At 53.9% G+C, this 115343-nt stretch carries 97 protein-coding genes and 6 pseudogenes (1 of these 103 running past the window's edge); 46 read left to right on the top strand and 57 right to left on the bottom strand.

What is annotated here, in order from left to right; all coding sequences use genetic code 11:
- From QFZ34_RS00515 to QFZ34_RS00505, 3 genes are all read right to left on the bottom strand, one after another.
- Window positions 1–1264: the 5' portion of an SLC13 family permease gene (locus QFZ34_RS00515; protein ID WP_307275441.1), read on the bottom strand. 89 nt of this gene lie to the left of the window's left edge; the window shows 1264 of its 1353 coding nt (coding positions 1–1264); its start codon is at window positions 1262–1264; its stop codon lies beyond the left edge, outside the window.
- A 146-nt stretch (window positions 1265–1410) separates the two neighbouring features.
- Complete coding sequence (locus QFZ34_RS00510) at window positions 1411–2937, bottom strand: malonate--CoA ligase (protein ID WP_307275437.1); 1527 nt, start codon at window positions 2935–2937, stop codon at window positions 1411–1413.
- Between the two features lie 24 nt (window positions 2938–2961).
- Window positions 2962–4347 (bottom strand): malonyl-CoA decarboxylase, encoded by a 1386-nt coding sequence (locus QFZ34_RS00505; protein WP_307275434.1) that lies wholly within the window; start codon window positions 4345–4347, stop codon window positions 2962–2964.
- Window positions 4348–4536: 189 nt separating this feature from the next.
- Here QFZ34_RS00505 and QFZ34_RS00500 point away from each other — a divergent pair, with 189 nt between their 5' ends.
- Window positions 4537–5202, top strand: coding sequence for a GntR family transcriptional regulator (locus QFZ34_RS00500; protein WP_307275430.1), 666 nt, complete (start codon window positions 4537–4539; stop codon window positions 5200–5202).
- Between the two features lie 9 nt (window positions 5203–5211).
- Here QFZ34_RS00500 and QFZ34_RS00495 read toward each other — a convergent pair whose 3' ends face one another.
- From QFZ34_RS00495 to rfbA, 7 genes and pseudogenes are all read right to left on the bottom strand, one after another.
- A complete protein-coding gene (locus QFZ34_RS00495; protein WP_307275428.1) occupies window positions 5212–5541 on the bottom strand; it encodes a hypothetical protein in 330 nt (109 codons plus the stop codon).
- Between the two features lie 52 nt (window positions 5542–5593).
- Window positions 5594–5773, bottom strand: coding sequence for a DUF4167 domain-containing protein (locus QFZ34_RS00490; RefSeq protein ID WP_307275957.1), 180 nt, complete (start codon window positions 5771–5773; stop codon window positions 5594–5596).
- Between the two features lie 525 nt (window positions 5774–6298).
- Window positions 6299–9904 carry a hydantoinase B/oxoprolinase family protein gene (locus QFZ34_RS00485; RefSeq protein WP_307275426.1) on the bottom strand — a complete coding sequence of 1202 codons (3606 nt, stop codon included), beginning with the start codon at window positions 9902–9904 and terminating at the stop codon, window positions 6299–6301.
- Between the two features lie 237 nt (window positions 9905–10141).
- Complete coding sequence (gene rfbD, locus QFZ34_RS00480; RefSeq protein ID WP_307275423.1) at window positions 10142–11038, bottom strand: dTDP-4-dehydrorhamnose reductase; 897 nt, start codon at window positions 11036–11038, stop codon at window positions 10142–10144.
- Window positions 11035–12109: pseudogene (rfbB, locus tag QFZ34_RS00475) on the bottom strand (dTDP-glucose 4,6-dehydratase). The gene rfbD and the pseudogene rfbB overlap by 4 nt, the downstream one beginning before the upstream one ends.
- Before the next feature lie 15 nt (window positions 12110–12124).
- Entirely contained in the window at window positions 12125–12679 is a 555-nt protein-coding gene (rfbC, locus tag QFZ34_RS00470; RefSeq protein WP_162802525.1) for a dTDP-4-dehydrorhamnose 3,5-epimerase, read from the bottom strand.
- Window positions 12679–13557, bottom strand: a complete 879-nt coding sequence (gene rfbA / locus QFZ34_RS00465) for a glucose-1-phosphate thymidylyltransferase RfbA (protein WP_307275420.1) — start codon at window positions 13555–13557, stop codon at window positions 12679–12681. The genes rfbC and rfbA overlap by 1 nt, the downstream gene beginning before the upstream one ends.
- Window positions 13558–13726: 169 nt before the next feature.
- Here rfbA and QFZ34_RS00460 point away from each other — a divergent pair, with 169 nt between their 5' ends.
- The 4 genes from QFZ34_RS00460 to QFZ34_RS00445 all read left to right on the top strand — a co-directional run bounded on the left by QFZ34_RS00460 (window position 13727) and on the right by QFZ34_RS00445 (window position 17031).
- Window positions 13727–14635, top strand: a complete 909-nt coding sequence (locus QFZ34_RS00460; RefSeq protein WP_307275418.1) for a glycosyltransferase family 2 protein — start codon at window positions 13727–13729, stop codon at window positions 14633–14635.
- Complete coding sequence (locus tag QFZ34_RS00455) at window positions 14635–15459, top strand: glycosyltransferase (RefSeq protein ID WP_307275415.1); 825 nt, start codon at window positions 14635–14637, stop codon at window positions 15457–15459. Before QFZ34_RS00460 ends, QFZ34_RS00455 begins: the two co-directional genes overlap by 1 nt.
- Before the next feature lie 323 nt (window positions 15460–15782).
- Window positions 15783–16304, top strand: coding sequence for a DUF992 domain-containing protein (locus tag QFZ34_RS00450; protein ID WP_115053430.1), 522 nt, complete (start codon window positions 15783–15785; stop codon window positions 16302–16304).
- Window positions 16305–16476: 172 nt separating this feature from the next.
- Window positions 16477–17031: a DUF922 domain-containing Zn-dependent protease gene (locus QFZ34_RS00445; RefSeq protein ID WP_307275954.1), complete on the top strand. Its 555-nt coding sequence runs from the start codon at window positions 16477–16479 to the stop codon at window positions 17029–17031.
- Between the two features lie 54 nt (window positions 17032–17085).
- Here the strand turns inward: QFZ34_RS00445 and QFZ34_RS00440 are convergent, their stop codons facing one another.
- On the bottom strand, window positions 17086–17844 hold the full coding sequence (locus tag QFZ34_RS00440; RefSeq protein WP_115053432.1) for an ABC transporter substrate-binding protein: 759 nt from the start codon (window positions 17842–17844) through the stop codon (window positions 17086–17088).
- Window positions 17845–17995: 151 nt separating this feature from the next.
- Here QFZ34_RS00440 and QFZ34_RS00435 point away from each other — a divergent pair, with 151 nt between their 5' ends.
- Window positions 17996–19000: a DUF930 domain-containing protein gene (locus QFZ34_RS00435; protein ID WP_307275408.1), complete on the top strand. Its 1005-nt coding sequence runs from the start codon at window positions 17996–17998 to the stop codon at window positions 18998–19000.
- 28 nt (window positions 19001–19028) lie between these two features.
- Complete coding sequence (locus QFZ34_RS00430; protein ID WP_307275405.1) at window positions 19029–19619, top strand: YdeI/OmpD-associated family protein; 591 nt, start codon at window positions 19029–19031, stop codon at window positions 19617–19619.
- Between the two features lie 42 nt (window positions 19620–19661).
- On the opposite strand, the gene QFZ34_RS00425 is transcribed toward QFZ34_RS00430, so the two are convergent.
- The gene (locus tag QFZ34_RS00425; RefSeq protein WP_307275403.1) at window positions 19662–20120 is read right to left on the bottom strand and encodes a GNAT family N-acetyltransferase; all 459 of its coding nucleotides are present in this window, start codon (window positions 20118–20120) and stop codon (window positions 19662–19664) included.
- Between the two features lie 157 nt (window positions 20121–20277).
- Between QFZ34_RS00425 and QFZ34_RS00420 the strand changes: the two genes are divergently transcribed.
- From QFZ34_RS00420 to QFZ34_RS00405, 4 genes are all read left to right on the top strand, one after another.
- Window positions 20278–20607 carry an SANT/Myb-like DNA-binding domain-containing protein gene (locus QFZ34_RS00420; protein ID WP_162802527.1) on the top strand — a complete coding sequence of 110 codons (330 nt, stop codon included), beginning with the start codon at window positions 20278–20280 and terminating at the stop codon, window positions 20605–20607.
- Window positions 20608–20734: 127 nt separating this feature from the next.
- Complete coding sequence (locus tag QFZ34_RS00415) at window positions 20735–22381, top strand: acetolactate synthase large subunit (RefSeq protein ID WP_307275398.1); 1647 nt, start codon at window positions 20735–20737, stop codon at window positions 22379–22381.
- A 13-nt stretch (window positions 22382–22394) separates the two neighbouring features.
- A complete protein-coding gene (locus tag QFZ34_RS00410; protein WP_370878663.1) occupies window positions 22395–23774 on the top strand; it encodes an aldehyde dehydrogenase family protein in 1380 nt (459 codons plus the stop codon).
- Between the two features lie 76 nt (window positions 23775–23850).
- Entirely contained in the window at window positions 23851–24684 is an 834-nt protein-coding gene (locus tag QFZ34_RS00405) for a bifunctional allantoicase/(S)-ureidoglycine aminohydrolase (protein WP_115053439.1), read from the top strand.
- Between the two features lie 36 nt (window positions 24685–24720).
- Here QFZ34_RS00405 and QFZ34_RS00400 read toward each other — a convergent pair whose 3' ends face one another.
- The gene (locus tag QFZ34_RS00400; protein ID WP_307275391.1) at window positions 24721–25206 is read right to left on the bottom strand and encodes a hypothetical protein; all 486 of its coding nucleotides are present in this window, start codon (window positions 25204–25206) and stop codon (window positions 24721–24723) included.
- Between the two features lie 157 nt (window positions 25207–25363).
- On the opposite strand from QFZ34_RS00400, the gene QFZ34_RS00395 reads away from it, so the two are divergent.
- Window positions 25364–26206: an aldo/keto reductase gene (locus QFZ34_RS00395; RefSeq protein WP_307275388.1), complete on the top strand. Its 843-nt coding sequence runs from the start codon at window positions 25364–25366 to the stop codon at window positions 26204–26206.
- An 84-nt stretch (window positions 26207–26290) separates the two neighbouring features.
- Here QFZ34_RS00395 and QFZ34_RS00390 read toward each other — a convergent pair whose 3' ends face one another.
- Window positions 26291–27655, bottom strand: coding sequence for an MFS transporter (locus QFZ34_RS00390; protein WP_307275385.1), 1365 nt, complete (start codon window positions 27653–27655; stop codon window positions 26291–26293).
- A 99-nt stretch (window positions 27656–27754) separates the two neighbouring features.
- Here QFZ34_RS00390 and QFZ34_RS00385 point away from each other — a divergent pair, with 99 nt between their 5' ends.
- The 4 genes from QFZ34_RS00385 to repC all read left to right on the top strand — a co-directional run bounded on the left by QFZ34_RS00385 (window position 27755) and on the right by repC (window position 32821).
- Window positions 27755–28621, top strand: coding sequence for a LysR family transcriptional regulator (locus tag QFZ34_RS00385; RefSeq protein WP_307275382.1), 867 nt, complete (start codon window positions 27755–27757; stop codon window positions 28619–28621).
- Window positions 28622–28901: 280 nt separating this feature from the next.
- Window positions 28902–30182, top strand: coding sequence for a plasmid partitioning protein RepA (repA, locus tag QFZ34_RS00380; RefSeq protein ID WP_370878657.1), 1281 nt, complete (start codon window positions 28902–28904; stop codon window positions 30180–30182).
- 10 nt (window positions 30183–30192) lie between these two features.
- The gene (repB, locus tag QFZ34_RS00375) at window positions 30193–31260 is read left to right on the top strand and encodes a plasmid partitioning protein RepB (protein WP_370878662.1); all 1068 of its coding nucleotides are present in this window, start codon (window positions 30193–30195) and stop codon (window positions 31258–31260) included.
- Window positions 31261–31513: 253 nt separating this feature from the next.
- Entirely contained in the window at window positions 31514–32821 is a 1308-nt protein-coding gene (repC, locus tag QFZ34_RS00370) for a plasmid replication protein RepC (protein WP_307275377.1), read from the top strand.
- A gap of 81 nt (window positions 32822–32902) precedes the next feature.
- Here the strand turns inward: repC and QFZ34_RS00365 are convergent.
- The 8 genes and pseudogenes from QFZ34_RS00365 to QFZ34_RS00330 all read right to left on the bottom strand — a co-directional run.
- Window positions 32903–34027, bottom strand: a pseudogene (locus QFZ34_RS00365) (thiamine pyrophosphate-binding protein); the annotation flags it as partial.
- Window positions 34028–34322: 295 nt separating this feature from the next.
- Window positions 34323–35114 (bottom strand): transporter substrate-binding domain-containing protein, encoded by a 792-nt coding sequence (locus QFZ34_RS00360; protein WP_115053648.1) that lies wholly within the window; start codon window positions 35112–35114, stop codon window positions 34323–34325.
- Between the two features lie 38 nt (window positions 35115–35152).
- Complete coding sequence (locus QFZ34_RS00355) at window positions 35153–35881, bottom strand: amino acid ABC transporter ATP-binding protein (RefSeq protein WP_115053649.1); 729 nt, start codon at window positions 35879–35881, stop codon at window positions 35153–35155.
- Window positions 35865–36518 carry an amino acid ABC transporter permease gene (locus QFZ34_RS00350; protein ID WP_115053650.1) on the bottom strand — a complete coding sequence of 218 codons (654 nt, stop codon included), beginning with the start codon at window positions 36516–36518 and terminating at the stop codon, window positions 35865–35867. The genes QFZ34_RS00355 and QFZ34_RS00350 overlap by 17 nt, the downstream gene beginning before the upstream one ends.
- A gap of 10 nt (window positions 36519–36528) precedes the next feature.
- A complete protein-coding gene (locus QFZ34_RS00345; protein WP_115053651.1) occupies window positions 36529–37212 on the bottom strand; it encodes an amino acid ABC transporter permease in 684 nt (227 codons plus the stop codon).
- A gap of 43 nt (window positions 37213–37255) precedes the next feature.
- Entirely contained in the window at window positions 37256–38011 is a 756-nt protein-coding gene (gene kduD / locus QFZ34_RS00340; RefSeq protein WP_115053652.1) for a 2-dehydro-3-deoxy-D-gluconate 5-dehydrogenase KduD, read from the bottom strand.
- Window positions 38008–38844 (bottom strand): 5-dehydro-4-deoxy-D-glucuronate isomerase, encoded by an 837-nt coding sequence (gene kduI, locus QFZ34_RS00335; protein ID WP_115053653.1) that lies wholly within the window; start codon window positions 38842–38844, stop codon window positions 38008–38010. The genes kduD and kduI overlap by 4 nt, the downstream gene beginning before the upstream one ends.
- Window positions 38845–38891: 47 nt before the next feature.
- Window positions 38892–39650, bottom strand: coding sequence for a GntR family transcriptional regulator (locus tag QFZ34_RS00330; protein WP_115053654.1), 759 nt, complete (start codon window positions 39648–39650; stop codon window positions 38892–38894).
- A gap of 455 nt (window positions 39651–40105) precedes the next feature.
- On the opposite strand from QFZ34_RS00330, the gene QFZ34_RS00325 reads away from it, so the two are divergent.
- Complete coding sequence (locus QFZ34_RS00325) at window positions 40106–42586, top strand: EAL domain-containing protein (protein ID WP_307275364.1); 2481 nt, start codon at window positions 40106–40108, stop codon at window positions 42584–42586.
- Between the two features lie 201 nt (window positions 42587–42787).
- Here QFZ34_RS00325 and QFZ34_RS00320 read toward each other — a convergent pair whose 3' ends face one another.
- From QFZ34_RS00320 to QFZ34_RS00305, 4 genes are all read right to left on the bottom strand, one after another.
- Window positions 42788–43846 (bottom strand): D-TA family PLP-dependent enzyme, encoded by a 1059-nt coding sequence (locus QFZ34_RS00320; RefSeq protein WP_307275361.1) that lies wholly within the window; start codon window positions 43844–43846, stop codon window positions 42788–42790.
- A gap of 2 nt (window positions 43847–43848) precedes the next feature.
- The gene (locus tag QFZ34_RS00315; RefSeq protein WP_115053657.1) at window positions 43849–44727 is read right to left on the bottom strand and encodes a MurR/RpiR family transcriptional regulator; all 879 of its coding nucleotides are present in this window, start codon (window positions 44725–44727) and stop codon (window positions 43849–43851) included.
- Between the two features lie 174 nt (window positions 44728–44901).
- Window positions 44902–45969 carry an ABC transporter ATP-binding protein gene (locus QFZ34_RS00310; protein WP_115053658.1) on the bottom strand — a complete coding sequence of 356 codons (1068 nt, stop codon included), beginning with the start codon at window positions 45967–45969 and terminating at the stop codon, window positions 44902–44904.
- Between the two features lies 1 nt (window position 45970).
- Window positions 45971–46762: an SDR family oxidoreductase gene (locus QFZ34_RS00305; RefSeq protein ID WP_307275356.1), complete on the bottom strand. Its 792-nt coding sequence runs from the start codon at window positions 46760–46762 to the stop codon at window positions 45971–45973.
- Between the two features lie 182 nt (window positions 46763–46944).
- On the opposite strand from QFZ34_RS00305, the gene QFZ34_RS00300 reads away from it, so the two are divergent.
- From QFZ34_RS00300 to QFZ34_RS00270, 7 genes are all read left to right on the top strand, one after another.
- Window positions 46945–48168 carry an ABC transporter substrate-binding protein gene (locus tag QFZ34_RS00300; RefSeq protein WP_307275353.1) on the top strand — a complete coding sequence of 408 codons (1224 nt, stop codon included), beginning with the start codon at window positions 46945–46947 and terminating at the stop codon, window positions 48166–48168.
- A 274-nt stretch (window positions 48169–48442) separates the two neighbouring features.
- Entirely contained in the window at window positions 48443–49312 is an 870-nt protein-coding gene (locus QFZ34_RS00295) for a carbohydrate ABC transporter permease (RefSeq protein WP_307275351.1), read from the top strand.
- On the top strand, window positions 49309–50133 hold the full coding sequence (locus tag QFZ34_RS00290) for a carbohydrate ABC transporter permease (RefSeq protein WP_115053662.1): 825 nt from the start codon (window positions 49309–49311) through the stop codon (window positions 50131–50133). Before QFZ34_RS00295 ends, QFZ34_RS00290 begins: the two co-directional genes overlap by 4 nt.
- 18 nt (window positions 50134–50151) lie before the next feature.
- On the top strand, window positions 50152–50520 hold the full coding sequence (locus QFZ34_RS00285) for a RidA family protein (RefSeq protein WP_307275947.1): 369 nt from the start codon (window positions 50152–50154) through the stop codon (window positions 50518–50520).
- A 189-nt stretch (window positions 50521–50709) separates the two neighbouring features.
- Window positions 50710–52182, top strand: coding sequence for a M81 family metallopeptidase (locus QFZ34_RS00280; protein ID WP_307275348.1), 1473 nt, complete (start codon window positions 50710–50712; stop codon window positions 52180–52182).
- Between the two features lie 255 nt (window positions 52183–52437).
- Entirely contained in the window at window positions 52438–53031 is a 594-nt protein-coding gene (locus tag QFZ34_RS00275) for a TetR/AcrR family transcriptional regulator (protein ID WP_307275346.1), read from the top strand.
- Window positions 53032–53040: 9 nt separating this feature from the next.
- Window positions 53041–53301, top strand: coding sequence for a YjiS-like domain-containing protein (locus tag QFZ34_RS00270; protein ID WP_307275343.1), 261 nt, complete (start codon window positions 53041–53043; stop codon window positions 53299–53301).
- Window positions 53302–53425: 124 nt separating this feature from the next.
- Here QFZ34_RS00270 and QFZ34_RS00265 read toward each other — a convergent pair whose 3' ends face one another.
- From QFZ34_RS00265 to QFZ34_RS00255, 3 genes and pseudogenes are all read right to left on the bottom strand, one after another.
- Window positions 53426–54361, bottom strand: coding sequence for a carbohydrate kinase family protein (locus tag QFZ34_RS00265; RefSeq protein WP_115053667.1), 936 nt, complete (start codon window positions 54359–54361; stop codon window positions 53426–53428).
- 17 nt (window positions 54362–54378) lie between these two features.
- Window positions 54379–54816, bottom strand: a complete 438-nt coding sequence (locus tag QFZ34_RS00260; protein ID WP_115053668.1) for an RbsD/FucU family protein — start codon at window positions 54814–54816, stop codon at window positions 54379–54381.
- Between the two features lie 65 nt (window positions 54817–54881).
- Window positions 54882–56031, bottom strand: a pseudogene (locus QFZ34_RS00255) (ROK family protein).
- A gap of 322 nt (window positions 56032–56353) precedes the next feature.
- Here QFZ34_RS00255 and QFZ34_RS00250 point away from each other — a divergent pair.
- From QFZ34_RS00250 to QFZ34_RS00225, 6 genes and pseudogenes are all read left to right on the top strand, one after another.
- Window positions 56354–57370 (top strand): sugar ABC transporter substrate-binding protein, encoded by a 1017-nt coding sequence (locus QFZ34_RS00250; protein ID WP_115053843.1) that lies wholly within the window; start codon window positions 56354–56356, stop codon window positions 57368–57370.
- Window positions 57371–57557: 187 nt separating this feature from the next.
- A pseudogene (locus QFZ34_RS00245) lies at window positions 57558–58644 on the top strand (ABC transporter permease).
- Window positions 58644–59436, top strand: a pseudogene (locus QFZ34_RS00240) (ATP-binding cassette domain-containing protein). Before QFZ34_RS00245 ends, QFZ34_RS00240 begins: the two co-directional pseudogenes overlap by 1 nt.
- An 84-nt stretch (window positions 59437–59520) precedes the next feature.
- Window positions 59521–60210: a D-lyxose/D-mannose family sugar isomerase gene (locus QFZ34_RS00235; protein ID WP_115053671.1), complete on the top strand. Its 690-nt coding sequence runs from the start codon at window positions 59521–59523 to the stop codon at window positions 60208–60210.
- Complete coding sequence (locus QFZ34_RS00230) at window positions 60198–60857, top strand: nucleoside/nucleotide kinase family protein (protein ID WP_307275335.1); 660 nt, start codon at window positions 60198–60200, stop codon at window positions 60855–60857. Before QFZ34_RS00235 ends, QFZ34_RS00230 begins: the two co-directional genes overlap by 13 nt.
- A 57-nt stretch (window positions 60858–60914) precedes the next feature.
- Window positions 60915–62012: a tetratricopeptide repeat protein gene (locus tag QFZ34_RS00225; protein WP_307275332.1), complete on the top strand. Its 1098-nt coding sequence runs from the start codon at window positions 60915–60917 to the stop codon at window positions 62010–62012.
- A gap of 112 nt (window positions 62013–62124) precedes the next feature.
- Here QFZ34_RS00225 and QFZ34_RS00220 read toward each other — a convergent pair whose 3' ends face one another.
- Window positions 62125–65748 carry an autotransporter serine protease gene (locus QFZ34_RS00220; RefSeq protein ID WP_307275330.1) on the bottom strand — a complete coding sequence of 1208 codons (3624 nt, stop codon included), beginning with the start codon at window positions 65746–65748 and terminating at the stop codon, window positions 62125–62127.
- 191 nt (window positions 65749–65939) lie between these two features.
- Complete coding sequence (locus tag QFZ34_RS00215; protein WP_307275328.1) at window positions 65940–66761, bottom strand: IclR family transcriptional regulator; 822 nt, start codon at window positions 66759–66761, stop codon at window positions 65940–65942.
- 247 nt (window positions 66762–67008) lie between these two features.
- Between QFZ34_RS00215 and QFZ34_RS00210 the strand changes: the two genes are divergently transcribed.
- From QFZ34_RS00210 to QFZ34_RS00180, 7 genes are all read left to right on the top strand, one after another.
- On the top strand, window positions 67009–67776 hold the full coding sequence (locus QFZ34_RS00210) for an SDR family NAD(P)-dependent oxidoreductase (RefSeq protein ID WP_307275325.1): 768 nt from the start codon (window positions 67009–67011) through the stop codon (window positions 67774–67776).
- Window positions 67773–68702, top strand: a complete 930-nt coding sequence (locus QFZ34_RS00205) for a 2-dehydro-3-deoxygalactonokinase (protein ID WP_307275321.1) — start codon at window positions 67773–67775, stop codon at window positions 68700–68702. Before QFZ34_RS00210 ends, QFZ34_RS00205 begins: the two co-directional genes overlap by 4 nt.
- On the top strand, window positions 68699–69340 hold the full coding sequence (locus tag QFZ34_RS00200) for a 2-dehydro-3-deoxy-6-phosphogalactonate aldolase (protein ID WP_115053678.1): 642 nt from the start codon (window positions 68699–68701) through the stop codon (window positions 69338–69340). Before QFZ34_RS00205 ends, QFZ34_RS00200 begins: the two co-directional genes overlap by 4 nt.
- A gap of 2 nt (window positions 69341–69342) precedes the next feature.
- Window positions 69343–70218 carry an SMP-30/gluconolactonase/LRE family protein gene (locus QFZ34_RS00195; RefSeq protein WP_307275312.1) on the top strand — a complete coding sequence of 292 codons (876 nt, stop codon included), beginning with the start codon at window positions 69343–69345 and terminating at the stop codon, window positions 70216–70218.
- A gap of 122 nt (window positions 70219–70340) precedes the next feature.
- Window positions 70341–70844, top strand: a complete 504-nt coding sequence (locus QFZ34_RS00190; protein WP_307275309.1) for a YciE/YciF ferroxidase family protein — start codon at window positions 70341–70343, stop codon at window positions 70842–70844.
- A 98-nt stretch (window positions 70845–70942) separates the two neighbouring features.
- On the top strand, window positions 70943–71089 hold the full coding sequence (locus tag QFZ34_RS00185; protein WP_307275307.1) for a hypothetical protein: 147 nt from the start codon (window positions 70943–70945) through the stop codon (window positions 71087–71089).
- Between the two features lie 153 nt (window positions 71090–71242).
- Complete coding sequence (locus QFZ34_RS00180) at window positions 71243–72379, top strand: anhydro-N-acetylmuramic acid kinase (protein WP_307275942.1); 1137 nt, start codon at window positions 71243–71245, stop codon at window positions 72377–72379.
- A gap of 200 nt (window positions 72380–72579) precedes the next feature.
- Here the strand turns inward: QFZ34_RS00180 and QFZ34_RS00175 are convergent, their stop codons facing one another.
- Window positions 72580–73881 carry an MFS transporter gene (locus tag QFZ34_RS00175; RefSeq protein WP_115053681.1) on the bottom strand — a complete coding sequence of 434 codons (1302 nt, stop codon included), beginning with the start codon at window positions 73879–73881 and terminating at the stop codon, window positions 72580–72582.
- A 256-nt stretch (window positions 73882–74137) separates the two neighbouring features.
- Between QFZ34_RS00175 and QFZ34_RS00170 the strand changes: the two genes are divergently transcribed.
- On the top strand, window positions 74138–74722 hold the full coding sequence (locus tag QFZ34_RS00170) for a glutathione S-transferase C-terminal domain-containing protein (protein ID WP_307275304.1): 585 nt from the start codon (window positions 74138–74140) through the stop codon (window positions 74720–74722).
- A 157-nt stretch (window positions 74723–74879) separates the two neighbouring features.
- The gene (locus QFZ34_RS00165; protein WP_115053683.1) at window positions 74880–75965 is read left to right on the top strand and encodes a GGDEF domain-containing protein; all 1086 of its coding nucleotides are present in this window, start codon (window positions 74880–74882) and stop codon (window positions 75963–75965) included.
- A gap of 9 nt (window positions 75966–75974) precedes the next feature.
- On the opposite strand, the gene QFZ34_RS00160 is transcribed toward QFZ34_RS00165, so the two are convergent.
- The 15 genes from QFZ34_RS00160 to QFZ34_RS00090 all read right to left on the bottom strand — a co-directional run bounded on the left by QFZ34_RS00160 (window position 75975) and on the right by QFZ34_RS00090 (window position 94502).
- The gene (locus QFZ34_RS00160; protein ID WP_115053846.1) at window positions 75975–76745 is read right to left on the bottom strand and encodes an amino acid ABC transporter ATP-binding protein; all 771 of its coding nucleotides are present in this window, start codon (window positions 76743–76745) and stop codon (window positions 75975–75977) included.
- Entirely contained in the window at window positions 76745–77425 is a 681-nt protein-coding gene (locus QFZ34_RS00155; RefSeq protein ID WP_115053684.1) for an amino acid ABC transporter permease, read from the bottom strand. Before QFZ34_RS00155 ends, QFZ34_RS00160 begins: the two co-directional genes overlap by 1 nt.
- An 87-nt stretch (window positions 77426–77512) precedes the next feature.
- Window positions 77513–78283, bottom strand: a complete 771-nt coding sequence (locus QFZ34_RS00150) for an amino acid ABC transporter substrate-binding protein (protein ID WP_115053685.1) — start codon at window positions 78281–78283, stop codon at window positions 77513–77515.
- A gap of 391 nt (window positions 78284–78674) precedes the next feature.
- Window positions 78675–79745 (bottom strand): ABC transporter ATP-binding protein, encoded by a 1071-nt coding sequence (locus QFZ34_RS00145; RefSeq protein ID WP_115053686.1) that lies wholly within the window; start codon window positions 79743–79745, stop codon window positions 78675–78677.
- A 16-nt stretch (window positions 79746–79761) separates the two neighbouring features.
- Window positions 79762–80610, bottom strand: coding sequence for a carbohydrate ABC transporter permease (locus QFZ34_RS00140; protein WP_307275296.1), 849 nt, complete (start codon window positions 80608–80610; stop codon window positions 79762–79764).
- Window positions 80610–81539 carry a carbohydrate ABC transporter permease gene (locus tag QFZ34_RS00135; protein WP_115053688.1) on the bottom strand — a complete coding sequence of 310 codons (930 nt, stop codon included), beginning with the start codon at window positions 81537–81539 and terminating at the stop codon, window positions 80610–80612. The genes QFZ34_RS00140 and QFZ34_RS00135 overlap by 1 nt, the downstream gene beginning before the upstream one ends.
- Window positions 81540–81786: 247 nt before the next feature.
- Window positions 81787–83058: an ABC transporter substrate-binding protein gene (locus QFZ34_RS00130; RefSeq protein ID WP_307275939.1), complete on the bottom strand. Its 1272-nt coding sequence runs from the start codon at window positions 83056–83058 to the stop codon at window positions 81787–81789.
- 38 nt (window positions 83059–83096) lie between these two features.
- A complete protein-coding gene (locus QFZ34_RS00125; RefSeq protein WP_307275293.1) occupies window positions 83097–84284 on the bottom strand; it encodes a PLP-dependent transferase in 1188 nt (395 codons plus the stop codon).
- A 1-nt stretch (window position 84285) separates the two neighbouring features.
- Window positions 84286–85035 (bottom strand): FadR/GntR family transcriptional regulator, encoded by a 750-nt coding sequence (locus QFZ34_RS00120; protein WP_370878656.1) that lies wholly within the window; start codon window positions 85033–85035, stop codon window positions 84286–84288.
- Between the two features lie 479 nt (window positions 85036–85514).
- Window positions 85515–87119, bottom strand: a complete 1605-nt coding sequence (locus QFZ34_RS00115; RefSeq protein WP_115053691.1) for an ABC transporter ATP-binding protein — start codon at window positions 87117–87119, stop codon at window positions 85515–85517.
- Window position 87120: 1 nt separating this feature from the next.
- Window positions 87121–88251 carry an ABC transporter permease gene (locus tag QFZ34_RS00110; RefSeq protein ID WP_115053692.1) on the bottom strand — a complete coding sequence of 377 codons (1131 nt, stop codon included), beginning with the start codon at window positions 88249–88251 and terminating at the stop codon, window positions 87121–87123.
- Complete coding sequence (oppB, locus tag QFZ34_RS00105) at window positions 88244–89167, bottom strand: oligopeptide ABC transporter permease OppB (RefSeq protein WP_115053693.1); 924 nt, start codon at window positions 89165–89167, stop codon at window positions 88244–88246. Before oppB ends, QFZ34_RS00110 begins: the two co-directional genes overlap by 8 nt.
- 54 nt (window positions 89168–89221) lie before the next feature.
- Window positions 89222–90817, bottom strand: coding sequence for a peptide ABC transporter substrate-binding protein (locus tag QFZ34_RS00100; RefSeq protein ID WP_307275282.1), 1596 nt, complete (start codon window positions 90815–90817; stop codon window positions 89222–89224).
- A 386-nt stretch (window positions 90818–91203) separates the two neighbouring features.
- Window positions 91204–92802: a peptide ABC transporter substrate-binding protein gene (locus QFZ34_RS00095; protein WP_115053695.1), complete on the bottom strand. Its 1599-nt coding sequence runs from the start codon at window positions 92800–92802 to the stop codon at window positions 91204–91206.
- A 233-nt stretch (window positions 92803–93035) separates the two neighbouring features.
- Window positions 93036–94502 (bottom strand): cryptochrome/photolyase family protein, encoded by a 1467-nt coding sequence (locus QFZ34_RS00090; protein WP_307275278.1) that lies wholly within the window; start codon window positions 94500–94502, stop codon window positions 93036–93038.
- A 143-nt stretch (window positions 94503–94645) separates the two neighbouring features.
- Between QFZ34_RS00090 and QFZ34_RS00085 the strand changes: the two genes are divergently transcribed.
- Window positions 94646–95833: a TIGR02281 family clan AA aspartic protease gene (locus QFZ34_RS00085; protein ID WP_307275276.1), complete on the top strand. Its 1188-nt coding sequence runs from the start codon at window positions 94646–94648 to the stop codon at window positions 95831–95833.
- Window positions 95834–96121: 288 nt separating this feature from the next.
- Here QFZ34_RS00085 and QFZ34_RS00080 read toward each other — a convergent pair whose 3' ends face one another.
- Both QFZ34_RS00080 and QFZ34_RS00075 read right to left on the bottom strand, forming a co-directional pair.
- Complete coding sequence (locus tag QFZ34_RS00080; RefSeq protein WP_307275274.1) at window positions 96122–97747, bottom strand: cisplatin damage response ATP-dependent DNA ligase; 1626 nt, start codon at window positions 97745–97747, stop codon at window positions 96122–96124.
- Entirely contained in the window at window positions 97747–98763 is a 1017-nt protein-coding gene (locus QFZ34_RS00075; protein WP_307275273.1) for a ligase-associated DNA damage response exonuclease, read from the bottom strand. The genes QFZ34_RS00080 and QFZ34_RS00075 overlap by 1 nt, the downstream gene beginning before the upstream one ends.
- Before the next feature lie 181 nt (window positions 98764–98944).
- Here QFZ34_RS00075 and QFZ34_RS00070 point away from each other — a divergent pair, with 181 nt between their 5' ends.
- The 4 genes from QFZ34_RS00070 to QFZ34_RS00055 all read left to right on the top strand — a co-directional run bounded on the left by QFZ34_RS00070 (window position 98945) and on the right by QFZ34_RS00055 (window position 102922).
- A complete protein-coding gene (locus tag QFZ34_RS00070; protein ID WP_307275271.1) occupies window positions 98945–101464 on the top strand; it encodes a ligase-associated DNA damage response DEXH box helicase in 2520 nt (839 codons plus the stop codon).
- Window positions 101461–102177, top strand: a complete 717-nt coding sequence (pdeM, locus tag QFZ34_RS00065) for a ligase-associated DNA damage response endonuclease PdeM (RefSeq protein WP_370878655.1) — start codon at window positions 101461–101463, stop codon at window positions 102175–102177. Before QFZ34_RS00070 ends, pdeM begins: the two co-directional genes overlap by 4 nt.
- Window positions 102178–102260: 83 nt before the next feature.
- Entirely contained in the window at window positions 102261–102488 is a 228-nt protein-coding gene (locus tag QFZ34_RS00060) for a CopG family transcriptional regulator (RefSeq protein WP_115053850.1), read from the top strand.
- Complete coding sequence (locus QFZ34_RS00055; RefSeq protein ID WP_115053700.1) at window positions 102488–102922, top strand: TA system VapC family ribonuclease toxin; 435 nt, start codon at window positions 102488–102490, stop codon at window positions 102920–102922. The genes QFZ34_RS00060 and QFZ34_RS00055 overlap by 1 nt, the downstream gene beginning before the upstream one ends.
- Window positions 102923–103019: 97 nt before the next feature.
- Here the strand turns inward: QFZ34_RS00055 and QFZ34_RS00050 are convergent, their stop codons facing one another.
- From QFZ34_RS00050 to QFZ34_RS00040, 3 genes are all read right to left on the bottom strand, one after another.
- Window positions 103020–103781: an ABC transporter permease gene (locus QFZ34_RS00050; RefSeq protein ID WP_115053701.1), complete on the bottom strand. Its 762-nt coding sequence runs from the start codon at window positions 103779–103781 to the stop codon at window positions 103020–103022.
- Complete coding sequence (locus QFZ34_RS00045) at window positions 103778–104704, bottom strand: ABC transporter ATP-binding protein (protein WP_307275253.1); 927 nt, start codon at window positions 104702–104704, stop codon at window positions 103778–103780. The genes QFZ34_RS00050 and QFZ34_RS00045 overlap by 4 nt, the downstream gene beginning before the upstream one ends.
- Before the next feature lie 212 nt (window positions 104705–104916).
- Window positions 104917–106137, bottom strand: coding sequence for an MFS transporter (locus QFZ34_RS00040; protein WP_307275250.1), 1221 nt, complete (start codon window positions 106135–106137; stop codon window positions 104917–104919).
- Window positions 106138–106432: 295 nt separating this feature from the next.
- Here QFZ34_RS00040 and QFZ34_RS00035 point away from each other — a divergent pair, with 295 nt between their 5' ends.
- Together QFZ34_RS00035 and QFZ34_RS00030 are read left to right on the top strand one after the other, a co-directional pair.
- Window positions 106433–107329 (top strand): bile acid:sodium symporter family protein, encoded by an 897-nt coding sequence (locus QFZ34_RS00035; RefSeq protein WP_307275247.1) that lies wholly within the window; start codon window positions 106433–106435, stop codon window positions 107327–107329.
- A gap of 115 nt (window positions 107330–107444) precedes the next feature.
- Window positions 107445–108272: an AraC family transcriptional regulator gene (locus QFZ34_RS00030; RefSeq protein ID WP_307275244.1), complete on the top strand. Its 828-nt coding sequence runs from the start codon at window positions 107445–107447 to the stop codon at window positions 108270–108272.
- Window positions 108273–108275: 3 nt separating this feature from the next.
- Here the strand turns inward: QFZ34_RS00030 and QFZ34_RS00025 are convergent, their stop codons facing one another.
- From QFZ34_RS00025 to QFZ34_RS00005, 5 genes and pseudogenes are all read right to left on the bottom strand, one after another.
- Window positions 108276–109223: an NADP-dependent oxidoreductase gene (locus tag QFZ34_RS00025; protein ID WP_307275240.1), complete on the bottom strand. Its 948-nt coding sequence runs from the start codon at window positions 109221–109223 to the stop codon at window positions 108276–108278.
- Between the two features lie 13 nt (window positions 109224–109236).
- Window positions 109237–113013 carry a methionine synthase gene (gene metH, locus QFZ34_RS00020; protein WP_307275237.1) on the bottom strand — a complete coding sequence of 1259 codons (3777 nt, stop codon included), beginning with the start codon at window positions 113011–113013 and terminating at the stop codon, window positions 109237–109239.
- 209 nt (window positions 113014–113222) lie between these two features.
- Window positions 113223–114014 (bottom strand): heme ABC transporter ATP-binding protein, encoded by a 792-nt coding sequence (locus QFZ34_RS00015; RefSeq protein ID WP_307275234.1) that lies wholly within the window; start codon window positions 114012–114014, stop codon window positions 113223–113225.
- Between the two features lie 2 nt (window positions 114015–114016).
- Window positions 114017–115120 carry a FecCD family ABC transporter permease gene (locus QFZ34_RS00010; RefSeq protein ID WP_115053851.1) on the bottom strand — a complete coding sequence of 368 codons (1104 nt, stop codon included), beginning with the start codon at window positions 115118–115120 and terminating at the stop codon, window positions 114017–114019.
- Between the two features lie 14 nt (window positions 115121–115134).
- Window positions 115135–115343, bottom strand: a pseudogene (locus QFZ34_RS00005) (hemin ABC transporter substrate-binding protein); the annotation flags it as partial.

The following is a 115343-nucleotide window of genomic DNA, read 5'->3' as shown; positions in this document are numbered from 1 at the left end:
GAACATTTTCACGCTCGGCCTCTGGAGCATTGGCTACGACCAGAGCGCCATTTGTTGAAAATGGGCTCGTATCCACAATCGTCGTCGAGATCGCGATTGCCGCAACCACGCCAATGGCGCTGATGTGACCTTGCATCAAAAATGGCACAGCCAGCGGAATGATGGCGCCAAGCAGGGCTGTTGAGGACGCAAAGGCGGAGACGATTGCGCCCGTAAAGCACAATAATAGCGCTGCAAGAAGCGGCATGCCTAAGCTCGAAATGCCTGACGCAACGTAATCCACCGTTCCCGCCTTTTGAAGCACCCCGACATAGGTGATGATACCTGCGATCAACAGCACCGTTGACCAGCTCACTTTATCAATCGCAGCTTTTTGCGTCTTCGGTGATAACAGAGCCAAGGCAACCGCCACAGTCATTGCGACCAGTCCAACATTGAATTTGAAGACAAGAGCGCCGATGGCGAGAGCTGTCAGACCCACCAGTGTCATAAGGCGCTCGCTTGTGAGGCCTTCGCTTGACGGAATATGTGCACCGGAAGGCGAAACATCACTGCGGTGATAGGCAGGAGAAGCAGGCGTGCCGCCATGGCCAACAATGGCGCGTGATACGCCGGCTGTATGTGTATCAGGATCTGGACCTGTAGCCGTTGCATGTTCACGCAGGCTTTTCCAACCACCAAAGACAAAGAAGACGACAACGGCAATCGCCAGGTTGAAAAACAGGCTGGACAGGAACAACGAGGTTGGACCATAGGGCAAACCAGCCTTTTCAACGATCTGATTGGTTATGCCGCCATAGACGCTGATGGGGGAGAAGCCACCACCCTGCGCGCCATGAATGACCATCAATCCCATCATGACCGGACTGATGCGGTATTGCGTGGCAAAGCGCAAAGCGACTGGCGCAAGAATGGCAACCGCCGCCGGTCCGAGTGCTCCAAACCCGGTGATGATCGCAGCGACCAGGAACATCACCCACGGTATCAGCGCCATATGTCCACGCACCATGCGGACGGCCTGCTCGACCAGCCAATCTATGGTTCCGTTGTTCTGGGCAATGGCAAACAGATAGGTGATGCCCACAAGCGTGAGAAACAAATCGCTCGGAAAGCCGGCAAAGATGTCATTGGGAGTCATCCCCATGATCAGCGAGCCGACGATAAATGCGGCGGCAAAGGCCAGCGCGCCCATATTGATCGGCAATATCGTTGCAATAACGAACATCCCGATCAGGACAAGAATAGATAGAATCTCAATGTTCACAGCAATATCCTCCCTCTATGACGCACCGCTGGTGAGCCATATTTTCATCGTTGTTTTGGCGTGAGCTCCCCCCGACGCCTTTGAGTCAATTCCCGGAAAAGTTTCAGCGGTTTTCCAGGCGGAATTGCATAAAATAACTAGGTCAATCAGGCATTGGTCCGAGCCGCATAGAGATCGCTATATTGCTCGCGCAGAATATTCTTTTGTACTTTGCCCATGGTATTGCGCGGTAGATCCTCGACAAAGATGATCTGCTTTGGCTGCTTGTAACGGGCAAGGCGATCCTTCAGGGCATCAAAGATTGTTTGCTCGTCAATCGTGGCGTTCGCGCGTTTGACGACAATGGCCGTCACACCTTCGCCGAAGTCTGGATGAGCTATGCCGATAACCGCGCTTTCAACGACGCCGGGAAGCATATCAATCTCGCTCTCGACCTCCTTTGGATAGATATTATATCCGCCCGAAATCACGAGATCTTTGCCGCGGCCAACAATATGAACATATCCCTCAGGATCGATCTTGCCCAAATCGCCCGTGATGAAGAAACCATCATCGCGGAATTCTGACTTGGTCTTTTCCGGCATGCGCCAATAACCTTTAAAGACATTGGGGCCTTTGACTTCGATCATGCCCGTCTCATCCTGGCCAAGCGACACTCCAGTTTCCGGATCGGTAACCCTTATGCTCACGCCCGGGAGCGGGAAGCCAACGGTTCCGGCTATCCTCTTCCCATCATAGGGATTTGACGTGTTCATATTTGTCTCAGTCATTCCATAACGCTCAAGGATGGCTTGACCCGTTCGTTCCTGAAAGGCGCGATGCGTGTCAGCCAAAAGCGGGGCAGAACCGGAAATGAAAAGTCGCATGCCGGCTACCGCGTCGCGGGTCAATCCTTCATTTTGCAGCAGCCGAACATAAAAGGTTGGAACGCCCATCATGGTTGTGGCGCGAGGCATCAGGGACAGGACTTGCGCCGGGTCGAATTTTGGCAGCAGGAACATTGATGCGCCGGAAGTGAGGGTAACGTTGGTGGCAACAAAGAGCCCGTGTGTGTGAAAAATGGGCAATGCGTGGATTAGCCGGTCCTGTGGTGTAAAGCGCCAGAACGCGCGCAAGGCCAGAGCATTCGACAGCAAATTATCATGGGTCAGCATCGCACCCTTGGAGCGTCCTGTGGTGCCGGATGTGTAGAGAATAGCGGCGAGATCGTCGGGGCCCCTTGTTGCATCGATGAAGTCTTCCGGTTCATCTTTTGCAAGGTCAATCAGCGAGCCCTTGCCGTTTTCATCAAGAGTTTCGACCAGTGCATCATATTTTGAAGTAATCGCGGCTATCCCGTCGGCGGCTTTGGGTGAAACGACGACAAGGCGAGGTTCCGCATCACCGATGAAATAGTCCAATTCCGCCAATGTATAAGCGGTGTTGAGCGGCAGATAGACCGCGCCGCAGCGAATGCAGGCCAGATAGAGCATCAAGGCTTCGGCGCTCTTCTCCACCTGAACAGCAACCCGGTCACCGGGACGCACACCAAGCGTATCAATGGCACCGGCAATCTTTCCAGACCACAACAGCATATCGCCATACGTCCAGCACCGGCCATTTTCCGTTTCAATGAAAATAGCGTCTTCGCTTGTGATCGTTCCGCGTATGGCATCGAATAGATGATTGCTCATGCACTCAGTTCCTTGCTGGCTTGTTCATTTTGGATTTGTGCCACTTTTGGCTGGAGCGGAGTTCTTTGCCGGTTTGTCGTGGCGCAGCAGTTTGCGTATGGGTGGTGCTGATACGATCTCATTGCGCTGGGCAAATGCCTCGTGATTGGCTTCAATATCATCAAGCTTGTAGAGATAATTGACCATGAGTCCGTATGCTTGCCGCATTGCCCGATCAGAGCGGTCAGCCAGGAAGTTTATTCGTTCCAGCCGTGCGCCATTGCCAAGATGAAAACGCGACACAGGGTCGAGAGGCCGCCCATCTGGCGTCTTGGCGTTTAAGAAATACCGTGCCGCAAGCGGCAGCAAAATCTCTTTGGCAGCTGTTTCAAGCGCTGGGTCATTCGCCCAGCCTGGCTCGTCCAGTATCTCAAGGGCTTTTTTATCTTCGGTCGTCAGTAATTCGGAGTGCTCGGATTGTTTTTCCTTTGACAGCCAGTTTGCAAATCCCGGCACTGGCGAGAGGGTGACAAAGGTGTCAAGGTTCGGGAAGTCGCGGCGTAAATCTTCAACCACCTGCTTGATCAGGAAATTCCCGAAGGAAATTCCCCGCAATCCAACCTGACAATTGGATATGGAATAGAAAACAGCGGTTTTCGCATCCTGCGCCGGGATAGGTGCGCGCGTTTCATCAAGAACGTCAGATATCGCCTCAGGGATGGTCTTTGTCAGAGCTACTTCGACGAAGATCAAAGGATCATCGGAAAGTTGCGGGTGAAAGAACGCAAAACATCTGCGATCGGCAGGAGCCAGGCGTCGACGCAGTTCATCCCAGTCGCCGATCTCGTGCACCGCTTCATAACGGATGATTTTCTCAAGGATGTGGGCAGGCGTTGACCAATCAACGGGCCGCAAAATCAGGAAGCCACGATTAAACCATGACGCGAATAGATGGGAAAAATCGGCGTCGACTGCCTCTAGTTCGGGAGTTTTGACCTTGAGGGCCAGCAGGCATTCGCGCATGTTGACGAGTGTGGAAATACCATTAGGCGCGAGATTGAGACGGCGTATCAGCTCTTGTCTGCGCGGCTCGGCGGCCTGATGCAATTCCAGCACAGCGCGTGGCGTGCGGTCTGTCTGGTAGGCTTGAATTGCCGCGTCGAGCTTCGTTTCATCCGGGCCGAACTTTTCGAAAAGCAGCAGCATGAAATCGCGCTGGCCCTTTTCATCCAGTCGTGACCAATGTTGGAGAATTTGCGCGGCCAGTGCCATGCCCGAGGCTTCACCCCGGCTTGTGAGAAGCAATTCGCAGAGACGATCAATATTGGACGATCCGGAAATTAATGGCGTGCGGGGTCCAAAGGACAATAATTTGCGACCCCGGTCGGTTATGGTTTGCAGCATGTCGCTAAAAAAGGATGTGCCACTCATTGGAATTTCCATTGATCGGATTTGTCCTGTTGCAACTCAGATGATCGCATTTGCGTTGCCATCCTTGGCGATGAAGATCGTTTATTTTCATCTCATTGGCGCGGTGTTATATATAAACCTATCGATCTTGTATGAGATGTCAATGTTTTTGTATACAAGATAGCAATTGTTGCATTTTAAGGGGCGGGTATGGCCGAGAACATTGTGCAGGGGCTAAGAGATGAGATCGAAAATGGAATTGTAACCAACCAGTACTCGCCGGGTGAGAGGCTGGATGAAATGCAACTGGCCAAGCGTTTTGGCGTATCCAGAACTCCCGTGCGGGAGGCGTTGATGCAGTTGAGCGCCATTGGTTTGATTGAGATCAGGGCACGCCGCGGCGCTGTTGTCATTGATCCTGCGCCCCACCGCATTTACGAAATGTTCGAGGTTATGGCGGAACTGGAAGGTATGGCAGGGTCTCTCGCCGCACGTCGTCACACGGATGCGGATCGCGAGGAATTGCTGGCCGCTCATGCCAAATGCGAACGATCAGCCAATGCAGAAGACAGCGATACCTATTACTACGACAATGAGCTTTTTCATCACGCCGTTTACGCGGCCAGTCATAGCGGTTTTCTGATTGAGCAATGCACGGCGCTTCATCGCCGTCTGCGTCCTTATCGCCGTCTGCAGTTGCGGGTCCGTAACCGCATGAAGACTTCCTTTAGTGAGCACGCAGCTATCGTGGACGCGATCTTGTCGGGCGAGCCGGAAGTCGCGCGCAACCTTCTACGTCAGCATATTGCCGTGCAGGGCGATCGTTTCAGCGATCTTGTTGCAACACTTGCTCAACGTGGCGCGGAACGGCAATAGTTTGAGGCGTTAAGCTTCAGAACCCGATTTTGCCGAAAGTTCAGCTGCAACTTTCAGCACCAGTTCTTCAGGAATCGCAACTGTAATATCCTCAACGTCATCGACAGTCTCCGTATCGGCGATCCGAATTGGGTTATGCGTTCGAGACAGCGTTGTGATCAGTAGGCGGGGGATTGCGGGAATCAAGTACCGCTTGACGCATTCAACCAGTACGGCGCGCTTGTCTGGCGCGAACTTGCCCAGCTTTTCCTGCAAGAGATGGCCGAACATATTGCCATCGGCAAATCCCCGCTTGCTGGCGAGGTCGAAAGCGTGAAGTCTGTATTCAATGTGAGTCATTGGATTTTCCTTCAAAACTTTTCTTTAGCTACCATGGCATAAAGCCATGACCTTAATGAGACGGATGCGCGTGATTTTTGAGAATCCGAAAATAATGTTCCGCGTGCTGATAAAAATTCTCTGCGTCCACGAGATTTCCCGAGCGCGCCGCGGCCTGAGCCTGGCTGAGATAGCTTTCATAACTCAGCTTTGGGCTTTGATTATGGGAGCTTTGGTTGCGGGGGAGAGGCACCTGCGAACGGCGCTTGCCCGGTGATTTGGTTGAGTTCTTGTCGATTTTATTGCTGAGCCGTTTGCGGCCCACTCCTGATTGGTATTATCTGGTTTTTTCGCCAACCGAGCGATCAATCGATCTGCTCGGCGACAATCCGGCGGAGCTCTTCCCGGGTAAATCCCGATGATTGATGCTCGTATTGATGGTCCGGCGATTTTGATTTTATAGAGTCTCGATAAATGTCCGGCCGTTTATATACGGATGACTTGTCATGTTTTTCGATAATGATGTGCATTTTAATCCATTGGCCACGCAGAAAAACTCCGCGGCTTTATGTGTTGAAATATGCCGATGTGAATATTCCGGATCGCCATTAAGGATGACAATGGCCATCAGCGATCCTGGAAGTTACCCGCGCTCCGTTGAGCTGCGGTATTGCCCGGTTAATCGGGTCGACGAAACATATATGGGGGCTGCTGAAAATTTATCAAGAGCACGCTCCAGCGGACGCGCCGCTGGAGCACTGGTCAGGCGTGTCCGGCCTTACTTCTTTCCAAACCCGCCGCCGGTCGGCGTCGTGACAATGAAAGCCTCTCCCGCCTCAAGAACCGTATGAGCGCAGCCGCCAAGCATTTCGATCTGCCCATTATTCCGGCGCACGGCATTGGCACCAAGCTGGCCGGGTTCACCGCCATTCAGGCCAAAGGGCGCAATGCGCCGGTGTCCGGAAAGTATCGCAAAATCCAGTTTTCTTTGCGCTCGAATGGTCCGTTTTGTGCCATTGCCCGCAGACCATTTTCCTTTGCCGCCTGAATCTGCACGGATGTGAAAATCCTCAAGCACAACAGGGAAGCGGGTTTCCAGAATTTCCGGATCTGTCAGGCGCGAATTTGTCATGTGGGTGTGAATTGCATCCGCACCATTGTAACCGGGCCCAGCCGGCGCGCCGGAACATATGGTTTCGTAATACTGGTATTCGTCATTGCCAAAAGTAAGGTTGTTCATTGTGCCTTGCGCTGCTGCTTGCGCGCCCACAGCACCAAACAGGCAATTCGTTACGGCTTGGCTGACCTCTACATTGCCTGCAACAACCGCAGCAGGGTATTCAGGCGAGAGCATTGTGCCGTCTGGAACAATGATACGGATCGGGCGCAGGCATCCGGCATTCATGGGAATGTTGCTTTGTACAAGCGTGCGGAAAACATAAAGCACAGCAGCGCGTGTAACAGGGCGGGGGGCGTTGAAATTGTCAGCCCTCTGGTTTGAGGTGCCGGTAAAATCGACAGTTACTTCACGCGCTGATTTGTCGACAGAGATGCTGACGACAATGCTGCATCCTTGATCCATCTCATAGGTGAATTTACCATCCTGAAGCTGGTCCAGGACGCGGCGAACACTTTCCGCCGCATTGTCTTGCACATGGCCCATATAGGCCTCAACCACATCCTCGCCGAAATGGGCGATCATTTTGCGAAGTTCGGCCACACCCTTTTCATTGGCTGCCACCTGGGCTTTCAGGTCATTGACGTTTTGCAGCAGTGTGCGCACGGGATATTTGGCGCCCGTCAAGAGTTCCGCCAGTTCATCTTCGCAGAATCGTCCTTGATCCAGAAGTTTGAAGTTGTCGATATAGACGCCTTCCTCTTCGATCGTCGTCGCCAAGGGGGACATGGAGCCCGGCGCGATACCACCAATGTCGGCATGATGTCCGCGGCTTGCTACCCAGAAACGGATCGTCTTGCCTGTATCGTCAAAAACCGGTGTGCACACCGTCAGATCGGGAAGATGCGTGCCGCCATTATAGGGCGCGTTAATAAGGAAAACATCGCCTGGACGGATTACGGGATTTTCACGGATTGCTGCTGCTACAGAAGCATCCATTGAGCCCAGGTGCACGGGCATATGCGGGGCATTGGCAACCAGATTGCCTTCCGCATCGAAAACAGCGCAGGAGAAATCCAGCCGCTCTTTGATATTAACCGAATAGGCGGTGTTTTGCAGCGTCACGCCCATCTGTTCTGCAATCGACATGAACAGATTGTTGAATATTTCCAACATCACCGGATCTGCCTTTGTCCCGATAGCAGCCTGACTGGGCAATGCTTTGATGCGATTAAGAACAATATGGTTCTTTGCTGTCAGTTGGGCCTGCCAGCCATCTTCGATGATGATCGTCTGGTTTGGTTCGATGATGATCGCAGGGCCTGTCAACTGCTGGCCCGGCTTCATCGCATCACGCAAGATCACGGGCGCATCATAGGCTTTGCCTTGCGAGAATATGCGATTATGTCTGATCGCTTGGGGTTCGCCTGTCGCTTGAAGTTCGACACTCTTTTCAGTTTGTTCGCTACCGCCGCCGACAGTTTCAACCTCAACAGCCTCAATAAAAAGGGCCTTGTTTTCAGCAACGAAACCGAAGCGGCGTTTGTGCAGAATCTCGAATTCCCGGCGCAGCCGTGTTATGTTGTCAGAAGCGGGATAAGTCGCCTCTACACTGAGCACTGTATCCGTACCGGCATAGCGAATATGGGCTCGAACAAAACTGGTGATCGCATCACGCGAAATCCCTTGTGCCTGAAGCTCCGCAACGCATTCGTTTTCCAATTCCCGGCCCATCTCCGCAAGTTGGGCAGGGGCATTTTCATCCAATGATATGCCCAACGCCTTTTGCCGCGTCGCTCTTATATCGGCAAGGCCCATCCCATAAGCCGAGAGCAAGCCCGACATGGGGTGCACGAGAATACTCTTCATGCCGAGCGCATCGGCAACAAGGCAGGCATGCTGGCCGCCTGCACCGCCAAAACAGCTCAAGGCATAGCGTGTCACATCATATCCACGCTGTACTGAAATCTTCTTGATCGCCTCTACCATATTGGCGACAGCAATCCGTATGAAGCCGTCTGCCACGTCTTCCACGCTTCGCCCATCGCCAATCTTCTCAGCAAGTTGCGCAAAGCCACGGCGTACGACTTCAATATCGAGAGATTCATTTTGTCCCGGACCAAAGATCGGCGGGAAAAATTCAGGGATGAGTTTGCCGACCATGACATTTGCATCTGTGACTGCCAGCGGGCCGCCATTGCGATAGCAGGCGGGGCCGGGATTGGCACCTGCCGAATCCGGCCCGACGCTGAAGCGGCCATTATCGAAGTGCAGAATGGAACCACCGCCTGCGGCCACGGTGTGAATGAGCATCATCGGAGCGCGCACTCTCACGCCCGCGACTTCCGTTTCAAAGGCTCTTTCATATATGCCATCATAATGCGCCACATCGGTGGATGTGCCGCCCATGTCAAAGCCGATGACATTGCCAAAGCCTGCCTCCATGCCAGTTCTGGCAAGGCCCACAACGCCGCCTGCGGGTCCAGATAGAATGGCATCCTTGCCCTGAAACATATCGGCAGCAGTCAATCCGCCGGACGACATCATGAACATGACACGCGCACCGGTACGGGCCACATCAAGCTCTCTGGAAACCTGTTCCACGTAGCGCCGCAAAACGGGGGAAAGATAGGCATCGATAACCGTTGTATCGCCGCGTCCAACCAGCTTGATCAAGGGCGAGACTTCGTGACTGACCGACACCTGCGAGAAGCCGAGATCCCGGGCAATTGCCGCAACCGCTGCTTCATGTTCTGGGAATTTGTAGGCATGCATGAAGGCAATGGCGAGCGCGTCATATCCCTCGTCCTTCAATAAGTTCAAAGCTTTATGGACTTGATCCATATTGAGTGGAACTTCGACCGTCCCGTCGGCAAGCACGCGCTCATCAATTTCCAAAACCTGGTCATACAGCGCTTCGGCCTTGATGATTTCGGTTGCAAAGATATTCTTGCGTTCCTGATAGCCGATGCGTAACGCGTCTCTGAAACCTTTGGTCGTTACCAGTGCCAGACGCTCGCCTTTGCGCTCCAGCAGGGCATTCGTTGCGACGGTGGTGCCCATGCGAACTTCGCCAATAAGCCCCGCCGGAATGGCGTCATTTGGTTCCAGTCCCAGATGCTGTCGAATGCCATGCACCGCTGCATCGCTATAAGCTGCCGGATTTTCGGAAAGAACCTTTTTGGCATGCAGCGTTCCTGCCGGGTCACGACCGATCACGTCAGTAAAGGTGCCGCCACGATCTATCCAGAAATCCCAGCTACTCATGTGTATTTCCTCTGTTCGAATGCATGGCTGCCAATACGGACAACTACATTGATAATATATAGATAAAATGACGATATAAAATTGTTAAGTTGGAGGCAAGCACAATGACACTCGCCCATGGCCTGAGTCATGGGCGTGCAAAAAACGGGAATGTCTTGCAGAATTGGTGGTCTGGCTCGTCAGCGCAGTCAGAACCGGCTCTAAAGATCAATATTTGCTGCCACGAAGAATGCGAATTCAGCCTTGGCTGTTGTCTGCCAGAATTCTATCGACAACATGTTCCAGCGATTGCGGCCATTCAGGCGCCCGCCAGCCAAAAGTTTCAAAGAAGCGATCAGTCGACAATTGCGAGTTCAAAGGCCGTTTTGCTTTTGTCGGATAATCGGCAGTCGCGATGCCGGCCACATCCGCATAAGGTCCGTTACGCGCCCGGCTATACTCGAAGATTTTTTGAGCAAAACCGCTCCAGTTGGTACTTCCTGTACCAGCCAGATGATAGACGCCAAAACTGTTAAATGAAGGGTCGGTTTGAAGCCGCTCTGCCATATGCAAAATTGCATCGGCTATATCCAGCGCTGAGGTTGGATTTCCCCATTGATCGGAAACGACCGACAACTGGTCACGTGTTTCAGCCAGGCGCAGCATCGTCTTGACGAAGTTTTTGCCAAAGGGGCTATAGACCCATGCGGTCCGTAAAATAAAATGGCGTTTGTTTGCTTGGATAACACCCAACTCACCATTGAGTTTGGTCTGTCCGTAAACGCCTTTTGGTCCAGTTGGGTCTTCTTCTTTGTAAGGTTCTCTGCCTTCGCCTGAAAACACATAATCCGTAGAAAGATGAATAATCGGCGCGTTGATATGTGCTGCCGCCTCCGCAACAGCGGTAGCGCCGGCTGTATTGATCACTGAAGCGAGTTCAGCTTCGTCTTCCGCCTGATCGACAGCCGTGTAAGCGGCGGCAGAAACAACGAGATCCGGCGCAGCGTCCACAATTGCCTGAAATATCGTTTGTGGTTGCGCCAGATCGAGTTTTGGCCGTCCCAGAGCAACAAGCTCAATGGAGGGATGCAAGGCTGCTCTCTCCATCAGGCTGAGAACAACTTGACCCTCGTGCCCTGTGACGACAATTTTCATACTGCACTCTTTGCTGTTGTAGAACCGAGCCGCTCGCCCGCATAACGTTCGCCGCGAATAGGCTGCCACCACCAATCATTGTCCAGATACCATTGAATGGTGCGTTCCAAGCCTGACTGGAACGTTTCTGACGGGGTCCAGCCGAGCTCCCGCTCGATCTTTGATGCATCGATTGCATAACGACGGTCATGGCCCGGCCGGTCGCTGACAAAACTGATCAGGTCCCTGTATCGCCCGCCATTGGCACGCGGCCGCTTCTTGTCAAGTATATCGCAGATCGTTTCAACAACGCTCAAATTCGTTTGTTCGGCTCGGCCTCCGATGTTGTAGCTCTCGCCCGGTTTGCCCTTTGTGACGACGAGTTCGAGCGCGCGCGCATGGTCCTCGACATAAAGCCAATCGCGGACATTTGCTCCTGTGCCATAAATCGGGAGCGACTTACCGTCCAAGGCGTTGAGGATCACCAGCGGGATCAGCTTTTCCGGAAAATGGAACGGACCGTAATTGTTTGAACAATTGGATAGAACGACCGGCAGGCCATAGGTCTCATGCCAAGCGCGGACCAAATGGTCTGATGCAGCCTTTGATGCCGAGTAGGGCGAAGAAGGTGCGTAGGGCGTTTCTTCCGTAAAGATCCCGCTGTCAAAAGGCAGGTCGCCAAAGACCTCATCGGTGGAAATATGGTGGAACCGAAACGCAGATTTGGCTGGCTCCGACAATTCGCGCCAATAGGTCAGCGCTGCATTGAGCATGCGGAACGTACCGATAATGTTTGTTTCGATAAAGGCTGCTGGCCCGTCAATGGAAACGATCGACATGGCTTTCAGCGGCGAGATGCATGATCGCATCTATTTTCTCGTCACGTAAAATACCTAGAATTGTTGCATCATCGCATATATCCGCCTGGATAAAGCTGTAATTTGGGTAGTTCTCGATCTGTCGTAGCGATGCAAGATTTCCAGCATAGGTTAGCTTGTCAACATTCACGACCCGGTTTTGCGGGTTGGCCGCCAGTTGTCTGCAAACTGCAGAACCAATAAAGCCGGCGCCGCCGGTAACTAGAATATTCATGAACCAAATTGCTCCTTAAGGGAAAATATCGGCGCCATCGAGCACAGGGGCGTTTCGATCTTTATCGGACAGTTGTAGGACGGATTTTTCGAAAGGCCATGCCACCCCAATTGACGGATCGTCAAATCGTAGCGACCTATCATGTTCGGGAGAATAGTAATCCGTAACCTTGTAGACCACCTCGGTATTTTCTTCGAGTGTCACAAAGCCATGTGCAAATCCCTTGGGCACCAATATCTGGTTCCACTTCTTTGCAGAGACTTCCAAGGACAGCCACTTCATGAAGGTTGGCGAGCTTTTCCGGATATCTACTACTACATCCAGAATGGACCCTTTGACGACGCGCACAAGCTTGTCTTGAGCGCGTGGCGGTAGCTGATAATGCAATCCGCGCAAGACGCCCTTAGCTGCAGACAAGGAGTGGTTGTCCTGGACGAATTGCAAGGGAATGCCCGCTTCGGCAAAACTTTGCGCATTATACGTTTCTGAAAAAAATCCGCGATCATCACCGAATTTTTTGGGCAGAATTTCCAGAACACCTTCAAGTGCGAGAGGCTTTACTTCGATCATTATTTACCGACCTCTTCAGCTCTGCGGCGCAGATAGGTTGCATATTCGGTTTTGCCCATTTTTGTTGCTCTCTCGAGGACTCGGTCGGCGTCGACCCATCCCCATTCCAACCCTATTTCCTCGGGGCACGCAATCTTGATGCCCTGCCGATGTTCAATCGTTCTCACAAATGACGATGCCTCGTGCAAGCTGTCATGGGTACCGGTATCGAGCCAGGCATATCCCCGGCCCAATTGCTGTACACGCAAATCGCCACGTTCCAGATAGATATTGTTGATACTCGTGATCTCAAGCTCGCCTCGTTCGGATGGCTTGATAGATCTGGCGATGTCGACCACTTCATTATCGTAAAAGTAGAGTCCAGTAACAGCCCAGTTCGATTTTGGCTTTACCGGCTTTTCTTCAATGGAAAGTGCTTTCCCTGTGGCTTTTTCAAACTGCACCACGCCATATCGTTGAGGGTCCTCAACGTGGTAAGCAAAGACAGTGCCCCCCTTGTCACCGCTGGCGGCTTCCTGACAAAGCCGCGACAGACCATCGCCAAAATAGATATTATCGCCAAGGATCATGGCAACGCTGTCATTGCCGATAAACTCACGTCCGATAATAAATGCTTCTGCCAAACCGTTTGGTTGCGGCTGTTCAGCATAAGAGAAGCTGACGCCAAAATCTGACCCATCGCCCAATAATTTTTGAAAGAGCGGCAGATCATGCGGCGTCGAGATGATGAGAATTTCCCGTATACCCGCAAGCATCAACACGCTTAGCGGGTAATAAATCATGGGCTTGTCATAGATTGGCAACATTTGCTTGGAGACGGCAATCGTCAATGGATAAAGGCGTGTGCCACTTCCGCCTGCCAGAATAATGCCCTTCATTCAACGTTTCCTTATTACCATCGTGACAACCGGAACTCGATTGCATTTGTCGCAGACATTTGGCGGCAAGAGAAACACATGTCAATCTTCATAAGTGTTTTGGTTTTCCTTGCAACGCGCTATCTGCTAGCTAACCCGTCAGTTGAACTTTAAATGGAAGCTTTTAAAAATGCGGGTTGATAACCGGTCTGTCACAGGAATTATCGTTACATATAATCCTGATCTGGATGGCCTGAAGAGCCTGCTTGAGGCAATAATTCCCCAAGTTGGAAAGCTGATCATCGTCGACAATGGCAGTGGAGAAGACGTGGAAAACCGACTGGCTTCGCTGTATCCAATGGTGGATATTGAGAAGCTCGGACAAAATTTTGGAATCGCAAAAGCTCAGAATATCGGTATCGCGAAAGCCCGAGTCCAGGATGCAGCTTACGTGCTTCTGCTTGATCAGGACAGCATCCCCGCAGGAGATATGGTTGCCAGGCTTTTGAACGCCGCTGAGGCGCAATTGGCGAAAAATCTTCGAGTGGCGTGTGTCGGACCTCGATATGAGGACCCACGGCAGAAAAATCCTCCGCCCTTCATCAAAGTGACGGGCCTGCGGCTTGAACGGCAAATCTGTGCGGAGAATGATTCGATAGTGGAGGTGGACTATCTCATTGCTTCCGGCTGCCTCATTCCACTATCGACCCTCGATAGTGTAGGCGGAATGCGGGAAGAACTTTTTATCGACTATGTTGATATTGAATGGGGTTTGCGGGCAAAGCAGATGGGCTATCAATCATATGGCATATGCAGCGCCCATATGAAGCACGATTTGGGCGATAGCCCCGTGCTTTTTCGGGGCAGGCACATACCTGTGCATAGCCCGTTGCGGCATTATTATCATTTCAGAAATGCGATTTGGCTCTATCGCCAAAAATGGCTGCATTTAAATTGGAAAATGGTTGATATGGCCCGTTTGGTACGAAAATTTGTATTCTACAGTCTGATTACAGCCCCTCGCGCAGAACATGCAAAAATGATGACCCTTGGTGTCTGGCATGGTCTAACGGGGAAAATGGGAAAGAAAGTCGGTTAATGGTCGAGAGTGCATATCCCGATGCTGAGACGTATGAACTGACCATTGCCATTGTCATATTCCAGCCCGACCAGGAAACGGTCCTGAAAACCATCCAAAGTCTGCGGCATGCGCTTCAATTCGTTAGTCTAAAGAGGGTCAAGGTTTTCCTTATTGATAATACCCCTGTGATTTCCAGCTATGATTGGTTGTTGGAAACAATGGCGGACTTGTCCTTTGAGATCATAAATGGCCAGGGAAATGTCGGGTTTGGCAGAGCAAACAACATAGTTGCAGATGCCGTTGGCAAATATCATCTAGTGCTTAATCCTGATGTCGAAATGGATCAGGAGGCACTCGCGAATGCAATTGCATTCATGGAGGCTCACGGCGATTGCGGGCTTCTGACTCCACAAGCATTCAACCCTGACGGAACGAGACAATATCTTTGCAAAAGATATCCGACGGTGCTTGATTTACTTCTTCGTGGATTTGCTCCGCGTGGTGTCAAGCAGCTATTCACAGCACGCTTGAATCGCTACGAAATGCGCGATCAAATTGGGGATGCCGTCTTTTGGAACCCGCCCATCATAAGTGGTTGTTTTATGTTCTTCCGCGGCGATGTCTTTCAAAAGACAGGCGGTTTTGATCCTCGTTATCTGCTCTATTTCGAAGATTTCGATATATCGTTGCGAACGGCAAAATTTGCGGAAATCGCTTATGTGCCGACAGTCAGAATTGTCCACGAAGGCGGAAATGCTGCGCGCAAGGGATGGTGGCACATTCGCCAGTTCGCTCGCTCTGCGTTGATATTTTTCTCCACGCATCCGTTGAAACTCATTTAGCGCGGCGCCCGTAATCCCGATTGGAGTGGAGCGTCGTCATGACCCAAATGCCACACCAAGCGAAGATAGATGCACCGCTGCACAGAATGCCTTTAAAATGTCCTAATGGCCGTTGAACTGTGGGCCGTCTGTTATCGCGCCTTCACGTATGGATACGTTTCGTTGCAACCTTTCCGGACTGGAATCGTTGGACCAACGTTCTATCGCCGAGTTTGCGGACGGGACAATCCGGCATGGTGTGCCGGTCAGGATTTAGAGCAACTCCGGAAAAGCGTGCAGCGGTTTTCCGGAATTGCGCGAAATAAATAAGTAAGGAGAGAAGCATGAACAAGACTCTTACAATGGCGCTTGCCGTAGGGTCGCTGGCAATAGCCGGAACAACAATCGCCAAAGCGGCCGATATGCAATTGCCAACATATGAAGAGCAAGATGTGCGCAATGGCGTAAAGATCGGCTATCTCGATTGCTCAATCGGCGGCGGCGTCGGTTATGTGCTTGGTTCAGCCAAGGAAGTTGAGTGTTCGTTCCGGTCCACAATGGGCGGAGAGCGTATCGACAATTACTCGGGCGCCATCAAGAAGCTGGGTGTTGACCTTGGTTTTACCACCCGCAGCCGTCTGATTTGGGCAGTGTTTGCACCAACTGCAGGCTATCATCACGGTTCTTTGAGCGGCCTGTATCGCGGTGCGACAGCTGAAGCCACGGTCGGTGCCGGTATTGGTACGAATGTCCTGTTTGGCGGGACATCGGGTTCCATTCATCTTCAGGCAGTAAGCGTGACCGGCCAGCTCGGTCTCAATGTCGCAGCTACCGGAACATCAATGACGCTGACATCTGTCAACTAATTGCATCTGCCCCGTCCGCAAAGGCGGGCGGGGCACACATTCGGCACTGGTCGAATCGTTACAACTGTGAACATGTTCGAGCTCGTTGCGGGACATCGTTTGCAGCATCAGCGAGGCCGGATTGAAACGACCTATCTCATTTTCTTTCTTGCTGTCATGTCTCCTGGGTTTGATGCCGGGAGCGGCAGCGGCTGAATGGACCGCAACCGAAACTGTCCAGCCCTATGCAATCGCGGGAAAGTCCGGCGCATCGCTCTATGCCTCCATCGGCGAGAGAGGCCCGCAACTGGGCGGCAGAGTCCGCACCATTGCGCATACCAATTTCAAGCTGACATGGACCAGGAAATATGAGCGGCAGGCTGACAATGCTTGCAAACTCGTCTCGGCCCGGCCCAAGCTGATAATCACCTATACGTTACCAAAGCCTTCAGATCGCTTGCCGGATGCGGTGGAAAAAAGCTGGAACGCATTCATCACGGGCGTCAGAAATCATGAACTCGTGCATGGCGAGCAGATCAAGGAAATGGTGCGCGCGATAGAGGCATCGACAATTGGCCTGTCCGTTCCCGACGACCCTGATTGCCAAAAAATCCGGTTGGAAATGCAGCCTCGACTTTCCGCTCTTTCAATAGCCCAGCGCCAGAAAAGCCGCGATTTCGACCGTGATGAAATGAGTGATGGAGGCAATATCCAGCAGCTTATTCTCAAGCTGGTCAACGGACCCTGATCCCGCTGACTGGGGGAAAGAGCCACCCGCTTTCGGGCGGATGGCTCTTGTCTTTTAGTAAATGTCGAAGGGGAAATATTTGGCAACTATTTTCTTATGCGTTCCGTTTGCCACGATGGCATCGATCGCCTTGTTGAATTTCTCCCTCAGCGCGTCGTCACCCTTGCGGATACCGATGCCTGCTTCGGTCTCGGTTCCGGGAACGTCACCCAGCATCTTGCAGCAATCTTTTCCGGCATTATTGAGCCAATCCACGACAACGAATTTGTCTGAGATCAGCGCATCGATACGACCATTTGTCATATCTGCCGCCGCCTCATCCTGCGTGGGATAGAGCTTCACATCCACACCGGCCTTGCCGTAAACATCAGTGGCGTAGATCGCCTGGGTCGTACCAGCCTGTGCGCCAACAGTCTTGTCTTTCAGGTCGGCGATAGCGACGCCCGCCAGGGTGCTGTCGTTTGGAACGGCAACGGCCAGCGGTGTGGTGTAATATTTGTTGGTGAAATCGATCTGTTTTTTACGGTCTTCCGTAATGCTCATTGATGCGATGATGGCATCATATTTTTTAGCCATTAGCCCCGGAATAATGCCGTCCCAATCCTGCGCAACGATTGTGCATTTTGCTTTCATTTCTTCGCACAGCGCATTCGCCATATCGACATCCAGCCCTGCCAGTGTGCCGTCCGCGTTCAAAGTATTGAACGGTGGGTAGGCGCCTTCGGTAGCTATGCGTATGGTGGCTTCTTGAGCGCCTGCAGCCGACGTTAATGCCACGATGACAGCGGCACTGAATAAAAGCAGTTTCTTCATGTTCCATCCTCTGATTTGGCGAAGGTTCAACTCCGCAAGATCAAAGTAATGCAATCACAACGATTAGAAAGCGCTTTCTGCAATTTGCACCTAAAATCGAAAACCGCTTTGATCCCTTGTTATAAATCAAGCGAGAAGGTAAATCCGAAGCTTGGTAGCAAGTGCTTATGCGGTTTGCGAAATCTGTCTTGGCATGTCCAATTCGCCCAAACAGCCCGATGAGTTGAAAGCTGACCGCAAATATGGGTTTGTTCGTGTGATCGCTTATCTTTCAGGCATGTTCGAATATGCTGCAAAACCCTGGAAAAGACTAAGTTTCGGGCTGCCGTTCTCACTCGCCTTGCATCTATTGATAGGTTTGTTGTTATGGACCGGGCTTTCATTTGAAATAATGCCGGCACCAAAGGAAACGATTGATGTTAAGCTCGTTCCGCCGCCTTCTCCAGCCCCTTCACCCGAACCGGCAGAAAAAACGCAGCCCAAGCCCCAGCCGGCCCCTGCGCCGCCACCCGCAGCAGGCAGTCCTGCATTCGCGGCTGCCACTGCAAAAACCGAGCAGAGGACAGAAGAGAAAGAATTGCCACCGGTGACTGCTCCAGAGACATCGCAATCAGACAAGACCGAGGAAAAGCCGGAGCCGGAAAAACCCGCAGAAACCGAAAAGCCGCAGGAGCAGGAAAAAGCACCAGACGGGATGAAACCCGCGTCTGAGGCCAAGCCGCAACTGGAACCGAAAAAGGCGGCTGCCGAGCCTGCAAAACCCAAGGCAAAAGAGACGGCAAATCCCACTCTCGCCAAGGAGCTTTTCTCGCAAGAGTCGCTCTCGAGCTTTCGGGTGAGGCAATCGGCGCGTAAAATGTCGGCCAGAGATCGTATCATGCAGCTCTGCACAATCGAGGCTTTGGAGCAAGTGCGACGTCAAAGACCGGGCTCTTTCCCGGATCTGCTTGTGCCATTCGGTCGCTCAGGCGGGCGAATTTCGGAATACGCATTGGATGCGAGCGGGGGTGCATTTCGCAGCAGGGGAGATTGGTACAACATCAACTTCCAGTGCACGGTTGACAATAGCAGGAGCAAGGTTGTCTCGTTCAGCTTTGCGGTTGGAGGCAGTATTCCCAGAAGCGAGTGGAATGGCCGAGGGCTGCTGATAGACTAGTGAAGTGAAATTGTTTGGGAGGCGCAGCATGACAAAAAGTAAGAACCCAAAGGTCGACGCTGTTTTGAACAGGGAGACAAATTGGCAAGAGGAGTTCGCGGAGCTTAGGTCCATTGCATTGGAATGCGAACTGACCGAAGAGCTGAAATGGGGTGTTCCATGCTATACGTTTCAAAACAGCAATATCGTTCTTATTCATGGGTTTAAGGCCTATTGCGCCATGCTGTTTATCCAAGGCGCCCTGTTGAAAGACGACAAGAATATTCTGATCCGGCAAACTGAAAATGTGCAGTCCGCGCGCCAGGTCCGGTTTACCAGCCTGTCGGAAATAACGGGGATGAGAGACGTCCTCAAAGATTATATTCAGGAAGCCATTGAGGTCCAGAAGGCGGGTTTGAAGGTCGAATTTAAAAAGACGAAAGAGTTCGCTGTTCCTGAAGAATTCCAGATCAAACTCGATAATATGCCTGCGTTGAAAACGGCTTTTGAGGCGCTGACACCGGGGAGACAGAGAGGATATCTTCTCCATTTCTCATCGGCAAAACAATCCAAAACCCGCGAGGCCAGGATTGAAAAGGCAATGCCAAAAATTCTTGAGGGCAAAGGTTTGGACGATTAAAGCAATTTGAGGAAAACGTAGCAACTTATCCGGAATGGATCGTCAAAGCGAAAGCTTGAAACCTTCATGTGTTGGCGCGAATCCAAGCGAGCTATAGAATCTCAGCGCATCCGGCCGCGTTTTATCCGATGTCAATTGAACGAGCCCGCATCCGCGCTCTCTGAAATTTTCAATCGCCCATTCGATCATGCGGTGACCGATGCCTCGACCCCGATGGCTTGGCGCGATTCTCACGCTTTCGATCTGGCCGCGCCACATCCCGCTGCGTGAAAGTCCAGGTATATAGGAAAGCTGCATGCAGCCGATGATTTGGTCATCTTCTAAGACGGCAACCAAAAGTTGGTTCTGGTCTTCTTCGATAGCCTTTAAAGCCCGAATATAGCAATCAGCTATGGGGTCCGATACCGTTTCACGATTTTGTCCGAGTTCGTCATCGGCCAGCAGAAGAATCAAGGTGCGTAAGTCCGTTTGCACCGCTTTGCGAAATATGAGTGCTGGCATGGAAATATCTCCAGTTTATCGGTTAAGTCGGACAGATTTCCGCCAAATCGGTTCTTCCTCACAACTAGTTGCAATTGATTGCTTCAGCGGAAGCCTCATAAGTCATTGACTTCAGCTTCTCATACAGAAGGCGCATTCGCTCCGAAAGCCAATTGTCATGTCGACATACCAAACCGGACCATGGACTGAAAAAGAAATGTCCATTGTCCGCAAGTTCTATCCAAACTATGCCAGACTTGCAGAAATGCTGCCCGCGCGCAGCCCTGCGGCCATTCGCGGGCAATGTCGCAGGCTTAATCTTTCGCCCAGCAAACATAACTGGACAATGCAGGAAATCATCCGTCTGTCCGATCTGTTTCCGCGTTTGTCATGGATGGAACTGCGCCGCGAATTTCCGTTTGCGACCGAGAAAATGTTGCAAAGCATGGCGAACAAACACGGCATTCGCCGCCGTGGCCAAAAACAGCTCATTGGTGGCCGGGCTTAACACCTGAGATCACTATTGGTTGATGAACCGTTTGGGTGGACAGGCAGGGAAAACGGCTTATCTTGCACATAGTCGCAACTTTCGAGGGTCCCCTCGATAGCTCCAGTCAACAGCCGAGCATAAATCCATGACAAAAGGTTCCGATCTACTTGTTGCAGCGCTTGAGAACGAAGGCGTTGACCGTATCTTTGGCATACCGGGTGAAGAGAACCTTGATGTTGTCGAGTCAATCCGAAAATCTTCCATCCAGCTAGTTCTGACCAGGCATGAGCAGGCGGCGGCATTCATGGCGGCGACCTACGGGCGCTTGACGGGCAAGCCGGGCGTCTGCCTGACGACATTGGGCCCGGGCGCGTTGAATCTTTCGACAGGGGCGGCCTATGCGCTGCTCGGCGCAATGCCCATGATCATGATCACCGGCCAAAAGGGAATATTATCTTCCAGGCAGGCGCGGTTTCAGGTGGTTGATGTGGTGGCGTCAATGAAGCCCTTGACCAAGCTGTCGCGGCAAATCGTGTCTCCGCAGATGATTCCAACCACTGTGCGCGAGGCTTTCAGGATTGCGCAGGAGGAGCGGCCGGGGCCAGTGCATCTGGAACTGCCGGAAGATATTGCGGCGGAGGAGTGTCAGCCGGTTCCGCTGATTGCGCCCCATGCGGTCGAACTGCCAACAGCCAGCGATTTGTCTCTTGAACGCGCTGCCTCGATCATCATGGCGGCGAAGCGTCCTTTGTTGATGTTCGGCGCGGCCGCATCGCGTCCCCGGTCCACGTCAGACATTGCGCAATTCGTGCTTCGTACCCAAATTCCGTTTTTCACAACGCAGATGGGAAAGGGCACTGTTCCCGGCGGCACTGAATTATACATGGGAACGGCGGCGCTTTCAGAGCGCGATTATGTGCATGAGGCCATCGAGCAGGCCGATCTGATCGTTACCATTGGGCATGATACGATTGAAAAGCCGCCTTTCATCATGGGGGCGGAGGGCCCGAATGTCGTCCATGTGGGATATCTGCCAGCAACAGTTGAGCAAGTCTATTTCCCGCAATCAGAAGTCATCGGTGATATTGGTCCATCGCTCAAAGCATTGGCGGATCGCATCGAAGGGAAACTCCCCAATGCCCAGGCCCTGCTGCATTTGAGGGAGGGCATTTTAAGCCGGATTGCGGCACGCGCCACCGAGGACCGGTTTACCCCGCAGCGGCTTGTCCATGATGTTCGCGAAGCGATGCCGCATGACGGTATCCTCGCGCTCGATAATGGTATGTACAAGATCTGGTTTGCAAGAAATTACCGAACCAGAATGGCCAATACGCTGCTTCTCGATAATGCCTTGGCGACAATGGGTGCCGGATTGCCCTCGGCCATGACGGCAGCAATGCTTTATCCCGAACGCCGCGTCATGGCTGTTTGCGGGGACGGCGGATTCATGATGAACAGCCAGGAGCTTGAAACTGCAGTTCGCATGAAGCTCAATCTGGTTGTGCTCGTCATTGAGGACGGCGCTTATGGGATGATACGCTGGAAACAGGCTGTGGATGAATTTCCAGATTTCGGAATGACGTTTGGCAATCCGGACTTTGTTAAATATGCGCAGTCATATGGAGCCCAGGGAACGCGGGTCACGGAAATCGGGCAGTTCAAACAGGTGATAGCGACGGCTTTTGCTGAAGGTGGCGTGCATCTGGTCAATGTGCCGATCGATTATTCGGAAAACGAGCGCGTTCTGGTGAAGGAGTTGCGTGAGCGGCTTCCAGCGATATTGGAGTCATGAAGTGACGCTTGCAATGAAAGTATATCAGGCGTTTGACCGCGCAATCATTCAGGAGATTCCAACCGACGACGGCAAGGCCCTGGAGCACAAGTTGCAGATGGCTGCGCAAGCTTTTGCTGACAAGGCCGGTTGGCTGCCAACCCATGAGCGCATGGCTGTTTTGCGCAAAACCTCGGTGCTGCTTGAGACGAATCGTGACCGTTTTGCCCTAATGATCGCCCGTGAGGGCGGCAAGCCATTGCCGGACGCCATCATTGAAGTGACACGGGCAATTGATGGCATTCTCAATGCAGCAGATGAATTGCGCAATTTCGGCGGCAAGGAAATCCCAATGGGGCTTACTGCCGCGAGTGCCAATAGATGGGCGTTCACAACCAAGGAGCCAATCGGCGTGGTTGCGGCTATATCGGCTTTCAACCATCCGCTTAATCTGATCGTTCATCAGATTGCACCGGCGATTGCTGTTGGTTGCCCGGTCATCATCAAGCCCGCTTCCACGACGCCGATCTCCTGTATCGAACTGGTCAAGCTTTTCCGGGAAGCCGGGCTCGACGAACAGTGGTGCCAGACTTTCCTTACAGATGATAATGCGCTGGCAGAGCAATTGGCGACAGACCCACGCATTGCCTTCCTGAGTTTCATTGGCTCGGCCAAGATCGGCTGGTATCTGAAAAGCAAGCTGCCGTCTGGCACGCGTTGTGCACTCGAACATGGCGGTGCCGCGCCCGTTATTATTGACCGCGGTGTGGACGTGGACAGGGTCGCCGCCAGCGTTGTCAAAGGCGGCTATTACCATGCCGGGCAGGTCTGCGTTTCGTCGCAGCGGCTATTTGTGCATGAAGACATATTGGCCAGTTTTACCGAGGCTTTCGCTGCCAAAGTTACCGCTTTGCGTGTGGGTGATCCTGTCCTGAAGGATACGGAAGTCGGCCCATTGATTTTGCCCAGGGAGGCGGATCGCGTCGAAGCCTGGATCAAGGAAGCGACGGAGCAGGGGGCAACACAAATCGGTGGCGGACGTCTGTCTGAAACAACTTTGCGCCCGTCCATTCTTCTTAATCCAGGCGCCGAAACAAAAGTATCCAGGCTCGAAGTATTCGGACCTTTGACGTGCGTCTACGGATATAGCGATCTTGATGCAGCCATCAATATCGCCAATTCACTGCCTTTTGCCTTTCAGGCAAGCGTCTTCGCATCAGATATAGCGGTTGCGTTGAAAGCTGCCAGACATCTTGATGCATCCGCTGTCCTTGTTAACGACCATACGGCATTCCGGACCGATTGGATGCCTTTCACCGGCCGTCGTCAGTCAGGCTATGGTGTTGGCGGCATACCTTGGACGATGGAAGAAATGGCGGACGACAAAATGATTGTGTTCAACCATGTAAGCTAAGGGCCTTCGCGCTTGACATGCGAAGTCCTGTGGCAAAATTGAGCACAAAGTTTCTTACCAGACTCAGGAGTCCACCATGTCCCAAAATCCATATTATGCGCCACAAGGCGGGCATCCTGCGCAAAGCCAGCTTCTCACGGGGCGTGCCGTGTTCACCACGGCCTATGCGGTGCTCCCGAAAGGGGTCATGCAGGATATTGTTACAAGCTATCTGCCATTTTGGGAAAAAACGCGCTGCTGGATCATCGCCAGGCCGTTATCCGGTTTTGCGGAAACTTTTTCACAATACATAATGGAAGTGGCGCCGGGGGGTGGCAGCACGCGTCCCGAAATCGATCCGCAAGCCGAAGGCGTTCTCTTTGTCGTGGAGGGGGAATTGCAGCTTACAATTGCGGGCAAGGAGCACATCCTGCAGCCCGGCGGCTATGCCTTCATTCCACCTTCGACAAATTGGCAGGCGTTGAACATATCCAACGCGCATGTTCGGTTCCATTGGGTGCGCAAAGCCTATGAAGCGGTAGATGGCATTGAAACACCACCGCCGCTTCTCCTGAATGAAAATGACATAGCCCCGACTGTCATGCCCGACACGGGCGGACGATGGGCCACGACGCGCTTCGTCGATCCTTCGGACATGCGTCACGACATGCATGTCACTATCGTCACGTTGCAACCGGGAGCTGTCATTCCCTTTGCCGAGACGCATGTCATGGAACACGGGCTTTACGTCCTCCAAGGCAAGGCGGTTTATCGCCTCAATCAGGATTGGGTGGAGGTCGAGGCTGGCGATTTCATGTGGCTGCGGGCCTTCTGCCCGCAAGCTTGCTACGCGGGTGGTCCGGAGCCGTTTCGCTATCTGCTTTATAAGGACGTCAACAGACATATGAAGCTTGGTGGCTCAAGGCTCTGATTTTCAACAGAGCCTCAAGCATTGTCCTGAAGAGACCTAGTTCCGGTCGGACGTTCCCGGCATACGCGGCAAAATGGGCCTTGTTCCGCCGACACCCTGCCGTTCCTGGATAGATTTTTCGGCATCAGAAGACAGGCTGCGCTCTTTTGTACGCTCCCGGCGATCCGGTCTGCTTGGCTCGGGCCGATCTGGTCGCTCTACGACTGGCGGGCGTGGCCTTGGATTATTATTGTCGTTCCAATCTGGCCGATCAGGTCTGTCGCCTCGGTGGGGGCGATCGCCTCTGTCGTCCCAGTCCCTTCGGGGGCGATCTCTCCAGTCGCGATCGCGCCTGCTTTCACGCCAATATCTGTCACGGCGGTCATAGCGGTCCCTGCCGTAATATCCATTGTCCGGATAGCTGGAGATATAACCTCCTGATCCGCCATAATAGCCATCGCCGCCATCATCGGCGACGCAGCCGGACAGGACAATGCCGGACAACCCAATAAGTGTAACGACCGTGAGAGATTTTATGAACATCGCAGTTCCTCCATGCTCATGAACTGGTAGCGCGCAGGAATGTTCCGCGCGGTGCCCCCGAATTCATCTCTATGGCCTTATTCGTTTCAGCTCAAGAACTCCTCGACCTGTATACAGGGTTTGCGACAAATTCATTAATATGTTGAAATGACGCGTCATGGCTGAAATACCGACCATAAAACTCCCCTCCGGATACAATGTCCCGATACTTGGGCAAGGTACTTGGTATATGGGGGATGACGCCCGAAAACGTAGCGCTGAAGCTGATGCGTTGAAGCTCGGGATTGATCTTGGAATGAGCCTGATCGACACGGCAGAAATGTACGCAGGCGGCGGCGCGGAAGAAGTTGTGGCACAGGCCATAAAGGGCCAGCGCGACAAGGTCTTCGTCGTTAGCAAGGTTCTTCCATCCAATGCGTCAAGAAAAGGTACTATCACCGCTTGCGAGCAAAGCTTGCACCGGTTGCAGACGGCGTTCATCGATCTCTACCTTCTGCATTGGCGAGGGGGATATGCGCTAGAGGAGACTGTTGCCGCTTTTGAAACCTTGATGGAATCCGGCAAAATCCGCAGTTGGGGCGTAAGCAATTTTGACGTGGACGATATGGAGGAGCTGGAGGCGATTGCGGGCGGCACCGCCGTTTCGGTAAATCAGATTCTTTTCAATTTGAAACGGCGTGGCCCCGAGGTTGGATTAATGCCGTGGTGCCAATCGCGAAATATTCCGATCATGGCCTATTCACCGATCGAGCAGGGAAGACTGCTGAGCCATCCTGCCCTGACGGGAATAGCGCGCGAGTTGGAGACGACTGCGGCTGTTGTTGCGCTGGCATGGGTCCTGAACCAGGATGGCGTCATCGCCATTCCAAAGTCCAGCAACCCGGACCATATTCGCAGCAACAGAAGAGCCGCGGATATCACGTTAACGCCCGCGCAGCTGGAAACTTTGGATCAAGCGTTCAAACGACCCAATCGAAAACAACCACTGGACATGCTGTAATTGCAAAATCAGTAGAGGGCGCACCCCACGCCCTGAATGATGACGCCCCAAGACTTCTTTAGCGTGTAAATGTTTGTGTTCGTCTCAAGTCTCCCGGCTGAGACAGAAGAGCGAGAGTGCGGCACCGAGAAACAGCAGCACCACGGCGACCATGAGCGAGAGATGTATACCTTGTATGAACGCGACTGGTGCGGTGTCCCGCACCAGATAACCGCACGTCGCAACGCCGAGCATGCCGCCCATCTGCCGCGCCGTGTTGAGAACGCCAGATGCAATCCCGGGCCGTGACTGATCGACAGACGAGAGAGTGACGTTGGTGATCGTCGGAACAACCAGTGCGATGCCGCTCGCTGCCATCAACATTGGTGCCACCAACTGCCAGTAAGAGCCTTCGACGCTGATGGGAAGCAGCAGAAGATACCCGGCCGCCGCCAGAACAAGACCGAACATTATCAGCCTGCGCGCGCCGAGGCGGGTGATCAACCGGCTTGCTATAATGTTTGTGACCATCAGAATGATGGTCATTGGCAGGAACGCCATGCCGGTTTCCTGAGCTGAAAGATGCTGCTCCAGCTGGAAAAACAGGCTGAAGACGAAGATCAGGCCGTAATAAGCGAAGTTGATGATGACGCCGGTGACCGCCGCGATTGTGAATGCGGAATTAGAGAATAATGACAGCGGCAGCATCGGTGCGCGGCTTCGAACCTCAATCAGAATGAAGCCGATGGCGGAAAGAACGGTTACGAGCATGGCCACAATAATCCGCGGATGTGTCCAGCCCAATTGCCCCGCATCCGTCAGCGTCGTTGCCAGCGCTACAAGCGCAAGGATAGCCGCCGCCTGCCCAGGCAGATCAAGTGAGCGGTGGTCATTTCTGGGGCTTGGCTTCGAGTAGCCGAGGGTCAAGGCCAGACCAATCAGCCCGATCGGAATATTGATCAGGAAAATGCCGCGCCAGCCAACTTGCGTTACCAGAAAGCCACCGACCACGGGTCCGGCCGCCAGTGCGACGCCTCCCGCTGCCCCCCACCAGCCGACAGCCCGGCTGCGCTGTTCCTTGTCCGGGAATGCCTGGCTGAGCAGCGCCAACGAATTTGGAACTAGCAGCGCCGCGCCGATGCCTTGTGCGAGCCGTGCTGCAACCAGTGCCGTTAACGTCTGCGCTACGCCGCAGCCAAGGGAGGCGAGGGTGAAAAGAATGAGACCCGCTATGAAGACAGCGCGCGCACCAAAGCGGTCGCCCAATGCGCCCGCCATGAGCAGCAGCGCCGCGAAGATGAGTGTATAGGCGTTTACCACCCATTGGAGCCCAGCCACATTGGTGGAGAAACTCATGCGCAAAGCATCGAGTGCGACATTCACAACGCTGACGTCCAGAAGCACGATCACGAAGCCGAGAGAAGCGGCGATGAGCGTGATACGCGGATAAACGGGGTGAAAAGCGGACATGGAGACAATCCTGCAATGATAATTTGTCTCCAAATTACGGCAATGACTTCTGTGCGGTAATTCGGTATATGTGCCAGTGAATCTTGAGAAATTGCACAGATGGCCGATTGGGAAAATCTTCGTCATTTCATCGCTGTGGCGCGCAGTGGCACCCTGTCCGGTGCGGCGCGCGCCTTGAAGGTGGACCACGCGACAGTCAGTCGCCGACTTACGGCGCTTGAAGCGGAACTGGACGTAGCGCTGGTTGAGAGACTGCCGCGATTCTGCCGCTTGACTGCTATCGGCCAACAGGTGTTCGATCAATCCGTCGCGATGGAAAATGCGGCGGATGGAATTGCCCGGATTGCTCAGGCAGCGCATAGGCCGCTCGTCGGCAAGGTCACACTTAGCGCTCCGCCCGTGTTGACGATGCATCTTCTGACGCAGCATCTCGCGCACTTCCGATCCCTCTATCCGGATATCCGTCTTTCACTGGCGGCGCAGGCGCAGCAGGTGTCACTTAGTCGGCGGGAGGCGGATGTGGCTCTCCGCCTGGTACGGCCCGATGAGACCGGAAGCATCGCGCGAAAACTTGGGGTCATGGCATTCGGTCTTTACGCCAGCCGCGATTATGTGCATCGTGACGTGCCCGATCGATGGCAGTTCATCGCTTTTGACGAAAGCTTTGGGGATATGCCGCAGCAAAAATGGCTACTCGGCATTGCTGGTGCACGGCCGGTTGCATGCGAATTGAACGATATTGGCGGGCATCTTATCGCTGCGCGCACGGGCGCCGGCGTTGCCGGACTGCCTTGCTTTTTGGGCGATGCAGACCCGGACCTCGTGCGTATCGCAGAGGACGTTCCGCCCTTCTGTCGGGACATTTGGCTTCTTGTCCATCGGGACTTACGCAAGGCACCGTCCGTTCGGGCCGTGATGGATTTCGTTGTCGCACTCATCACCCAGCATGGCGGCTTTTCTGTGTGAGAAAGCGCCTTGGCGCGTTGGACCACAATCCACAGCTCAGGATGCCTTATTGGTTAATTTGCGTTAACTATAAAGTTGTTGACGCGACTCGGATATTTTAGCACCCTAGTTACGGTTTTGAGGGGTTTGCGGCAAATTAAACGTTACCGAGCTCATGCGGTGTTAGTGCTGGCTTACAACGTTATATCTCTATCTGGCGTTACCCCTTTGGTTTTTATGTCGAATCGGCGCATGTTCTGCTTGCGCCGGGAATGACCGAACGGACGTACAGGATATTACCTTGACTATGATGCATGCAGCACAGGCAAACCAACCCGACCCATCCTTGGTGGGCGATGCTTCTTTGCCTGTTGTTCTGCCAGCCGACAGGGCAATCGCTGCCGATGCGGAAATGCTTTCCGCGCAGCTTCAAGCAATGCGCAACCGGCTCTTTCCGCCGACAGCCATGAAGACATTGCGCAAGTTCACCAGCGGCGAGGCGGCAAAGCTCATCGGCGTATCGGACGGGTATCTGCGCCAGCTTTCAATTGCAGGTGAGGGGCCGCAACCGGAGACGGGCAGCGGCGGCCGCAGGCTCTATACGCTTGCCGAGATCAATGCATTGCGCCGCCATCTGTCCGAAGCCGGGGGCGCCAAGGCAAAAACCTATCTGCCGCATCGCGATCCTGCCGCCAATGAGCACATGCAGGTCATTGCCGTTACCAATTTCAAGGGCGGTTCCGGCAAGACCACGACCAGTGCCCATCTGGCGCAGCATCTGGCAATGTCCGGTTTCCGTGTGCTTGCCGTCGATCTTGATCCGCAGGCATCAATGTCTGCATTGTTCGGTTATCAACCGGAGCTGGATCTGACCGGCAATGATACGCTCTACGGAGCAATCCGCTATGATGGCGAGCGCCGTCCGCTGCGCGATATTATTTGCAAGACCTATTTTGATGGGCTTGATCTCATTCCGGGCAATCTGGAATTGCAGGAATTTGAACACACCACGCCGCAAATGCTTGCCGACCGCCAACACGGCGCTGCCCAAACTGTCGAGCAGCAATTGTTCTTTGCCCGTGTTCAGGCAGCGCTTGATACAGTGTCAGACGATTATGACGTTGTGGTCATAGACTGTCCGCCGCAACTTGGTTTTCTGACGCTATCGGCGCTTTGCGCTGCAACGTCAGTGCTTGTTACCGTTCATCCGCAAATGCTGGATGTCGCCTCCATGAGCCAGTTCCTGTTCATGACAGCGGATTTGCTTGCGGTCGTGCGAGAGGCTGGCGGCGAGCTTAATTTCGATTTCATGCGCTATCTGATTACGCGCTTTGAGCCAAATGATGCGCCGCAGCAGCAGATTGCCGGTTTCCTGCGTTCGCTGTTCGGGGACCGCGTGCTCACCTCATCGGTGGTCAAGTCCACTGCGTTTTCCGATGCAGGTCTTACCAAGCAGACGCTCTACGAAGTATCCCGCGACAGCTTCACCCGCGCAACCTATGACCGCGCAATTGAATCGCTGACTTCCGTCAACTCCGAAATCCAGGGCTTGATCTACAAGGCCTGGAAGAGGCCGGTATGAGGGCGCGATGATGACAGGCAATAATCGCAGGGATCAGCTTAAGGCATTGTTCGGAACGGTGGAAAACATTCCCGTACCGGAACAGAAACCCGTTGAGCCTGTAGCGCAGCCGCTGATCGGCAATGAAGCGCTCAAGCCTCGCGCTGCATCAGGCGCGGTTAAGGCTATGGGGCTTTCGCTCGGTGGCATGTCCCGTGAAATCGAAGATGCGCGCCGCTTGAAGGAAAGTCTCGAAGGCGTCGAGCGCGTGGTTGAACTTGATCCTGCGCTGGTCGAAACCTCTTTTGTCGAAGACCGACTCAGCCATGCGGCAGGGCTCGATGAAGATTTCGAAAATCTCGTTGAAAGCATCCGCCAGAATGGCCAGCAGGTGCCGGTTCTTGTGCGACCGCATCCGGAAAAGCCGGGGCATTATCAGACCGCCTATGGGCATCGCCGCCTGCGTGCTGCCCAGCGCATTGGCAAGCCGGTCCATGCCATTGTGCGTGAACTCAGCGATGTCCAGCTGGTATTGGCTCAGGGCAAGGAAAATACCGAGCGCCGCGATCTTTCCTTTATCGAGCGTGCCTTCTTTGCGCGAAATCTTGTTGAGCGCGGCTTTGAGCGCGGGCTTGTTCAAGACGCCCTGTCGATCGACAAGGCTGAAATGACCCGCTTTCTGCAGGTTGCGGCCGCAGTGCCTTATCCGATCGTGCGGGCAATTGGCCCGGCTCCAAAGATTGGCCGTCCACGCTGGGTCAGGTTTGCAGAATTGCTCAAATCCAGTGAAGCACAGGCTGCTGCGCTGAACGAAATTACGCTCGAGCCTTTTGGAATCGCAGACAGCAATACACGATTCAATCGTATTTTTGAGCGGTTGCTCAAGCGTGTTGAGCCGGTCGTGCTGGCTCCGCGCAATGCTGCGCCGAGCGTGGACAAAATAAACACGGGTGCCAAGAAAATTGCACTTTTGGATTCAAGTGGAGGCAGGCAGGTCCTGACCTTCGCCGACCATATACCGCAAGGGTTTGCGGCATTTGTATCGGAAGAGCTTGAAGCATTGCTCGCCCGTTACAACAGCCGGACGAATGACAAATAACGTGGTGACTTATCCACGGGGTCAAAAAGCCGGATAGTGTGTGTAAGTGTTAGTACAAGCCGGTTCGTAAGGAGCCGTACAAAGGGACTGAAAGAGAAGGAAGCAACGGCAAGAAAAAAGGCCCCCAGAACGTCACCGCCCCGGAAGCCCTCTTCAATGTAGCAATTTTAGAGAATCACTTCCACCCTGACTTGTCAAGAGTCGGACGCGTTCCGGCATACCTTTTCATTGCCTCAAATTGAGGTGAAGAAACATGACCGATCGTTTTGCAACGTCGCCATTTGGCGGACGATCGCTGTCGCACGCCATTTTTGCAGTGCAGGAAAAGACAGCGCGAGCGAGAGAAAAACTGAACGAAACCGGCGGAAGTCAGCCGGAAAAATGGGCGCTTTTACGCTCATTAACCGAGGCGCGCGCAGCGTTTTTCCTTTCAGACCGCACGATTGCCGTTCTGGAAGCGCTGCTCAGTTTCTACCCGGAAACCATGCTTGATGGCGCAGCGCCATTGATCGTCTTTCCGTCCAATGCAGAGCTGTCGCTACGCACACGCGGCATGTCTTCCGCGACAATTCGCCGGCATCTGGCGGCATTGGTCGAGACGGGCCTGATTATCCGCCGCGATAGCCCAAACGGCAAACGTTATGCCCGGCGTGGCGAAACCGGCGAGATCGAGCACGCGTTCGGCTTTGATCTGTCACCTTTGGCGCTGCGTGCCGACGAAATCGAAGCCCATGCGGTTCAGGCACGCGATCTGGCGCGGGCAATCCACCGCGTTCGCAGCGAGATCACCATTCATCTGCGAGATATCTCCAAAACGATCCATGCGGGTCTTGGCGAGGAGCGGGCAGGCGACTGGATGGGATATGCGGATGAGCTTGCAGCTTTGTCCGGACGGGTAAGCAGGCATTTGCCGCTCGAGACACTCCAGACACGCTGTGACAGCCTGGCAAAGCTCCGCACGAAGGTCGAAAATGCCTATCTGGATACATTATCAGACAAAGAAATGAGCGGCACTGACTCTTCTTTTGAGCGCCATATTCAGAATTCAAATATAGAACCCAATTTTGAAAGGGCCCAAGAAAAGGGCCAGAGGCAAAACGGTGAACCCGTACCGGCAGACAATATACCTGGACGAACAGTCGCAATGACGAAGATGCGGCAAAGGCTTGATAGCGCCCGCCGAACTGTAAAAGCCACGGGACCCGTGGATGATTGGCCGAAGCTGGAAACAAAATCGATCCCCATGCCGCTGGATGCTGTGCTGTCCGCCTGTCCGCAAATTCGCGATTATGCCCGAAACGGCATTGAGGACTGGCGCGATCTGATGCAAACGGCAGGATTGGTCCGCTCGATGCTTGGCGTTTCGCCCGATGCCTGGGAAAGGGCGCGTGACGCCATGGGTGATATCAATGCTTCCATCACGATTGCTGCCATTTTGGAACGCGTGGGTGAAATCCGCTCTCCCGGCGGTTATTTGAGAGCTTTGACCGACCGGGCCGAGATTGGGCAGTATTCGGTCATTCCGGTGATCAAAGCATTGAATGGCGAGGGACGAGCTTGAAAAAAGCCGGGTCACAGTGATCCTATCTGGAATTGCTATCGTCGGGGCGCGGATGCGCCCCGCCAACTTAACCGGTCAGCCGGCAATCCGGCAGTCAAAAAGCACCGGTCGTCTCACCGAAAGCATTTCTCCAATTGCGTGGTCAAGATTGTCGCGCTCGTCGCATCGGATACCAACGGCACCGAAAGCTTCCGCCAGCTTTACGAAATCCGGCAGGGCGTTCGAGTAGGAACCGTGCTTTTGCGATTTTCCGCCTAAGCTCAAGTTCGGGTTGTTCAATATGAAAACCTTTATCGGTGCATCATACTGGATTGCCGTGGAAAGCTCCTTCATCGTCGCTTGGACAGATGACTCATCTGCAATATCAATGACGAGACTTTCAGGATGGGCGATTTGCATGCCTATTGCAGCCGGCAAGCCATAACCGGCCGTGCCGAACCCGCTTGATACTAGGGGCGAATTGAAGTGTTCAGCGAACTGATAGTGCTTCGTATCGGTAGCAATATAGGGCGCATGATCGCGGGTCAGCATGTAAAGCCGTTTGAGTGCGTAGTGCAGCCCGGTGTTTTCTTCGCGCTCGCGTTGCAAAGGAATGTTTGCCTTTATCTGCCGGTCGTCTTCGGCAAGTTGCGGATTATCATCGACATGCGGGTCGGCAGAAGGAGCCACATATTAAGTGCTTTGAAGAAGCATATCCTTTGGCATGTCGATTAGAACCGGACCGGGTCGGCCTGAGCGGGCCAGATGAAATGCCTTATGAATTGTGGCGGCGAGTTCCTTCACATCTTTGACCAGCCAGCTATGTTTGGTGCAGGGCCGTGTAATCCCAACAGTGTCGCATTCCTGGAAAGCGTCAGAACCGATCAGGTCGGTTGCCACTTGTCCTGTCAGACAGATGATTGGCACGGAGTCGGCCATGGCATTTTGTAGTGACGTCACCGCATTCGTCGCGCCGGGGCCGGACGTTACCAGCATGACACCGACTTTGCCGGTGGAACGGGCATATCCTTCGGCGGCGTGGCCCGCGCCCTGTTCGTGGCGAACCAATATGTGCTTTATTTCGTTCTGTTGGAATATCTCGTCATAGATCGGTAGCACCGCGGCGCCCGGATAACCGAAAATGTGCTCAACGCCATTGTCGCGCAACGCCTGCAGGACAATTTCTGCTCCGGTCATTTCAGGACGTGCGGGTTCGTTAGCATACATGCCTTTCATGGCAGTTCCTTTGTGCAATGATTGAAGTGGATGGTTGTGACGGAGCAGGGCGGAACTAAATTCCGGGCATAAAAAAAGCTCCGTCAGGAGCTTGTTTGCCGCGCATGGGTGCTAATGCCGGATGGTCAAACCATCCTGCCCATGCGCGATCCCACCACCAGAATAACCATTGCAGCTTTCATAACCCGATTCAGTAACTGGAATTATTTGCGTGGTCAATACAATACACAGCGCAAGAAAAAGGGCGCCGAAGCGCCCCAATTCCTCAATCCGTTAAATGTTCCGATCAACGCGATGTGAGATCGTCCGGCAGTTCGCGGTGCTGGTATTTGCGGAATACTTCGCGCAGCGTGCCATTGTCGAAATTGGTTTTCACCCAGGTGTTGAGCCAATCCTGCAATGGCTTTTCGCCCTTGGGCAAAGCTATGCCGAGATTGGTTTCAGCCTGCGTGAACTTTACTTCCAGCGGTTCCTTGCCTGCGCGCTTGGCATTGATGCCGCCGAGAACTGCCGACTGGCTGGAAATGATGTCGAGCTGCCCGGTGACTGCAGCAGTAATGAGCGTTGCATCATCTTCGAAGCGGACGATTTGTGCGCCCGGTGCATTCTTGGTGATATCCATGTCATTGGTCGTTGCGCGGGTCACGCCAATCCTCTTGCCCGCAAGGTCGGCATAGCTCTTGATTTCAATTTCCTTGGGCGCAATGACAATGATGCTCAGCGTTGCATAGGGCACCGTATAGTCGACCGCCTTTTTTCGCTCTTCTGTGATGCCGAGTGCCGAAACCAGAATATCGGCCTTGCCGGTCTGGATCGTGGGAACGCGTGCCGCATTGGTAATTTCGATCAGGTCAAGATCGACGCCGAGATCCTTGGCGATGAGCTTGGCGGTTTCGACGTCCGAGCCGGTCGGCTTCAAATTCTCGTCGACATAGGAATATTGCGGAATTCCCATGGCAACAGCAATGCGCACCTTGCCGGCTTTCTTGATGTTTTCAAGCGAATCCGCATGAGCGGCTGACGCCAGCATGAGCAGGGCCGCACTCGCGGCAATGCCGAATTTCGTAAGCAATCTCATTATTCTCTCTCCCTTTTGTGATTATGAGGTTGGTTCTGTCACAGGTCGTTGGCCAGAAAATCCTTCAATTCCTGGGTTTGCGGATGAACGAGCATTTCGCCGGTGCCGGTTTCCCAGACCCGCCCGGTATTCATGTAAATGACGCGGTTTGCGACCTTGCGGGCAAATGCCATTTCATGGGTGACGACGATCATGGTCATGCCGCCTTTGGCGAGATCTTCCATGACGCGCAAAACTTCGCCGGTCAGCTGCGGATCAAGCGCTGACGTTACCTCGTCGAAAAGCATGACCTTTGGCTGCATGGCGAGCGAGCGGGCAATCGCTACACGCTGCTGCTGGCCCCCCGACAATTGTTCGGGATAGGCATCGATCTTCTGCAACAGGCCAACCTTTGAGAGCACGGCCTTGGCGGTTTCCATTGCTTCGCTGCGGCCAATGCTTTTAACGCGCCGCAGCGCCAGCATGATGTTTTCGGCAACATTCATATGTGGAAACAGATTGTAGCTTTGGAAAACCATGCCGACATCCTGCCGCAGCGCGCGGATATCGAGACTGGGTGAATGCACCTGATGACCGCAAACTTCGATTGTTCCACCCTGAATGGTTTCGAGCCTGTTTATGCAACGCAAGGCCGTGCTCTTGCCCGAGCCCGATTGTCCGATCAAAGCCACGACTTCACCGGCTTCGATCTCGAAGGAAACGCCCTTGAGTACCTCGACAGTGCCGAAGCGTTTGATGACTTCGTTGAGCTTAACGACGGCCGACATTTAATTTCCTCTCAAGCGAACGGCTCCAGACCGAAAGCGGGTAGCAGACGCAAAAATAAAAGGCGGCAGCGATACCGAAGACGAGAAACGGCTGGAAAAGCGAATTGTTGATGACTTGCGCTGCGCGGGTCAGCTCGACGAAGCCGACAACCGAGGCAAGCGATGTGTTCTTGATAAGTTGCACCATGAAACCAACGGTGGGCGGTGTCGCTATGCGCAGCGCCTGCGGCAGGATCACGTCTTTCAGGGTCTGCCAGCGGGTGAGGGCAAGACATTCAGCCGCCTCAAACTGCGTGCGGGGCACGGATTCAACGCAACCGCGCCAGATTTCGCCGAGATAAGCGCTGGAATAGATCATCATGCCGAGACTGGCAGCCACGAGCGGCGGAACCTCGATCCCGATAACGCCAAGGCCGAAATAAATGACGAACATCAGGATCAGCAGCGGCATGCCCTGAATGAACTGGACATAGAGTAGTGAAACCCGCCGCAGCCAGCGCATGGTTGACGTGCGCGCCAGCATGACGAAGAACCCGGCAACGCCGCCGAGAAGGAAGGCAAGCGCGGAAAGTATGACAGTCCAAAGCAGGCCGTTGAGCAGATAAACGAGATGATTTGTGGTGAAACCGCCAGTCATGTTCTCATCCTCACAAGGGTGTGCCGAGACGGCGGCGGCGCGGAAAAATTCCAAGCGCGATGAGATGGAAGCCAGCCCGCAAAAGATAAGTGATTGCGAGATAGAGCAGGGCGATGACGATGTAGGTTTCGAATGAACGGAAGGTGTAGGACTGGATATTATTGGCGACGCCGGTCAATTCCTCCGCCGAAATCTGCGAGGTGATCGATGTGGAAAGCATCATCAAAATGAACTGGCTGGTCAGCGCCGGATAGACCCGCTCGATCGCTGGCATGAGGATAATGTCGCGGTAGATCTGGAAACGTGAAAGCCCAAGCGCCTCTGCTGCTTCGATCTGGCTTGGATGCACAGCTTCCATGCCTGCGCGAACGATTTCAGCCGTATAAGCCCCTACATTAATGACCATTGCAAATACGGCGGCAAAAAAGACCGGCATGGTTATGCCAATGGAAGAAAGGCCGAAGAAAATGAAGAATATCTGCACGATAAAGGGCGTATTGCGAACGACCTCGATATAGATGCCGACAATGAGGCGAAGCCAGGCATAGGCGCTGCGCCGGGCGACCGCGCAAAGCACGCCTATGACCAATCCGATCGCCACCGCAACGACAGTCATTTGGACTGTTGTGAGCGCTCCGGCAAGGAAGTCCTTCCAATAGGGCAGGAGAGCAGCGAAATCGAATTGGTAATTCATGGCTTACCTATCGTAAGCGAAGGCTTACGCTTTTTAGAGTTTGTCATCGAGCCAGCCAACCGCCATCGACAGGCAGAACTGTTCCATGCACATAGTCAGAGGCCTTGGAGGCGAGGAAGACCGCGGCGCCGCCTATGTCGGAAGGCTCGCCCCAACGGGCGGCTGGAATACGCGCCAGAATTTGCGCACTGCGGTCCTGATCTTCGCGCAAGGCAGTTGTGTTATTGGTCACGAAATAGCCGGGAGCGATGGCGTTTACGTTTACGCCCTTGGCGGCCCATTCGCAGGCAAGCAGCCGGGTAATGCCGGCAAGTCCGCTTTTCGATGCCGTATAGGATGGAATCCGAATGCCGCCTTGAAACGACAAAAGCGAAGCAATGTTGATAATCTTGCCTTGCCCTTTACCGATCATGTGCCGTCCGGCGGCTTGCGACAGGAAGAATGCCGATTTGAGATTGGTGTCAATCACCGCATCCCAATCCTCTTCGGTGAAATCCACGGCGTCATTGCGCCGGATAATGCCCGCATTATTGACGAGGATATCCAGACGTTCGAAGGATTGAAGCGTTTCGTCGATGATCCTGCCAACAGGTTCAATCGTCCCGAGATCGGCCTTGATCTCGATGAATTGCCTGCCTGCCGCTTCTATCAAATGACGCGTGTCATCCATGGACGAACGTCCGACGGCAGCGATGGAAGCGCCTGCCTGTGCGAGGGCCAGGGCGATACCCTGGCCGATGCCGGTATTGGCTCCCGTAACAATCGCTACCTTGCCCTGAAGATCGAAAAGATTGTTCATCGCAGCACACTCATCGGTACGTGGTCCATGTCGGTAAAGCTCTTATTGTCGCCGCCCATTGCCCAGATGAAGGCATAATTGGCCGTGCCCACGCCGGAATGGATCGACCAGCCGGGGGAAAGGATCGCCTGCTCATTTGCCACTATCATGTGGCGTGTCTGGGTTGGCTCGCCCATCATGTGAAAAATGCGGGTGTCGGTGGCAAGGTCGAAATAAAGATAGGCCTCCGAGCGGCGGTCATGCGTATGGCAGGGCATTGTGTTCCACATATTGCCGGGTTCGAGCTGTGTCATGCCCATGACAAGCTGGCAGCTCTCGCAAATATCCGGGTGGATATATTGGTAAAGCGTACGCTTATTGGCGGTCAGCTGATCGCCCAGTATCAGCTTGTTGGCTTGTTCAGGCTTGATAAGCACATTTGGATGCGAAGCGTGAGCAGGCGTTGAAAGTAGATAGAACTTAGCCGGATTTGCCGCATCCACGCTCTCGAAGATCACATTGACGACGCCTTTGCCGACATAGAGACAGTCGCGGGCGGCAAGTTCGTGCACAGTGCCGTCAAGCGACACGCGGCCAGCGCCGCCAATGTTGAATATGCCAAGTTCGCGTTGCGCAAGAAAGAATTCCTGACCCACGGGAGTGGGCGCTGTCAGCGGCAGAGGCTTGGAGAGGGGCACCGCCCCGCCAATGATCAACCGGTCAATATGACTATAGGTGAGGGTAATCTCATCGGCCTCGAACATGTTTTCCATCAGGAAATGGCGACGCAGTTCGTCCGTGTCAAAATTGCGTACCGCATCCGGATGGCAAACCTGTCTCACTTCGATCTTCATTTCAGAACCTTTGCATGTCGGTGTTTTGCCGCTTTAAAAGCGGTCAGTCAGTCATCATCGATGAAAAATGCCGGGTCGACATTCGTCGTGTCTTTCACCTCGTTCAGCATCTGCCCGAGGTGAAAGCCCATGGCTTCTGTTGCGTGCGCTATATCGTGGCGGCGGATGCCATCGAGAATTGCTTCATGCTCGACAATGACGCGGGTAAGACGCCCGCTGAGCGGTAGTGTCAGCCGCCGATAGCGGTCGATCTGCATCTTTACCTGCTGGATCACGTTCCATATGCCGGGAAATCCGGCAATTGAATTGATCGACAGATGAAAATCCGTATCAGCGCTGTGAAAGCGTTCATTGTCGCCAGATGCTTCGGCGGCCACGAGATCGGCAATGCTTCGTTCCAGCCGGGCAATATCGGCAGGTCCCGCCTGTTCGGCAGCCAGCTTCACGGTCGTCTCTTCAAGGGATTTGCGGATGAGGATTGCTTCATAGAGCGCGCGTCGCGGAATGCGCGAAACGAAAGTTCCCGATTGTGGAAAAATATCGATCAGCCCGTCATCGGCAAGTCGCAAAACCGCTTGGTGGACAGGCGTGCGGCTCACGCCAAACTGCGCGGCGATTTCCTTCTCAAGAATGGGCTCCATCGGTCTGCGGCGCAGCGAAATAATGTCGTCAAGCAGTTGCTTGTAAATATGGGTTGCAGCCCGGGGGGTGGCTGCCCGCTGCTGAGCATAGTCCGTGCTGGATGTCGCGAGCGGGTGGGCCCGGTCACGCTTGCGCTCCGATGATGCGACGGGGTTATCGGTCACTGAAAGCCGCAATCGCCCGCAAGGCGAGTCGTTAACAGGGGCAACCGGAACTTTTGATACTGCAAGAAAACCTCCTCCCAAAGGATTTGAAATATAAATATTCTAATATTTTAGTTTTGGCAAGCGCTTGCTTTCTGCTGGAGCGGGCCGGAGGATCACTGCGGGGAAAGCTGTTGCAATTATGCGTTGCACAGTTTACGCATATACACCGAAGCGAGATTGTATCCGGTTGTATTGCCGATGAAGTACAACCTTTCGTCGAGACTGAATTCTGATTTTATAGTAGCGTGCACGATATTTCGATAAGAACGGGCTGTTCTTTGACGACTGATTAAAAGCTTTGTGAAATTATGTGCCGTTAGGCGCGTCACCAGGTAATATTTACGATATAAAAATTGCCCGTAAACCATTTCATTTTGGGTATTGTGCGTTTTTTGGAAAGTTTCACGAATATTATGGAAACGGATTCAGGCAAATCACTGGACACATCCCGTCAACGCATTTTTGGCGTTCCCGTGGTCGCCGTTATTGGCCTTCCGCTTTTGGCCCTGCTGATTGTGCTGTTTTTGGGTTTTAGCCTGATCTTGCAGACGCAACGTACCGATCTGACAAAGACTTATGCTGACAGGACGGCGGAGTTTCTGGCCAGAGATATCGCCAATCAACTCGGCCATCTTGTTACGCCGCTTGAGGAATATGCCGATGCTTTTGCATCGCGGGTAAAAGCTGCTGGATGCAGCAATGCTGAATGCGTTTTTTCTTTTATCGAGGCGGATAGGGCCACTCCAGAGCGGGTTCCTATCCAGGTGTCGGTTCTCCGTTTCGGTGCAAGCAATGGTCATCTGTTAAGCGTTTTCAAGATCAAGGAGACCGACCGGGATTTTAAGGGGCAGGGCAAGACGCAATCGGACAACCCATCGCGTCTTCTTGTGACAAGGCCGGACAGGCCCATGCAAGAACGTGACTTCAATCTGTTTGAGCGAGGCTGGTATCGCGGCGGTATTGTCGGCAGGACACCGACCTGGAGTGCTCCCTATGTGGTGAATAATACCAGTGATCTGTGCGCTTCCACGCAAGGCAGCGTATGGACCATGACCCGGGTTCTGCCGATTTTTGGTCCGGATCGGAAGCCTTTAGGGGTCCTTGCACTCGACATGTGCGTCAATCGCATCAGCGCATTCCTGAGCAGCGCGACAGGCAATACTGTCCAGGAAATTAGCGTTTTCACGCCTTCCGGAGAGGAGCTTTCGGTTTCGGGCGGTCAATTCACGATCGGGCGGGACACAAGCAAAATCTCCGCCGACCTGGGAAACGCCGTATCTCTGGATAAGTTTGATCTCAAAGGCTGGCGCGTCGTCGTTACACTTGGTGACGAATTATCGGCGAAGGCGGATTGGGATTGGTATTATACGGCCGTCTGCTTGATCGGGCTTGCAATAAGTATTGCGCTGACTGCCTGGGCCGCGAGCTTTGTCGTCAATCCATTGATGCGGCTTTCAAGGGCTGTGACAGATGTCGGCAATCTCAATCTGGACACGCCCATCTCCGTTCCCACCAATATTAGAGAAGTCGGCCTGCTGGCCTCGGTGATTGAAAGAATGCGTCTTGTTCTGCAACGCAATCAGACGCGCCTCGAATTTCTGGCCTATCATGATCCGGCCAGCGGTTTTCTCAATCAGGCCGGTTTGGTCAAAGAGTATGATTTGCTGGTTGGCAAGGAAGGCCAGATTGATCTGATCCTCATAAAAATATGCAATTACCATCAGATCGCCAGCATTTTTGGCGATGAGGTTCTGGCACGAATGATCAGCAGCAAGATCGACAAGCTTCAAGCCACGCTTGCAGGGGGCGTCGTGGGCTGCCTCAACAATAATCTGATAGCCTATATCTATCCCAGCGACGAGGGGGTGGATATTCCTCTCATGCGCAAGATGCTTGCGGAAATGCGGTTGCCTTATGAAAATGAGGGGATACGTATTTCACCGGTTATTGCCTGCTCTGTCGCCCAGAAACAGGGGCAAATAGAGCCATTCGGCTCTTTGCTGCGCCGCGCCAATGGTGCCATGTATCACGCGGAAGACACCAAGAGCGAAGATGCTGTCTGGCACAATTCCGCTCTCATTCAGGATCTGCGGGCAGCTTTGGATTTTGGCGGTGATATTACGCGGGCCATCGGGCGCGGCGAATTTTCAGTGAGATATCGCCCTGTCGTGGATTTGCGGACAGGCCGGATTTGCGAAGCGCATACAAGTGTTATCTGGCATCATCCGGAATTCGGAGACATCAAATCGCATAAGTTCATTCCAATCTTTGAACAAAATGGCTCCATTCTTCATCTCGGCCTTTTTATCATGTCACGAGCATTTGAATTCCTGCACAATTTCAAAAAATACTACCCCGACAATAAATTACTGATCGGGATCAAGCTTTCTTTCCCCCAGCTCATGGACCCGCTGTTCATTGAACGCATCAGGGAGCTGCAGGCCGAATGGGGCGTCAATGCTTCGGAAGTAAATTTCATTATTTCGCAGAATATTGCGATGCTTGACGATCAGCAGATCTTCCGTGTCATGCGCAGGCTGCGGGATATCGGTTTCCGCCTGATAGTCGACCAGTTTGCCATGTCTCATTCTACGGTAAATGGAGCCATGGCGCTCCAATATGATGGAATGATGATTGGGTCGGAGGCCTATCGGAACATTGACCAGCCAGGCCCCGAGCGGGTCATTCTGTCAGCAGTATGCGAACTGGCAGGAAAACTGGATATGGAAAGAATAGCCGTTGGAATTGATACGCATGCCATCATCGAGCCATTGGTAAAATGCGGCTGCAATTTTGGCCGGGGTCCATGGTTTGGCCATTCGGGCTCGGAACAGGAGTTTCTGTCGCGCTATGACGAGAACGCTGCCATGTTCTCGAATGAGCCCGCTCACTGAGCAGATGACGTCTGCACCGACTTTGTGCGTGGTTCGATGAGGCTCACAATGAGGAAGCTGAGATGATTTTAAACGGTGAAGATTATCTGTGCAGTTTACCAACTTTCCTCATGGTGAGCCCCGTCGAACCACGCACTATATAGTTGCAAGTTAAATTGCCGAGCTAGGCGAGGGGCCAAATGCAACAAGCCGACCCACCCCCTAATCAACACGCCCGCGAGCGGCCACCGGGGCGATCTCAGTGACCGTATCGCCCGAAATAAGCACGACACTATCGAAGAGATTGGACACGACACAGGCATGATTGGGGATGATGCGGATGCGCTCGCCTACCTTGGGCTTGTGCTGACATGCAGACAGGTCGATTGTGCCATGCTCTTCGCTAAGCGAGGAAATGACCGCATCTGGATATTCCACCACCCTGCCAAATCCGCTTAAACCCAATGTATCGCTTGTCAGCGACTTCGAGCCCGCGTCGATGATGGCGCGATTTTCGGTCGGGCGGCTTACGACAGTTGCAAGCACGGTGAGAGCGCAATCATCAAGGGTGCCGGCACCTTTGGCGACCTGAAAGAGATCCATATAGATATAAGTGCCAGGACGGTGTTCCGTTGCGCTCGCCACTTCATGGGCCCGCCACATATCGGGGGTTCCGCCATTGGAAATGGTGTGCGGGTCCAGCCCGGCTGCGATCGCCAGTTTTTCCGCCTCTGCGAGAAATGCCTGCGTGGTTTCGATACCGCCAGTTTTCGGATATGTCATGAAGCCGGCAAAGTTAAGCCCTTCCGATGCGTCGATCAGCTTGGCAAGCGCGACCGCTTCCTGCGGGGATTGAACGCCGCAGCGGCCCATGCCCGTATCGCATTCGACCAGAACGGTCAGTGGCTTCTTGCGCCCGGCAAAAGCCTCGGCATAACCGCGTATGGCCGTTTCATTATCTGCGGTTACGCTGATCGTGATGCGCTCATTAAGCTTGGCAAGACGCTCAAGCTTTGCTTTGCCGATAATATTGTAGGGGATGAAAATATCGCTCATTCCCGCATCGGCCATCACTTCAGCCTCGCCGAGTTTTTGGCAAGTAATCCCGATAGCGCCAAGCTCTATGGCTCGTTTGGCAAAACGCGGCAATTTATGTGTCTTGATATGCGGACGCACGGTCAAGGCATGATTGTCGGCATAGGTCTGGAATTTTTGCAGATTTGCCTCTGCGCGGTCCGTGTCGATGAGAACAGCGGGTGTATCAATATCGGTCAGCTTCAATCTCAATCTCCGAGCGGCAGTGTGGTCGCGTTATTGGCGTGCATGGCTTGCAGGTTCTTGATGCGGCGCATCCGCTCGACGGCAGGGGCACCGATTTTTTCGGCAACGGTCATTGCCAGCATATCGGTAAGCGCGAGCAGGGCATAGCGGGCGGGGGAAGGCCGGTAAACATTGGTGCCTTCGTCAATGTGAAAAGGCATGACAAGTTCTGCCGCCGCCGCAAGCTTCGTGCCCGGCGCCGTGAAGGCAATTGTTTTGGCGCCATAGCGCCGCGCGATCATGACGGCCTCGATCAAGGGCTTGATTTCCCCTGAAAGCGAATAGGCAATGATAACAGTATCCTTGTTGCTGGTTGCCGCTGTCATCTGCTGCATTTCGCCATCAATATGCGATGAGGCGGCAATGCCCAGGCGGAACAGGCGATTTTCCATTTCGGTAGCTGCCATTGAGGACGACCCGCCGGAACCATAGGCGCGAACCATTCCCGCTTGCGCAATGAGTGAAGCCGCAAGTTCAAGATCGTCTCTGTTGATCAGATTGCACACGGTTTCGACAGCATCGACGGCGCTGCGCGCGATGACCGACGTCACACTGCCGTTTTCATCCTGCGCGGGTCCCGGCGCGATAAACCGCCCGGCAATGGCAAGCGATTGCGCCAGCCTTACCTTGAAATCCCGCGTGCCCTCAAAACCGAGCATACGGCAGAAACGCGTGATTGTCGGCTCGCTCACCCCAGCCTTTTCGGCCAGCTTGTTGATAGGCGCATGAGTGGCGAAATCCGCATCGGACAGGATCGCAGCTGCGACCTGGCTGTCGGAATGTTTGCCTGTATCGGCAACCTCCCTCAGCCTTGCAACGATGTCGAAATGCGGTGGTGCCATCTGTTGCTTTATCCATCTCGTTTGCAATAACGATGTGCGTGGTTCGACAAGCTCACCATGAGGGAGGAATTTAGTGGCAAAACAAAAGCCAGTAACCTCACAACTTTATGCAAGCAACCCACCTTCCTTATGGTTGGCTATCCTGAGCTTGTCGAAGGGCGAACCAAGCACATGTCAAATTCTGTTTCCGGTTTTAGCGTCAAAGACATGCACCTTTGCCGGGTCAACCGTCAATGATAATTGAGTGCCGGGCTCCGGCGCCAAACGATCACGGAACACGCAGCGCACGGCAACACCGGAAATCGTGCCGAACAAATGGGTCTCGGAACCTGTCGGCTCAATCACCTCGACGTGATAGGCAAATCCATTACCATCGGGTGCGAGGCGATAGTGTTCGGGGCGTATGCCGATCTCGACCGGCTGGCCCGAAGCGGCAGTGGTATCGCCGACCGGAATGATGGTGCCATTGTCGGTGCGAACCTTTGGCGCGCCATCGCCGCGCTCCAATGTTCCAGGAATGAAGGTCATGGCGGGCGAGCCAAGGAAACCCGCAACGAATTTGTTGACCGGCTTGTCGTAAAGCTCAAGCGGCGAGCCCGCTTGCTCAATACGCCCCGCATTCATGACGACGATCCGGTCCGCCATGGTCATGGCTTCGATCTGGTCATGGGTAACATAGACCATTGTGGTCTTTAACTGCTGGTGAAGCGCCTTCAGCTCCGTGCGCATCTGCACACGCAGCTTGGCATCAAGATTGGAAAGCGGCTCGTCAAATAAGAACAGGTCCGGCTCGCGCACGATTGTACGCCCCATTGCAACCCGCTGGCGCTGCCCGCCGGAAAGTTGGCGCGGCACGCGGTCCAGATAGTCATGCAGATTGAGCGTTTCCGCAGCCTTGCCGACCTTGGCGTCAATGGCTGCAGCCGACTCGCGCCGGATTTTCGGACCAAAGCCGATATTCTTGCGCACACTCATATGCGGAAACAAAGCATAGCTCTGAAACACCATTGAAATATTGCGCTGCTGCGGCGGCAGACCATTGGACAGGCGGTCACCGATCCATAACTCACCGGAAGAAATATCCTCCAATCCGGCAATCATGCGCAGGAGCGTGGATTTCCCGCAGCCGGAAGGTCCGATCAGCACCAGAAATTCGCCGTCCCGCACTTCGAGGTCGATCCCATGCAGTATATTCATTGCGCCATAGGATTTGGCGAGTTGCTTGATCTGTAGTCCGGCCATGTCACTTGTCTCCGGCGAGCACGTCATTGATGAAATGGAGATTGCCTGCTGTCAGGCCAGCATCAACAGTCAGCGTTGCACCGGTAATTCCCGATGCGGAGGCGCAACTGAGGAAGAAGGCTGCTTGCGCCACTTCGCCAGATGTCACAAGGCGTCCGAGCGGATAATGCGGCAGAACCTTTGCCAGAAGCTCCGGCTGTTTTTCCAGACGATGATCCCATGCCGGGGTGCGAACGGAACCCGGACATACGGCATTGGACCTTATACCAAACCGGCCGCGCTCAACTGCGAGCGCCTTCATATAGGCGATCATGCCAGCCTTAGCGGCCGAATAGGCGGGATTGCCGAAATGGCTGAGCGCATTGACCGATGAGATGAATACGATGCTGCCGCCGCCTTTTGCGGCCATGGCCTCGGCAATCGGGTCCGTGACATGAAATGCGCCATTCAGATTGGTCGCAATTTCGCGCTCCCAAACATCGCCATCGACCTGATCGAGAATCTCGCCGCGGGAAAAGCCGGCATTATTGATCAATACGTCCGGTGTGCCGTGATCGGCAATAAAGTTTCGAATTGCGCTGCCGGTCTGCGCCTTGTCATTGATGTTGAAGACAAGCCCATTTGCCAGCGGCAGTCCGGTCAATAAGCTCTCATCTTGATCGGCGCCTGAAACAATGGCCCCTGCCGCATTGAACGTGTCGATCAATGCTTGCCCGATGCCGCCACCCGCGCCGGTTATAAACACCTGTTTGCCATACAAACCAAGGGCTCTGTGCAATGTCTCTGAAGTCATATCGTGACCTTGTTTTGAAATGTTCCCCTAGCTTATTAATGACGGCATATGAAAAAAAGCAACATAAAACTGTCATAACCCCTCAATTTTTGACTTGCATGAAAATAAATTACATAGAATGATGGTGAAAGTTTCAAAATTACGCCGATGGGAGAATGCGGCGTGTAACAAAGGGGAACATCATGATGATCAGAAAACTAAGCCTACTTGCGGGGATTGGCCTTCTCGCCCTTTCAAGTGGCGCATTTGCCGACACCGTCCGCGTCACCATTGCTGAATATAGCAAGGGCACAGGCCCCTATTTCGAAGAAGCGGCCAAAGCCTTCGAAGCGGCCAATCCAGATACGAAAATCCAGATCGAAGTTGTTCCGTGGGACAGCCTTCAGCAAAAACTGACGACCGATATTTCGGCCGGTGCCAATGCCGACCTTTCCATTATCGGCACGCGCTGGCTGCTGGATTATGTCAAGGAAGGCATTATCGCCCCGCTTGACGGCAATATTACGCCGGATTTCAAGGCGCGCTTCATCGATACATTCCTCACGCCATCGGTCATGGACGGTAAGGTTTATGGCCTGCCGATCGCAGCTTCAGCGCGCGCCATGTATTATAACAAGGATATCTTCGCCAAGGCTGGCATTGATACCCCGCCTGCAACCTGGGCAGACTTCAAGACGAGCGCCGAAAAGATCAAGGCGCTTGGCACCGAGACCTATGGTTTCGGCTTGCAGGGCAAGGAAATCGAGACGGATGTCTATTTCTATTATGGGCTCTGGGCCAATGGCGGCGAGATCGTCAAGGATGGGAAATCCGGTCTTGATTCAAAAGCAGCCATTGATACGGCGACGCTTTACAAGAGCTTTATCGATGGCGGTCTGACCCAGCCGGGCGTTACCTCCTATAGCCGCGAAGATGTGCAGAACCTGTTCAAGCAGGGCAAGGTTGCAACCGTCATCACCGCGCCATTCCTTTCCGGTCAGATCAAGAACGAAGCGCCAAATCTCAATTATGGCGTGGCACCCATTCCCGCCGGTCCTGATGGCGGCAAGGGTACCTATGGCGTGACGGATTCCATCGTCCTGTTCGAAAATTCAAAGAACAAGGAAGCAGCATGGAAATTCCTCGACTTCCTGTTCACGACGGAACAGCGCACAAAATTTGACAAGATCGAGGGCTTCCTTCCCGTCAATGCCGAAGAAGCCAAAGACCCGTATTTTGCCGATAATGCCGATCTGAAAGTGTTCACGAGCCTTCTTCCGAATGCGCGTTTTGCTCCGGTCATTCCGGGCTGGGAAGACATTGCCCAGACAACGTCCAACGCCATCCAGAAGATTTATCTGGGGCAGGGCGAGATCGAGCCAACGCTGAAAGAAGCCGCTGCCAAGATCAATGAGACGTTGAAGTAAGCTTGTTACCCGCTCCGGATTGAAACTGGAGCGGGTAACATTTGCAGTTGTGTTTTGCGTGGTTCGCCCTTTGACAAGCTCAGAGGGCTCACCATGAGGAAGGTTGGAGTCGGCAGGGTTCTAGTCTTGAAACCTTGCAGGTGGGCTTTGGAATCAAATCACCTTCCTCATGGTGAGCCCCGTCGAACCACGCAAAACACAACTGCAATCAAATTCAGACTATGCGCCCAGCCCGAAAGTCGGCCAGGTTTTCTAACCAAAGGTAATTCCATCGATGCAACGGGCTTCAGTCCCCTATTTTCTCATCTTGCCGAGCTTTCTTCTGGCGGCTGCCATCATCCTTTGGCCGCTAAAGGAGATCGTCTCGCTATCGCTGCATGATGTGAACCGCTTTGGCATGTTGAAGGATTTCATCGGTCTTGAGCACTATCGCAGCCTGTTTGCCAATCCGGATTTCATTGCCGCGACATGGCGCACCCTGTTCTGGACCGCTGCCGTTGTCATTGGCACGCTGATTGTTTCCGTTCCCATCGCGCTTATCCTCAATGAGGATTTTTATGGCCGCGGCATTGCGCGCATTCTCATCATGCTGCCCTGGGCCATATCCTTGACCATGACTGCAATTGTCTGGCGCTGGGCGCTGAATGGCGAAAGCGGCATGCTTAACTCGGCGCTGCGTGATCTCGGGATCATCAACACCAATATTCAGTGGCTGGCGGAAGCCTCGACCGCTTTTCCCATGCAGATACTCATCGGCATTCTGGTCTCGGTGCCCTTTACCGTCACGATCTTTCTTGGCGGTCTTTCTTCCGTGCCGGAAGATCTCTATGAGGCGGCGGCGACTGAGGGTGCGGGACGCTGGGACCAGTTTCGCTTGATCACGCTGCCTCTGCTCAAGCCCTTCATCAATATCGCCTTCGTGCTGAACACGATTTATGTGTTCAATTCCTTCCCCATCATCTGGGCGACGACGCAGGGCGGTCCGGCCAATTCCACCGATATTCTGGTCACCTATCTTTATAAAACCGCCTTCCGCATGGGCAGGCTGGGCGAAGCCGCCGCCGTTTCGCTGATCATGTTCGCCATTCTCATTATTTTCACTATTCTTTATGTGCGCCTCGCCATGCGGGAGGAAAAGCAATGAGCAAGAAACTGAAACGCTCCATCCTGTTCTGGCTTTTCCTGTCGCCTATTGTCGTGGTGATCCTGTTTCCCTATGCGGTGATGGCCATAAGCTCACTGAAATCGGCGACCGAAGTGCTCAATCCGACCTGGTGGCCGGACGAGTTGCATTGGCAAAATTTCCCGGAAATGTGGCGTACCTCCGGCATTGCATCGGCACTGGCCAATTCGCTTTACGTGTCCGGCCTGTCCACCGCCCTGACGATCCTTGTCTCCATTCCTGCCGCCTATGCGCTCAGCCGCTATCAATTTGCCGGGCGCAATGCGTTCCGCCAGTTTTTGCTCATCTCGCAAATGCTCTCGCCCATTGTTCTGGTCATCGGGCTTTTCCGCCTTGTTGCCGGGGCGGGTATGATCGATAGCCTCAATGTGCTCGTCATCATCTATACGGCCTTCAACATCGCCTTTTGCGTGTGGATGCTGCAAAGCTATTTCTCCACCATCCCGCGCGATCTGGAAGAGGCCGCGTGGATGGAAGGTGCAAGCCGCACGCGCACGCTCTTCACCGTGTTTCTGCCGCTGGCGGTTCCCGCCATGGTGGTTACGGCGATTTTCACCTTCATCAATGCATGGAATGAGTTTGTCATTGCGCTGACCATGCTGCGCACGGAAGGCAGCTATACTTTGCCGATCCGCGTCTTTTCGCTGGTTGCGGGGCGCTATACGGTCGATTGGCACTATGTTATGGCCGCCGCTTTCGTCGCGTCAGTGCCGGTCGCCATACTTTTCGCCTGGCTGCAACGCTATCTGGTGCGCGGACTTTCCATCGGCGCAGTGAAATAATTCAACAACAGGAAACAGATCATGACAAAACAGCATTTCGGCCAGTCGCATGTGCCATTATCGCCAGCGGTTCGGGCAGGGGATTTCATCTATATTTCCGGTCAGGTGCCGGTCGGCGCGGATGGGACAGTCATTATCGGCGGTATCGAAGCCCAGACCAAGCAGGTCATGGAAAACATCAAAGCCGCGCTCGCCCTTGCGGGTGCCGAGCTTTCCGATGTGGTCAAGACATTCGTCATTTTAGAAGATGCGCGCGAATTTGCCGCCTTCAACAAGACCTATGCCACCTATTTTCCGCAGAACCCGCCCGCGCGCACAACCATTGAATCGCGGCTGATGATCGATATCAAAATCGAGATTGAAGCGGTGGCCTATAAGCCTGCATGAATATTGTGCGCCCTTCGACAAGCTTCAGGGTGAGGGAGGTAGCGGGTTGCAAAGAAGCTCATCTTCAACGCTTCAGATCAAGCTCCCTGTAATCAACTAACCTCCCTCATCCTGAAGCTTGTCGAAGGGCGCACTTCATTGCTGCAACATACCCTCAAATGAACTGAACCACCCAACCGAAAGCATAAAATGCGTATATTCACCGCATCCTTCGCTACCGAGACCAACACCTCCTCGCCAGTGCCGACAGATCGCGCCAGCTTTGAGATGGCATTCTATGCCGGTCCCGGCCAGCACCCGGATACGCCGACATTGTGCTCGGCGCCCATGGTGGTCCTGCGCCGCCGCGCGCGGGAAGAAGGTTTCGAGCTTATCGAAGGGACAGCAACATGGGCCGAGCCCGGCGGCCTGTTGCAGCGCAAGGCTTATGAGGATTTGCGCGACGAGATTCTCGACCAGCTCACGGCGGCAATGCCGGTTGATGGCGTTATTCTTGGCCTGCATGGTGCCATGGTCGCGCAGGGTTATGATGATTGCGAAGGCGATCTTCTGGAGCGCATCCGCGCCATTGTCGGCCCGGATATTCTTATTGCTTCGGAACTCGATCCCCATAGCCATCTGACGAAAAAGCGCGTCGCCAATGCGGATATATTGGCGGCATTTCTCGAATTTCCCCATACGGATTTTTACGAGCGCGGCGAACATGTGGTTGACCTGGCCCTGCGGACACTCCGTGGCGAGATCAAGCCGGTCATTTCAACCTTCGATTGCCGCATGATCGGCGTCTATCCCACAAGCCGCGAGCCGATGCGGTCCTATGTGGATCGCATGAAAGCGCTGCACGGCAAGGATGGTATTCTTTCCGTCTCGCTGATCCATGGTTTTATGGCGGGCGACGTGCCGGAGCTGGGAACACAGCTCATGGTTGTGACGGATAATGAAAAGGCCAAGGGCGATGCTTTGGCGGAAAAGCTGGGCATGGAGCTTTTTGCCCTGCGTGGCACAACGGCTATGCCAATGCTGGACACGGAAGCGGGGCTTGATGCGACCATGGCGATTGTCGCGCAACGCCCGGGCAAGCCTGTCGTTGTCGCCGATGTCTGGGACAATCCCGGCGGCGGTGTAGCGGGCGATGGCACGCTGATCCTCAATCGCATTATCGAGCGCGGTATTGGCAATGTGGCTGTTGCGACGATCTGGGACCCTATCGCCGTCACATTTTGCCTCGCCGCAGGCGAGGGCGCGCTGATACAGCTGCGCTTTGGTGGCAAGGCCGGTCCTGATGGCGGCGCGCCTATTGATGCGCGTGTCGAGGTGGTACGGGCTGTCGAGGAAGGCTGGCAAAGCTTTGGTAAGAGCCGGGTTACGCTTGGGCCCGCAGCGCTGATCCGCCTTGAAGGCACGGATATCGACGTCATCCTCAATACGAACCGCACCCAGACTTTTGAGCCTGACATCTTTTCCAATATTGGCATTGATCCCTTGTCGAAAGATATTCTGCTGGTCAAATCAACCAATCATTTCCACGCGGGGTTCGAGCCGGTGGCGTCGGAGATCATCTATATCGATGCGGGCGCGCCTTATCCCTCAAATCCGAAAAAGACAGACTACCGCAAGCTCTCGCGTGAAATCTGGCCAAGAGTGGAAAATCCTTTCGGTTAGTATTTCGGTCATCTCAAGGCACATGCTTGCGTGGCTTTTGATTGTGCGTGGTTCGCCCTTCGGCTCGCTCAGGAGGGCTCACCATGAGGAAGAGAGCTGAGTGCAGGCAGCCAGCTCTTGCAACGCTGGAGACTGTCATTGCAACCCACGCACTATACTATTTGCAGCAGGCCCTACCGGAGCGTTAGACCGAGCTAGTCAAAGGGCAAAAAAACGCCTCTTGCAATTACTAGATGACTGGTCTATTATAACCTTATGAGCAAGATCGACACACGAGCAGTTTTGATTGATGAGGGCCTGAAGGCGCTTCTTTCCCACGGCTATGATGGCGCGGGAATCGGCCCGATCCTCAAGTCGGCGGGCGTGCCCAAGGGTTCGTTCTATCACTTCTTCGAAAGCAAGGAAGAGTTTGCTTCGGCGGTGCTTGCAAACTATTGCACCAACAACCAGAAGGTACGCACGCGTCTTCTGCTGGAAAATAGGTCGAAAGCACCGCTCCAACGTCTGCGTGATTATTTCGATTATTACGAGACAGTCTATAGCAGCGGCGATCCAACTTGCGGTTGCCTTCTTGGCAATCTTGCCCAGTCCATTGCGGCCCATAGCGAAGTGCTCCAGCGCGAGCTGAATCGCTCATTCACCGCCTGGCAGGAGGATTTTAAAACGGTGTTGCGTGAGGCACGTGATGCCGGAGAATTGCCGGAACATCTTGATCCGGATGAGACGGCCGCCTTTCTGATTGATGCCTATGAGGGCGCGCTGATCAGAATGAAGGCGGAAGGAAGCATCAAACCATTACAGCGGTTCCGCACGATGACACTCGACGGCCTGCTGACCCGCAAATCATAGGAGTTTATTATGGCTTATATAGAGACGACTGGTCTACTAGAAATTGACCGCAACTATCGCACTGGCCGCAGCTATTCGTTGCGAAACTCCAATAAGGCCGGTTTGCTTGAGCGGTTTGTCGAAAGAGTCCGCACAAGTTTTGCTTCCGGTGGCGTGGTCAGCGCGGAAGATGCGCCTCTGGCCCGCCTCAGCGATCGCATGCTCGATGATATTGGCCTGACAAGAGCGGAGGCCTTGGAGCTGGATCGGCGGGCGAGAGAATTGAAGTGATTTTCGGCATGCATTTGGGTGATGCGTGGTTCACCCTTCGACAAGCCCGTCGAAGCACGCATTATATTAATGCGAATAGTTAACCTTGAACATAAGCCAACGGGGGAGCATCAAGGATGGCAACCTAGCCCAACTCACTCCGCCAGGGCGGGTTTGCGCCTGCACGGGAAACAGTCACTGCGGCGGCCTTGGCACCAAGTGTCAGCGCAGCGCTGATCTGTTGTTGCGTCAGGGCGGGCAGGGCCGTTTTCGTCAAAAGTCCGGCTTCCTGCAATGAAGCCAGCACACCGGCGGTAAATGTATCGCCAGCGCCCACCGTATCGACAACCTCAACACGCTGCGCATCGACATGCACGGTCTGATCCTGCGTATAGCCGGTAACGCCATCAGCGCCATGGGTGACGAGAATGAGTTTCGGTCCCTGTTGATCTGCCGCAACGATCCAGCGTTTTGCGATTTCGTCCATCGTTCCGGCTTCACCGAACCATCGCATATCCTCATCGGAAATCTTGACAATATCGGTCATGGCGATCATGCGGCGCATGCGGGCGAGATGCTTTTCCTTGTCAGGAATGAAACCGGGTCGGATGTTCGGGTCGAGCACGATGACGCGCTTTTCATGCTCGCGCGCCATCAGCGCTTCATAGGTCGCGCCGCAAGGTTCCGGAATGAGACTGATCGCCCCAAATTGCACTGTGGTGACATTATCGTCCAGCACCGGCAAATGGTCTGTTGTCAGGGACCGCCCCGCGCTGTTTTCATCATAGAAAATATAGCTGGCCTGTCCGTCAACAAGCCGCACGAAAGCCAATGTGGTCGGCTGCGGCGAAATATGCGCATAGCGTGTGCCAACATGGTTTTGTGCCAGGCTGTCCCGCAACATCTGGCCGAAGAAATCCGAAGAAATTCCCGAAAAGAATTCGGTTGGCACCCCAAGCCGTCCGAGGGCAATCGCCGTATTGAAAACAGCGCCGCCGACATAAGGAGCAAAAGCAGCTTCTCCGGCGCCGGTCTGGCGCGGCAGCATGTCGATCAGGGCTTCACCACAACATAAAATCATAGAATATCTCTCTGGATTCAGGACTTATCTGGATAAATCACACCCTTGCGGATGATGATATTGGCATAAAGTCGAGGTTCACTTGTCGCAACAATCGTGTGCGCCTTTTTGATGCGCGCATAGAGTGCCTCGCCATTGAGCGCAACCAATTCAAACCCCGGTGCGCGTCTGGAGCAGACAGCCTGCATTTCGTGGTGAACAGGGTCGGCGCGGTCCGGATCGCCCATTACGGAAGCGCGGAACAATGCCTGTGGTACGAAGTCATCGACAGGCAGCACTTGCAAGATTGCATCGAGAAGCGGAATCAGCGGCAGACCATCGGCGCGGATCAGCCGCCGTGCATCTTCCTGCGCCGGATAATTGCCGTCGACGAGTGCAATCTCGTCGCCATGTCCCATGGCGCGCAGTGTGGCCAGCAGTTCCGGCCCCAGCATTGGGGAAATTCCAATCAACATGGGACATCACCAGAGAGAATAGCAATCGGCATCCCATTTTTCTTAAAGCCATAATTTTGCATGCACTAAATTTCTTTCCTGAAAATCTTCTGGCCCAGAAGGAAACGGTCAGCCAGGGGCAGGCTGGCGGCTCCCAGTGAACGGGCATGGATCCCAACAGTTCCTGCAAGAATTGAGGGAAGCGATAGTCCCTCCAGCCGGAACGTATTTATATGTTTTTGAACGGCCTCCACGACACGGGCGCGAACATCTTCAGGCATCCAGCCATCGATAATTGCGGCTTCAAAATCCACAACCGAGGCCGATGCGACGACGGCCTGCGCAATCGCTTTGCCGGCTGTGTCGATCCACTCGTCGAGTTCAGGGCCCATCTGTCCCCAATCGTCAGGCGAAGCCCAGAGCGGCGAGGGGTCACGGCCAAGCGTGGTGACGACGCGCTCAAGACCGGTGATTGAAGCCATATCGATGAGCTGGCGGGCCGTGCCGTCATTCCCGAATACCGGCATTGAGCCAAGCGCACCCGCATTTGCCGCTGCGCCCGGGATAAAGACTGCCATTGATGACGATACCGCCGCCGATAAACGAACCGATATAGAAATAGACGAAATCATTGATATCTTTGGTTTGGCCAAAGACAAGCTCTGCGCCGCAGGCGGCGGTCATGTCATTTTGCAAATAGGCGGGGAAGGAGCAGAGTTCCTGGATTCGGGCACGGATATCGCAGTCGCGCCACTGGTCCAGCACCTCCTGCGGCGCGCCGACGGCATCGGCCCATTTCCACAGCTCAAACGGCGCGGCAATACCGATCCCGGCGACCCTTTCGCGCTGTTTGGGTGTCAGTTCGGCCAGCATGTCCCGCATGCCTTCTGCAGCAATGCGAAAGATCGGCGTCGGTGCCAGATAATCATAGGGCGTATGGCGCATTGAGCGGATGCGCCCGAGAAAATCGATCAGCACAAGGTCGGCACTGCGCCGCCCGATCTTGAAGCCAAAGAAGAATGCGCCTTCAGGATTAAGCGCCATGGGGATCATGGGTTGACCGATCCGCCCGCGCAAAGGCTCTTCGCGGATCAGCAGTTCATCGGCTTCCAGCATGCGCATGATGATTGAGCTTGTCTGGGCGGAGAGCCCGCTCATCCGCGCAATCGCCGTCTTGGCAAGGCTGCCATGCTGGCGAAGCAGCGACAGCACCACACGCTCATTGTGATCGCGCATGCCGCTCTGGTTCGTACCGTGATGATGCGACGGCCGCGCGGCGGCACTTCGCTCCGATACTCGAATAGCCAACGAAATTCCTCCCGATTTCCCTGGGACAATGGAACGGGGACCGGCTTCTGTCAATATTAAATCACAGTGATTTATTAATGTTGACAGGTTGGGACGAGTGGTATTTGCTTATAGTGCACTTGGCCGGGAGGATAACTGTCCGAGATGTTTAGAAAATTGAACAGGGACCTGTCGAACACGGTCTCAATGCGGACGAGTATGCGCTTGCCGCGTCCATAGGAGGAAGTCACACATGGCTAAGAATCTATATTTGAAATCCACGGTATTTGGAGCGGCTGTCGTTGCTCTGGCCGCTTTGGCCGCGCCTGCACAGGCTGCGGATGTCAGCGCATGCCTGATCACCAAGACAGACACCAATCCGTTTTTCGTCAAGATGAAGGAAGGTGCGCAGGCCAAAGCCAAGGAACTCGGCGTTGAGCTGAAGGCCTATGCGGGCAAGATCGACGGCGACAGTGAAAGCCAGGTCGCGGCAATCGAGACCTGCATCGCCGATGGTGCCAAGGGTATTTTGATCACAGCATCTGACACAGCCGGTATTGTTTCCTCGGTCAAGCAGGCACGTGATGCCGGTCTTCTGGTTATCGCGCTCGATACGCCGCTTGATCCTGTCGATGCTGCCGATGCGACCTTCGCAACGGATAATCTTCTGGCCGGTGAACTGGTCGGCAAGTGGGCTGCCGGTACTTTGGGTGACAAGGCGAAGGATGCCAAGATTGCTTTCCTCAACCTCACCCCATCGCAGCCATCGGTTGACGTTCTGCGCGATCAGGGTTTCATGAAGGGCTTTGGCATTGATGTTGCCGATATCAACAAGATCGGCGACGAAACTGACCCGCGCATTGTTGGCCACGACATCACCAATGGCAATGAAGAAGGCGGCCGCAAGGCAATGGAAAGCCTTCTGCAGAAAGACCCAAGCATCAATGTCGTGCACACGATCAACGAGCCTGCAGCTGCCGGTGCCTATGAGGCTCTGAAAGCGGTCGGCAAGGAAAAGGACGTTCTGCTCGTTTCCATCGATGGTGGTTGCCCGGGCGTCAAGAATGTTGAAGCCGGTGTTATCGGCGCGACATCGCAGCAATACCCGCTTGCCATGGCAGCGCTCGGCATCGAAGCGATCAAGAAGTTTGCCGATACTGGCGAAAAGCCAAAGCCAACGGAAGGCAAGACCTTCTTCGATACCGGCGTCGCGCTGGTCACTGACAAGCCGGTCAAGGGTGTTGAGTCGATCAGCGTCAAGGACGGCCTGGCCAAGTGCTGGGGCTGATCTAAGCGGTCTTACCCTCCCCTTGGGGGGAGGGACGGAGCGTAGCGACGGGGAGGGGTTCTTCTCACTTTGTAAAGACCCCTCCCTGCTGCTTCGCAGCTTCCCTCCCACAAGGAGGAGGGTTAGCATCGCGCCCAGCCTTTTGTTTTCAACAGAATTCATTACCCTGTTCTAGGGAGGTCACATTATGACAGAAACAGAGCGAACGCCTCATAAGGGGCAGGAGTTCGAAAGCGTGCTGACGCAAAGCGCGACGACCGTCGCCAGCTTTGACAGCGATGACAAGAGCGCGCTGGAAAAGATACGGCATTTCCTGCATTCAAGTCCGGCAGCCGTCCCCCTTATTGTTCTGGTCCTGTCGCTGGTCATTTTCGCCGCGCTGGTCGGATCGCGTTTCTTCACGCCATTCGCGTTGACGCTGATCCTGCAGCAGGTGGCCATTGTCGGCATCGTCGGAGCGGCGCAGACCCTCGTCGTTCTTACCGCCGGTATCGACCTTTCCGTCGGCGCCATCATGGTTCTGTCTTCGGTGGTCATGGGGCAGTTTACCTTCCGCTACGGCCTGCCTGTTGAGGTGGCTGTCGCTTGCGGGCTGGCGCTCGGTGCCTTTTGCGGCTTCATCAACGGCATGCTGATTGCCTATGTGAAACTTCCGCCATTCATCGTCACCCTTGGCACGTGGCAGATATTTCTTGCCACGACCTATATCTATTCCAATAATGAGACGATCCGCGCCCAGGAGATCGAGCAGAACGCTCCCTTGCTGCAATTCTTCGGCGACAAGATCAATCTGGGTGGCGGGGCCATGTTCACCTATGGCGTGTTCGCCATGATCCTGCTGATCATGCTGCTTTGGTATGTGCTCAACTATACTGCCTGGGGCCGTCATCTTTATGCGATCGGCGACGATCCGGAGGCTGCGCAGCTTTCGGGCGTGCGCACCAAGCGCGTGCTTGTCTCGGTCTATGTTCTTTGCGGGCCTCATTTGCGGGCTGGCCGGTTGGGCCCAGATTGGCCGCAATGGCTCGGTTTCACCGCAGATTGGCCAGTTCGCCAATATTGAATCCATAACGGCTGTGGTTATCGGCGGCATGTCGCTGTTCGGTGGGCGCGGCTCCATTCTCGGCATGCTCTTCGGTGCGCTCATAGTCGGCGTATTCTCTTTCGGCATGCGCATGTATGGCACGGATGTGCAGTGGACCTATCTCATGATTGGCGTGCTGATTATCGCAGCTGTGGCAATCGACCAGTGGATCAGAAAGGCGGCAAGCTGATGAGCACGACACAAACCTCCGCGACCCCGCTGCTCACAGCACGCGGTCTGGTCAAGCGCTATGGCCGTGTCACGGCGCTGGATCACGCCGATTTCGACCTTTACCCCGGCGAAGTGCTGGCGGTTATCGGCGATAATGGCGCTGGAAAATCCTCGCTGATCAAGGCGATTTCCGGTGCCGTGCATCCCGATGAGGGCGAGATCAAACTGGATGGCAAGGTCATCAATTTTCGCTCGCCCATGGAAGCGCGCGATGCGGGTATCGAGACGGTCTACCAGAACCTCGCTCTGTCTCCCGCGCTTTCAATTGCCGACAATATGTTCCTCGGCCGTGAATTGCGCAAACCCGGCATTGCGGGAAGCCTGTTCCGCATGCTCGACCGCAAGGCGATGGAAAAGATGGCGCGTGACAAGCTCACGGAGCTTGGCCTCATGACCATCCAGAACATCAGCCAGACGGTGGAAACCCTGTCGGGTGGCCAACGTCAGGGCGTTGCCGTGGCGCGTGCGGCGGCTTTCGGCTCCAAAGTCATCATCATGGATGAGCCGACAGCTGCACTCGGCGTCAAGGAATCGCGCCGCGTTCTGGAGCTTATTCAGGATGTAAAAAAACGCGGGCTGCCAATTGTGCTGATCTCGCATAATATGCCACATGTTTTCGAAGTGGCAGACCGTATTCACATCCACCGCCTGGGAAAAACGCTTAACAGTGATCAACCCCAAGGAATATACGATGTCGGACGCCGTCGCCTTTATGACCGGAGCGAAAACGCCGCCAGCACAGGTAAACTGAACGAATATTACAAGTATATCTCCCCCGCAAAGGGGAGATATACAGCTGCCAATCGACCCACTATACCCATAGGAATTTTTGAGAATGAAGCGTTCTGAAATCAATGCGATCATCCGCGAGAGCGACAAGTTCATTCGCTCGTTCGGCTATGTCATGCCGCCCTTCGCCTATTGGTCGCCGGAAGAATTGAAGGCTCGCACATCAAGCGATGCCAAGGCAATTCTCGATGCGCGTCTTGGTTGGGATATCACCGATTACGGTCAGGGCAAGTTCGATGAACTTGGTCTGTTTCTCTTCACCACCCGGAACGGCAATCAGGAAGATCTGAAAAAGGGTGGCGGCATGCTTTATGCCGAAAAGATCATGATCAGCCGCGAGAAGCAGCTGTCACCCATGCATCGCCACATCGTCAAGGCGGAAGATATCATCAATCGCGGCGGCGGCACGCTGGTGCTGGAACTTTTCAACTCCAATGAAGATGGCAGCGTAGACGAAAAGACCGATGTGGAAGTTGCCACTGATGGCCGTATCGTGCGCCAGAAGGCAGGCGGCCTTTTGAAGCTGCAACCGGGTGAGAGCGTGACGCTGTTGCCGGGCAATTGGCACGCTTTCTGGGGCGAGGGCGGCGATGTGCTGATCGGTGAAGTTTCGACGGTCAATGACGATCTGACCGACAATATTTTCCGTGAGCCGATCGGCCGCTTCTCCAATATCGAAGAAGATGAAGCGCCGCTGCATTTGCTCGTTTCCGATTACGACAAATGGCTGGCCTGACCCTTTTGGACGACAGGCAGGAAGCCGTGACCGCGCAAGATCTGGTCTCGGCTATTCTCGCCCGTGCCGCCGATACGAAACGGCTTGTCGTGGCGATTGCCGGCCCTCCGGGTGCCGGCAAATCCACGGTTTCAGCGACGCTTTGCGCCGCCATCAATGCGCGCGATCCGGATGCGGCGGTGGTCGTGCCGATGGATGGGTTTCATCTTGATAATGCCATTCTCGATGCGCGGGACATGCGCAAGCGCAAGGGTTCTCCACCCACATTTGATTGCGCTGGCTTCGAGGTCATGCTGAGGCGGCTTCGCGAGGGCGGCGAGGATATCGTTATCCCGCTTTTCGACCGCAAGCTTGATCTAGCGCGGGCGGGAGCAGATATCGTAAAGGCGGATCAGCGGATTTTGCTTGTTGAAGGCAATTATCTCCTGCTCGATCAGGCACCCTGGAACCGTCTGGAACCGCTGTTCGACATGACGGTATTCTTGCAGGTGGACCGGCTTGAGCTTGAAAACCGGTTGGTGCAGCGCTGGCTCGGTTTCGGCTATAATGTCGGCTCGGCACAGGCGAGGGCATTATCCAATGATATGCCCAATGCCGATCTCGTGCTTGAGCACTCACGGCCTGCGGATTTCATCTTGAAGAATTAGAGCTTGGTGGCTCCCGATTGAAAGAAAATTTCAGAATCGGGCCACTTGCATTCCGGCATGCCGCGCCATAGTCCTCAAGGGATCAATGAGGCGCGGGGTGCGATTGTGAATTTCAGAGCTATTTTCCTGGCGGCCAGCCTTGTGCTGTCCGTTCCGTCCTTGGCTTGGTCAGATGCGGCCCAGATCGCCTTTGACAATGAAGATTATGTCACTGCATTGAAGCTTTGGGAGCCGCTCGCCGATAAGGGTGAAGCTGCAGCACAATATGGCGTCGCCAGCATTTTTCTCAACGGCTATACCGGCGTGGAAGATTATGCAAAGGCCCGCGATCTGCTCAACAAATCGGCGGATCAAAATTATGCGCTCGCGCAAAATGCCATAGGAGATGTTTATCGCTTGGGGCTTGGCACGGAGGAAAATCCGGCGGAAGCCGTGCTCTGGTATCGCAAGGCGGCAGAGCAGGGATTGGCGCGGGCCGAACGCAATCTCGGCTTTCTCTATTCCAACGGCATTGGCGTTGAAGAAGATGATGCGCAGGCACTCATCTGGCTGACCAAAGGTGCCGATCAGGACGATGCACTGGCCCAATATTACCTCGCCAATGTCTATGCCAATGGCTATGGCGTTGAGGTGAACAAGGCTGCTGCTGCTGCCCTCTACCGGAAATCTGCGGATCAGGGCAATGCGGATGCGCAGAACTATCTGGGTTATGCCTATGAGAGTGGCGAAGGCGTCGAGCAGAGCGATAAGGAGGCAGTTGTCTGGTATACGAAGGCAGCGGAGCAGGGTTCATACCGCTCGCAGATGAGCCTTGGAAACATGTATCTTGAAGGGCGGGGCGGTTTGCCCAAGGACCCGAAAAAGGCTGTTGAATTTTATCAGCTTTCAGCCGATCAGGGCTACTCGGTCGCGCTCGACAATCTTGGCCTGCAATATGCGGCAGGCGTTGGCGTGGACAAGGATTATAAAAAGGCCATGGAGCTGTTTCAGCTGGCTGCAGAACAAGGTTATGCCGCCTCGCAATATAATATCGGCGTCTTTTATAATATGGGACGCGGCGTTAAAAAGGATATGAAGAAGGCTCTCCATTGGTGGAAGCTTGCCGCCGATCAGGGCAATGAACTTGCCAAGGAAGCGCTCGAAGCCAACCAGTAAAGAACGCTTGCGGCAGGCTCGTTTGGAAGCGTTCTTTGTTTAATCCAGCTATCAATTTCAAATGCGAAACCCTCCCCGCATGCGGGGAGGGTTTTTAGTTTGTTGTGCAGTCTCAGAACTTGACTGTCAGGTCGGCTTTGACGGCATTGTCGCGTGTGTCGCCGGAGAACTGGCCGGTATAGGCGAGGCCGAGCGTTGTACGTTTGCCGATACCGACATCAAACCCGGCTTCGACAGCAAAGGCATTCTTGGCAATGGGCAGGCCCTCGATGGAGAAGGGCGCGCCGCCCGCAAAGGCCAGCTCACGTTCAGGCGTTACATCACCGAAGGCGTGGTTCCAGCCAACCATGCCGCGTGCCGTCAGCACGGTTGTTTCGCTAAGCGCAAAATTGCGCGAAAGGCGAAGCCCGAGCGTTGTCGTGGTAACATCGCTGGAGCCGGACAGACCGGTCAATGCGCCATCGCCGCCATCTTCCTGGAAACTATCGGTTTTCAGATGCGTGTAGCGGGCAGCAGCAAAGGGTTCGAGCGCCGCATATTGCGTCTCGACCTTGTAGCCGAGTTCACCGAAGACCTGAACGGTTTGGGCATCATAGGATGCATTCTGGCCGTTGGTAACACCGCCAAGCACCACATCGCGATCCGTGTCGATCTCATGATGACCAAGATTGACACCCAGGCGAAGCCCGAGCGCATCCCACTGCGTACCGGCATAGACACCGACCTGATAGCTGTCCACATCGGCCTTGGCCCCACCGCTATGCAACGAGGTATTGCCATAGCTTGCCAAGAGGCCGAAGCGCCATGTTTCGGCAATCACGCCATCAAGGCCGGTGACGAACCCGCCCGTATCGCGGCTGTAGCCGGAGGCATTGCCGTCGCTGTCGGCATGCGCCCAGGCGCCATAGGCCTGACCCCAAAGGGTAGGGGAGAGATCGGCCGGAGCAATTGCGGCAAAGGCTTCGCTGCCCGTTGCTTTTTCGCCCGGACCATAGGCGAGAGGGGTGATCGTTGCCTGCGGGGTGACAGCCACGCCGTCAAAGGCCGCGCGAAGACGTTCTGTTGCCGCCTGACTGATAAAGTGCCCATCCTCAATCAGAACGCCGTCCAGCGTCGCATGGATTTCGCCGGTCAGCGATTGGTAGGTGCCTGCAACGGCGTCAAAAACCGTGCTGGTTTCGATTGTGTCGTAAAGAGAGCTTCCAGCGCCGCCAGTTTCAATGGATTTTGCAACCGCTCTTTGATTGCGCGTCTTGGCGAAATCGTCAAAGCCCAATGCGTTGCGTTTGAAGCTTGCCGCAATGCCGGTCGGAGCATAGGCGAGAACGCCATCATAGAACACATAGGCCGACTGAACACTTGCAAACTGGCCGTTTATGCCGCCCGTCGATGTCAGGAAATTATAGCTGTTACTATTGAGGGCGGAGCGCACCTCCTGTGCGCTGGGTTTTGTCGTGGCTCCGGTCTCCGGCGTCAGGAGAACAACGCCGCCAAGCAGGGTCGTCGTGCCATTGACGACGAGCTTGTCAGCCTCACTGCCATTGACTTCAATATGCAGGGTTGAACCCGTGTTGAAGGTTGCATCGCCATTTGAGGTCAAGGTGCCTACCGAATTGCCGGGAGCGACCGTGCCGCCATTATTGGCTATGATACCGCCAACTGCGCCAATGCCGCCGAGCGTACCTCTATCGTTGATGACAGCCTTGGAAGTGATGGACCCATCAATTGCAAGCAAGCCGCCATTGATGAGCGTATCACCCCTATAGGTACTGTCGCCTGTCAGCCGCAGCGTGCCCATGCCGGTTTTTGTCAATCCGCCAATATAATTGTTCGGGTCATTCAGTTTCTCGGTCAGTGTCGGAACGAGTGCTTCATAGGCAGTAAATTCTTTCAGCGCTCCGGCAATACGGTCATCGGTGATCGTGCCGCGAATTGTTTCGGCACTGGCTTCAGGCGTAGCCGAGAAATCGACAAATTGCGGCGCCCTCGGAATGCTTGTGTTTGGAGCTGTTGCCACGAATGCATTCCATAGGGCAGTTGCTGCAGGGTCCGCCAGCATCTTGGCATCCGCCGCCTCGAATGCTGCATTGGCAGCTTCGAGCTGCTCATCAGTTAAAGGCGGGTTTTGAGGAAGATTGATAATGTCGAGTTTCGCGTATCGGTCCCTGACTAGTTCGATGGCCGCAGGGAAGTTGGAATCCGGAAATTGCGTTATGACCTGTTGCCGGATTTTTTCCTTGCTGGCTTCGGTTATGCCATTCTGCCAGCCTTCTGTGATTTTCTTGGCTTCCCAATCGGCGATTGTTTGCTGGTCTTCAACGAACCGCTGGTCCAGCGCGTCCTGTGAGATATCATTGCTCCAGACTTCTTCATTGGTGCCGCGATAGGAGGCGGGCAGATTTGCCTCGACACGGCTCAGGAACTGGCCGGGGCCCTTTATTGCCTTGTCGAGATTGATCAGACCCCAGCCGAACACATTATCAACCCCGGCTTCGCCAAGATCGGTGGATGTCGTCTTGAGAATTTCGTTGACATCGCCATTGGAGAGATAGGGGAAGCGTTGCTTCAGCACCATGAAGGCACCGGTCGCGGCCGGGCCTGCCATAGAAGTACCGCTCAGTTCTTCATAGCCAGACGTGAATCTGCTGTCGTCCATTACATCGCCGGGATTAAGGCCGGTAATGTCGCCAACCGGCACACCACTATTGATGTTTGTGCCAGGAGCGGCGACGCAATGATATTTGGAATAGCCGCAAATGCTGGAAAAGCCACTTCGTGAATAGCCATCCGGGTTTGTCTCGTCAGCAACGACACTCATTGTCGTCAGCCAATTTTTCTCCAGTTCAGGACGAAAAGTTGCAAGCCCTGCAAGGGCGTCTGGTTCCAGTCCACCATCATTGCCGGCTGAGAATTCGACGACGATGCCGCTTTCTGCAGCCTTGATCGCGCCGTTATAGGCACCGCCTTCGGGAGTGCCGAGAATAGCCTTGATCTCCTGATATTGCCCATAGGCTTCCGCATAGGTCCAGGATGAGCTTGAAAGACCAATGCCCCAGCTGTCGGTGATGATCGAGACGCCGCTATTGATCATGGCATCCCATGCCGCAGCATAAACTGCGCCATCATTGCCAAGTACAACGCCATCTTCTGGACCTGCGTCATAATTGCTGGCGGCAAAGATACTGGTATCGAAGGCCACGCCCATCATGGCTTTGCCATCGCGATTGGCGCCAGCGATACCGGCGACGTGCGTACCATGGCTGGAAATGCCACCATAGCCGTCAATATACTGCCTGCCATCGGCAACGAAGTGGTCACCGGCTTTCACGGGAATATAGGGATCGGTGTAAAGCCTCGTGCCTTCGGTTTTGACAAAGTTCATTTTGCCTTCACCGGCAAATTCCGAGTGAGCGGCATAGACCGGCTGATCGATGACGCCAAGCTTGGTGCCCTTACCGGTGAAGCCCATTGCATAGGCTGCATCGGCATTGAATGCTTTCAGGACATCATTGCCGTTGAACTCGGCATCATCGCGCCAGCTCTTCTTTGCGGCTTCGAAATCATCGGTTCGCGTGCCGTCAGCATTGTAATATCTGGGCTGTTGCTGGGCGATTGCACCTGCCGTTGCCGCGGTGAGTAAGATGGTGGTGAAGACTGTTGTAGTAAGATGTTTGCGGAATGTTTTTAGACGGGTTTTACGGGCGGAAACAGCTGCGTCAGAAGCATAAAAAGACATATAATATTCCTCCGATTCTCGGATCACCTAATCCGAAAGTACTAGGAGGTTGAAATTTATCGGCATCTTACGTCAAGTGGGAAAAAGGCCAATTGTGTTAACTTTGTGGTAACTTTTTGATTTCAATGACAGAAATTTGACAAAGCCGCGTGTGCAGCTTTAAAAAAAATTAATTCAATTTTTTCAGTATATTAGCTGCGCGGAGACAATTGGATTGCCATACTCTGCATGATGGCCGCCGCGGTATCGCGGGTTATTTCCGTCCAGGAGGCCAGCATTTCCGGCGTTACCCGGTAGGCAGGACCTGTCACGGAAACGCTGGCAGTGAACAGCGCATCGGTGCGGGAAAAAATCGGTGCTGCAACGCAGGTAATCCCCAGTTCATGCTCTTCCCGGTCATAGGCATTTCCGGTGCTTCGTATGGTGCTGATCTCGGATAGGAGGGCTGCGGCATCGGCCAAAGTGTTGGGGGTGTATGGCCGGAATTCGATGCGCTCGACCCGCTCGCGCAATTCATCGTCTGGAAGGGCCGAAAGCGCAGCTTTGCCGACCCCGGTGCAAAAGGCGGGCGCGGTGTTGCCGATCTGTGAAACCATGCGGATATTCTGGCGGCTCTCGATCTTGTCCAGATAGATCACTTCTATATCGCGCAGCACGCCAAGATGCACTGTCTCGCCTGTCGCCTCATGCAACTTTTGGATGTGAGGGGCGGCGACATTGCGAAATTCATTGCCAGCCCACGCTTTGGATGCAAATTGCAACAATCGCAATCCTAGCGTGTAACAATTATCCCTGTTAACCGCGATAAGCCCCTCGTCGATGAGATTGGAAATTTGCCGGTGGAGGGTGCCGCGCGGTTGGTCGGAAAGTTTCAGCACATCCGTGAAACGCAGCGCCTCGGAAGAGTTGGCTATGATGTCAAGAACGCTGATGGCTTTGCCGAGCGTGCCGGTATCTTGACTGCCACCGGATTTTTTTACCCTATCGGTCGCCACTCTTTGCGGTTTGCTCATGTTTTTCCTGTTCCTGGAGTGTCTGGGGCGATTTGCTCCCGCTTTTGCTGTAACTTGAGCAATATTTACCGAAGAATCCCCGATTTTTGCTGAAAATTTACAATCGCCAATAGAAATTTGGTTGTGCGAAGTTGAACCATTGACCAGACTCATTTTCCTTGACTTCTTGCAGCATAGGATGACAATTCAGCATAGTCAAACATAGTTCCATATAATGGAATTAACTCAGCCTTATGAGAATCCTGCCATGATGCCTTCCGCTATTTTTCCCGACCTGAAAGATCGATCTGTGCTTATCACCGGCGGGGGTTCCGGCATCGGCGCTTCATTGACTGAAGGCTTTGTGCGTCAGGGTTCGCGCGTTGCCTTCATCGACATTGCCGACGAGCCTTCCAATGCGCTGGTGGAACAGATGGAAAGCCAATACGGAAACCGCCCGCTTTATATCAAGGCTGATCTTTCAGATGTGGCCGCTCTGCGGGCTTCTGTTGCGCAAGCCATTGAAAATATTGGCCTAATCACCGTGCTTGTCAACAATGCTGCTTGGGATGACCGGCACGATATTGATGAAGTGACGCCGGAATATTGGGATAAGAACCAGTCTATTAACCTGCGTCCGCAGTTCTTCGCAGCGCAGGCCGTTGTACCTTGCATGCGTCAGGCGGGTGGTGGTTCGATCATCAATTTCACCTCGACTTCGTTCATGATCAACCATGGCGAAATGCCTTCCTATACGGCCGCGAAAGCCGGAATCATCGGTCTTACCAAGGGGTTAGCGGGACGATTGGGGCCGGAGAAAATCCGGGTGAATGCCATTGCCCCTGGCTGGGTCATTACGGAACGCCAGCGCGAATTGTGGGTATCGGGAGATCGCCTGAAACACCACATTGAACGGCAGGTTTTGCGGGAGGAAATTCAGCCCGGTGATATGGTCGGACCTTGTCTTTTCCTCGCTTCCGATGCAGCGCGCATGCTGAGTGCCCAGACCCTGATCGTTGATGGAGGCTATCTGTGAGCCAGGTCCCGATCTATGCGCTAAGTGATTGGGGAACAACGCGTTTCAGGCTCTGGCTCGTCGATGGCGCGGGCAATGTTCTTGGCGAAAAACGTGCCGATGACGGGCTTGATGTATCGCGCGTTAAGGGGTTTGCCTCTGTGCTTGAGGGGCATCTTGCAAGCCTTTCAGCACCCTCAGATCTGCCGGTCGTCATATGCGGCATGGCAGGCTCGCGTCAGGGTTGGGTCGAGGCGAATTATGTGCCGGTTCCTGCCGATTTGAATGCCATTCTTGTTGGTGCCGTCAAACTGCCAGACATGGCGCGCGACGTTCGCATTATTCCTGGTCTTTGCCAGTTGGACGATACGCCAAATGTCATGCGCGGCGAAGAAACCCAGTTGCTTGGAGCCATTCTGGATAGAAATTTATCCAGTGGAATCATAGCGATGCCCGGAACCCATTCAAAATGGGTAGAGTTGAAACAGGGCAGGGCCAAGTCATTCGGCACCTATATGACCGGCGAGCTTTATGCGCTAGTCAGCCAGCAATCGATCCTGCGCCATTCCATTCAGAATGCAGCGGAATCCGCTTCGGCGAATCATCCGGAATTTATTGCCGCGCTGAAATCCATGCTCGCCGGAAACTCTCTCCTGGGTCAGCTCTTTGGCATACGCGCCGCCATGCTTCTAAATGATTTGAAACCGGAGGCAGCTGCTTCACGGCTTTCGGGCCTGCTTATCGGTGCAGAGATAGCCGGGCAAAAATCCATAACAAACAATAGGATAGTCTTAGTCGCGTCGGGTGCAATGGCCACTCTTTATGGCAAGGCGTTCGACGTCGCCGGACTGGATTTTGATCTGGTGGATGCAGATGAAGCCGTGCGTAAAGGATTGTTCGTTGCTGCCTCCGGTATTTGGCCAAACGTTAAAGGAAACTTCAAATGACCCTTTCTTCCGCTCCATGGCCCAAGCTTAAACGCGACCTGATCGCGATCTTGCGGGGCGTCCGGCCAGATGAAGTTTTGGCAATTGGGGAGGCGCTTGTTGCTGCGGGAATCGATGTCATCGAAGTGCCGCTCAATTCCCCTGATCCGTTCCAATCCATTGAACTGCTTGCAAAAAAACTGCCTTCGCACGTTCTTGTTGGCGCTGGGACAGTGCTCGATGCAAATGACGTTCAACGGCTTGGGGATGCCGGTGGGCGTCTTGTCATTTCGCCAAATATCGATCCTTCCGTGCTGGCAGCCGCTGCCAAAGCAGAGATGGTGTCCATGCCGGGCGTTTTCACGCCGACTGAAGCGCTTGCTGCTTTGAAAGCCGGTGCATCCGGCTTGAAGTTCTTTCCGGCAAGTGTGCTCGGTCCCGACGGCATAAAGGCGATCAGCGCAATTCTACCCAAGGGAACCATTATCGGTGCTGTTGGCGGTGTCGATGAAAACGGCTTCGCGTCCTATGCGAAGGTCGGCGTTAGAACGTTCGGGCTAGGTTCCAGTCTTTACAAGATTGGCGCGACAGCGGGAGAGGTGGGTGACCGCGCAAGAGCAACAATTGCTGCATATGATCGGGTTTTTGGGGAAGTTTGACGATGAATCAGCCAAAAATCAGCGTTTTTTACGATATTCCATGTCAACTGGGCGAGGGGCCGGGTTACGATCCACTAACGAAGAATGCCTGGTGGTTCGATATCGTCACGGGCCGTCTGTTCGAAAAACCCTTGGCTGGCGGCGACGTCGCAATCCATCAACTCGGGCAAATGGCGAGTGCGCTGGCGGTGGTCGACGCGCAGCATCAGTTGATTTCCACGGAGACCGGGCTTGTGCTTCGTGACCGCCATACGGGCGTGCTGAAAATGCACCAGCCAATCGAGGCGGATAATCCGATTACGCGCTCAAACGATGCGCGCGTGCATCCAGCCGGTGCTTTCTGGATTGGCACAATGGGCAAGAAAGCAGAGCAGGGGGCGGGCTCGATCTATTGGTATCGAAAAGGCGAATTGCGTAAAATATTCAACGACATAACAATTCCAAACTCGATCTGCTTCTCGCCCGATGGCAGTATTTCATACTTTGCAGATACAGATAAAAATATAATCTGGCGAGTCGATACCGATCCTGAAACCGGGCTTCCCATTGGCGAGCCGACAGAGTTTTATCGACACCAGGAAAAGGGCGGTGTTGACGGTTCTGTAGTCGATGGCGATGGAAATCTGTGGAATGCCTGTTGGGGCCGTTCAGCCGTGGATGTCTATTCGCCATCCGGTAAGCGCATACATTCCATCACGATGCCCGTAAAGCAGCCTTCCTGTCCCGCATTTGTCAGCGAGGATACGGCGAGCATGATCGTTACAACGGCCTATCATGATATGAGCGAGGCTTATCACAAGACTGATCCTGATGCGGGCAATACGTACCTTGTTGAGCTGGCTGGTAAAGGCCGCTTTGATCGACCTGTGCAATTGTAATTGCCACTCAGGAACCATTGCCGGGCATCATCGTTTCTTCCCTGTAACCAAATATCAACGACTACGAACGCAAGCCGCCTGGCTGCGGATGGTGGTCTGTGTCTGTAATCAGGAGAATGAACATGGGATTTTTTTCCAAGGATATCAAAACGATGGACGACCTGTTCGTCCATACGCTTCGGGATATTTACTATGCGGAAAACCAGATCGTAAAAGCTTTGCCCGAGATGATCGACAAGGCTACTGATCAAACTCTCAAGGATGGATTTGAAAAACATCTGCAGGAAACACATCTGCAGATTGAGCGTCTGGAGCAGGTTTTTGCCCAGCATGGTGTTGAAGTCAGTGGTGTGAATTGCCCGGCCATTGATGGCATTCTGGAAGAGGCCGACGACATTGCAGGCGAGGTAGATGATGATGATGTTCTCGATGCGGCGTTGATCGCTGCCGCTCAGGCTGTCGAGCATTATGAAATTACACGCTATGGCACGCTCGTCGCATGGGCCAAGCAGCTTGGTCGCCATGATTGCGCCGCCCTGCTTCAGCAAAATCTCGATGAAGAGCTAAAGACGGATAAGGCTCTGACCGGCATGGCAGAAAATCGCATCAACGCTGCTGCAGCGTAAGTTTTGGCATCCGTACGGCCAGTCTTTCAAGCCACCACTTGAAACGGCTGGCCGCACCATTTTTTGTTGGTCAGAACCATAAGATTTGAGGATTAACAATGGCCAAGAGGATCGAAGCGCCAAGGATAAAGCAGGGCGAACAGGGTTACCCAATTCTGGTAGTGCTGGTCGTGTTGTTCGGGCTAGCAGCGCTTATCTGGCTGGGCGTTGAGGTCTACAGTCAATATATTGCCAGTGGCGGATAGCTGGAGCCGTTCGCAAATAGCTCCCTCTCTTGCCCAGATTACAATAGGAAACGGCGCTTGCGGATCATGCCGCCAACGAGTTAACAAGTCTGCGAAATACCGCAATCGCTCGGGAGCGCAGTCCGCCGTATGAACCATCCTAAAACCTCCGATATGAAGTCAAGCTGGGCAGTCGGTCTCATGACCGGCACTGTGCTGGATGGTTTCATCGATATTGCAATGATACGCAGTGATGGCGAAACCATTGACGAGTTCGGCCCCTGGGAATTGGCACCTTATCCCACCGATATTCGCTCGCTTTTGGCGGAAACTTTGGACATTGCCCGTGAATGGCAATTCAAGGGCCCTGAGCCGGAAATCTTTCGCAAAGCGGAAATCGCGTTGACGGAAGCGCAATCGCTTGCCGTCAATCTATTCCTTGAAAAGCATGGCTTCCAGTCTTCCGATATTGCAGCTGTCGGCTTTCACGGTCAGACGGTTCTCCATGTGGCGCCTCAAGGCGGAAATCGCGGATTCACACGACAATTGGGCGATGGCGCAATCATGTCGCGGATTGTTGGAACGGATGTTGTGTTCGATTTCCGTTCTGCGGATGTAGAGGCAGGCGGGCAAGGAGCGCCGCTTTCGGCGATTTATCACAAGGCCATGTTGCAAAAGATTGGAGCTGGCGCCGATCATGCCATGCTCAATCTGGGCGGTGTCGCCAACATCACCTGGTGCAATTCAAGCGACATGATCGCCTTTGATACCGGTCCGGCCAATGCTCCGGTCAATGACTGGATTCGGGCGAAAACGGGCAAGGAAATGGACCGTGACGGCAAGATTGCCGCAAGTGGAAACGTTGATGAGGAGCGCTTGCGCGTGCTTCTCAGCCATCCATTCCTCCATGCACCATATCCGAAATCGCTTGATCGGTTTGATTTCCCGGCATCCATGGCTGACGGTCTTGGTCTTGAAGATGGTGCAGCGACCCTGACAGCTTTTACTGCTGGCGCGGTGGGAAAAGCGTTGGACCTTCTGCCGGAACGACCCAAGAAGATTGTCGTATGTGGCGGTGGGCGCAAGAACCCGGTAATGATGAAGGAAATTGCCAAGCGAGCTAGTGTGGAGGTGATCATCGCTGACGATGTGGGCCTGCGCGGCGATGCGGTAGAAGCGGAATGCTTCGCTTATCTGGCAATGCGTTCGCTTAAGGGACTGCCACTCAGTTTTCCGCACACAACAGGCGTTGCAAAACCACAGACCGGCGGCAGAATTGCACGCAGCCGCGATTTAGAAATCTTAAGCTAAAACAGAGAAATTCGAATTGCTTCAGATCGCGCATTGCTGGACCTGGCTTGGTTCCATAAGATAGATTACGTGATAACTATGTGTATCCGGACGGGGTCAAGGATGAAGTGCGACACGTATTGAATGTCTGGTTTAGGAGGATGCAACGCGCCCGGCGGTGCATCCCAATCTAACGCGTACTTCGCCAAAGTACCCTGCTATCAGAAGTGCTCGTTGCTATCTGCCCTCTTGCCGAGGATCAATGCAGCGATGAGGCCGAGCGCCACGCCGAACATGACATAATAAGTCGGCGCCATGGGTGATCCGGTCTTCTGGATCAGCCAGGTCACGATGAACTGTGCAAAACCACCAATGAGCATCACGGCAATATTGTACGAGATTGACAGACCCAAAGACCGCACGCGTGTTGGAAAGAGCACGGCCATGACTGTGCTGAACACGGCAAAGAATGCTGCCGCGCAAAGACCGGTTGCCAGCTGTACCACGATAAGCCTGCTGATCGTGGGAGCGGCTGTCAGCCACGAATAGAGCGGAAACAAGATGACGAGATAGACCGCAAGCGAGGTGATCAACAGCTTGCTTCGGCCCACCCTATCGGAAAGGATACCCATCAAGGGTGTCAGGACAACAACCCACAATGCCCCAAGCATCTGAACCTCGAACGTCTCCTGAAGTGGCAGCTGAAGAATCTTCGTCGCGAAGGTCACGAGATAGGTGAAGGTTATATACACCGTAACAGTAGCAGCTGCGACAAGCCCGATGCCCAATACTGTTTCGCGCCATGAGCTTGCCAGCAATTCTCCGATACTGATGTGGGTGCCTTTAACGGTCTCTTCCCGTTTGGCATTGCGGAATACTTCTGTCTCATCAAGGCGTTGACGGATATAGACGGCAACAGGAATGATGACCAGGCCAACGAAAAAGGGAATGCGCCAAGCCCATGCCTCGATCTGCTCCTGCGTAAAATAGACTGTCATTAACGTGCCTGCAGCGGCGCCAATCAACAGTCCGATCATCTGGCCGGTCATTTGCCAGGAGCCATAAAAGCCACGCTTTTCGCGAGGGGCCATCTCGATGAGCAATGCTGTCGCCGTGCCGAATTCGCCGCCGGCCGAAAAGCCCTGTATCAGCCGGGCGATAAGGATCAGCAATGGAGCCAACACGCCCGCCGCCTGATAGGTCGGAGCGAATGTGATGATCGCCATGGAAACCGCCATGAGCGAAGTGATCAACACCATGGCAGCCTTGCGGCCATGCTTGTCGCCATAAAGACCAAGAATAATGCCGCCGACGGGACGCATCAGAAACCCGACGCCAAAAATGGCCGTGGTCATCAGGATAGCATTCAGATCGCTGCTTGAGGCGGAGGGATCGACCGGAAAAAACAACCGCGCGATGATGGGTGTCATAAAGGCAAACACAAGAAAATCATACCATTCGAGCGCATTGCCGATAACAGCAGCAACAAGATTACGCACCGGCACTTTGTGAGGCTGCTGCATGATTATTCCTTTATCAGTGGGGTTTTCTGTCAGAAGGTCGTAGCCAGCCTGCCAGGAGACTCGCTTCAGCTACAGTTGAACCCCTCTCCCGGATTGGTCCAGTCCCTAGAAGTTGTTTTCCCCATGAACCAATGGTGCGCTGCAAAATCCCTTATGTTGCGCCGAGACAAGGCTCACTGTTGCAAATTACTGAAACAGGCTTTTATCTTGGCTGCGCGCCGAAATCGGGTCTAACGCTATTCGAGAGGGTCCAATCATGAAATATTTCTATTCTCCCGACACTTGTGCTTTAGCCGGGCATATCGCCCTTGCGGAAGGCGGTCATACGCCGCAGCTGATCAAGGTCGATGTTTTCACGCGAACGATCAAGGAACCTGGCGATTACAATAAGGTAAATCCCAAGGGCTATGTACCCCTGCTGGAATTTGACGATGGTCGGCAACTTACGGAAAATGTTGCAATTCTCAACTGGATCTCACGAAACTCGCCGCGATTTTCGGAAGGGTCAAAGCCTGATATCGACAGGCAAACTGAGATGCTGGCTTTCATATCAAGCGAAATTCAAAAGCCCTTCGTCTTTTCCTTTTTCCTGCCGGGTGACGAAGCAAAAAGCGACCTGACCAAAATGGTCGCCGGGCGGTTCGCCTATCTCACCGAGGTGCTCGATGAACCATTTCTGTTGGGCAGCGATTTCAGCGTGGCGGATGCATTTCTCTATGTCATGTTACGCTGGGCGCGCATGTCGAATATGGAAGTATCGCCGCGGCTCCTCGAATATCGGGATAGGATCGAGCGTATGCACTCAGTACAACGAGCTTTGACTGAAGAAGGACTGGCCTAAAGGCTTTAGAGTCTCTTGCTCCCAAGGTGCTTGGACCAGGTTTAACATCAAATGAAAGCCCCAGTGACATTCAGAGGTTGTTTTTGCGTGGTGCACAGGCCATGCTCCAACAATACCGAATGTAGATCAACTGTCGGTTCTATACGTTGAGAATGAAATGGAATTAAGCATACTGGCGACGGGGATTGTGCGGATACTTGGTATAACCGCGCTCGTCATCCTTTCCTATTCGATGGTCATTCGTAATTTTCCGAATGGTTGGAAAAAGAGTGCTGCTATCGGCATCCTCTTTGCCACTGGTGCCATATTGTCGATGAACGATGCGGTGATGCCGGCACCGGGTGTCTTCTTCGATGGCCGCACCGCTCTCCTGGCAATTGTTTATCCTTATGGGGGACTTATTGGCACCGTCATTGCTGCTTTATTGATCGCTGCCTATCGCATATGGCTCGGCGGCGTTGGTGTCGTGCCAGGGCTGTTGTCCATCTTAATGCTTTGCTGCGTGAGTTATGCTGCAGCACGTGTTCCGGTCCGAAAAATTCCGGTTGGCTTTGGTCGCTCGACGCTCATCGGGCTGGCTGCATCACTCTCGATTATTTCCGTTGTGCTGCTGCCAGGTGAAGTCGTTGCAACCATTGTCGGCGCGCCATTGATCGCAGTCATATTGGCCAATATCGCCAATGTCGTCATTATCGTCAATTTCCTGGAAAGGGAAAAATCCCGCTTGAGGATCATCAGGGCGCTGGAGCATGAAGCTTCTGTGGATCCCCTGACAAAGCTCCAGAATCGCAGGGCCTTCGACAAGGCAGCTTTAAGAGCAATGAATGATAATCGAGCCAAAGCGGCCCATTGCTCGTTGATAATGATTGATATTGATCATTTCAAAACAATCAACGACAGGCTTGGACATTATACGGGTGACACGGTACTGGCTGATGTGGCGGCAATCATCCAGAAGAATGTGCGCCTTGGTGATGTTGTGGTCCGCTATGGCGGCGAAGAAATCTTGCTACTGCTCGCCAATACAAAACAGGATGCTGCCAATGCATTGGCAGAACGCGTGCGCAGCGAGATTGAAAATACGGATTTTGTCTCGGGATCGGAAAGCGTCAATGTCACTGTGAGCGCCGGTGTTGCCAGCTTGGGCGAGAAATATGCAAGCATGGAGGCCTTGCTCAAGGCTGCTGACAAGGCACTTTATCATGCAAAACTAAGCGGCCGAAATCGCGTCGAGGTCGCTTAGATCAGCTTTTTAAATACCCTCGCCATGCATATGACCATCGTGAGTCAGCGTGGCTATGAAGCGTTTTGTACGTTCATGCTTGGGCTGAGTGAAGATATCACGTGAAGTACCCGTTTCAACAATTACGCCGCCATCCAATACGATTACTTCATTGGCGATGCGTGAAGCCAGCCGCAAATCATGCGTGGCCATGACCATTGTTGTGCCTTCCCGCGCCAATTGAGCCAGAACATCGACCACCTCGCCCGATAGTTCCGGGTCGAGCGCAGAGGTAGGTTCGTCGCACAAAAGGACCTTGGGTGATGGAGCCAATGCACGGGCAATGGCGACACGCTGTTGCTGTCCGCCGGAAAGTGTTGAGGGCCAGACCTCCGATTTATGTGCAAGGCCAACTTTTTCCAAGAGGGCCTTTGCGCGCTCCCTCGCCTTCTCTTTGGGCCATTTGAGAACGGTGGTCAGGCCCTCGGTCACGTTCTCAATCACGGTTCGATGGGGAAAGAGCTGGAAGTTCTGAAAGACCATGCCAGTGTGACGCCGGAGCAATTGAATTTGCTTCGTCGAAGGTTTGACGCCCGGCTGAAACTCAAGACGGTCTCCGGCGATTTCGACGCTGCCAGCGGTGGGAATTTCAAGCAGGTTAATGCAGCGAAGCAATGTGCTCTTGCCGCCACCGGAAGGGCCGACAAGTGCCATTACCGCACCTTCTGCTACATCAAGAGACACATTCTTCAGGACTTGAAGATCGCCAAAATTCTTCTCGATATTCTTGAGTTGGATCATCATGATCGGGCCTCCAGAAAGCCACCATACCGGTTGAGCCGCGTTTCCAGTCTTGCCTGCAAAGATGAGAGAACCGAGCTTAAAATGAGGTAGATGATCGCCGCTTCAATGTAGAGAATAAGTGGCTCATAGGTCGTGGCGACAATCCTCTGTGCCGCCTGGAAAAGCTCGGGCACGGTGATGGCGGCAGCGAGAGAAGTGTCCTTTACCAGTGAGATAAATGTGTTGGACAAGGGGGGCACTGCGACGCGGGCGGCTTGTGGCAGGATCGTGCGCCGCATGGCCTGTGACCAGTTCATACCAATGGAATAGGCGGCTTCCCACTGGCCTTTAGGGACCGAGGAAATGACCGCACGCAGAATTTCCGAAGTGTAGGCACCGATATTGAGCGTGAAGCCAATCAGTGCAGCGGTGAAAGCATCAAGAACAATTCCGGCACTTGGCAGGCCATAGAAGATCAGGAAAAGCTGAACCAGCAGCGGTGTGCCACGGATAATCCAGACGTAGAATTTGATGATGGCCGCAAAGGGCGCGGGAGCGAAAAGCCTTATAAGCGCTGCGAGCAGGCCAACAGAGAGCCCCAGCACGAACGATAAAAGCGTCAGCGGAATGGTGAAGATCAAGCCAGCCCACAAAAGTGAGGGCAAGGATTCGAGCATCAAAGTAAGCCAGCTGGGCACGGCCTCTTCTCCTTGGAAAAAATAAAAGGCAGGGGGACAAACCCCCTGCCCTGTTAGAGCGTAAATTCTGTTTGCCGTAAACGGTGATTACTTGGAAACGTCCTGGCCGAAATATTTGTCGGCAATCTGTTTATAAGTGCCATCGGTCTTGATTGCTTCAAGCGCCTTGTTGATTTCTGCCAGCAATTCAGGCTCGCCTTTGCGAATGATGATTCCGGAGAAATCCGCATCGGCCTGTTCAGCTGCAATTTTTACATTGGCGTCGGGCTTGTGTTTTTTGAAGTCAAGAAACGACAGGCTGTCATTGACGGTTGCATCGGCGCGTCCGCTCAACAGAAGCTGGATTGATTGATCGAAGCCGTCAGTTCCAACCAGCTCTGCGCCATTGCTCTGGGCGATCTTGCCGAAATTGCTGGAAAGAGATTGAGCAGACTTTTTACCCTTCAGATCAGCAAAACCCTTGATTTCATCATTGTCGCCTTTGACGATGAGAACGGCCTTGGATGCGATGTAGGGTTCGGAGAAGTCATACTTGGCCTTGCGGGCCTCGGTAATGCCGACCTGATTGATAACAGTATCGTAGCGCTTGGCGTCAAGACCGGCAATCAAACCATCCCATTTGCCTTCCAGGAATTCGGCTTTCACGCCGAGCTTTTTGGCAATGGCTTCGCCGATTTCCACATCGAAACCAACAAGCTTGCCGGCGGCGTCGTGATAGGTAAATGGCGCATAAGTGCCTTCAGTACCAATCTTGAGAACACCTGCGGACTTGATTTCCTCAAGGTTCGAGCCTGCGAATGCATGCACGGGTGAGATTGCCAGAGCACCGATGACGACGATTGATTTCAGCCAGTTCATTTTATTTCCATCCGATATCTATGCGCCGCTGCGTCTTTGTACGCATTTGGGCTAATGATTGGAAAATGTCACTTTGTAGATCGCCTGTATAGGCATTCTAGCGTCATGAAAGTAGAATTAGACGAAATTCATACCACATTTTACGGGATATCAGGAATATAATTTCGGTGCGGTTGTTTTCTTCAATTGCCGAACCTTACGGACGCAGGCACAATTTCTTGAACCATTTTGCATAGACCTTCCGCGTGGTTCGACAAGCTAACCATGAGGAAGGTTTATGCCATTGCATCGAGCTCGATTCACGAGACTTGCAGCCCACCCATCCCCTCATGCGAGCTCCTGAGCTTGCCAAGGGCGAACCACGCAAAGACGTCTATGCTCTCTATATGGCCTACCCGATGCGCAAACCGCTCGCGCCATGGAAAAGATGGACATTCTCTGGCTTGATGCCAAGTCCAATCATATCTCCGGGTTGCCGGTCTGTCCTACCCATGGCGAATATACAGGTCTGGTGCCCGGAAAGCTTCGTATAGAACTGCGTCGACAGTCCAAGAGGCTCTATGACCTCTATCTGTGCCTTCAGATCAGTGCCGCCGCCGACTTCAATATTCTCGGGGCGAATGCCAATTGTCACTCTTTCGCTGTCCGAGATTTCCAATTGCGGAAGCAGGCCAATGGTCTGACCGTCGCTCAACTCGGCCCAAGCCTTATCCCCCTCGCGGCGTACCACAGCTGGAAGGAAGTTCATTCCCGGAGATCCGATGAATCCTGCAACGAAAATATTGGCCGGATTATCGTATAGTTCCAAGGGCGTGCCGACTTGCTGGATAATGCCATCATGCATGACCACAATGCGGTCTGCCATGGTCATTGCTTCCACCTGATCATGGGTGACGTAAACCGATGTGGTTTTCAGCTGCTGGTGCAGCGCCTTGATTTCCGTACGCATATGCACACGAAGCTTGGCATCGAGATTGGAGAGTGGTTCGTCAAAAAGGAACACTTTGGGATCACGAACAATAGCGCGGCCCATGGCAACCCGCTGGCGCTGACCACCGGAAAGCTGGCGGGGAAGCCGCTCTAAAAGCACGTCCAGCCCCAGTCGCTTTGCGGCGCTGCTGACGCGGTCCAGGACAAGTTCCTTGGCCGCTTTCCGCAGCATAAGACTAAAGCCCATATTCGAGGCCACATCCATATGCGGATAGAGCGCGTAGGATTGAAACACCATGGCGATGTCGCGATCCTTGGGCGCCACATCATTGACGACGCGGTCGCCAATCCTGATCTCTCCGGCGGAGATTTCTTCAAGCCCGGCGATCATGCGCAACAGGGTGGACTTGCCGCAGCCTGACGGCCCGACAAGCACGACAAATTCGCCATCCGGAATTTCGAGATTAACGGCAGAGAGCACATTCATGGCGCCGTAGCTTTTCTGGACGTTGGTAATAGTGACAGAAGCCATCGTGTTAAATCCCTTATTAGCCCTTCACCGCACCGGCCGTGAGGCCTGTGACGAGGTATCGTTGCAGGAAGGCGAAGAATAGACATGCGGGTATCAAAGCCAGCACCGAGGCGGCCATCATCTGACCCCAGTCGACCGCAAACTTGCCAATGAATGTGAGTAGGCCAACCGCGAAGGTTTTCTGGTTGTCGCTGCTAATAAGCATCAATGCGAACAGCAATTCGCTCCATGCCGCAGTGAATACGAAACCGAGCGTTGCCCCCATTCCCGGTAGGGTCAGAGGAATGATAACGCGGCGCAAGGCTTGGCTGCGATTGCAGCCATCGATCATCGCCGCCTCTTCCAGGTCTTTCGGTATGCCATCGAAGAATGATTGCATGAGAAATGTGGCAAAGGCGATGTTGAAGGCAGTATATATGATGATCAGACCGGTCAGGCTGTCAGTCAGCCCAAGCTGGCCCATTATTCGATAAATTGGCGGTATCACCATGACCAGAGGAAACGTCTGGGTCAGCAGGAGTGTGACGGCGACAGTCGTTTTTCCACGAAATGAGAAGCGCGACATTGCATAGCCGGCCGCTGATGCAATGATTGTTACCAGCACTGCCGTTATGACTGATACAATGACACTATTGACGAAGTAGCGCGGAAAGTCTGTAGCGCGCAAAACAGTCTTGTAATTCTCGAATGTTGCTGATGACGGCCAAAGCGTTATGCCCTCTGAATAGAGAAGCGATTGCGGCGTGACTGAAATTTTCAGTGTCCAGAACAGGGGAAAGAGCGCAAAAATTACATAGGCGGCGACTGCGCTATAAAGGCCAATTCCGCCAAGAATCCTGGCATTGCGTGAGCGTCCGGCGATCATCAGGAATACCTCACGAGAGATTTGCGAATGCGGATCAAAACAATCGCGTAGAGGATGAGGAGTGCAAGCAGGAGTACCGCGACCGCTGAGGCGTAGCCTTTGTCCAGCGTCTTGAAAGCGCTCACATAAATATAGGTTGCAACTGTATTGGTTGAACCCGCGGGTCCGCCCTCGGTCATGACATAAATCAGGTCGGCAAAAGTGGCGATCCAGATGGTGCGCAGCATCACTGTGATCGCAATGGTGGGCGCAAGAAAAGGCAGGGTCACTTTCATGAAGCGCTGCCACGGGCTCGCCCCATCAATGGCCGCAGCTTCATGCAGCTCGCCGGGAATGGATTTCAACGCAGCCAGCAGGGTGATGGCGAAGAAGGGCACGCCGAACCAAACATTCGCTATGATAGGCCCCCACATGGCGGTCGCTGGATCAGCGAGAATATTGGTGGGTTCGGACTTGAGCCCCAAAGCGAACAGCCAGTGTGGCAAAGGCCCGACAATAGGATTGAAAAGCCACGCCCATGTAAGACCTGAAAGGAAGGACGGAACTGCCCAAGGCAGGAATACGATGGCCTGCACCACTTTCTTGCCGTAAAAATTGCGATCAAGCAGCAATGCCAATCCTAAACCAAGGAAGAACTGCAAAACGAGGCTGGCAACAGTCCACCACAGTGTATTCATCAGCGCCTGACCGAGATTTGCATCATGCAGCAGGGCTTCATATTGACCAAGGCCGACAAATTCAGATTTGAACGCCGAGAACTTCCGGAAAGAATAGCTGATACCGAATATCAGCGGAACGACGAGCACGAGCAAAAGCAGGACAAGTGCGGGGCTCAGATAGAGCCATGGTTCGAAAACAGTCGAGAAGCGGCGCTTGCCACCTTCCCTTCCATTTCCCTGCGGCAAACCCGCCGCTGTTGCGTGTGTCATTAGAATCTTTCTCCATAATACACGACACAATGCTTTAAGCTCGTTTGCATAGGTTTTGTGCGTGGTTCGACAAGCTCACCATGAGGGACGTGGTTAGTTGCAAGGTTTTCTGCAACGTCTCAGAACCCGGCTCCCCGCAGCTTATAAACTTCCCTCATGGTGAGCTTGTCGAACCACGCACAAGGCAATTGCAATCCCCGCAATGAATGCTCCGGCACAGCGCACCGGAGCATTTATTCAACTCAGATTATTTCTTGTTCTTCGCCATCCAGGCTTGCTGCTGTTCGGTGAGGAAAGCAGCCCACTCATCAGCGACTGCTTTTGGCGTTTTCTGGCCGAGCAATACTTCCTGAAAATTCTTGACTGAAACGGAGTCATAGAAATTGCCGAGGTTTTCAAGATGGGTTGGTGGTGTCACCAATTCGAAGGTTTTTGGGTCGTTGATTTCCTCAAACCATCCTTTGAAGGCTTCAGCGCCGAAATATGGGTCTTTGTCCGCGCCATTGTGGATCGGCAGAACCCCGACATTCTTGGCGAATTCAATATTGTCTTCAGGCGAAAGCAATGTCGCCATCAGTTTCCATGCGTCATCCTTGACCTCGGAATCAGCAAACATCGCCCAACCTGCATAACCCAAAGTCGGGTAGGATTTACCGTTTGGTCCTGTTGGCAAGGGAGCGACGCCGAAGTCTTCCGCTTTCATTTTTTCAGCAATGCCGATCAGTGCATCTGGATCCTGATCAAGCATTGCGCAGGTTCCGGAGTAAAAGCCGGTGACGATCTCGTTGAAGCCCCAGCTCACGCTGTCTTTTGGAGCATAGCCATTCTTGTAAATGTCGGCCAGCAACTCCAGACCCTTGACCGAGCCGGGTTCGTTGATTGTCGCTGTGCCATCGGCATTGAAATAGCCGCCCTTGCCATTGGCGATGTTCATGAACATCTGAACGCCGTTGAAGCCGCCAGGACCACCGCGCAGGCAATAACCATATTTGCCTTTGATCGCGGAAATCTTCTTGTTGGCTTCCATGAATTCGTCGAGTGTCTTCGGTGCTTCTTTGAGACCTGCCTCGGCGAAGAGCTTCTTGTTCCAGAACATGGCTCGGATGTAATAGCCGTAAGGGATCATGTACTGCTTGTTATCGACAACCGAACCGAACTGCTTGGCGCGATCGCCGAGCGTGCCGGCATCTTTCCACTTGGCGAGATAGGGTCCAAGGTCTTCAAGCTGGGCATTATTGGCATAAAGACCCATCCAGCGCTCTGGCATCTCAACAATGTCAGGCGTGTCCCCGGCCTGGACCATGGTCAGGAATTTTTCAAACGCCTGTCCCCATGGAAGCGATACGAGCTCCACTTTTGTGCCGGGATTTGCCTGCTCGAAGCTGGCAATCTGCTTTTTCAACAGCTCGGTACGAGGCGGGCTGGTGATGACTTCAACCATTTTGATTGTCGTATCAGCAAAGGCTGCCGATACGGTCATGGACAGTGCTGCGATTGCGCTGGCCAGAAATGTTCCCATTCTTTTTTGCATTTTATGCTCCCATCTTGTTTTTAAGTTCAGCGTTTTGCCGCGGTGAATGCGTTGGCGAGGTCCGCCCAGAGTTCCTCAACATTTTCCAGTCCGACATGTAGGCGGATCGTTCGGGGGCTGACACCGAAGCGCCCGATCGAATTTGCGTCCGGCGTTTGCTGCAAGGAAGCAAGTGCGGGGACAACGAGGCTTTCATGACCGCCCCAGCTGACGCCGATGCGGAACAGTTTCAACGCATCGACAAAGGCGGGCACATCGATCTCATCTGTAACTTCGAATGAAAACAGGCCCGAATAACCGCTAAGCGTGGCTTTGCCAGGATGGTTGGAATAGACCGGGTGCATGACCCGCTCGACATTGCCGTGGCCTTTAAGCCTTTCAGCGATTATAAGGCCGCTCTTCATGTGATGCGGCAACCGCAATGTCAGCGTGCGCAGCCCGCGCAAAAGAAGCCAGGCCTCGAATGGCGAGAGCTTTGCGCCGAGGTAAGAGTAGGTGCGGCCATTGATCCGGTCGATCATTTCTTGCGAGCCGGAGACAATGCCAGCGACCGTATCGCTGTGTCCGCCCAGATATTTGGACGCGGAATGCATAACCAAATCAATGCCATGGCTGATTGGCTTTTGGAAAAGCGGCGTTGCCCAGGAATTGTCGATTGTGGTGACGACGCCATGTTGTTTGGCAAGACGCGCATAATGAGCGATGTCCTGCAATTCGAACATCATGGAACTTGGACTTTCCAGATAAAGCAGCTTGGCGCCCGGCAAAGCAGCGGCGACAGCATCGGGATCGGAGCCATCGACATAGTCTACTTTGATGCCAAGATGAGGCAGAAGACGTTCGAACAGACGGTAGGCATCGCCATAACAATTGCGAACAGAAACAATGCGTTCGCCTGCGCCGACGAAGGCAAGAACCATGGCGCTGATCGCACCCATTCCACTGGAAAAAGCCCGTGCCGCCTCAGCGCCTTCAAGCGCCGCGATCTTCTTTTCAAACTCCATGACAGTCGGGTTATCGCCGCGGGAATACATTGGTTGGCGCTTGCGACCGGCGAAAGCATCGGCCATTTCGGCGTAATTCGTGAAGGTGAAAAGTGAAGTTTGATAGATTGGCGGAACAACAGAACCGCCGGGGAAAGGATCGTCATGCGCCAGCAAAGTCGCGGCTTGCGCCATCATGTCCTGATCGTGGAAAAAAGGGTTATCATTCATTCTAAATATGAACTCGGTTTTTCTGGGTTTGTTTTTTCAGGTTGGCGGCGCCGCGCTTCAGGTCATCCTCGACTGTGGCGATCAACTTCAGTGCCTCTGCTCTGGCAGCAATAGGATCGCGCGCGGCTATCGCATTGAACAAGGTGCGATGGTAGGGAAAGCTGGCATGACCGAAGTCGCGCACGCCAAGCGGGTGCTCCCAGAAGCGGTGAAACATTTCATACATGGCAGCGATAATCTGCTCGAATAAAGGATTGCCAGATGTGCGGAAGACAGCCAGATGGAAGTCCCAATCCTCATCGGCGGACATGCCATGGCGTTCATGAAATGCTTCTTCCATCCTGATCAGTTTTTGCTCGATCATGGCGATATCCGCATCGCTGACACGTGCTGCCGATAGAGCCGCCGCCTCAGCTTCAAGACCCCGGCGAATTTCCAATGTATGCATTAAGCTATTGAAATCATTGCCGGATGCAAGAGTAAGCGGCATGTGCAGCATATTGCGCGTAACGGCTGCCTTCAAATAAGTACCACTGCCCTGCCGCCGCTCCACGAGGCCCAATTCCTGCCAGCGGGTGAGCGCTTCGCGGACAGTTGTCCTGCTCACCTTCAAGCGCTCGGCAAGGACACGTTCCGTCGGTAAACGGTCGCCTGGCACAAGCCCCTCATCCGTCACAAATCCAACAAGCGCCTGCAAAACCGCATCGTCCCGTGAAGATGTATGAACTGGAGAAAGGATCTGGCTGATCAAGCGACGCTCTTTCTAAATTGGTTGGACCATTGTGCCAATTGAGCACGAAAGAAACCAGGAGTCAAACAGGAATGTCAGGAAGCCTGTGGGACTTGCCTGTGCTCCTCGGGTGAATTGGGTGAGCAGCCTCAAAAGTTAGTCCAGCGACAAGGTGATGAGTTTTCCGCATAACCATGGAGGCAAATGCAAAACGCCCGCTTGCGGGGACAAGCGGGCGCTTTCAGAAAGCGTCAATATCCAGATCGGGCATCATTCAACCGACAACAACTAAATTGCATGCGTAGGTTGTATTTTTGGGTAAAAATCGACGATTCTTCAGCAAAATTCCGCCCTTTTGCGGAAAAAGTCTTCCCAGTTCAAATAAAGTCGGGAAGAACTCCTGCCTTTTTGTGGTTTTCCAGGTAGGCACGGAAAATCGCTTCGATTTTTTCCCGTGCCTGTCCTGTGTGAAGCTGGATCACGCCTGGTTTTGCCCCCGGTTAATCGAGATCGAAAGCAGCACCAATGAGCGTCTTTGTATATTCATGATGCGGGCTTTCAAATATGTCTTCGGTCTGACCTTCTTCGACGATTTTGCCGTTCTTCATCACCACCACATAATCGGACATGGCTTTGATGACCGCCAGATCATGGCTGATGAAAATATAGGACAGTCCATGCTTTGACTGAAGATCACGCAATAGTTCGATAACCTGTCCCTGCACCGAGCGATCCAGCGCGGATGTCGGTTCATCGAGGATAACGACCTTCGGCTTCAAAATGATAGCGCGGGCAATGGCGATGCGTTGCCGTTGTCCGCCAGAAAACTCATGCGGATAACGGTTGCGGGCAGCGGGATCCAACCCAACTTCCTTCAAGGCGGCAACCGCCCGTTTGTCACGGTCTGATCGGCTTAGTTGCGGCTCATGGATGAGCAGCCCCTCTGTGATGATTTCACCAACAGTCTGCCGCGGCGAAAGCGAGCCGTAAGGGTCCTGGAATACCAATTGCAACTGTTTGCGCAATGGCCGCATGGCGGACCGGCCAAAGCTCGAAATATTCTTGTCGGCGAAATGATAGTGGCCACTGCTCGGCAAGAGACGCAGCAGAGCGCGACCCAAGGTCGATTTGCCCGATCCGGATTCCCCCACGATGCCGATTGTCTGGCCTTCCTGAAGACGGATAGTCACGCCATCCACAGCACGGAAAAGCGTGTGGGCACTGGTAAGGAACCCTCCACCTATTCTGAAGTCGACGGAAACATTGCGCCCTTCAAGCACGACAGGAGCGGTTTCCGCCGGGGGAGCCTTGCTGCCGCTGGGAACAGCGTCCAGCAACATTTTGGTGTAGTCTTCCTGCGGCCGTTCGAAGATTTGCTCGACAGTGCCTCTTTCGACCACTTCACCTTTGCGCATCACAACCACAGTTTCGGCAAAATGTTTCACAATGCCAAGATCGTGGGTGATGAGCACGATGGCCATGCCAAACCGCTTTTGCAGGTCGCGCAGCAGGTCCAATATTTGCGCTTGAATGGTAACGTCGAGCGCAGTTGTGGGTTCGTCGGCGATCAAGAGGTCGGGCTCATTGGCAAGCGCCATGGCAATCATAACGCGCTGGCGCTGGCCCCCCGACATTTCATGCGGATAAGAATTGATGCGCCGCTCAGGCTCAGGAATGCCGACAAGCTTGAGCAATTCCAGCACACGCACCTTAGCCTGTTTGAAGCTGAGACCCTTGTGGTGAACGATAGGCTCGGCAATCTGCCGCCCAATCGTATAAAGCGGATCAAGCGAGGTCATGGGTTCCTGAAAGATCATTGTGATCTTTGAGCCGCGGACCTTATTGAGTTCCTTGATCGGAAGCCCGATCAATTGCTTGCCGCGATATTCCGCGGAGCCGGTGACTTTGCCATTGGCTGCAAGCAATCCCATGATACCCATCATGGTTTGACTTTTTCCGGAACCTGACTCACCGACGACGGCAAGCGTTTCTCCGGCCTTCACATCAAGGTCAATGCCCTTGACGGCATTCACGTCACCATCCGGTGTTGTGAAGTCTACTTTCAGTCCGCGAACGGACAATATGGTTTCATTCTTGTCCGTCATCTCAGCGGTCCTTCGGATCGAGTGCATCGCGCAGCCCATCGCCGATGAAGTTCAGCGAGAACAGTGTGACGACAAAGAAGATGGCGGGGAAAATCAGCAGCCAGGGTGCAGACTGCATTTTGTTGGCTCCTTCGGAAATCAAAGCGCCCCAGCTTGTCAAAGGCGCTTGAACGCCAAGGCCGAGGAACGACAGAAAGCTTTCCAAAAGAATGACCTTCGGCACAACCACTGTGACGAACACAATGACGGGACCAATCGTATTTGGAATGATGTGACGACGGATAATCTGCCAGTCAGTCAAGCCCAATGCCTGTGCAGCGCCGATGAATTCGCGGCGTTTCAAGGCCAGGGTCTGGCCACGCACGATACGCGCCATGTCCAGCCACTCAACGGCACCAATGACGAGGAAGATGAGAATGAAACTTCGCCCGAAGAACACGACGAGGACAACGACAAGGAACACGAAGGGCAGTGAATAGAGAATTTCGACAAGGCGCATCATGACATTGTCGACACGCCCGCCAAGATAACCCGATATGGCACCATAGGTGACACCGACAGCCAGCGAAACGAGGCTGGCCAAAAAGCCGACAGCAAGGGATATCTGGCCGCCCAGCATGACACGGGCAAGCAGGTCGCGCCCGTTATTATCAGTACCAAACGGGAAATATTCGCGATTGACATCGCCCGTCAATTTCAGAGTTGCGCCACCATCTTCCGTGGCCGCAACCTGTGTATTGTCGAATTCATTGGCGCGATCGAAATAGCGCGTTGAACGCGGGTCAATCGGCTTGTCGGAATGGATGGTTGCGGTGAATGTGTTGCCGTCCACGGCAAATTCGCGCAACTCAACTCTGGCGCGGTCGGCGACGCCTTTCATCACTTCACCAAGACTATCCGCCTTGGGAAGCGGCTCGATGCTGGGTGGCACCGTGACATAGGACGAGAACACCTGATCATAGCTATGGCTGATGACATAGGGCCCGAGGAACGAGAAAACAGTGATCAGGAACAGCAGAATACTGCCCGTCATTGCTGCTTTATTGCGGCGGAAGCGAATGGCAGCCAGCTGGAAAAGACTGCGGCCTTTGGATTCTTCCGGTGGAATAATTGTTGCAGGAATATCAGTCATGACGAACCCTCGGATCGAGAAGGCCGTAGAGAATATCGACCACTAGATTGAATACGATGACAAAAATGGCGACGAGGACGACGGTTCCCATCACCAATGTGTAGTCACGATTAATGGCGCCGAGGACGAAATAACGTCCGACACCGGGAATGGTGAAAATGCTCTCCACGACAGCGGAACCTGTGAGAAGCGCGGCAGCACAGGGTGCCAGATAGGAAACCACGGGGAGAAGAGCGCCGCGCATGGCATGGGTGATCACAACAGAGCGGGAGGGCAATCCATAAGCCTTGGCCGTTCGAATATGGTCGGCATGCAGCGCCTCAATCATGGACCCGCGCGTCAACCGTGCAAAAACGGCCAGCTGCGGAAGCCCAAGCGTTATGACGGGCAATATCAAAAACGGCCAAGAGCCGTCTCCCCACCCTCCTCCGGGCAAAAGCGAGAATGTCAGTGAAAAAATCAGCAGAAGAACCGGGCCGACAACGAAGTTCGGAACCGTGACACCGGTCGTTGCGACCGACATGGTCAAGAAGTCAAAAAATGAGTTTTGCCGGAGTGCTGCCAGGGTGCCGACAAGCACGCCGCCGATGAGCGCGAACAGAAGGGCAAAACTGCCCAGCTTGACCGAATAGGGCAGGCCTTTGCCGATGAGTTCGGCAATCGTATTGTCCTTGTAAATATAACTCGGCCCGAAATCGCCGGTAACGGCGTTCTTCAGATAGTTGAGATACTGGTTCCATAGAGGCTGATCAAGATGATAGGCCTTCATGAGATTTTCCATCGTCGCCGGTGGCAATGGCCGCTCAAGATTGAAGGGCCCTCCGGGCGCAAAGCGCATGAGGAAAAACGAAATGGTGACGACAATGAACAATGTCGGCACCGCGCTCGCCAGTCGGCGAAGGATGAAATGGAACATGGGCTACTCTCCAATCATGGGCGCAATCCGTAAACCGGATCGCGCCTCAAGGTCTTATTCCGTGACGCTAAAATATTTGCTGAGATGGTCGTTCGATCCGTTATCCACCCAGCCCTTGACCTTGTTCGACACAAGCCAGAGCTGTCCAAAATTCATCATGGGTGCAATCGGCTGGTCACGCAGAACCATGGCTTCGGCTTCATGCAAAAGCTTGGAACGGGCGGCCGGATCTTTCTCGGTGTAGGATTTTTCGACCAAAGCATCATATTCGGGATTGTCATACCGGCCGTAATTAAAGGTCGGATTTTTCTTCATGTTGATTGTCATGAAGTTTTCCGCGTCCGCATAATCGGCTGTCCAACCTGCACGCGCCACATTGAATTTTCCGCCTTCCTTCAGATAGGCGTAATGGGCGCTGATATCGATCTGCGAGAGAGTGACCTTGGCGCCGAAGACCGTTTTCCACATATCGGCGACGGCGGTGGCCACAGCTTCGTGGTTGGGGTTTGTATTGTATCTGATCTCGATTTCGAGCTGCTTGCCGTCTTTGCCGTAACCGGCTTCCTTCATCAGTTCGATAGCTTTGTCTTCGCGATCGATCTGGGTCCACGTGGCAAAGTCTGGCTCTTCCGGTTTGCCATAATTGGTTATACCGAGAGGGACCAATGAGTAGGCTGGTAGCTGCGCACCCTTGTAGATTTCCCGCGAGAGGAAGTCGCGATCAATTGCCATGGAAAGCGCGCGCCGGACGCGGACGTCGTTGAACGGTTCTACGCGTGTATCAAATGAGTAGAAATAGGTAGACAATGCCGGATTCACATGGACCTGATCCCCATATGAGGCGCGCAGGCGCTCGATCTGGTCTGCCGAGAAATTATAGACCAGCTGAATTTCACCAGCTTCAAAACGGCGGACTGCCGCTGCCTGATCTTCGGTCGGATAGAAGATAACCTTATCCAGCTTTACATTGGCGGCGTCCCAATAATCCGGATTTTTGACAGCCGTCAGATGATCGTTCTGCACATGCTCGGCCAGTTCAAAAGCGCCGTTGGAAACCAGCTTGCCGGGTTTGATGAACTCGGCACCATTCTTCTCAAGGCTTGCCTTATTAACCGGCAGGGCAGTCTGATGCGCCAGTAGCTGAAGGAAGAAAGGCGTCGGGCGTTCGAGCGTTATTTCCAGGGTTTTGGCATCGAGTGCCTTCATGCCCAGCTCTTCAAGCTTGGCCTCACCCTTGTTCACCTTCTCGGCATTCTTGATCGGATAAAGAATATTGGAATAGCCGGCTGCTGTTTTGGGATCTTCCACGCGCCGGAACGAGAATATGAAATCCTCGGCAGTGACAGGCGACCCATCGGACCAGTTGGCTTTAGGGTTGATCTTGAATGTATAGACAGTGCCGTCATCGGAAACCGTCCAGCTTTCGGCTGCGCCGGGGACGATATCGCCCGCCGCATCATAGATCGTCAGTCCTTCATACAAATCTTTCAGAATGAACGCCTCGATCTCCAGAGAAGTCTGCGAGGGATCAAGTGTCTGCGGCTCGCCGCTATTGCCACGGTGCAGGACAGCTTCCGCCAGTGCCGGAGCAGCGCCCAAAAGCAGCGAGGCAGCGACTACTGTTGTTAAAGTGAACTTTGAAAAGTACATCTTATGAAAACTCCTATTTCTGCCCAAATTCTACAGTGCTTTGGCTGAGCCTGGTTCTTGGTGCGTGGTTCGACAAGCTCACCATGAGGGAGGTTGAGGACTGCACGAGCGCAGATTTGCAATGTCGCAATTATCATTGCAGCTCACAATCTTCCTCATGGTGAGCTTGTCGAACCACGCACAGCACCTTTGCAGAGGTTTTAATGCCAGACCGCCACCTGCAAAGTGAGCTTGTCGAAGGGCGAACCATGCATAGAGCCTTTGCCAATCCTCATGTGAAATGAGGTGGCGTCCAAAATCATGTGGATTTGAGTTTTGTAAATTTGGCACGGGACATCGGTAAGCGGAATGTGGGTGACCGGCGGCCACCCACATTCAGGCTTTCCTTATTCTGCGATGCTCAGATATTTGCTCAGATGTTCATTGTTGGGGTTGTCGCCCCAACCCTTGACCTTGTCGGCAACGAGCCAGAGATTGGCATCGTTCATCAAGGGAGCAATCGGTTGATCGCGTGCGATCAATGCTTCAGCTTCGTGCAGGATCTTGGAGCGCGCAGCAGGGTCACGTTCCGCATAGGACTTCTTCATCAGCGCATCAAATTCCGGATTTTCATAATGTCCGTAATTGAAGGTCTTGTTGGTGCTGACGTTCAGATTGAGGAAGTTTTCGGCATCCGCATAGTCGGCGGTCCAGCCTGCACGGGCGACGTTAAACTTGCCGCCTTCCTGCAGATAGGCGTAGTGCGATGAAATATCGAGATTCATCAGCGTTACGGTTGCGCCGAAAGTCTTTTTCCACATATCGGCCACGGCTGTTGCAACACGCTCATGGTTTGGATTGGTGTTGTAGCGGAGTTCGATGTTGAGCGGCTTCCCGCCTTCGCCATAGCCCGCCTCTTTCATCAGCTCGACAGCCTTGTCTTCGCGATCAAGTTGCGAAAGGCCGGCAAAATCTGGCTTCTCGGGATCGCCATAGGATTCAAGGCCCGGAGGAACGAGCGAGTAGACCGGCAATTTTGTGCCATCGTAAATTTCGTTGGCAAGGAAGTCACGATCGACAGACATGGACAAAGCGCGGCGGACGCGGACGTCATTGAATGGCTCTGTGCGTGTGTCGAATGGGTAGTAATAGGTTGCAGCTGCCGGAGTGACATGAACCTGCTTCGGATTTGCGGCGCGCAGGCGGTCAATCTGATCGGATGAGAAGTTGTAAACGAGATCGAGTTCACCCGCCTCATAACGACGGACATTGGCTGCCTGATCGTCGATTGGATAGAAGATCACCTTATCCAGTTTGACATTGGCGGCGTCCCAATAATTCTCGTTCTTGACGACGGTCAGATGATCATTCGGCACATGTTCGGTGAGCTTGAATGCGCCATTGCCGACCAATTTGCCGGGCTTGACGAATTCAGCCCCGTTCTTCTCGAAGCTCGCCTTGTTGATTGGCAGCGCTGTCTGATGCGACAAGAGCTCGATGAAGAAAGGCGTTGGCTGTTCGAGGGTGATTTCCAGCGTCTTTTCATCAACGGATTTTACGCCAAGCTCTTCAAGCTTTGCTTCGCCCTTATTGACCTTCTGCGCATTCTTGATCGGATAGAGAATATTGGCATAGCCAGCAGCAGTCTTGGGGTCTTCGACACGTCGCATGGAGAATACGAAGTCTTCAGCCGTTACCGGCGAGCCATCGGACCATTTTGCATCCGCGCGAAGCTTGAATGTGTAGACGAGACCATCATCGGAAACGGTCCAGCTTTCTGCGGCACCGGGAACAATCTTGCCATCGGCATCATAGACTGTGAGACCTTCATAGAGATCTTTCACGATGAATGCTTCGATATCAATCGAGGTTTGGGACTGGTCGAGTGTCTGTGGCTCGCCGCTATTGCCGCGATGGAGCACAGCTTCAGCCAGGGCCGGGCTGGCGCCGAGCATGAGTGATCCGAGCAGCAGCGCGGTGCGGAAATTAAGTTTCATTAGGGTCATTTCTTGTTCCTTCCCCTCTAAGAGAATTGTGAAGAGCTGAACAAATGCCAAAATTTGCCGCAAAGCAAGGAGGCTCTAATAGTTTCGACGTAATATTTTGGTTTAATAAGAGTTACGGGGGCGTCAAAAAATATTGCACTATATGGACCCAAGGGCCATTTTACGCCATTTTTGCGTGCTGATGCGCCAATATTGACCCTGCAATATTTTTTTTCGTTTATGTGGAAAACCCGTCAGCGTGTGCGTGAATAGGCTTCCAGAGCGCGTTTTCGCGCTGCGCCATGCTCCACAATCGGGCCGGGATAGTCTTTGTCGAGTTCGATATTTGCCGAGTTCAGGACGACAGCCGGTGCGGTCCATGGTCTGTGCAAATATTTATCCGGCAGGTCTTTAAGCTCCGGAACAAACTGCCGGACATAATTTCCCTTTGGATCGAATTTTTCGCCTTGGAGGATGGGATTGAAGATACGGAAATAGGGTGAAGCATCCGCACCCGATCCTGCAACCCATTGCCAGCTCGCGGCATTGCTGGCGGGATCGGCATCGACAAGCGTATCCCAGAACCATTTCTCCCCTTCCCGCCAATCGATCAGCAGGTGCTTAATCAGGAACGACGCCACGATCATCCGCACCCGGTTATGCATCCAGCCGGTCTGCCAAAGCTGGCGCATGCCGGCATCGACAATGGGATAGCCGGTCCTGCCGGTTTTCCAGGCATTAAAATTTCTGGCGCTGCTGATCCACTCAAAACTATCGAAGCTTTCGTTGAAATTATCCTCATGCAACTTTGGGTTGTTGAAGAGGAGATGATAGGAAAATTCCCGCCATCCCACCTCTTTGCGGAATGTGTCGAGTCCGGCATTTTGGTCCTTTATTGCCGGTGATTTTGATGCATGCCAGATCTGAAATGGCGTGATTTCACCATGGGCAAGATGCGGCGACAGGCGCGAAGTGCCCTCTCTGCCGGGCAAATCCCGGTCATTTTTGTAAGACGCCGCCCTATCCTCCAGAAAATCCGCCAGCTTTTGCTTCGCCCCCTCCTCGCCGGGCGTCCAATCATGATGAAACGCCTTTGCCCAATCCGGCTTTTCTGGCAGCAGGCGCCAGTCGCGAAGATCGGCGGAAGCAATCTCGCCAATCCATGGCTTCAGCTTTGCCGGTGCGGGAACCGGATCGCGCGGCTCCGGGCCGCCTAGAAATGCGCGCCAGAACGGCGTGAAAACGCGGTAATATCCGCCCGCTCCTGTTTTGAGCGAATAGGGCTCATGCAGCAAATGCCCGTCAAAGCTCTCTGCTCTCAAGCCTCTTTCGAGCAATCGCGCTTTGAGCGCAGTATCGGTTTCGATTCCTGCCGGATCATATCGGCGGTTCCACAGGACCATGTCAGCCTTGGTCTGGCTAATAAGCTCATCGACGATGGCTTGAGTCCGGCCCTGTCGCAAGATCAGCTTTGCGCCAATTGCCTCAAGCGATCTGGTCAGCGATGTGAGCGAGTGGTGCAGCCACCATTGCCGCGCACCACCCAAGGGCCTTGTCGATACGGCGGTCTCTTCATCGCGGACAAAGACCGGAATGACAGGCTTTCCGGTCTGGGAGGCAGCATAAAGCGCGCGATTATCCGCCAGGCGCAAATCATGGCGGAACAGGACGATTACCGGTTTTTCGGTTGTATCACTTCCGATTTTTCTGACCATATTCATTCAACCACGTCGAGCATTGCGTGCACATAATGCAACTGCCATTGTTTTTGTTTGCCGGGCAATCCCATTTCCTATAAACTTTTGAATGTAGATTTGGTTGCCTGATTATTCATTGCCATTATATTGATATTAAAGAGATTTTTATGCTCAAAGCTGATATGGAAGACCGTAATGGCGGCCCGCCACGCTATAATGCATGGCGTGAATATGCGGCCATCACCACCGTCATTTGCATTTTGATCGTTGCTGTCGCCGCCTTCTTTTGGGGCGGTGATCTTTTCCCTTCAGATTTGCAACAATTGACTGCGGCCAAGCCGGTCGAAGTGCGGGATTCCCAGCCCAACCTCGAACTTGCCAGGCTTTATGCGCGTTATGAAATGAAGCCACTACCGGCGGAGATTGCCAGAAAATCTCCGATTGCAGGGCAAATCGCAAGGCTGCAAAGCGAACCTTGCGACTGGAACGTCACTTATGATTTTGCAACGGCATTGAAAAGAGAGAGTTATAGCCGCGAGAGCGCGAGGGTTTTTCAATCATACTCCAACAAATGCCGACCATCAGATGTGGCACTCTATAATGCGGCAGACGCCCTGTATGGACTGAGCGATTTCGACGGCGCGCTCAAAATCGTTGATGACCTGCTTGTCATGTCCCCTGACCTTGCGCAATTCTACTATCTCAAAGCGCAAATTTTAAGCGATGCAAAGCGCTACAAGGAAGCGATCAACGCATTTGAATCGACGATTGGTCTGACAGATAATCTGGAAAACATAAGTGGCGAAGTGTTTCGTCAGATGTCCCTGAGCTATGTTGCACTCGGCGACTATTGTGGTGCGATTACCCCCATCCAGATGTGGGTATCGATCAATCCAGCTGAAAATGACACGGCGCGTTCACAGACAATGCTGAAGGACTACACTTCAAAGGGCAAATGTGAGCAGCAATATGCCAAGGGTAAAGACCGTTTTCCCATTACGGGAAAGAATGTCATCCGGGCAACCGTCAGCATTAACGGTGTGGCAGGCAACTTCATTGTCGATACAGGCGCAAGTTTTGTATCGATAAGCAGGGATTTTGCGACGCGCATCAAACTGCCGCTTTCAGAAGATTTCACGGTGCGTATGCAAACGGCGAATGGCGTGTCTCTGGCCCAACACACATCCGCATCGAAGGTCAATATTGGCAATGTCGAAGCCAATGACGTGGCGATGATTGTCATGGCCGACAAGAAAGCACTCGGCGATGAGATTGACGGGCTTTTGGGCCGTTCGTTCCTCTCCAGATTCAATGTGACTTTCGGCCCGAAGGCTTGGGAGATTCAAAGCAAGTAGTCGGTGGTTTGCCATATGTTTGCAGTGGTGCTGTGTGTGGTTTGCCCTTCGACAAGCTCAGGATAGCTCAACATAAATTTTGCAATTATTGCTGTGCGTGGTTCGACAAGCTCACCATGAGGAAGGTGATTTGATCGCAGGGAGTCAGATCTTGCAAGGTTGGCGACCAACTTGCAGCCCATCACATTCCCTCATGGTGCTATCCTGAGCTTGTCGAAGGGCAAACCACGCATAGCACCACTGCAAAGGCTCTCTCATAACCTTCATGGTGAGTTTTCCTGACCGGTTTCAGACCAAGGGCTGGTCGTCGCGCAGCATTGCTTCAAGCGTTTCCAGCCGGTCCGCCTCGATGGGCGGCTTGTCCCATCGCAGGCGCGATATGCGCGGGAAACGCATGGCGACGCCAGACTTGTGCCGCTTAGAACGGTTAAGCCCTTCAAAAGCAACCTCCAGCACCAGACCGTGCTGGGGTTCGGCCCGCACCGAGCGAACCGGCCCAAAGCGTTCCGTTGTGTTGTTGCGCACGAAAGCGTCAAGTTGTTTCAACTCTTCATCGGTGAAGCCGAAATAGGCTTTGCCCACCGGCACCAGATGCGGCTCTGTTTCAGGTCCGGTCCAGACTGCAAATGTGTAGTCGGAGTAATAGCTCGACCTTTTACCGTGGCCGCGCTGCGCATAGACCAGGACCGCATCAATGATGAATGGATCACGCTTCCACTTGAACCAGGGGCCTTTCGGTCGTCCGGGCACATAGGTGGAAGAGCGTTGTTTCAACATGAGCCCTTCAATGATGGGATGCGGCGGTGTCTTGCGCAGTTCCACCAGATCGTCAAAATGATCATAGGCGATGAGTGGCGAAAGATCGAACCGCGTCGGCTCAAGCTGCTTTGCGAAAGCTTCAAGCCGCGTGCGCCGCTCTGCAAATGGCAGGGTGCGAATGTCATCCCCGCCATCGACAAGCAGATCATAGAGCCTGACAAAGGCAGGATGACTTTCAAGCTGCTTGGCTGAAACCGTCTTTCGGTTGAGCCGTTGCTGGAGATCGCCAAATGCGCCGATCTCCATTTCATTGTCTCCGCTTCGCGCTACTAGCAACTCGCCATCAAGCGTGCCTTCAAATGTCATATAGTCGGCAATATCGGGAAAGGCGTGGGAAATGTCGTCACCGGTGCGCGAGTAGATGCGGCGCTGCCCCCGTTCGGAAGTCAACTGAACCCTGATACCATCCCATTTCCACTCGGCAACATATTCTCCGGCATTGATGCGTGAGTAATCGGGCTCCTCCAAAGGCGTGGACAGCATGACGGGGCGGAATGGCGCAGCACTGAGGCTTTCAGGCTTTTCCGCGCTCTTTTCCAACCAGGCAAAGAGCGGTTGATAGGGCGGGGTCAGCCCATGCCATAGCTCTTCGATCTCGGTGACATCGACTTGCCCGAACTGGGCCAGAGCCTGCTTTGCCAAGCGGGCTGAAACACCAATGCGCATGCCGCCTGTTACCAGTTTCAACAATGCGTAGCGCGCAGATGCATCAAGCTGATCCAGCCATTTTTCCACCATGCGGACGGCATCGCTGCGCGAGGCACGCTCAAGAGCCGTCACCACATCGCCAAGTGTTGGCACACTGTTGGAACGTAAAGGCTCGTCAGCGGACCAGACGAGCGAAATAGTCTCGGCAAGATCACCAACATAATCATAAGAATAGGCGAAAAGCTGTTCATCCATGCGCTCTGCGATGAGAGTGCGCAGCATGGCCGGTTTGACATTGGCGATGTTCAGATCGCCGGTAATGGCGGCAAGTGCCAAACCGCGATCAGGGTCTGGCGTATCGCGGAAATAATCGGAAAGCAGGGTCAATTTTCCATTGCGTGAGGGCGTCAATACGAGCCTGTCGAGAAGCGCTGCAAATTCTTCCATTAATCGCCCTCATCTTCATAGCCGACAAGGTGGAGCGGTCGGGCTGCATATCCATTCAGATCACACCAACGGACCAGGGCCTCCTCACGCCCATGCGTGACCCAGACCTGCTCCGGATCAAGTTCGGTGATTGTCTGCGTCAGTTCATCCCAATCGCAGTGATCGGAAAGAATGATCGGGAGTTCGACACCGCCTTGACGCGCACGCTGGCGAATACGCATCCAGCCGGAGGCAAAGCAGGAAACGGGATCGGGGAAACGTCTTGCCCACCTGTCCTGAAAGGCCGATGGAGGCCCGACCACAATGGTTCCGGCAAAGTCCGGCGCGCTATCCTTTTCCAGTGTGGCGGGGGCAAGAGGCCCAAGCTTTATGCCCTGCGTTTCATAATAGTCGCAAAGCTTGGCCAGTGCCCCGTGAATATAGATCGTCTGATCATATCCGGCATCGCGCAACAGGCGGATCACGCGCTGCGCCTTGCCAAGCGCATAGGCACCAATGAGATGCGAACGCTCGGGAAATTGCTCGACCGATTTGAGCAGCTTTGCCATTTCATCGCGGCTGTCCGGGTGGCGAAACACCGGCAGGGCGAAGGTCGCCTCGGTGATAAAGACATCGCAGGCGATGGGTTCGAAACCGAGGCAGGTGGGGTCGCTGGCTCGCTTGTAGTCACCCGACGCCACAATGCGCATGCCATCCTTTTCAACAGCAATTTGCGCAGAACCCAGCACATGCCCGGCCGGATGAAAGCTGATAGTCACGCCATTAAGCCCGGTGGTTTGGCCAAGCTCTGCCGCTTGCGTTTCGCCAGCAAAATCCGCTCCATAACGCAAGGCCATAATATCGAGCGTTTGCTGTGTCGCCATGACCTTGCGGTGGCCGGAACGGGCATGATCGGAATGGCCATGTGTGATGAGGGCGCGCTCAACAGGACGGATCGGATCAATGTAAAAATCACCGGCTGGCGAATAGAGACCGGCAGGTGTGGATCGCAGAAGTTCTTCGGGTCGTTTAACCAAGCTGATGTTCCGTTTATGCCGTGTTGCATTGCCGTCGAACCACGCACAAAGCTGTTGCCAAAATACAGAACGAAGATAGGGCATAATTGGCTCCATGCAATCTTCGTAAATGCTCCATCACATTGCATTCTTGCCAAAAGAAAACTTGGCGCTTTGATGCCGGACCACTACATTCGCCCCAGTGAAAATCAGCAAAGCACCCACCGCCGACACCGGCTCCGCCCTTTTGCCTCCGCTTTTCCTGAACTGGTTTCAGGCCAAGGGCTGGTCGCCGCGTGCCCATCAGCTGGAACTGCTTGAGGCGGCGCAGGCAGGGCAGTCGACCCTGCTGATTGCCCCAACCGGTGCGGGCAAGACGCTGGCGGGTTTTCTCCCCTCGCTGGTCGATTTAGCCCAGCGCGGCAAAAGCAATGCAGCGAGCCGCGGCATTCACACGCTCTATATTTCGCCGCTCAAGGCGCTGGCCGTCGATATTCAGCGCAATCTTGCCAAACCTATCGAAGAAATGGGGCTTGGCATAAGGCTTGAAACGCGCACCGGCGACACGCCTGCCCATAAGCGCCAGCGGCAGAAGCTGGCGCCGCCCGATATATTGCTGACTACGCCGGAGCAATTGGCACTGCTGATTGCGGCCAAGGATGCAGGGCGGTTTTTCGAAGATTTGCGCTATGTCATCTTTGATGAATTGCATTCGCTGGTAACATCGAAACGCGGGCATCTTCTATCGCTGGGACTGGCGCGATTGCGCCGCCTGCAACCGGGATTGCAGACAATCGGCCTGTCGGCAACCGTTGCCGACCCTGATGAATTGCGCGGCTGGCTTGTGCCGCAAACCGATGGCTCGCCCTTGGCAAGTCTGGTCAAGGTTGAAGGCGGTGCAAAACCGCATATCACCATTTTGCAAACGGAAGACCGGGTTCCCTGGGCGGGACATTCGGCGGTCTATGCTTTGCCGGGCATATATGAAGCAATCAAACAGCACGCCACGACGCTGATCTTTGTCAATACGCGCAGTCAGGCGGAGCGCTTGTTTCACGATCTTTGGATGGCCAATGAGGATAATCTGGCGATTGCGCTGCATCATGGCTCACTCGATGTAAGCAAGCGGCGCAAGGTGGAACAGGCGATGGCTGCCAATGCCTTGCGCGCCGTGGTTGCGACTTCGACGCTCGATCTTGGTATTGACTGGGGTGATGTCGATCTGGTCATTCATGTAGGCGCGCCAAAGGGCGCGAGTCGCCTTGCGCAAAGGATCGGGCGTTCCAATCACCGGATGGATGAGCCATCGCGGGCGATACTGGTTCCAGCCAATCGCTTCGAAGTTATGGAATGTCAGGCGGCGCTCGATGCCAATTATATCGGGGCGCAGGATACGCCAGCCTTGGGCGAAGGTTCGCTGGACGTATTGGCCCAGCATGTGCTGGGCATGGCTTGCGCCGATCCATTTCAGGCGGATGAGCTTTATGCGGAAGTCACCACCGCTCTGCCCTATGCCGCTTTGCCGCGCGATACATTTGACCGGATTATTGAATTTGTCGCGACGGGTGGCTATGCGCTGAAAAGCTATGAACGCTTTGCAAAAATCCGGCAGGCGGCAGATGGCTCATGGCGGGTGACGCATCCGCGTGTCGCCCAGCAATACCGTTTGAATGTCGGCACAATCATTGAAGCGCCTTCGCTCAATGTGCGGCTGACACGGCAGCGGGGCAAGGGCAGCAATGTGCGCGGCGGGCCGGTGCTTGGCAAAGTCGAAGAGCATTTTATCGAGGCGCTCAGCCCTGGCGATACGTTTTTCTTTTCCGGCCGCGTGCTGCGGTTTGAGGGAATACGCGAGAGCGAATGTATTGTGTCCAAGGCGGATGGTTTTGACGCAAAGATACCTTCCTATGCGGGCGGCAAATTTCCGCTGACCACTTATCTCGCCGATCAGGTGCGCAATATTCTGGCGGACCCGGCTCGCTGGGGCGCGCTGCCCGATCAGGTGAGCGATTGGCTGCGGATCCAGAAGGAAAAATCCGTGCTGCCGCAACCGGGAAGCCTTCTGGTGGAAACATTTCCGCGCGGCGAGCGATCCTATATGGTAATCTATGCCTTTGAAGGCAGGCTGGCGCATCAGACGCTGGGCATGCTTTTAACGCGCAGGCTGGAGCGGGCAAAGGCGCGGCCGCTCGGCTTTATCGCCACCGATTATGCGCTGTCGATCTGGGGCCTGCGCGACATGGGCCGCATGTTCAAAAAGGGCGAGCTACCGCTTTCGGAACTTTTCGACGAAGACATGCTGGGCGATGATCTGGAAGCGTGGCTGTCGGAAAGCTTCATGCTGAAACGAACCTTCCGCAACTGCGCGCTGATTTCCGGTCTCGTTGAGAAGCGGCATCCCGGACAGGAAAAGACCGGGCGGCAGGTGACGGTTTCCACCGATCTGATTTATGATGTGCTGCGGGAGCATGAGCCGGATCACATTCTCATTCAGGCAACCCGCGCCGATGCGGCGACTGGACTTCTGGACATTCGCCGCCTCAGCGATATGCTGGGGCGAATCAAAGGCCATATCATCCATAAGGATCTGGACCAGATTTCGCCGCTGGCCGTTCCAGTCATGATGGAAATCGGCAAGGAACGTGTTCCCGGCGAAGCGCATGAAACCTTGCTTGAAGAAATCGCCGAAGAATTGACCCGGGAAATGTCGGACCATTCATGAATCTCGTATCGCAAATAACCAAGACGATGTTGCATGGGGCGGCCGAAATGGTTGTCGCCGGGCATAGATGCGTTTGCGACCCTTCCGGTGCCATGTATCTGGAAGATGACCGGATTCTTGTCGTATCGGATTTGCATTTCGAAAAAGGTTCATCCTTTGCGCGGCGCGGCATGATGCTGCCACCCTATGATACGGCAACAACGCTTGCCGCCTTGGGGCGAGTGATCGCGCGCTACAATCCTGCCAGTGTCATCAGCCTTGGCGACAGTTTCCACGATGGAGAGGCGGCTGCGCGCTTGCCGGAGCAATATGCGGCGCAGCTCGGTTCACTGATGGCTGGACGCGAATGGGTATGGATCACGGGAAACCATGATCCGGACCATCCTGCGGAGCTTCCGGGTGAAACATTTACCGAATTGGCTTTCGGTAATCTGATCTTCCGGCATGAACCCTCCAAACGCCCCTGCCCCGGCGAGATCGCCGGGCATCTGCATCCAGCTGCCAAAGTGGTTCGCCGCGGACAGGCGGTGCAACGCCGCTGTTTTGTCAGCGATCGCTCCCGCATGATCATGCCGGCTTTCGGCGCCTATACGGGCGGCATGAATATTCTCGGACGGCCATTTCACGGGCTGTTCGATGCACAGGCCATCATCGCCTATATGCTTGGCAGCAAGCGGGTCTATCCTATGACCGCCAAGGCGCTTTATATTTGAGTGCTGGCTTTGCTGTTTGAAAAAATCAAACAAATGCCTTATATCTGATGCGAGATGTTTGATGCGTGATGCAGGGCACGAAAATGAGAACGACACTGGCAATAGATGATGATGTACTTGCGGCGGCTAAAGGATTGGCGGCAAGGCAGCACAAGACTGTCGGAGAGGTGATTTCGACGCTGGCTCGTCAGTCGCTTCAGACTCCAGGCATGGGGAAAGATAAGCGAAATGGCGTGCCTCTGCTTCGGATAAAAGACAACACCCCGGTAACAATGGAATTCGTCAATCAGCTTCGTGATGAACTGCCATAATGGTATTTCTACTCGACGTTAATGTACTGATCGCCTTATTCGACCCGGTACATGTCCATCATGATGCAGCACATGAGTGGTTTGATCGTGTAGGCAAAGCATCGTGGGCAACGTCTCCGCTGACTCAAAATGGCGTGCTCAGGATCATAGGCAATCCACGCTACCCCAATTCCCCCGGCACCCCGGCGGCGGTCATGCCGCTACTTTCCAGCCTGACAGCTTTGCCCGGACACGTCTTTTGGCAAGATGATTTAAGCTTTGTAAGTTCTGACCTTATTGATCCAACAAGGCTTCTCAGTTTCAGCCAGGTTACGGATACTTATCTGCTCGCGCTCGCCCGTATGCGAGGCGGCCAACTGGCGACATTCGACCGGAGGCTGGTAACGGATGCTGTAGATGGAGGCAAGGGTTGCCTCCATGTCATAGATCAGTAGGCAGGCCAAGTGACCGGCACGCATCAAATTCATGCAAAATCACTGCGTCTCCTTGGAGCACCGTTTTGATTCAATCAAAACGCCAAGCGCTTTAGCCTCAGCTCTTCAACCGATATCCTGTCTTGAAAATCCAGCGCAGGATCAGCATGCAGGCCACAAGGAATACGGCAGTCATGGCAAGGCTGGTGCCGATATGCACATCGGACAGACCATAGAAGCTCCAACGGAAGCCGCTGATCAGATAGACAACCGGGTTGAACAGCGTCACCGTCTGCCAGAATGGCGGTAGCATGTCGATGGAGTAGAAACTGCCCCCAAGGAAGGTCAGCGGCGTGACAATCATGAGCGGCACGAGTTGCAGCTTTTCAAAACCATCCGCCCATATGCCGATGATGAAGCCGAACATGCTGAAAGTCACCGCCGTCAGGACGAGGAACAGCAGCATGATGAATGGATGCTCGATGCGCAGCGGAACGAACAGCGCTGCTGTGGCGAGAATGATCAAGCCGAGGATGATGGATTTCGTGGCGGCGGCCCCGACATAGGCAATGACAATTTCCACATAGGAGACGGGCGCCGACAAAAGCTCGTAGATCGTGCCGACAAATTTCGGAAAATAAATGCCGAAGGAAGCATTGGAAATGCTTTGGGTCAGCAGCGACAGCATGATCAGGCCCGGCACGATGAATGCGCCATAGCTGACACCGCTGATCTCGGGAATACGTCCACCGATCGCGGAACCGAAAACGACGAAGTACAGGCTGGTCGACACGACAGGCGAAATAACGCTCTGCATGATCGTGCGCCATGTACGGTGCATTTCGAACAAATATATTGCTTTGACCGCATAGAGGTTCATTTGCGTTCTCTCACCAGGCTCACGAAGATTTCTTCAAGTGAGCTTTCTTTTGTCTGAATGTCATTGAAGCGGACAGATGCCTTGTCGAGGTCCTTGAGCAATGAGGTAATGCCGGTCCTCTCTTTCTGCGTGTCATAGGTATAGACCAGTTCGCCGCCATCCTGCGACAGTTCCAGCCCGTATTTTTCCAGCGCTGCCGGAATATCCTGACGCGTTTCGGACAGTTGGAGCCGAAGCTGCTTCTTGCCCAAAGACCGCATCAGCTCATCCTTTTCCTCGATCAGGATAATCTCGCCGTGATTGATGACGCCGATACGGTCGGCCATCTGCTGGGCTTCTTCGATGTAATGCGTGGTCAGGATGATGGTGACACCGGACTCCCGCAATGCCCGAACCACATTCCACATATCGCGGCGCAACTCGACATCCACACCGGCAGTCGGTTCGTCCAGAAACAGGATTTCCGGCTCATGCGACAGGGCCTTGGCAATCATGACGCGGCGTTTCATGCCGCCGGAAAGGGTCATGATCTTGGAGTCTTTCTTCTCCCAGAGAGACAATTCTTTCAGGATCTTTTCGATATGCGCCGGATTGGCAGGCTTGCCGAAAAGACCCCGGCTGAAGCTGACTGTTGCCCAGACTGTTTCAAAGGAATCAGTCGTCAGCTCCTGCGGCACAAGACCGATCTTGGTGCGGGAGGCTCTGTATTCCTTGATGATGTCGTGACCATCGGCGAGAATTGTGCCCGATGTCGGATTGACGATACCGCAGATTATGCTGATCAGCGTCGTCTTGCCCGCGCCATTTGGCCCAAGCAGGGCAAAGATCTCGCCGTGACGAATTTCAAGATTGATATTTTTCAGCGCCTGAAACCCGGATTCATAGGTCTTGTTGACGCTGGAGACGGAGATTGCTGATGACATGATTTGTATCCGGAAGGAAACTTTATGCAATCTGAACACTGACACATGAATCAGATCGCCTGATGTGAAGCATCTAGGAAATGACGTTCCTTATATGGTGTTGAAAAAGGAATTTCAAACCACCCTGCTGACAAATGGCGTCAGTAGCCAAAAACAAAAAGGGGAAGCCACGCAAAGGCTTCCCCTTTTTTAAGGATTGTCAGATCCTGATCTTAGGCTTTTGCAATCTCGCCCCGGACTTCTCGCATGCTTGGCAGGAAGATGGTGAGCAATCCAAGGAAGGGCAGATAGGCACAAATCTGATAGACAAAATCGATGCCCTTACTATCGGCCACGAAACCGAGCACAGCCGCCGCAAGCCCGGCCATGCCGAAGGCAAAACCGAAGAAGATGCCGGCTACCATTCCAACCCGTCCGGGCACCAGTTCCTGCGCAAACACGACAATTGCAGAAAAGGCGGAGGAAAGAACGAAGCCGATGATGACGGTCAGCACTCCGGTCCAGAACAGGTTTGCGTAAGGCATCATAAGCGTGAATGGTAGAACACCGAGAATGGAGAACCAGATCACGGCCTTTGTGCCGATCCTGTCGCCGATAGGTCCGCCAAGGATGGTCCCGGCAGCGGCTGCACCAAGGAACAGGAACAGCATCATCTGAGACTGCTGCACCGTAATCTGGAACTTGTGAATGACGTAGAAAGTGTAATAGCTGGAAATGCTGACCATATAAATATTCTTGGTGAAGACCAGCAGGGTCAAGATGAACAGCGACATCATGATCTTGCCGCGCGTGAGGTTCACGATCTTTCTTGGCTGGGTCTTCTTGGCATTGGCAACACGGTAATCCTGATACCAGCTACCCACACGATAAAGAATGATCATGCCAAGCAGCGCAGCCGCCGAGAACCAGATAATGCTCTTTTGGCCATAGGGCAAAACGATAAAGCCTGCCAGCAATGGGCCAAGGGCTGTGCCGAAATTTCCACCAACCTGAAAAAGCGACTGGGCAAGCCCGTGCCGGCCACCGGAAGCAAGCCGGGCAACGCGCGAGGATTCCGGGTGGAATATGGAAGAGCCTATGCCAATCAAGGCGGCCCCGACGAGCAGCATTGCATAATGGGTGGCGAACGAAAGCGTGGCGAGACCCGCCAGTGAAAAGGCCATGCCGACCGGCAGTGAATAGGGCATGGGGCGCTTATCCGTATAGGTTCCCACAAGAGGCTGAAGCAGGGAGGCAGTCCCTTGAAAAATAAGGGTCAGAATGCCGATCTGCTTGAAATTCAGGCCATAATTCTCTTTCAGCATCGGATAGATGGCCGCAAGTAGCGACTGCATCATATCATTGAGCAGATGACAGAAGCTGACGGCGAATATAATAGCGAAGACGGTTGTTTCGGCAGCGGAACGCTGCGCGGGCATGGCTGTATCGGTCATTAAACTGGTCCATCAACTATGAGCGGATAAGCGAGGTTGCGACGCTCAGCTCATCCTCATACAGAAATTGCATGGAACCTGCTTTCGTGGTTTGGTCCATTTCTTTCGCAGGTGGGCCAAATGTGCACGGTCGTGCGATATTTCGACTGGATACAGCCTATGTACGACCACTGGACTTTAGTCTCATTGAAATCGAAATAAATATAACGTTGAGTGGGGGCCGTTCATTGGGGAGTGATGAACGTTCTTTCCTGAAGCATATCAGGTGCTCGGGAAACATATGTGAGGGGGAACTATGGAAAATAGTCTTGCGCTGACAATATTCCTGCCTGTGTCGCTGGGCATTATCATGCTCGGTCTTGGGCTGGCCTTGACCTTGGAAGATTTTCAAAAGGTGCTCAAGGCACCCAAAGCGGTTCTGGTAGCACTTGTCTGCCAGACATTCATTCTGCCTTTGGCCTGTGTTGCGATTATTTATCTATTCAATCTCGAACCCGCACTTGCCGTCGGAATGATGCTTCTGGCAGCCAGCCCCGGTGGCACGTCCGCCAATCTCTATAGCCATCTTGCTGACGGGGACGTTGCGCTGAATATCTCTCTTACTGCAATCAATTCCGCACTTTCGATCATAACTCTGCCGCTGATCGTAAATTGGTCGCTGGCGCATTTTTTCTCAGAAGGGCAAGCGATCCCGCTGCAGTTTGCCAAAGTGATGCAAGTATTCATTATTATGCTCGGGCCGGTGATCATTGGTATGTGGATACGCCACCGCTTTCCTGCTTTTGCCGACAATATGGCACGGCCCGTCAAGATATTGTCTCTGGTATTTCTGATGATGGTCGTGTTGGTCGCGCTTGTGCAGGAATGGGAGACACTCCAGATTTGGGCGCCGATAGTCGGACTCGCGACTTTGACATTCAATCTGGTCAGTCTCGCTATTGGTTATTTCGTGCCAAGGGCAGTTGGTATCGATAACCGCCAGTCGACCGCAATCGGCATGGAGATCGGTATTCACAACGGCACGCTTGCCATCGCCATAGCGCTCAGCCCGTTTCTCCTCAACAATCCTACAATGGCTGTCCCCGCAGCAATTTATGGGCTGATCGCCTTTGTCACGGCCGCTCTCTTTGGCTACTGGCTGAAGACGCGGCAAAAAGCTGCCGGAAAAGTGACTTTTGTCGATCCTATGTGAAACGGGCGGCTTGCAGGGGTTCGACAAGCATGCTCCAGGATCGGCAAGCCTTTAGCAGTTGAGCCAGCCTCGTTTTCATGGTTTGGTCTACTTCTTTCGTAAGTGGGCCAAATCCATGCGTTACAAAAACTTCCCGGGCACGAACTCTGCCGGAATGGAGCTGGAGAACCTGCACCAGCTCCGGTTGACGTGGCTGGATCAGGCGGAAGGAGATGTTCTTGCGCTTGCAACAGCCTATCCGGCAGGACATCATATCGCGCGTCATTATCACAACCAGTCGCAATTGTTGCACGCTATAGCGGGTGTGGCGATGGTCACAACCAAGTTCGGGCGGTGGATGGTTCCTCCACATCATGCCTTGTGGTTGCCTGCAGGGATTGAACATGCCGTCGACATGTTTGGTGATGTTTCCATGCAGTCGATCTATGTGCGGCCAGAGGCTGTGGATGGATTGAAAGGGCACCTCCATGTGGTGGGGCTGACGCCGCTGATGGACAGCTTGATCCGGGAGGCCGTTAACCTGCCAGCGGATGCCACTGCCAATACGCGGGCAGCGTTTGTCATGGGCTTGCTATTGCACGAGATTCCAAATCTACCCGAACGGCCGCTGGGTCTCCCCTTTCCAGATGATCGCCGCTTGGCAGCGCTTTGTCATGATTTTCTCAAAAGCCCATCGCCGCATACGAATATTGATCATTGGGCCGATGAGCTTGGCATGAGCAGGCGCACATTTACCCGCATATTCAAGCGGGAAACGGGTTTGAGTCTTTCCACCTGGCGTCAGCAGGCATGTCTGCTCGCCGCCTTGCCACGACTGACAGCGGGTGAACAGGTGACAAGTGTTGCGCTTGATCTTGGCTATGACAGCGTCCCGGCATTCACAACGATGTTCAAGCGGATGCTTGGAACGCCGCCCCGCGCCTATCTTCATCAAAGACTTTAAACGTCAATCGAACTTGATAAGCGTTTTACCGGCAGAGCGGCCCGCGCGGCTCTGTTCGATATTTTCCGGTACTTCGTCCAGTGAAATGATCTGATCAACCGGCACGACCACGCGGCCTGCAACCACATGATCGACAAGGCGCTCCAGAAGGGCTTGATCGGCGGCGAGTTCAAAATTGCCGCCCTTGAGCGAGCGCTTTTGCAACTCTGAATCATCGGCCACAAAGGCTGTTGTATAGGCGGTTCCGCCCTGTTTGACCTGTGCTGAAAGCGCGGAAAACTCCGCAGCATTGCTCATCAGGTCGATCAAGCCGTCAATGCCGCCTGGATAGAGCTTATGCAGCTGTTCGCTAGCAGGTGAAGCAGTGTGGTCAATCGTGGCAATGGCCCCGAGCTTAATCATTGCGGCGGCTTTTGCAGGGCGGGCGGTCGCAATGACTTTCAGACCGCGAGCCACCGCCAATTGCACGGCAAATGATCCGACGCCGCCTGTAGCGCCGACAATGAGGATGGTCGCGCCCTTTGGCAGATCAAGATTTTCGACCATTTGGAGCGCCGTCATTCCGGCAGTGGGAAGGGCGGCCGCCTGAAAGACAGTGAGGGCCTCTGGCAGTTTTATCAAAAGGTTCGATGCGGGCACGCGCGCATATTCCGCATAAGGGCCCTCGCCGAGCGGCATATGCAGAAACTGGCCGAATATTCTATCGCCAATGGCAAAGTCGGTAACGCCCTCACCGCAGGATTCGACCACACCCGCTGCATCATTACCCAAGATCAAGGGAAAAACATGCGGCGCCTTGTCTTTGAGAATTCCGTTTGCCACTTTCCAGTCGAATGGATTGATTGCGGCGGCAGATATTTTGACCAGAAGTTGATCTTTACCGGGCTGCGGCTTTGGAACGTCAATCAGTTCCACCTTTGCGCCAAATGACTGCACTGCTGCTGCCCGCATGATGATCTCCAAGCTATTCCGCCGCCAAAATGCGGGGCTGAGGAACATAGTTGAGAATTGGCCCAAGCCAACGCTCGACCTCTTCAATCGGCATGGATTTGCGCTGCGAATAATCCTCGACCTGATCGCGCTCCACCTTGGCGACACCGAAATAATAGGATTCGGGATGCGCAAGGTAAATGCCGGAAACGGAAGAACCCGGCCACATGGCATAGCTCTCGGTGAGCCGGACATTGATCTTTGCTTCCGCATCAAGAATGCGGAACAGCGTTTCCTTTTCCGTGTGATCCGGCTGCGCCGGATAACCGGGTGCCGGACGGATACCGCGATAGGGCTCGCCGATCAGCTCATCGGGAGCAAGCGCCTCATCCGGGGCATAGCCCCAATAGTCCTTGCGCACATTCTCATGCATCAATTCGGCAAAAGCTTCGGCAAAACGGTCGGCCAAAGCTTTGACCAGAATGGACGAATAATCATCATTGGCGCGCTCAAAGCGTTCGGCAATGGCGATTTCCTCAATACCAGCGGTGACGACAAAGGCACCGATATAATCCTGTTTGCCGCTATCGAGAGGGGCGACGAAATCGCTTAAAGCAACGTTTGGACGGCCATCGCGCTTGGATAGCTGCTGGCGCAGCGTATAGAAGGTTGCCAGATCTTCATTGCGGTTTTCATCGGTAAAGACGCGAATATCATCACCGACTGCACCGGCTGGCCAAAGACCGATGACGGCCTTGGGGTTGAACCATTTTTCAGCAATGATTTTCTTGAGCATTGCCTGCGCATCATCGAATAATTGACGGGCGGCGGCGCCCTGTTTTTCATCGTCCAGAATTGCCGGATAACGACCCTTCAACTCCCATGTCTGGAAGAAGGGTGTCCAATCAATATAACGGGCAATTTCGGCCAGATCATAATTCTCGAATATGCGGGTGCCAATGAAAGCCGGTTTTGGCGGTGTGTAAGCTGACCAATCAACCTTGTGGGCATTGGCACGGGCTTTCGCCAGAGGCAGGCGCTGCTTGTCGGCCTCATTGCGCGCATGGGCATCGGCAACCTTGGCATATTCGGCGCGAATGGTTTCAATATAGCCCGGCTTGATATCTGCGGACAGAAGGTTCGAAACAACGCCGACCGCGCGGCTCGCATCGGTGACATAGATCGTCTGCCCCTGATGATAGCGGGGATTGATCTTCACGGCCGTATGCACGCGACTGGTGGTTGCGCCGCCAATAAGCAATGGAATGTCAAAGCCTTCGCGCTCCATTTCGGCGGCGACATGCACCATCTCATCCAGCGATGGCGTGATCAGGCCGGACAGGCCGATTATATCAACATTCTGCTCGCGCGCGGTCTGAAGGATTTTCGTGGCCGGGACCATGACGCCCAGATCAATGATCTCGTAATTATTGCAGGCAAGCACGACGCCGACAATATTCTTGCCGATATCATGGACATCGCCCTTCACCGTCGCCATCAGCACTTTACCGGCGCTTTCGCGCTCGCCCGTGCCGCCATTGGCAAGCTTTTCCGCCTCCATATAGGGCAAGAGCAAGGCAACTGCCTGTTTCATCACACGGGCGGATTTCACCACCTGCGGCAGGAACATTTTGCCGGCGCCGAAAAGATCGCCGACAACATTCATTCCGGCCATTAACGGCCCTTCGATGACATGCAGCGGGCGTTCTGCTTCAAGACGGGCTTCCTCTGTGTCCGCGTCGATGAACTCGGTAATGCCGTTGACAAGCGCGTGTTCAATACGTTTGCCGACAGTCCACTCGCGCCATGCGAGATCGCGTTCGCGCGCCTCCTTGCCAGCCGCGCCCTTATAGCGTTCTGCCAGATCGAGCAGGCGTTCCGTTGCATCATCGCGCCGGTTGAGCACCACGTCTTCGCAGGCCTCACGCAGTTCCGGATCAATGGATTCGTAAACCGCGAGCTGACCCGCATTGACGATGCCCATATCCATGCCGACCTGAATGGCGTGATAGAGGAACACCGCATGCATGGCCTCGCGCACCGGCTCATTGCCGCGGAACGAGAAGGACAGATTGGAAATGCCGCCGGAAATATGCACATGCGGCAAGGTTTCGGTGATCTGTTTGGTCGCCTCGATGAAGGCGACGCCATAGCCATTATGTTCTTCGATGCCCGTTGCGACAGCAAAGACATTGGGATCAAACACAATATCTTCCGGCGGGAAGCCAGCCTCTTTGGTCAAAAGCTCATAGGCGCGGGTACAGATCTCGACCTTGCGCTCCAGCGTATCGGCCTGCCCCTCGGTATCGAAGGCCATGACCACAACCGCAGCGCCATAGGCACGAACCTTTTTGGCATAGGCGATGAAGGCTTCCTCGCCTTCCTTCATGGAAATGGAGTTGACCAGAGGCTTGCCCTGCACGCATTTCAGACCAGCCTCGATAACATCCCATTTGGACGAATCGATCATCACAGGAACACGGGCAATGTCCGGTTCAGCGGCAATCAGATTAAGGAACTCGGTCATCGCCTTTTCGCTGTCGATCAGGCCCTCATCCATATTGATGTCGATGATCTGAGCGCCATTTGCCACCTGATCGCGCGCCACATCCAAGGCTGTTGCATAGTCGCCAGCAGTGATGAGCTTGCGGAACTTCGCCGAGCCGGTGATATTGGTACGCTCGCCCACATTGACGAAAGGAATCTCCTTGGTCAGCGTGAAGGGTTCCAGACCCGACAGGCGCATATGGGTTTCAATTTCAGGTATTTTGCGCGGCGGATACTTGCTTACTGCCTCCGCAATGGCCCTGATATGCTCCGGTGTCGAGCCGCAGCAGCCACCAACAATATTCAGCAAGCCCTCGCTGGCGAAGCCTTCAAGCTGCGCCGCCATTGCTTCGGGGCTTTCATCATATTGACCGAACTCATTGGGAAGACCGGCATTGGGATAAGCGCACACGAATGTGTCGGCAACGTTTGAAATTTCTGCCAGATGTGCGCGCATGGCATTGGCGCCCAAAGCACAATTGAGGCCGATGGTGAATGGCTGCGCATGGCGCACCGAATTCCAGAAGGCGGTGGGGGTCTGGCCAGACAGCGTGCGCCCGGACAGATCGGTGATCGTGCCGGAAATCATCACTGGCAGGGTGATACCTTTTTCTTCGAACACCTCATTGGTGGCAAAAATTGCCGCCTTGGCATTGAGCGTATCGAAAATGGTCTCGATCAGGATGATGTCTGCACCGCCATCGATCAGACCGCGAACCTGTTCGGCGTAGGCAGTACGCAGATCGTCGAAGGTGACAGCGCGATAGCCGGGATTGTTCACATCCGGAGACATGGAGGCGGTGCGATTTGTCGGGCCGAGGGCACCGGCCACGAAGCGCTTGCGTCCATCCTTCTGTTCCGCCTTGATGGCCGCGCGGCGCGCAAGCCTCGCCCCGTCGCGGTTCAGCTCATAGACGACCTCTTCCATACTGTAGTCAGCCTGGGCAATGGTGGTCGACGAAAAAGTATTGGTTTCCAGAATATCGGCACCGGCCATCGCATAGGCATAGTGGATATCTTCAATCGCCTGTGGCTGGGTGAGAATCAGAAGGTCATTATTGCCCTGCAAATGGCATGAGCAATCACCAAACCGGTCGCCGCGAAAATCATCCTCATTGAGGCTGAGACCTTGAATCTGCGTGCCCATAGCGCCGTCGAGAATCAATATGCGTTCTTTGGCAGCCTTTGTCAGCGCTGCAAAAACTTCCCTGCCGTCCCGTGGCGCGCCCATGGGACCGAAGAGATTATCAACCGCATTATTCATAACTCGAACGCCTCAAAACCAACATTGGGATGAGGTTTAAGGTTCACATAAAGATATGTTTATGTCAACAAATCAATTCTGCAAGCGGCATAAAATGTCGTAGTTGAACAGGGCGTTCTTTTCGTGTTTTCCCGTGCTCTGATGGCTCGCCCTCCTGACCCTCTCGAAGGGCGAAGCACGCATAGCTTCATTGCAATGTCGGTTAACTGTCAGATGGCGGCGGATTGCGGCAGAACAAATGGCATTTGTCCCGCTGGCAGGACACCCACTTTGAGCGCGCACTCATAAACACGTAAAATGCGCTCATCAGTCAGGACATCCTGCGGCGCTCCTACCTTATCCACATGACCCTTATGCATGACAATGACGCGATCCGCATACATGGAGGTCAGATTGAGATCGTGAAGAATCGCGATCACACCGCCGCCGCGTTTGGCAAAGGATTGTGCGATTTCCATGATGATCAGCTGATGCTTGATATCGAGGCTTGAGACAGGCTCATCGAGAAAGAGAAAGCGCGGTTGATTATCCAGTACCGGCTGCCAAACCTGGCATAATACGCGGGCAAGTTGAACACGTTGCTGCTCGCCGCCGGAAAGCTCCTGGTAGAAACGACCGCCGAATCCGGCAAGGTCAACCATTTCAAGAGCTTCGTCAGGCAAGTGTTCAACGTTCTTTACGGTGCCAAGTGAGCGGCCGCTCGTCAGCCCAAGCTTGATTATTTCACGGACCGTAAATGGAAATGCCAACGTGGTGGATTGCGGCAGGACGGCGCGCATTGCCGCCATCTGCCAGAGCTTCAAATGTTTCAGGGAATGCCCGTTGATGGTGGCTGCCCCGCTATAGAGCAAATCACCCGAGAGCGCGCGCATAAGCGTGGTTTTGCCCGAACCATTGGGCCCAACAATGACAGTGATCTCTCCGGCCAAAGCGTCAAAGCTTGCATTGTGCACGATTTGGGTCTTGCCCAGATGAACACCCAAGTCCGAGACGTGAATCATTGTTATAAATCCAGAATGCCGCGTTTGCGCAGCAATATCCAAAGGAAGACCGGAGCGCCGACAGCCGCCGTGACAATACCTATCGGCAGTTCTGCGGGCGCAACGACTGTCCGGCTGACAGCATCGGCCAAAAGCAAAAGGCTGGCTCCAAACAGCGCCGATGCGGGCAGAAGATAGCGGTGATCGGGTCCGATGACGAGCCGCAGCAAATGGGGGACAACCACGCCGACAAACCCGATAACACCGCTCACGGCCACGGAAGCGCCTGTCGCTGCCGCAACGGCGATGATCGCTATGATCTTGAAGCGCTGCACCGGAATGCCGAGATGGTTGGCTGTCGCCTCGCCCAAGGCAAGACCATTAAGGCCGCGCGCCAAAAAGGGCGATACGAGCAATGCAACCACGATGAACGGAGTTGTTGCGGCGATTTTCATCCAGCTTGCTCCGGCCAGTGATCCCAATAGCCAGAAGGTCAGATCGCGAAGCTGGCGATCGTCAGCAATATAGGTAAGCACGCCCATATAGGCTGTCGCCATGGCGCCAAGGGCAATGCCTGCGAGAAGCATGGTGGCGATGGAGGTTTGGCCGCGCCGCGTGGCAACCGTGTAAAGTATGAAGGTGAATGCCAAGGCGCTGACGAAAGCGGCGAGCGGCAGCGAATATAGGCCCAGAAGCGCCATGACGGGTGCCAAGACCGTATTGCCGAGCACGATCACACTAAGCGCTCCAAGGCCAGCCCCGGAGGAGACGCCGACAATGCCAGGATCGGCTAGCGGATTGCGGAAAAGCCCCTGCATGACGGCACCGGAGACGGCAAGCGAAGCGCCGATCAGCGAGCCCAGAATGACACGGGGCAGACGAATATCATAGATGATGATGCTATCGCGCGCCGACAAAGCGTCTGTGCCGCTATTGCCTGTCTGAAACCATGATCCGACAACGGAAACCACTGATGCATCAGAGGCTCCGGCCGTGAGACTGAACAGGAAAGTCACGGCAAACGCCAAGCCGAGCAACGCGATTACGAACCTGGCCAGAAAAGACCGGTCGCCATCCGCCCGGCCTTTCCTGCTGCCCCGTTCTGAGCGCAGGGAAGCAGGTTTCATGAGAATGGCCTCGCTCATTGGCTTACTGCGTCGCCGTAAAGTCGCTTGGACAAGTCGCGAACCGCGCTCGCTGTCCGAGGCCCAAAGCCTAGCAGATATTGCCCGCCCATACGTATGATTGCTTTGTTCTCACCTGCTGGTGTTGAAGCAATCGCCTTATTGGCAAGCAACTCCTTGTCGACTGTCGCGTGATTGTCGCCGCGATCCATTACCAGGATCACAT

Source organism: Phyllobacterium ifriqiyense, assembly GCF_030817885.1.
In the GTDB taxonomy this organism is placed as follows: Bacteria; Pseudomonadota; Alphaproteobacteria; order Rhizobiales; family Rhizobiaceae; genus Phyllobacterium; species Phyllobacterium ifriqiyense.
This window is presented reverse-complemented; position numbering and strand designations above follow the sequence as displayed.

What these genes read in the sequence shown, in the direction of transcription:
- QFZ34_RS00510 (WP_307275437.1), bottom strand. Translation starts at nt 2,937, where the DNA reads ATGAGCAATCATCTATTCGATGCCATACGCGGAACGATCACAAGCGAA.
- QFZ34_RS00505 (WP_307275434.1), bottom strand. Translation starts at nt 4,347, where the DNA reads ATGAGTGGCACATCCTTTTTTAGCGACATGCTGCAAACCATAACCGAC.
- QFZ34_RS00500 (WP_307275430.1), top strand. Translation starts at nt 4,537, where the DNA reads ATGGCCGAGAACATTGTGCAGGGGCTAAGAGATGAGATCGAAAATGGA.
- QFZ34_RS00495 (WP_307275428.1), bottom strand. Translation starts at nt 5,541, where the DNA reads ATGACTCACATTGAATACAGACTTCACGCTTTCGACCTCGCCAGCAAG.
- QFZ34_RS00485 (WP_307275426.1), bottom strand. Translation starts at nt 9,904, where the DNA reads ATGAGTAGCTGGGATTTCTGGATAGATCGTGGCGGCACCTTTACTGAC.
- rfbD (WP_307275423.1), bottom strand. Translation starts at nt 11,038, where the DNA reads ATGAAAATTGTCGTCACAGGGCACGAGGGTCAAGTTGTTCTCAGCCTG.
- rfbC (WP_162802525.1), bottom strand. Translation starts at nt 12,679, where the DNA reads ATGATCGAAGTAAAGCCTCTCGCACTTGAAGGTGTTCTGGAAATTCTG.
- rfbA (WP_307275420.1), bottom strand. Translation starts at nt 13,557, where the DNA reads ATGAAGGGCATTATTCTGGCAGGCGGAAGTGGCACACGCCTTTATCCA.
- QFZ34_RS00460 (WP_307275418.1), top strand. Translation starts at nt 13,727, where the DNA reads ATGCGGGTTGATAACCGGTCTGTCACAGGAATTATCGTTACATATAAT.
- QFZ34_RS00455 (WP_307275415.1), top strand. Translation starts at nt 14,635, where the DNA reads ATGGTCGAGAGTGCATATCCCGATGCTGAGACGTATGAACTGACCATT.
- QFZ34_RS00450 (WP_115053430.1), top strand. Translation starts at nt 15,783, where the DNA reads ATGAACAAGACTCTTACAATGGCGCTTGCCGTAGGGTCGCTGGCAATA.
- QFZ34_RS00445 (WP_307275954.1), top strand. Translation starts at nt 16,477, where the DNA reads ATGCCGGGAGCGGCAGCGGCTGAATGGACCGCAACCGAAACTGTCCAG.
- QFZ34_RS00440 (WP_115053432.1), bottom strand. Translation starts at nt 17,844, where the DNA reads ATGAAGAAACTGCTTTTATTCAGTGCCGCTGTCATCGTGGCATTAACG.
- QFZ34_RS00430 (WP_307275405.1), top strand. Translation starts at nt 19,029, where the DNA reads ATGACAAAAAGTAAGAACCCAAAGGTCGACGCTGTTTTGAACAGGGAG.
- QFZ34_RS00425 (WP_307275403.1), bottom strand. Translation starts at nt 20,120, where the DNA reads ATGCCAGCACTCATATTTCGCAAAGCGGTGCAAACGGACTTACGCACC.
- QFZ34_RS00420 (WP_162802527.1), top strand. Translation starts at nt 20,278, where the DNA reads ATGTCGACATACCAAACCGGACCATGGACTGAAAAAGAAATGTCCATT.
- QFZ34_RS00415 (WP_307275398.1), top strand. Translation starts at nt 20,735, where the DNA reads ATGACAAAAGGTTCCGATCTACTTGTTGCAGCGCTTGAGAACGAAGGC.
- QFZ34_RS00410 (WP_370878663.1), top strand. Translation starts at nt 22,395, where the DNA reads ATGAAAGTATATCAGGCGTTTGACCGCGCAATCATTCAGGAGATTCCA.
- QFZ34_RS00405 (WP_115053439.1), top strand. Translation starts at nt 23,851, where the DNA reads ATGTCCCAAAATCCATATTATGCGCCACAAGGCGGGCATCCTGCGCAA.
- QFZ34_RS00400 (WP_307275391.1), bottom strand. Translation starts at nt 25,206, where the DNA reads ATGTTCATAAAATCTCTCACGGTCGTTACACTTATTGGGTTGTCCGGC.
- QFZ34_RS00395 (WP_307275388.1), top strand. Translation starts at nt 25,364, where the DNA reads ATGGCTGAAATACCGACCATAAAACTCCCCTCCGGATACAATGTCCCG.
- QFZ34_RS00390 (WP_307275385.1), bottom strand. Translation starts at nt 27,655, where the DNA reads ATGTCCGCTTTTCACCCCGTTTATCCGCGTATCACGCTCATCGCCGCT.
- QFZ34_RS00385 (WP_307275382.1), top strand. Translation starts at nt 27,755, where the DNA reads ATGGCCGATTGGGAAAATCTTCGTCATTTCATCGCTGTGGCGCGCAGT.
- repB (WP_370878662.1), top strand. Translation starts at nt 30,193, where the DNA reads ATGACAGGCAATAATCGCAGGGATCAGCTTAAGGCATTGTTCGGAACG.
- repC (WP_307275377.1), top strand. Translation starts at nt 31,514, where the DNA reads ATGACCGATCGTTTTGCAACGTCGCCATTTGGCGGACGATCGCTGTCG.
- QFZ34_RS00360 (WP_115053648.1), bottom strand. Translation starts at nt 35,114, where the DNA reads ATGAGATTGCTTACGAAATTCGGCATTGCCGCGAGTGCGGCCCTGCTC.
- QFZ34_RS00355 (WP_115053649.1), bottom strand. Translation starts at nt 35,881, where the DNA reads ATGTCGGCCGTCGTTAAGCTCAACGAAGTCATCAAACGCTTCGGCACT.
- QFZ34_RS00350 (WP_115053650.1), bottom strand. Translation starts at nt 36,518, where the DNA reads ATGACTGGCGGTTTCACCACAAATCATCTCGTTTATCTGCTCAACGGC.
- QFZ34_RS00345 (WP_115053651.1), bottom strand. Translation starts at nt 37,212, where the DNA reads ATGAATTACCAATTCGATTTCGCTGCTCTCCTGCCCTATTGGAAGGAC.
- kduD (WP_115053652.1), bottom strand. Translation starts at nt 38,011, where the DNA reads ATGAACAATCTTTTCGATCTTCAGGGCAAGGTAGCGATTGTTACGGGA.
- kduI (WP_115053653.1), bottom strand. Translation starts at nt 38,844, where the DNA reads ATGAAGATCGAAGTGAGACAGGTTTGCCATCCGGATGCGGTACGCAAT.
- QFZ34_RS00325 (WP_307275364.1), top strand. Translation starts at nt 40,106, where the DNA reads ATGGAAACGGATTCAGGCAAATCACTGGACACATCCCGTCAACGCATT.
- QFZ34_RS00315 (WP_115053657.1), bottom strand. Translation starts at nt 44,727, where the DNA reads ATGGCACCACCGCATTTCGACATCGTTGCAAGGCTGAGGGAGGTTGCC.
- QFZ34_RS00310 (WP_115053658.1), bottom strand. Translation starts at nt 45,969, where the DNA reads ATGGCCGGACTACAGATCAAGCAACTCGCCAAATCCTATGGCGCAATG.
- QFZ34_RS00305 (WP_307275356.1), bottom strand. Translation starts at nt 46,762, where the DNA reads ATGACTTCAGAGACATTGCACAGAGCCCTTGGTTTGTATGGCAAACAG.
- QFZ34_RS00300 (WP_307275353.1), top strand. Translation starts at nt 46,945, where the DNA reads ATGATGATCAGAAAACTAAGCCTACTTGCGGGGATTGGCCTTCTCGCC.
- QFZ34_RS00295 (WP_307275351.1), top strand. Translation starts at nt 48,443, where the DNA reads ATGCAACGGGCTTCAGTCCCCTATTTTCTCATCTTGCCGAGCTTTCTT.
- QFZ34_RS00290 (WP_115053662.1), top strand. Translation starts at nt 49,309, where the DNA reads ATGAGCAAGAAACTGAAACGCTCCATCCTGTTCTGGCTTTTCCTGTCG.
- QFZ34_RS00280 (WP_307275348.1), top strand. Translation starts at nt 50,710, where the DNA reads ATGCGTATATTCACCGCATCCTTCGCTACCGAGACCAACACCTCCTCG.
- QFZ34_RS00275 (WP_307275346.1), top strand. Translation starts at nt 52,438, where the DNA reads ATGAGCAAGATCGACACACGAGCAGTTTTGATTGATGAGGGCCTGAAG.
- QFZ34_RS00270 (WP_307275343.1), top strand. Translation starts at nt 53,041, where the DNA reads ATGGCTTATATAGAGACGACTGGTCTACTAGAAATTGACCGCAACTAT.
- QFZ34_RS00265 (WP_115053667.1), bottom strand. Translation starts at nt 54,361, where the DNA reads ATGATTTTATGTTGTGGTGAAGCCCTGATCGACATGCTGCCGCGCCAG.
- QFZ34_RS00260 (WP_115053668.1), bottom strand. Translation starts at nt 54,816, where the DNA reads ATGTTGATTGGAATTTCCCCAATGCTGGGGCCGGAACTGCTGGCCACA.
- QFZ34_RS00235 (WP_115053671.1), top strand. Translation starts at nt 59,521, where the DNA reads ATGAAGCGTTCTGAAATCAATGCGATCATCCGCGAGAGCGACAAGTTC.
- QFZ34_RS00230 (WP_307275335.1), top strand. Translation starts at nt 60,198, where the DNA reads ATGGCTGGCCTGACCCTTTTGGACGACAGGCAGGAAGCCGTGACCGCG.
- QFZ34_RS00225 (WP_307275332.1), top strand. Translation starts at nt 60,915, where the DNA reads ATGCCGCGCCATAGTCCTCAAGGGATCAATGAGGCGCGGGGTGCGATT.
- QFZ34_RS00220 (WP_307275330.1), bottom strand. Translation starts at nt 65,748, where the DNA reads ATGTCTTTTTATGCTTCTGACGCAGCTGTTTCCGCCCGTAAAACCCGT.
- QFZ34_RS00215 (WP_307275328.1), bottom strand. Translation starts at nt 66,761, where the DNA reads ATGAGCAAACCGCAAAGAGTGGCGACCGATAGGGTAAAAAAATCCGGT.
- QFZ34_RS00210 (WP_307275325.1), top strand. Translation starts at nt 67,009, where the DNA reads ATGATGCCTTCCGCTATTTTTCCCGACCTGAAAGATCGATCTGTGCTT.
- QFZ34_RS00200 (WP_115053678.1), top strand. Translation starts at nt 68,699, where the DNA reads ATGACCCTTTCTTCCGCTCCATGGCCCAAGCTTAAACGCGACCTGATC.
- QFZ34_RS00195 (WP_307275312.1), top strand. Translation starts at nt 69,343, where the DNA reads ATGAATCAGCCAAAAATCAGCGTTTTTTACGATATTCCATGTCAACTG.
- QFZ34_RS00190 (WP_307275309.1), top strand. Translation starts at nt 70,341, where the DNA reads ATGGGATTTTTTTCCAAGGATATCAAAACGATGGACGACCTGTTCGTC.
- QFZ34_RS00185 (WP_307275307.1), top strand. Translation starts at nt 70,943, where the DNA reads ATGGCCAAGAGGATCGAAGCGCCAAGGATAAAGCAGGGCGAACAGGGT.
- QFZ34_RS00180 (WP_307275942.1), top strand. Translation starts at nt 71,243, where the DNA reads ATGAAGTCAAGCTGGGCAGTCGGTCTCATGACCGGCACTGTGCTGGAT.
- QFZ34_RS00175 (WP_115053681.1), bottom strand. Translation starts at nt 73,881, where the DNA reads ATGCAGCAGCCTCACAAAGTGCCGGTGCGTAATCTTGTTGCTGCTGTT.
- QFZ34_RS00170 (WP_307275304.1), top strand. Translation starts at nt 74,138, where the DNA reads ATGAAATATTTCTATTCTCCCGACACTTGTGCTTTAGCCGGGCATATC.
- QFZ34_RS00165 (WP_115053683.1), top strand. Translation starts at nt 74,880, where the DNA reads ATGGAATTAAGCATACTGGCGACGGGGATTGTGCGGATACTTGGTATA.
- QFZ34_RS00160 (WP_115053846.1), bottom strand. Translation starts at nt 76,745, where the DNA reads ATGATCCAACTCAAGAATATCGAGAAGAATTTTGGCGATCTTCAAGTC.
- QFZ34_RS00150 (WP_115053685.1), bottom strand. Translation starts at nt 78,283, where the DNA reads ATGAACTGGCTGAAATCAATCGTCGTCATCGGTGCTCTGGCAATCTCA.
- QFZ34_RS00145 (WP_115053686.1), bottom strand. Translation starts at nt 79,745, where the DNA reads ATGGCTTCTGTCACTATTACCAACGTCCAGAAAAGCTACGGCGCCATG.
- QFZ34_RS00140 (WP_307275296.1), bottom strand. Translation starts at nt 80,610, where the DNA reads ATGATCGCCGGACGCTCACGCAATGCCAGGATTCTTGGCGGAATTGGC.
- QFZ34_RS00135 (WP_115053688.1), bottom strand. Translation starts at nt 81,539, where the DNA reads ATGACACACGCAACAGCGGCGGGTTTGCCGCAGGGAAATGGAAGGGAA.
- QFZ34_RS00130 (WP_307275939.1), bottom strand. Translation starts at nt 83,058, where the DNA reads ATGGGAACATTTCTGGCCAGCGCAATCGCAGCACTGTCCATGACCGTA.
- QFZ34_RS00125 (WP_307275293.1), bottom strand. Translation starts at nt 84,284, where the DNA reads ATGAATGATAACCCTTTTTTCCACGATCAGGACATGATGGCGCAAGCC.
- QFZ34_RS00115 (WP_115053691.1), bottom strand. Translation starts at nt 87,119, where the DNA reads ATGACGGACAAGAATGAAACCATATTGTCCGTTCGCGGACTGAAAGTA.
- QFZ34_RS00110 (WP_115053692.1), bottom strand. Translation starts at nt 88,251, where the DNA reads ATGACTGATATTCCTGCAACAATTATTCCACCGGAAGAATCCAAAGGC.
- oppB (WP_115053693.1), bottom strand. Translation starts at nt 89,167, where the DNA reads ATGTTCCATTTCATCCTTCGCCGACTGGCGAGCGCGGTGCCGACATTG.
- QFZ34_RS00100 (WP_307275282.1), bottom strand. Translation starts at nt 90,817, where the DNA reads ATGTACTTTTCAAAGTTCACTTTAACAACAGTAGTCGCTGCCTCGCTG.
- QFZ34_RS00095 (WP_115053695.1), bottom strand. Translation starts at nt 92,802, where the DNA reads ATGACCCTAATGAAACTTAATTTCCGCACCGCGCTGCTGCTCGGATCA.
- QFZ34_RS00090 (WP_307275278.1), bottom strand. Translation starts at nt 94,502, where the DNA reads ATGAATATGGTCAGAAAAATCGGAAGTGATACAACCGAAAAACCGGTA.
- QFZ34_RS00085 (WP_307275276.1), top strand. Translation starts at nt 94,646, where the DNA reads ATGCTCAAAGCTGATATGGAAGACCGTAATGGCGGCCCGCCACGCTAT.
- QFZ34_RS00080 (WP_307275274.1), bottom strand. Translation starts at nt 97,747, where the DNA reads ATGGAAGAATTTGCAGCGCTTCTCGACAGGCTCGTATTGACGCCCTCA.
- pdeM (WP_370878655.1), top strand. Translation starts at nt 101,461, where the DNA reads ATGAATCTCGTATCGCAAATAACCAAGACGATGTTGCATGGGGCGGCC.
- QFZ34_RS00060 (WP_115053850.1), top strand. Translation starts at nt 102,261, where the DNA reads ATGAGAACGACACTGGCAATAGATGATGATGTACTTGCGGCGGCTAAA.
- QFZ34_RS00055 (WP_115053700.1), top strand. Translation starts at nt 102,488, where the DNA reads ATGGTATTTCTACTCGACGTTAATGTACTGATCGCCTTATTCGACCCG.
- QFZ34_RS00050 (WP_115053701.1), bottom strand. Translation starts at nt 103,781, where the DNA reads ATGAACCTCTATGCGGTCAAAGCAATATATTTGTTCGAAATGCACCGT.
- QFZ34_RS00045 (WP_307275253.1), bottom strand. Translation starts at nt 104,704, where the DNA reads ATGTCATCAGCAATCTCCGTCTCCAGCGTCAACAAGACCTATGAATCC.
- QFZ34_RS00040 (WP_307275250.1), bottom strand. Translation starts at nt 106,137, where the DNA reads ATGACCGATACAGCCATGCCCGCGCAGCGTTCCGCTGCCGAAACAACC.
- QFZ34_RS00035 (WP_307275247.1), top strand. Translation starts at nt 106,433, where the DNA reads ATGGAAAATAGTCTTGCGCTGACAATATTCCTGCCTGTGTCGCTGGGC.
- QFZ34_RS00030 (WP_307275244.1), top strand. Translation starts at nt 107,445, where the DNA reads ATGCGTTACAAAAACTTCCCGGGCACGAACTCTGCCGGAATGGAGCTG.
- QFZ34_RS00025 (WP_307275240.1), bottom strand. Translation starts at nt 109,223, where the DNA reads ATGCGGGCAGCAGCAGTGCAGTCATTTGGCGCAAAGGTGGAACTGATT.
- metH (WP_307275237.1), bottom strand. Translation starts at nt 113,013, where the DNA reads ATGAATAATGCGGTTGATAATCTCTTCGGTCCCATGGGCGCGCCACGG.
- QFZ34_RS00015 (WP_307275234.1), bottom strand. Translation starts at nt 114,014, where the DNA reads ATGATTCACGTCTCGGACTTGGGTGTTCATCTGGGCAAGACCCAAATC.
- QFZ34_RS00010 (WP_115053851.1), bottom strand. Translation starts at nt 115,120, where the DNA reads ATGAAACCTGCTTCCCTGCGCTCAGAACGGGGCAGCAGGAAAGGCCGG.